Below are 114509 nucleotides of genomic sequence, written 5' to 3'. Positions count from 1 at the left end.
GAGGGCGCCCGGGCGCGGCTGGACGCGGCGCTGGCACGCCCGGAGCGGTCCGACGAGGCCGGCGAGGCCGGCGAGGCCGACGGGAACACTGACTGACGAATCGGCGGGACTCGCCTACGGGCGTGTCTGTGCCGTGGGTCACTCCGCCACCAATTTAGTTGAACTTTAATCTATTCTTCGGTTACGGTGCTCGCAGAGCTCGACCCCCGTAGCCGTCCGGAAGGTAACGCCCCAGATGTCCCTCGTTCTTGACCCCGCCGCCCAGGACCTCCTCTTCCGCGAGGCCCGCACTGCCAACACGTTCACCGACGAGCCGGTGACCGACGAGCAGGTCCAGGCGATCTACGACCTGGTCAAGTACGGCCCCACGGCCTTCAACCAGTCGCCGCTGCGCGTCGTCCTGGTCCGCTCGGCCGAGGGCCGCGAGCGTCTGGTCAAGCACATGGCGGAGGGCAACCGCCCGAAGACCACGGCCGCTCCGCTGGTCGCGCTCCTCGTCGCGGACCACGAGTTCCACGAGGAACTCCCGGCGCTCCTGCCGCACTTCCCGCAGGCCAAGGACGCGTTCTTCTCCGAGCGCCCGGTCCGCGAGCAGTCCGCCGCGCTCAACGCCGCACTGCAGGCCGCCTACTTCATCATCGGCGTCCGCGCCGCCGGCCTGGCCGCCGGCCCGATGACCGGCTTCGACGCCGCCGGCATCGAGAAGGAGTTCCTGGACGGCGACCACAAGCTGCTCATGGCCGTCAACATCGGCAAGCCCGGCGACGACGCCTGGTTCCCGCGCCTGCCGCGCCTGTCCTACGACGAGGTCGTCACGACCGTCTGATCCCCCGTACGACGAGAGGGCCCGCGGCGCGCACAAGCGCGCCGCGGGCCCTCTCGTCGTACGGGCGGGGCCCTCAGGAGGAGGCGGCGGGGGCGGTCTTCAGCGCCGCGGCCATCTCCGCCAGCCGGCCGGTCGGGGCCGAGCCGGTGACCACCGTGGTCACACCCTCCGCGTGCAGCACGAGGGCGTCGTACTTCGGGCCCTCCCAGCGCTGCCACTCCTGGCCCGCCACCTCTTCGGTGTGCCCGGTGTCCCTCGCGTCCTGGCTGACGTCGGGGACGTACTTCTTGGCGGGGGTCGTGGACTGCTCCACCGCGACGTAGTTGCCGTCCGGGTCGAGGAAGCCCAGGTGCCAGCCCGCGCCCGCCTGCCCCTCGTACGAGACGGAGGTCGGCTTCCAGTCCTTGGACAGCCCCGCGGGCGCCGCCACCGGGTACGGCGCGGCGCGACGGGCCGTCGCGAGCTCGACCCGGTAGTCGACCGCCTTGATCGGGTCGGCCTTGTCGTCGTGCGGGATGAAGATGTAGACGACGCCCGCCACCGCGGTGATCACGAGCATCGACAGGAACATGTCCCGGACGGTCTGCTTGCCTCGCTTGCTTGCCACGGACTCAATGGTGGCACGGGCCTCCGGGCGCCCCACCAGCGGGCACCCGCTCATACGTGACCCGGTCTGCTCATTTTATCGACCTACCGATAGAGTCACAGCACCCTCTTTTCCGGTCGTCGTCGTACAGAAAGGTGCGCTCCGATGTCCGAGCATCATCTGCCGTCCCAGCTCGAGGTCTCCCCGGAGGCCCCCGACCGCAACCTGGCCATGGAACTCGTCCGGGTCACCGAGGCCGCCGCCATGGCCGCCGGGCGCTGGGTCGGCCGCGGCGACAAGATCGGCGCCGACGGCGCCGCCGTGAAAGCCATGCGCACGCTCGTCTCCACCGTGTCGATGAACGGCATCGTCGTCATCGGTGAGGGCGAGAAGGACGAAGCGCCCATGCTGTTCAACGGCGAGCGCGTCGGTGACGGCACCGGAGCCGAGGTCGACATCGCCGTCGACCCGATCGACGGCACCACGCTCAACGCCAAGGGCATGCCCAACGCGATCGCCGTCCTGGCCGCCGCCGACCGCGGCGCGATGTTCGACCCGTCCGCCGTCTTCTACATGGACAAGCTGGTCACCGGCCCCGAGGCCGCCGACTTCGTCGACATCAACGCACCCGTGTCCGTGAACATCCGGCGCGTCGCGCGCGCCAAGAGCTCGACCCCCGAGGACGTCACGGTCGTCATCCTGGACCGGCCCCGGCACGACGGCATCGTCAAGGAGATCCGGGAGACGGGCGCCCGGATCAAGTTCATCTCCGACGGCGACGTCGCCGGATCGATCATGGCGGCCCGCGAGGGGACCGGCGTCGACCTGCTCATGGGCATCGGCGGCACCCCCGAGGGCATCATCTCGGCCTGCGCCATAAAGTGCCTCGGCGGTGTCATCCAGGGCAAGCTCTGGCCCAAGGACGAGGCGGAGCGGCAGCGTGCGCTGGACGCGGGCCACGACCTGGACCGGGTGCTGTCGACCGACGACCTCGTCAGCGGGGACAACGTGTTCTTCGTCGCCACCGGGATCACCGACGGCGAGCTCCTGCGCGGTGTGCGGTACCGCGCGGAGACGGCCACCACGCAGTCCCTGGTGATGCGGTCCAAGTCGGGCACGATCCGGACGATCGACTCGACGCACCGGCTCTCGAAGCTGCGCGCCTACAGCGCGATCGACTTCGACCGCGCCAAGTAGGCGCCACGTGAGGATGTGGGGGCCGCCCGGCCGGGCGGCCCCCACATCCGTGTGCGCGGGGTTCAGCCCGCCGCGGCTATGCGCTCCGTCGAGGCGGCGGCCTTGAGCTCCATGTCCCGCCGGCGGCGCCGGGCGAGCACCACACGGCGCTCGGCGGCGGTGAGGCCTCCCCACACGCCGTACGGCTCGGGCTGCAGGAGCGCGTGCTCCTGGCACTCCACCATCACCGGGCATCGCGCGCAGACCTGCTTCGCCGCCTCCTCGCGGGACAGCCGGGCGGCAGTCGGCTCCTTCGACGGGGCGAAGAACAGTCCTGCCTCGTCACGGCGGCACACCGCCTCCGCGTGCCAGGGCCCCGCCTGATCCTCCCGCGCGGGTGCGCGCTGGGTCGGCACGGCGGCGACCTGCAGGGGCTGATGCGGCATGTGCAGCACGGTCCACTCCTGACGACGGCTTGGGCTTCGCGAGCGAGAGACGATGCAGCACTCCCTACCCGCTGTACGCACGCCTATGCACTGAGTGGCGTCGCCCCGGGCCCCCGCGGCCGCACCGGACCGCCGGCTGGCCTGAATTCGCCGGTGGTCCGGCGTCAGTGGCCGAGGTGCTTGCGCAACTGCTTGTGGAGGTTGGCGATGAGCTTGCCGCGCTTGGGCTTCGCCTCGACGTGCCCGAAGACGGAATAGCCGTTCACGACGACCACCGGTGCCTCCGGGTCCGCGGATTCCAGTGTGTCGACCTCGAAATTGCCGAAAACACCTGTGCCGCTGCCGCGGAGCGAGATGTTCTCGGGGACCTTGATCTCGACGCTCCCGAAGATGGACGTCGCGTTGATGACCGTCAGACGCTGGCCGAACAGCGCCTCGGTGAGGTCTATCTCGACGCTGCCGAAGAGCGCGAACGCGTTCGTACGGCCGCCGACGCGCCAACGGCCCCGACGGGTGGAGCCGCTGAAGACCGCCACCAGGTTCTCGGCGGGCCCGGCCGGCTCCGCGGGGCCGTAGCCGTAGGGCGAGGCGGCCTGACGGACACCGCCGTCCGGCGCCGGCAGATCCTGGACCAGCGGCTCCAGTTCACCGACGGTCTTGGCCCGGTAGACCAGCTCGACCCGCTCGGCATGTTCCTCGGCGGTCAGCCGGCCTTCGGCCACGGCCTCTCGCAAGATGTCCGCGATCCGGTCGCGGTCCGCGTCGGAAGCGCGGATTCCGGCGGGCGCGGGACCGGCCGGAGCGACGGGCTGGTGGGGCTGCTTCTCGAGGTCCACCGAACCAGCCTACCCAAACGCGATAGATCGCGACCAGTGCCTCTCCGGCCCCGTCCCGGATCGGTTCCCGGGATCAGCCCCCGCGGGCCGGGCGGTCCGGGTGAGCCTTACCTCACAGGAACGGCGTGCCTCCGGCGCTCTACCCTGGTGGGTGCGCTGCCCAAGGGTGGTCAGCCGCTGTCGCCGAGTGAGGAATGGCCGTAATGCCAGAGTTTGCGTACTCCGATCTGCTCCCCCTGGGAGAGGACACCACGCCGTACCGGCTGGTGACCGCCGAGGGCGTCTCGACCTTCGAGGCCGACGGCCGTACGTTCCTCAAGGTGGCTCCGGAGGCCCTGCGCACCCTCGCGGCCGAGGCCATGCACGACATCTCGCACTACCTGCGGCCCGCCCACCTGGCGCAGTTGCGGCGCATCGTCGACGACCCGGAGGCCTCCTCCAACGACAAGTTCGTCGCGCTGGACCTCCTGAAGAACGCGAACATCGCCGCCGCGGGCGTCCTGCCCATGTGCCAGGACACCGGCACCGCGATCGTGATGGGCAAGCGCGGCCAGAACGTGCTCACCGAGGGCGGTGACGAGGAGGCCCTGTCGCACGGCATCTTCGACGCCTACACGAAGCTCAACCTGCGGTACTCGCAGATGGCCCCGCTGAACATGTGGGACGAGAAGAACACCGGCTCGAACCTCCCGGCCCAGATCGAGCTGTACGCCACGGACGGCGGCGCGTACAAGTTCCTCTTCATGGCCAAGGGCGGCGGCTCGGCCAACAAGTCGTTCCTCTACCAGGAGACCAAGGCGGTCCTCAACGAGGCCTCCATGATGAAGTTCCTGGAGGAGAAGATCCGTTCGCTGGGTACGGCGGCCTGCCCGCCGTACCACCTCGCGATCGTCGTCGGCGGCACGTCGGCCGAGTTCGCGCTGAAGACCGCGAAGTACGCCTCCGCGCACTACCTGGACGAGCTGCCCGCCGAGGGTTCCCCGACCGGCCACGGCTTCCGGGACAAGGACCTGGAGCAGAAGGTCTTCGAGCTGACGCAGAAGATCGGCATCGGCGCCCAGTTCGGCGGCAAGTACTTCTGCCACGACGTCCGCGTCGTCCGCCTCCCCCGGCACGGCGCGTCCCTGCCCGTCGCCATCGCCGTCTCCTGCTCGGCGGACCGCCAGGCCACCGCGAAGATCACCGCCGAGGGGGTCTTCCTGGAGCAGCTGGAGAAGGACCCGGCGCGCTTCCTCCCCGACACCACCGACGAGCACCTGGACGAGGCCGGCGACGTCGTCCGGATCGACCTCAACCGGCCGATGGACGACATCCTCGCCGAGCTGACCAAGTACCCGGTCAAGACCCGGCTCTCGCTGACCGGACCGCTGGTCGTGGCGCGCGACATCGCGCACGCCAAGATCAAGGAGCGGCTCGACGCCGGCGAGGAGATGCCGCAGTACCTGAAGGACCACCCGGTGTACTACGCGGGCCCGGCGAAGACCCCCGAGGGATACGCCTCCGGTTCCTTCGGCCCGACGACGGCCGGGCGGATGGACAGCTACGTCGCACAGTTCCAGGCGGCGGGCGGCTCCAAGGTGATGCTCGCCAAGGGCAACCGGTCCAAGCAGGTCACGGACGCGTGCGACGCGCACGGCGGCTTCTACCTCGGCTCGATCGGCGGCCCCGCCGCGCGCCTCGCGCAGGACTGCATCAAGAAGGTCGAGGTCGTCGAGTACGAGGAGCTCGGCATGGAGGCGGTCTGGCGGATCGAGGTCGAGGACTTCCCCGCGTTCGTCGTGGTCGACGACAAGGGCAACGACTTCTTCACCGAGCCCGCCCCGGCACCGACCTTCACGAGCATCCCGGTCCGCGGCCCCGGCCTCGGCTGACCCTCCCGGTCCCGCGTTCCAGGGGCGCCCCGGCCGCCGGCCGGGGCGCCCTTGCCGCGTCCGTGCCCCGCATGACGGGCCGACGGCCTCTTCCCGGGTACTTTCTGGCGGACGGCGCCGGGGAATACGCGGAACACCCCACGTGCTCATCTGCATCAGGAGGTCTGAACACCATGGACGAAGCGGCCGAGGAAACGGCATACCGCGTCGAGCACGACTCGATGGGCGAGGTGAAGGTACCCGCGCACGCCAAGTGGCGTGCCCAGACCCAGCGCGCGGTGGAGAACTTCCCGATCTCCGGGCAGCGCCTGGAGCGGGCCCACATCGAGGCCCTGGCGCGGATCAAGGCCGCGGCCGCCAAGGTCAACGCCGAGCTGGAGGTGCTGGATCCGGACATCGCGGACGCCATCCAGGAGGCCGCCGCCGAGGTGGCGGCGGGGCGCTGGGACGAGCACTTCCCCGTCGACGTGTTCCAGACGGGCTCCGGCACGTCGTCCAACATGAACACCAACGAGGTCGTGGCCACGCTGGCCGGTGAGCGGCTCGGGCGCGAGGTCCACCCCAACGACCACGTCAACGCCTCCCAGTCGTCGAACGACGTGTTCCCGTCGTCGATCCACATCGCCGCGACCGCCGCCGTCACCGCCGACCTGATCCCGGCGCTCGCACATCTGGCCGCCGCCCTGGAGCGGAAATCGGCCGAATTCTCGGAGGTCGTGAAGTCGGGCCGTACGCACCTGATGGACGCCACGCCCGTCACCCTGGGCCAGGAGTTCGGGGGCTACGCGGCACAGATCCGCCACGGCGTCGAGCGGCTGCGGGCCTCGCTCCCGCGCCTCGCCGAACTGCCCCTGGGCGGGACCGCGGTGGGCACCGGGATCAACACCCCGCCCGGCTTCTCCGCGGCGGTGATCGCGGAGGTCGCCCGCACGACCGGGCTGCCGCTCACCGAGGCCCGGAACCACTTCGAGGCACAGGGGGCCAGGGACGCCCTCGTGGAGACCTCGGGCCAGCTCCGTACCGTCGCCGTCTCCCTCACCAAGATCTCCAACGACCTGCGCTGGATGGCCTCCGGCCCCCGCACCGGCCTGGCCGAGATCAGCCTGCCCGACCTCCAGCCCGGTTCGTCGATCATGCCGGGCAAGGTCAACCCGGTGATCCCCGAGGCCGTGCTGATGGTCGCCGCCCAGGTGACGGGCAACGACGCGACGGTCGCCACCGCCGGAGCGGCCGGCAACTTCGAGCTCAACGTGATGCTCCCGGTCATGGCCAAGAACCTGCTCGAATCGGTGCGGCTGCTCACCAACGCCTCCCGGCTGCTCGCCGACCGCACGGTCGACGGCATCACGGCCGACGTGGAGCGGGCACGGCGTTACGCGGAGTCCTCGCCGTCGGTCGTGACCCCGCTGAACAAGTACATCGGCTACGAGGAGGCGGCGAAGGTCGCCAAGAGGTCCCTGGCCGACGGCACGACGATCCGGGAGACCGTGCTGGCCGGGGGCTACGTCGAACGCGGCGACCTGACCTCGGAACAGCTGGACGAGGCCCTGGACGTGTTGCGTATGACCCGGCCATGACGCGTAACCCACCGCTCCGGCGCGCACGTCCCTAAGATCTCTTCATGACAGCGACGGACGCGGGTACGGGGACGGGCACCGGGGCGGGTGCGGGGGACGGGGTGCGCTGGGCGCCGGGGGACCGGATTCTCTGGCGCTACCGGGCCAACGGGAGGGCCGGTGACGGCGGGCGCGAGGTCCACATCTGCCGGCCGGTCACCGTCGTCCAGGACACCGACGAACTGCTGGCCGTCTGGATGGCGTCCGGCACCGAGTGTGTGAAGCCGGTCCTCGCCGACGGCACCCAGGTGCACGCCGAGCCGCTGGCCACCCGCTACACGCGCCCGCGCACCACGGTCCGCTCGCGGTGGTTCGGCTCGGGTGTGCTGAAGCTCGCCCGGCCGGGCGACCCCTGGTCGGTCTGGCTCTTCTGGGACCGGGGCTGGCTCTTCCGCAACTGGTACGTCAACCTCGAGGAGCCCCACTCACGCTGGGCCGGCGGGGTCGACTCGCAGGACCATTTCCTCGACATCTCCGTCCGCCCGGACCGCAGCTGGGAGTGGCTCGACGAGGACGAGTTCGCCCAGGCGCAACGGGTCGGGCTCATGGACGAGGCCACCGCCCGGCGGGTGCGCGAGGCGGGGCTGGCGGCGGTCGAGGTGATCCGGAGCTGGGGCACCCCCTTCAGTGACGGCTGGGAGCACTGGCGGCCCGACCCCCGGTGGACCGTCCCCCCGCTGCCCGATGACTGGGACCGCACCCCCGCCCCCACGCCGTCGTGAGACCCTTGATGCACCCCAGGGGGGCAAACGTAGGATCGCCTTCCATGAACCGCTCCGCCGGACCGACGCGCCACAACCGGCGTGACCGGCCAAGGGCCTGACCACCAGTCACCGCACACACCGCATGCGTCACACGGCTTACCGGGCCGGTGGACATGCGGTCGCATGAACCACTACGAGGGGGTGGAGACGTGCTCGCTGTCCGCTGCCCGGCCACCGGGAGACCCCGGCCGGGCCCCTTGCGCGGGCGCACGGTTTCGGCCCCTTTTCCGAGGGCATCCGGTGACAGCCGTTGTTCTCACCGCTCTTGCCGGGGCACAGTGACGCGACGCCCCGAGGTGACTGTGCCTGCCTCATACAACCGGCCCGGACGGACGGAATCCCACGCGTGACGGAGCATCCCACCTCCCACGAAGGCCGGCAGCCCCTCGCTGCCCGGCCGCAGGAACGCGCCCGGCCCCGGCAGCAGGAGGCCCCGCCGGGTGCCGCTGCCGGCGCGACGATCCCCGGTCCCTCCCCCGTGCCGAACGCGGCGAAGGGTCCCGTCCCGAACGTCGTACCGAATCCGGCACCCGGTGCGGAGGCGGCCCCGCCCGTCGCCGACACCCAGACCCTCAGCCGCCGCGAGGGGGACCGCCTGCGGTTCGTCGGCGCGGCGACCCGCCGGATCGCCCGGGGCATAGACCTGGACGAGATCGTGCTGGGCCTGTGCCGGGCGAGCGTGCCCACGTTCTCCGACGCCATACTCGTCTACCTCCGCGACCCGCTCCCGGTGGGCGACGAACGGCCGGTCAACCCCTTCGTGCTGCGGCTGCGGCGTACCGACAGGCTGCGGCTGGCGGACGAGGAGGGCGAGAGCGGGCCGGAGGGCGAGCGGCTGCGGCTGCCCGTCACCGACCCGCAGGCCGGTCTCCTGCCCGCCGCCGACCTGTGCGAGATCCGGGCCGGCGGCGCACTCGCCGAGGTGCTGCGCGGGGTGCGGCCCGTCTTCGGTGACTCCGCCGCGGCCCGCGTCGCCCTGCCGGAGCTGCTGGGCGCCGGGCGTACGGTGCCGACGGGGCACCGCGCCATCCTGGCGCCGCTGCGGGGCCGGCGCCGGGTGATCGGCGCCGCCGTCTTCCTGCGCGGCACGGACCGCCCGCCGTTCGAGGCGAACGACCTGCTGGTCGCGGCCCAGCTGGCCACGCACACCGCGCTCGGCATCGACAAGGCCGTGCTGTACGGCCGCGAGGCGTACATCGCCGACGAGCTCCAGCGCACGATGCTGCCCGACTCGCTGCCCCAGCCCACGGGCGTGCGCCTGGCCTCGCGCTACCTTCCGGCCGCGGAGACCGCCCGGGTGGGCGGGGACTGGTACGACGCGATCCCGCTGCCAGGCAGCAGGGTCGCGCTGGTCGTCGGCGACGTGATGGGGCACTCCATGACGTCCGCGGCGATCATGGGCCAGCTGCGCACCACCGCGCAGACCCTGGCAGGCCTCGACCTGCCCCCGCAGGAGGTCCTGCACCATCTGGACGAGCAGGCGCAGCGCCTGGGCAGCGACCGCATGGCGACCTGCCTGTACGCGGTGTACGACCCGGTCGCCCACCGCATCACCATCGCCAACGCCGGCCACCCGCCGCCCGTGCTGCTCCACCTGGGGGGCCGGGCCGAGGTGCTCCGGGTGCCGCCGGGTGCGCCGATCGGGGTCGGCGGGGTCGACTTCGAGGCCGTCGAGCTGGACGCGCCGGCCGGGGCCACGCTGCTGCTCTACACGGACGGCCTGGTGGAGTCCCGGATGCGGGACGTCTGGACGGGCATCGAGATCCTGCGGGAGCGGCTCGCCACCACCGCCCAGCTGACCGGGCCGGACCATTCGCCGCCGCTGGAAGCGCTCTGCGACGACGTGCTGGACATGCTCGGGCCCGGCGACCGGGACGACGACATCGCCCTGCTGGCCGCCCGCTTCGACGGCATCGCTCCGAGTGACGTGGCGTACTGGTTCCTGGAACCGGAGGACGCGGCGCCGGGCCGGGCCCGCAGGCTGGCCCGCAGGGCGCTGAGCCGGTGGGGTCTGGACGACCTCGCGGACGAGGTGGAGCTGCTGGTCAGCGAGGTCGTGACCAATGCGGTGCGCTACGCGGAGCGGCCGGTGACCCTGCGGCTGCTGCGCACGGACATCCTGCGCTGCGAGGTCGGCGACGACTCCCCGCAGCTGCCGAGGCAGCGGCGTGCCCGGGAGACGGACGAGGGCGGGCGCGGGCTGTTCCTGGTGAACCGGCTGGCCAGGCGGTGGGGGGCGACCCGGCTCTCCACGGGCAAGGTGGTCTGGTTCGAGATGGCGACTCCGTAGGCCTTCAGCCGGTCGCTGCCGGGTGCGAGGCCGACGGCGGCTGACGCCGGACACGTGTGAGGGGCGGGTGCCTTCCGGCACCCGCCCCTCATTCTCCGCTACTGCCCGAACAGGTCCCCGCTGCCCGGCCGCTCACCCGGCGGCTGGTCACCGTCGTCGGGGTCCTTGGTGGTGCTGGGAGTCCCGCTCGGCGTCGTCGACGGGGTCTCGCTCGGCGTCTCGACCGGCGGCGACTCCTCGCCGGGTGTCTCGCTCGGAGACTGGGAGGGCTCCTCGGACGGCGTCTCGGACGGCGTCTCGGACGGCTCCTCCGTCTCGGAGGGGGTGGCCGAGGGGGTCTCGGTCACGGCCGTCTCCCCGCGCTCCACGCCCTGGAGGTCGAAGGTGGCGTCCGAGCCGCCGCCCAGCGCGCCGAGGGTGTAGTCGGCCCAGATCTTCGCGGGGAACCCGCCACCGTTGGCCCGGCCGGAGCTGGCCGTGCCGGTGAGGCTGACCTGGCCGCCGCCCGCCTTGGGCGACTCGCCGTACAGGGCCACCGCGGTGGCGAGCTCCGGGGTGTAGCCGGTGAAGAGGGCCGCCTTGTTGTTCTCCGACGTGCCCGTCTTGCCCGCGGCGTCGTAGGCGGAGGTGTTGGCCTCGTAACCCGAGCCGGAGTCGACGACACCGGTCATGGCCTTCGTCACCGTGTCGGCGGAGGCCCTGCTGATCACCTGGCCGCCGATGCCGTCGACGGGCTCCATGGTGCGGTCCCGGTGCTCGGCGGACTTGACGATGGTCGGGGTGACCTTCCTGCCGTGGTTGTCGAGGGTGGCGTAGACCCCGGCCATGTCCCACGTGGAGGCGTTCATGGTGCCGAGCGTGATCGCGGGACGCTCGGGGAAGTTCTCGTCCGGCACGCCCAGGTCGAGCGCCGTCTTCTTCACGGCGGCGGGCCCCACGTCGACGACCATCTGCGCGAAGACGGAGTTGATCGACTTGTTCATCGCCGTCTGGACGGTCGGGCTGTCGTAGCTGCGGTCGTCCTCGTTCTGCGGGGCGAACGGGGTGTCGCTGCCGACGACCGGGCGCTTGCTGGTGCCGTCGTAGACGGTGTTCAGGCCGATCAGGTCATCGTCCTGGGTGGTCGACTCGTTCTCCAGGGCGGAGGCGAGCACGAGCGGCTTGAACGTCGAGGCGGGCTGGTAGTCACGACGGGTGGCGTTGGAGATGTAGTGCTCGGTGGCACCGACACCGCCGTACAGCGCGACGACCTTGCCGGTCTTCGGGTCCACCGAGGTGGCGCCCGCCTGGACCGTGGCGTCGACCTTGTTCTTCTCCCGGTCGAGGTGGTCCTCCAGCTGACGGTTCACCGACTTCTCGAGCTGCTTCTGCTTCTTCTTGTCGATGTTGAGGGTGATCGTCCAGCCGCCGGCCTCACGCTGCTCCTCGGTGATGCCCTGGCGCTTCATCTCCTGGTTGGCGGCCTCGACGAGATAGCCGGTCTGGCCGTCGAGACCGGCGGCCGCCTTCGGCGAGTCGGGCACGGGGAAGGTCAGCTTGTCCCGCTCGGCCTTGCTCAGCCAGCCCTCACCGACCATGTTGTCCAGCGTGTAGGCCCAGCGCTGCTTGACCAGCTTCTTGCCGGTCGGTGAGGCGTACGCCCAGTCGTACTGGCTGGGGGCCTGGAGCAGGGAGGCCAGGTAGGCGCCCTGGGCGGTGTCGAGGTCCTTGGCGTCGACGCCGTAGTACGCCTGCGCCGCCGCCTGGATGCCGCTCGCGCCGCGCCCGTAGTAGACCGTGTTCAGGTATCCCGCAAGGATGTCGTCCTTCTTCATGCGCTGGTCGACCTTGAGCGAGATCACCAGCTCCTTGAGCTTGCGGGTGACCGTCTGGTCCTGCGTGAGGTAGTAGTTCTTCACGTACTGCTGGGTGATCGTGGAGCCACCCTGCTTGCCCTTGCCGGCGAGGGTGTTGAGCACGCCGCGCGTGGTGCCCTTGAGGTCGACGCCCTGGTCCCGGTAGAAGGACTTGTTCTCGGCGGCGACGAAGGCGTGCTGGACCTTCTTGGGCACGACGTCCAGGTCGACGATCTCCCGGTTGACCCCGGAGCCGGTGCGGGCCATCACGCTGCCGTCGCTGTACTTGTACACGTTGCTCTGCTTCTGGGCCTGGGCGTTGGCCTCCGGCACGTCCACGTACACGTAGAGCGCCGCGAAGGCGCCCATCACGAGCAGGCACAGCCCGAAGAAGGTGCCAAGAATCCTGCGCCAGGTGAAGAGCCGGCGTATGCCGCCACCCCTGGCGGCCCGGCGCTCATCCGCTCGACCCATCGCTGTGGTGCTCCTGTTCTCCTGCTCGTACCGCTCCGGTCAGACCTGCCAGCTAACACTGAAAGCCGGGACAAAAGGCAGACGATCCGGCCTTTTCCGGACGTGAGAATCAGCACCCGGTCCTCAAGGAACCGACTCGCGAGGGATGCACAAGGTTGCGAAACGCGTTAATGTGAAATCACATTGATAGCGCGGCACCACGCCGCACGAGACGGGGGAACCATGTCCGCACCGCACGACCTTCCCGGCACCGGCGGCCCGGGCGCCGACCTCACACCGGACGCGCCCGAGATGCCCGCTCCGCAGGTCAGGGAGACGACCGCCCACTCCATCCCCGGCGGGCTGGGGCTCCTGCTGACCGTCCTGGGAGTGCTCCTCGGCGTCGCCCTGACCGTCGTCGGCGGCATCCTGAGCTCCGACGGGAGCAAGGCCGCCGGTGTGCCGCTCCTCATCCTCGGGCTGCTCCTCACCCTCGCCTCCTTCTTCTGCATGAGCGGTGTGAAGATGGTCGCTCCGGGCGAGGCACGGGTCATCCAGCTCTTCGGCCGCTACGTCGGGACGATCCGCGCGGACGGCCTGCGCTGGGTGAACCCGCTGACCTCCAGCCGCAAGATCTCCACCCGGGTCCGCAACCACGAGACGGCCGTCCTGAAGGTCAACGACGCCTACGGCAACCCGATCGAGCTCGCCGCGATCGTCGTGTGGAAGGTCGAGGACACCGCTCAGGCCCTCTTCGAGGTGGACGACTTCCTGGAGTTCGTCGCCACCCAGACCGAGGCGGCCGTGCGGCACATCGCCATCGAGTACCCGTACGACTCCCACGACGAGGGCGGCCTCTCCCTGCGCGGCAACGCCGAGGAGATCACCGAGAAGCTCGCGGTCGAGCTCACCGCACGGGTCCAGGCCGCCGGCGTCCTGATCATCGAGTCCCGTTTCAGCCACCTCGCCTACGCCCCGGAAATCGCCTCGGCGATGCTCCAGCGACAGCAGGCGGGGGCGGTCGTCGCGGCTCGTCAGCAGATCGTGGAGGGCGCGGTGGGCATGGTCGAGATGGCGCTCACCCGGATCGCGGAGCAGGACATCGTCGAGCTCGACTCCGAGCGCAAGGCGGCGATGGTCAGCAACCTGATGGTGGTGCTGTGCGGCGACCGGTCGGCGCAGCCGGTCCTGAACACGGGCACGCTCTACCAGTGACCGACGACGCGGCGCCCCCTCCCGGCAGGCCGGCCCGGCGCGGCCCCGCCCGCAAGCAGATGCTGCTGCGGCTGGATCCCGCGGTGCACGACGCGCTGGCCCGCTGGGCCTCGGACGAGCTGCGCAGCGCGAACGCGCAGATCGAGTTCCTGCTGCGGCGGGCACTGGCGGAGGCGGGCCGGCTCCCGGGCGGCGCGGGCCCGATCCCCCGCCGGGGGCGACCCCCGAAGGCCCCGCCGACCGATCGGCCCGAGCCACCCGCGCCCACAGGCTGACCCCGGGGCCGGGCCGGACCTGCGGAAACAGGCCCGGCCCGGCAGCCCCGGTGGCGTATACACGCGAGGTATACACCTCGTGTACAGTGCGGATCATGTCAATCGGTCACACCCTCCTCGGGCTCCTGGAGTCCGGCCCCCGCCACGGCTACGACCTCAAGCGGGCCTTCGACGAGAAGTTCGGGCACGATCGCCCCCTGCACTACGGCCAGGTCTACGCGACCATGTCCCGCCTCCTGAAGAACGGCCTCGTCGAGGTCGACGGGGTCGAGACGGACGGCGGGCCCGAGCGCAAGCGGTACGCCATCACGGACGCCGGCATCACCGATGTCGCCACCTGGCTCGCGCAGCCCGAGAAGCCCGAGCCCTACCTCCAGTCGACCCTCTACACGAAGGTCGTCCTGGCCCTGCTCACCGGCCGCAGCGCCGCCGATCTGCTGGACGCCCAGCGCTCGGAGCACCTGCGCCTGATGCGCATCCTCACGGACCGCAAGCGCAAGGGTGACCTCGCCGACCAGCTGATCTGCGACCACGCGCTCTTCCACCTCGAAGCCGACCTCCGCTGGCTGGAACTGACCGCCGCACGGCTCGGCCGCCTCGCCGAGGTGGTCGCCCCGTGACCCCCGCAGGCTCCCTCCTCACCGCCCAGGGCCTGCACAAGGCCTACGGCTCGACACCCGCGCTCGACGACGCCTCGTTCTCCGTGCACCCCGGCGAGGTCGTCGCCGTCATGGGACCGTCCGGATCAGGCAAGTCGACCCTCCTGCACTGCCTCGCCGGCATCGTCACACCCGATTCCGGCACGGTCACCTACGCCGGCCGCGAGCTCTCCGCGATGTCCGACGCCGAACGCAGCGCCCTGCGCCGCGGCGACTTCGGCTTCGTCTTCCAGTTCGGCCAGCTGGTCCCCGAGCTGACCTGCGTGGAGAACGTCGCCCTGCCGCTCCGTCTCAGCGGGGTCCGGCGCAAGGCCGCCGAACGCACCGCCCTGGAGTGGATGGCGCGCCTGGAGGTCGAGGACCTGGCCGCCCAGCGCCCCGGCGAGGTCTCCGGCGGCCAGGGCCAGCGCGTCGCCGTCGCCCGCGCCCTGGTCGCCTCCCCCAAGGTGGTCTTCGCGGACGAGCCGACCGGCGCGCTCGACTCCCTCAACGGCGAGCGGGTCATGGAGCTCCTCACCGAGTCCGCCCGGACGTCCGGCACGGCCGTCGTGCTCGTGACGCACGAGGCACGTGTGGCCGCGTACTCGGACCGCGAGGTCGTCGTCCGCGACGGCCGCTGCCGCGACCTGGAGTACGCCGTATGACCTGGCTGCGCGATCTCGGCCTCGGCATACGCTTCGCCGCGGCGGGCGGCCGCGAGGGCTGGGCGCGGACCGCGCTCACCGCCGTCGGGGTCGGTCTCGGCGTGGCGCTCCTGCTGATCGCCTCCTCCGTCCCCCATCTGCTGGCGGAGCGCGCCCATCGCGACCTGGCCCGCCAGGAGAGCGCCGCATCGTACGAGGACAAGGCCGCGAGGTCCGACACCACCGTGCTGCGGACCAACGCGGAGACCGAGTACAGGGGCCGGGTCGTCGGCGGCTTCCTGGTGCGTCCGGAGGGCGCGCACCCGGTGACCCCGCCCGGAGTCGGGGCGCTCCCCGGCCCAGGCGAGATGGTGGCCTCCCCCGCACTGAAGGAGCTGCTGGCCTCGCCCGAGGGCAGCCTCCTGCGTGAGCGCCTCCCGTACCGGATCACCGCGACGATCGGCGACGCGGGCCTGCTCTCCCCCGGGGAGCTGTACTTCTACGCCGGCAGCGACACCCTGACCCCGGCCGCCGGCGGCCATCGGGTCGACGGTTACGGGGACAGGGTCAAGGACGAGCCGCTCCCGCCCGCCCTCGTCGTCCTGGTCATCATGGTCTGCGTCGTGCTGCTGGCACCCGTCGCCATCTTCATCACCACGGCCGTGCGGTTCGGCGGCGACCGCCGCGACCGCCGGCTCGCCGCTCTCCGCCTGGTCGGTACGGACATCCGGTCGACCCGCAGGATCGCGGCGGGCGAAGCCCTGTTCGGCTCGCTGCTCGGGCTGCTCGCGGGGGCGGCCTTCTTCCTCGTGGGCCGCGGATTCAGCGGCTACGTCGAGGTGTGGAACTACAGCGTCTTCCCGTCCGACCTGACGCCCTCGCCGTGGCCGGCGGCACTCATCGCCGTCGCGGTGCCGCTCTGCGCCGTCCTGGTCACGCTCGTCGCGATGCGCGCGGTCATCGTCGAACCGCTGGGCGTCGTACGCGACACGGGCCGCCGCAAGCGCCGCCTCTGGTGGCGCCTGCCGGTCCCGGCCCTGGGACTGGCCGTCCTGGGAGTGACCGGCAGGGTGGGCGAGGGCGACTTCGTCGACCCGTACCCCATCGCGGCCGGCGCCGTCCTGGTCCTCGTCGGGCTCGCCCTGCTGCTGCCCTGGCTGGTCGAGGCGTGCGTACGCCCGCTGCGCCGCGGCCCGGTGTCCTGGCAGCTCGCCGTCCGCCGGCTCCAGCTGAACAGTGGCGCGGCCTCCCGCGCGGTCAGCGGGATCGCCGTCGCGGTCGCGGGCGCCGTGGCCCTGCAGATGCTGTTCGCGGCGATGGGCGACGAGTTCACGCACATGACGGGGCAGGACCCGTCACGCGCCCAGTTCCACACCTACTCGGAGAAGGTCAGCGGGGACGCCGCCACCAGGACCATCGAGGAGTTCCGGTCCACGAAGGGCGTCGAGGCCGTCATCGGCACGGTCGAGACGTACGTGACGAAGCCCGGGACGTACGAGGAGGACCAGGTCACCCCGACCACCTCCCTCAGCGTCGGCGACTGCGCCACCCTGAAGGAGCTGGCCGAGATCGGCTCCTGCGCGGACGGCGACGCCTTCGTCGTCCACCCCAGGGGCGACAAGGAGATGAGCGACTGGGTCGACGAGACGGCACGCAAGGGCAAGGAAGTGGAGCTCGACTCCGGTGCCGAGCTGCCGCCGGGCGGGAAGAGGCTGCTCTGGACCCTGCCCGCGGACGCCCGGACCGTCACGTCCAGGCCCGACGCGCTCGGCGACGATCACTGGGGCATCATGGCGACGGTCGGTGCCGTCGACCCGCGCACGCTGCCCGACGCCCAGACCATCGCGCAGATCAAGGTCGACGACGACGTCGAGGACGTCGCCGAGTACGTGCGGAACACCGCCGCCAGGATCGACCCGGGCATGCGGGTCGCCGCCCTGACGTCGATGACCCGCGACCGCCAGTACGCCAGTGTGCAGACGGGGCTGCGGTTCGGCGCGCTGGTGACACTGCTGCTGATCGCCGCGTCGATGCTGGTGTCCCAGCTGGAGCAGCTCCGGGAGCGCAGGCGGCTGCTGTCGGTCCTGGTCGCCTTCGGCACGAGGCGCGTCACCCTCGGCTGGTCGGTGCTCTGGCAGACGGCCGTCCCGGTGGCCGTCAGCCTCCTGGTCGCGGTGGCGGGCGGTGTCGCGCTCGGGGCCGTCATGACCTGGATGCTGGCCAAGACGGTCACGCGGTGGTGGGTGTTCCTCCCGCTGGCGGGCGCGGGCGGGGCCCTCGTCGTGGCCGTGACCCTGCTCTCGCTGCCCCTGCTGTGGCGCATGATGCGCCCGGACGGCCTGCGGACGGAGTGAGGACCCGTGCGGGGGTGAGCGCGTCGGCGCTCACCCCCGCGCGTGCACCCGTACCGGCAGCGCTCCCAGCGCACCGCGCAGCGCGGCGGCGAGTTCCTCGAACTCCTCGTGGCGGGCCGAGCCCGTCCGCACGGCCAGCGCGACCCGCCGCGAGGGCGCCGGGTCCGTGAAGTACCCGGTGGACAGTGCCTCGTTGCGCCCGGTCTCCACCGTCACCGCCGTACGCGGCAGCAGCGTCACCCCGAGTCCGCCCGCGACGAGCTGCACCAGGGTGGAGAGCCCGGCCGCGGTCGTCGTCACCGGAGTCCCCTGGGTCCGGCCCGCCTCCCGGCAGATGTCCAGTGCCTGGTCGCGCAGGCAGTGCCCCTCGTCGAGCAGCAGCAGCGGCAGATCGCGCAGCGTCTCGCGGGGCAGGCCGGTGCTCCCCGCGAGAGGGTGCTCCTCCGCCATGACGAGCACGAAGTCCTCGTCGAAGAGCGGCAGCTCCGTGACTCCCGGAACCCCGAGCGGCACGGCGAGCAGCAGCAGGTCCAGCCGGCCGGCCGCGAGTCCGTCCAGCAGTGAGGAGGTCTGCTCCTCGTGGACCTGGAGGTCCAGGTCCGGGTAGCGCTCGTGGACGAGCCTGAGCACGGCCGGCAGCAGATACGGCGCGACCGTCGGGATCACCCCGAGCCTGAGCACGCCGGTGAAGGGGGCCCGCACCGCCTCGGCCTCCTCCATCAGCTCACCGAGCGCCTCCAGTACGGCCCTGCTCCGCACCGCGAGGCGCTCTCCCGCGGGCGAGAGCAGCACCTTGCGGGTCGTACGCTCGATGAGCTGGACACCCAGTGCCACCTCCAGCGCGGACACGGCTCCGGAGAGTGCCGGCTGACTCATCCCGATTGCTGCCGCCGCATCCCGGAAGTGCAGATGTTCCGCCACGGCCGTGAAGGCGCGCAGCTGCGAGAGGCTGGGCTGCTTGACCCTAATAGCCTGATTTACATACGCCACTGATAGGCACCTCCGATCGTACGGGCCGAGTGTATCCAGATCCACAATCAATGCACTCAGTGCCACGATGGGGGAGCTCACCCCCGACGGAAGATCGCCTTCGTGCGCGCCATTACCACCGGAAAACACTTTCGTGTGTGATGTCCCAATATAAGGGCTGGTCACGCCCTACCAGCCTTAACGTCCCCTTGAGCTAACTTCCGGGGAGGACATGCCGTGATTCCCGTAGGCGCCTATGCGCGCGTATCGGAGGACAAGGCGCTCAGGGCGAACGCTGCCGACTGGCGCGAGATCGGCGAACAGGTTGCCGAGCAGTTCAAAGACATGGACGAGTTGGCAGCCGAGCTGGGCGTCACCATCACTCGCCGTTACAACGACAACAACCGCCCGGCCGGCGACCCGCACAGCGTCCGCAACGCCTTCGAAGCGCTGCTGGTCGACCTGGAGAACGGCACCATCCGGGGCATCCTCTTCTACCACTCCGACCGCCTGGTCCGGCAGGAATACGATGCGGCCCGGATCAACAGACTCTTCCAGCTCAATCCCACGTACGTGGGGCGGGCAGTCACGGGTGGTACCGATCTGTCCACTCAAGAGGGCCGATCGATGCTCACCATCCAGGCCACCATGGGCGGCATGGAGGTGTACAGCACCCGGCGACGCGTCGCCCGGAAGAACAAGGGCCTGGCCGAGCGCGGACACATGCACGGAGGTCCGCGGCCTTTCGGATGGGCCGAAGATCGCCGGACGCTGCATGACACCGAGGCCGAAGAGCTTCGCAAGGCAGTCCTCGCGATTCCTGGCGGCCTCACGGTCGGCGAAATCCGCAAGCAGTGGATCGATCTCGGATACGAACCCAGGCGCAACAAGAGGAAGCCCGGGACACAGACCCTGCAACACAGCACCGTCGAGACTCGCCTCATCAACCCCCGCATCTGCGGCTACAGGACCTACCTGCCTCAGGCCGAGCGGCGTGAGGCCACAAGGCCGTGGATGCCCGACTTCGTCGTGCGCAAGGACGGCAAGCCCGTCATGGGTAACTGGGAAGCCATCGTCTCTCCCGAAGAGTGGCAAGCGTGCGTGGCCACCATCGAGGAGCGGAAGAGGGCCAGGGCCGAGGGTCGGGCAGCACACACCACCTCGGCCAAGTACCTCCTTTCCGGGATCGCTCGTTGCGGAAAGTGCAGCTTCCCCTTGATGTCGAACCAGTATTCGAAGGGGACCACCTCCCACGAGCGGTACGGCTATCGGTACGCCTGCCTCACCACGCTCGGCGGGTGCGGTGGCGTCACCAGAGTCGGCCCCCCGATGGAGCACATGGTCGAGGAGGCCTTCCTCCTGGAGGTCCGCCGGAGCCTCGGCACGGCTGCCGGACAAGTGGAGATCAACGAGACGCAGCACGACGTCCGGCTCGCCAGGATCGACCAGGAGATCGCAGAGGTCAGCGAACGCCGCAGGGCGAAGCGCATCAGCATGAGCACGGCACTCGACCTGATCGAGGAGCTCGAGGGCGAGCGGGACGAGTTGAACCGACAGCGCCGGCAGCTGGTCGCCGCGAAGGTCAGCAGGCAGAACATCTCCCCGTCCCTTCCCGAGGAGTGGAAGGGATACTCGGTCTCGCAGAAAAAAGTCCGGCTCCGTGAGTCGATCCGGGCCGTAATGGTCCACCCAGCGGGACGTGGTCGCAGGTTCGACCGCTCGCTGATCGAGGTCGTATGGATTGAGGGCGGGAAGTGAGTAGCAGCCCCCGTCCGGCTGCGGTCGGGCCGGCCTCTCCCACGAGTCTCAGCCGCCGGGACGGATCGCCGGGACTTACCACTGATCGCCCACTTCTATCAATCCCTTCGACGTGGCCGATTTCCGTGATCAATGGGGCATGTGGGACTGTGCTCAGGTCCAACCCCAAGCAACACAGGAGTGCCCCGAATCATGCTCACCGTTGGTGACAAGTTCCCCGAGTTCGAACTGACTGCTTGCGTCTCCCTGGAGAAGGGTGAGGAGTTCGAGACCATCACCCACAAGACGTATGAGGGTTGGAAAGTGATCTTCGCGTGGCCGAAGGACTTCACCTTCGTGTGCCCCACCGAGATCGCCGCCTTCGGCAAGCTGAACGACGAGTTCGCCGACCGCGACGCGCAGGTCCTCGGCTTCTCCGGCGACTCCGAGTTCGTGCACCACGCCTGGCGCAAGGACCACCCGGACCTGACCGACCTGCCCTTCCCGATGCTGGCCGACTCGAAGCACGAGCTCATGCGTGACCTCGGCATCGAGGGCGAGGACGGCTTCGCCCAGCGCGCCGTCTTCATCGTCGACCAGAACAACGAGATCCAGTTCACGATGGTGACCGCCGGGTCCGTGGGCCGTAACCCCAAGGAGGTCCTGCGGGTCCTCGACGCCCTGCAGACCGACGAGCTGTGCCCCTGCAACTGGACCAAGGGCGAGAACACCCTCGACCCGGTCGCGCTCCTCTCGGGCGAGTGAGCTGATACGACATGGCACTCGATGAACTGAAGTCCGCCATACCGGACTTCGCCAAGGACCTGAAGCTGAACCTCGGCTCGGTCATCGGCAACAGCGAGCTCCCCCAGCAGCAGCTGTGGGGCACCGTCCTGGCCTGCGCGATCGCCTCGCGCTCGCCGAAGGTGCTGCGCGAGCTGGAGCCGGAGGCCAAGGCCAACCTCTCCGCCGAGGCGTACACCGCGGCGAAGTCGGCCGCGGCGATCATGGCGATGAACAACGTCTTCTACCGCACCCGGCACCTGCTGTCGGACCCCGAGTACGGGAACCTCCGTGCGGGTCTGCGGATGAACGTCATCGGCAAGCCGGGCGTCGAGAAGGTCGACTTCGAGCTGTGGTCGCTCGCCGTCTCCGCGATCAACGGCTGCGGCCAGTGCCTGGACTCCCACGAGCAGGTGCTGCGCAAGGCAGGCGTCGACCGTGAGACCATTCAGGAAGCCGTCAAGATCGCTTCGGTGATCCAGGCGGTCGGCGTGACCCTCGAGGCCGAGGCCGTGCTCGCCGAGTAGCAACGCGCAGTACCTTTGTACGAGAAGGGCCCCGTCGACGACCGACCGTCGAGGGGGCCCTTCTTCTGTGCAGCGGCCGGGCGACGGTGTCCGGGGCGCCGGCGACGACGGCCGGCTCCCAGGCGGGCGCCCGGCCGATCCGGCCCGCGCCCTGCCCGCCCCCGCTACCTCTTCTGTTCGTCCGGCGGGGCGGTCCCGTCGGAGCGGCCGTCCTCGTCCGCCGCGGGAGCGGGGTCGTCCGGGCCCTCGGCCGCCGGGACGGGCGGTTCCGTCGGAGCGAACGAGAGCGCGGTGGCGCCGTGGGGCCCGGGCCCGTGCAGTGCGGCCGCGTCGGGTGCGTACGAGCGCAGGTAGCCGACCACCGTGTTGGTCACCGCCACCAGCGGTACGGCGACGACCGCACCGCCGATGCCCGCCACCATGCCGCCCGCCGCGACCGAGAGCACGACGGCCAGCGGGTGGACGCGTACGGCGCGGCCGAGGATGAAGGGCTGCAGGATGTGGCCCTCGATCTGCTGCACGGCGAGCACCACGATCAGCACCATCAGCGCGGTGAACACGCCCTGGGTGACGAGCGCGACGACCACGGCGAGGGCGCCGGAGACCACGGCGCCGACCAGCGGGATGAAGGCGAAGAGGAAGATGAAGACGGCGAGCGGGACCGCCATGGGCACGTCGAGGAAGTAGATCCCCAGCCCGATGAAGATCGCGTCGATCAGGGCCACGATCACGGTGCCCCGCACGTAGGCGGTCAGGGTCCGCCAGGCTCGCGGTCCGGCACCGGCGACGCCCGGACGGGCCTGGGAGGGCACCAGCTTGAGGACCCACTGCCAGATGCGCTTCCCGTCGTAGAGCAGGAAGAGTGTCGAGAACATCGCCAGCAGCAGGCCGGTGAGGAACTCCACCATCACCGTGACGCCCTGGAGACCGGCGGAGGTGATCTCCTCGGTGTTGGTGCCGATGGTGTCGCTGAGGTTCTTCGCGATGTCGTTGATCTGCGACTCGGTGACGTGGAACGGGCTGTCCAGGAGCCAGCGCTTGAGCTCGTCGATCCCGTCACGGACCCGGTCGGAGAGGGTGTCCAGATTGTCCATCACCTGCCAGACGACGAACCATCCGACCAGCCCCATGACCACGAACCCGAGTACGGCGGTGACCGCGGTCGCCAGCCCGCGCGGCAGCCCGAGCCGCCTCAGCCGTACGACGGTGGGCTGGAGCATCGCCGTCACGAGCAGTGCGGCGACGAAGGCGAGGACGACCAGCTGCACGGCGCTGATGATCCGCATGAGTACCCAGAGCGTGCCGGCCAGGACCAGCAGCCGCCAGCCGGCCTCGGCCGCGACGCGCATCCCCCAGGGGATCGCCGCCACGGGTTCGGGCTTGGCGGCGACGGAGGGGGCGTACGTGGGCGGGCGCGGGACCCGCTCGGCGGCGACGGTGGAGAGCGTGGACGAGGACACGCTGGTCGCGTCGGCATCGGCGCGACGTTCACCCTCGGCGCGGCGTTCTTCCAGGCGCGCCCCGATCTCGGTGAGTTCGGCGCCCAGCCGACCGAGCCAACCCGGAAGTTTCGACATGATTTTTTCCTTCCCCCATACGCCCCGCACACGCCCCCGGAGCTGTCCGGACGACCGTACACGCGAGATGCCCCGCACCGTAGGACGGTGCGGGGCATCTCGGAGTTGAGCGTGGAACCTCGCGGGGCTCCTAGTACCAGTTGTTGGCCTGCCAGAACGACCAGGCGCCACAGGGGCTGCCGTAACGGCCGTCCATGTAGCTGAGGCCCCACTTGATCTGGGTGGCCGGGTTGGTCTGCCAGTCGGCGCCGGCGGACGACATCTTGGAGCCGGGCAGCGCCTGCACGAGGCCGTACGCGCCCGAGGAGGGGTTGCTCGCCCTGTAGTTCCACGTCGACTCGTGGTTCACGATGTTGCTGAAGCACTGGAACTGGTCGGCGGGGACCATCTGGCGGGCCATCGCCTGCACTTCGGCGACACTGTACGAGCCCTGCGCCGAGAACGAGGAGGCGTCACGGACGGAGGACCGGCTCGCGCGCTCGGCGTCGGCCTCCTTCTTCTCCTTGGCCTCACGCTCGGCCTCGGCAGCCCTGTCCTCGGCCGCCTGCTTCTTGGACTTGGCGTCCTTGGCGGCCTGGATGCGGGCCGTCTCCTCGGCGGACTTCCTGGCCGCCGCGTCGGCCGCGGACGCCTGGGCGTCGGCCTGCTGCGTCAGCGAAGCGGTCTGCACCTGGGCCTGCTGGCCCGCGGGGATGTCTGCGAGCAGCGTGGTGTCGGCTGCGGCCGCCTCGAAGTTGTTGTCGTCGACAGCGGGAGTGCTGCCCGACGCAACGCCTACGACGGCGCCTACGGTGGTGACCGCGGTGGCAGATGCCACGGCGAACCCCCGGACCGAGATCCGGCTCACACGGTGTCCTTCCAGCATCGCCCGCTTAGGTGACCTCGCGGGCGCAATCGTGCCCCTGAACACTGGCCTCCCTACTGCTTGGGTCACGGGAGGCACGGGCCCGGTGGGCACTCCCTTGCGGAAGCGCCGCGTGGTACTCGCGGGCGGCATACGGACGGCTTCTGTTGAGTTGTGTGGTGCGTGGCGCCTCTGGAGGTGCCCAAGTGCCGTATGCGGGGCCTGACGGAAGCAAGACTCTGCCGGAAGGACACGGTGCGTTGCAATTCTGTGTTGCGTGTGAAAGCTCACACCCCGTTTGGCGCACGACTTTTTCGGAAATGACGGCGCAGCACGATGCCGCCCGGCTAAGCTGCTTGGCTCTCCGGGCGGCATCTATGGGGTGTTCCGGGTCAGATGTGGCCGTCCTCCAGCATTTCGGTCACCAGCGCGGCGATCGGCGAGCGCTCGGAACGGGTGAGCGTGACGTGCGCGAAGAGCGGATGCCCCTTCAGTTTCTCGACCACGGCGACGACTCCGTCGTACCGGCCGACCCTGAGGTTGTCCCGCTGCGCCACGTCGTGGGTGAGCACCACCCGCGAATTGGCCCCGATCCGGGACAACACGGTCAGCAGGACGTTCCGCTCGAGGGACTGCGCCTCGTCCACGATGACGAACGCGTCGTGGAGCGACCGGCCGCGGATGTGGGTCAGCGGCAGGATCTCCAGCATCCCGCGTCCCAGCACCTCTTCGATGACCTCGCGCCCGGCGACCGCTGACAGCGTGTCGAAGACGGCCTGCGCCCAGGGGCTCATCTTCTCGGACTCACTGCCGGGAAGATAGCCGAGCTCCTGCCCGCCGACCGCGTACAGCGGCCGGAAGACCATCACCTTCTTGTGCTGCCGGCGCTCCAGCACGGCGTCCAGACCCGCGCAGAGCGCCAGGGCGGACTTTCCGGTGCCCGCCCTGCCTCCCATCGACACGATGCCGATGTCCGGGTCGAGGAGCAGATCGAGCGCGATGCGCTGCTCGGCGCTGCGGCCGTGGATCCCGAAGGCCTCCCGGTCGCCCCGCACGAGGCGGACGTTGCCCTCGGGCGTGACCCTGCCGAGCGCCTTGCCGCGCTCGGACTGGAGGACCAGCCCGGTGTGCACCGGGAAGTCGGCGGCCTCGGGGACGTAGAGGCTCTCCTCGCTGAACAGCAGGTCGACCTGTTCGGCGGCCAGGGCCAGCTCCGACATACCGGTCCAGCCGGAGTCGGTGATGGCCAGTTCGGCGCGGTACTCCTCGGCGAGGAGCCCGACCGAGGACGCCTTGATCCGGAGCGGCAGGTCCTTGGAGACGACGGTGACGTCGTACCCCTCGGCCTGCAGATTGCGTGCGACCGCGAGGATCCGTGAGTCGTTGTCCCCCAACCGGTAGCCGGCGGGCAGGACGCCGGGGTCGGAGTGGTTGAGTTCGACACGGAGCGACCCGCCCAGGTCCCCGAGCGGGATCGGGGCGTCCAGCCGGCCGTACCGCACGCGGAAGTCGTCCAGCAGACGCAGGGCCTGACGGGCGAAGTATCCCAGCTCGGGGTGGTGCCTTTTGGCCTCCAGCTCCGTGACCACCACGATCGGGAGCACGACTTCGTGCTCGTCGAAGCGGGCCATGGCGTTGGGGTCGGCCAGCAGGACGCTGGTGTCGAGAACATAGGTGCGCCTGTCGGGCATGCGGCGCTTGGTGCTGGTCACCACGGAAGGACGTACCCCCTCGGACGAGGTCGGGGAGTGCGACTGAGGGTCGCGGATCTTCCCCAAGGGAGAGGACGGACCGGGTTCGGACCCGTGCGCGGGCCGAACTCCGGCCCTCCGCGTCGGCCGCACGATGTGCGGTCCTTCGTGTGCAAAGGGCCTCCCGGGCGAGCGGGCTGGGTGCCGCTCACTTGGATGCGACGTCCGCCTGGTTGCTGACCGGACATCGACCTGAGAGCTGTATTCCCTCGAACACCCGAAGCCATGCCCCTGCCTGCGACGAGGTGCGCCAGGACGGGTTCCGTGCAGCCCCGCTCCCGGCCGGCCGTGCCGCGCCCCCTCAGGCCCCGTAGCGCCGGTGCCGCGCCGCGTAGTCACGCAGGGCGCGCAGGAAGTCGACCTTGCGGAAGGCCGGCCAGAAGACCTCGCAGAAGTAGTACTCCGAATGGGCGCTCTGCCAGAGCATGAAGCCCGACAGGCGCTGCTCCCCGCTGGTGCGGATCACGAGGTCCGGGTCGGGCTGTCCGCGGGTGTAGAGGTGCTCGGAGATCAGGTCGGTGGAGACGACCTCGGCGAGCTCCTCGAAGGTCGTGCCCTTGGCGGAGTGCTCCAGGAGGAGGGAGCGCACCGCGTCCGCGATCTCCTGGCGTCCGCCGTAGCCGACGGCGACGTTGACGATTATCCCGTCGACACCCGCCGTGGCCTCCTGTGCCTCCTTGAGGACCGTCTGGGTCCGCTCGGGCAGGAGGTCGAGCGTGCCGACGTGGTGGACGCGCCACCGTCCGTCGTCCGCCAGCTGGCGGACGGTGTTCTCGATGATGCCGAGCAGCGGGATGAGCTCCGCCTCGGGCCGGTCGAAATTGTCCGTGGACAGCAGCCAGAGGGTGACGACCTCGACGTCCGTCTCGCTGCACCAGCCGAGCAGCTCGGAGATCTTGTCCGCCCCGGCCTGGTGCCCCTGCACGGCCGACCCCCCGGACGCCTTCGCCCACCGGCGGTTCCCGTCGAGGATGACTCCGATGTGCTTGGGCACCTGGTCGTGATCCAGGCGGCCTCCCACCCGGCGTGCGTAGAGCCCGTACACCAGGTCGCGCAAGTTCACTGAGTTCACCCTCTCGGTTCCGTACGGGCCCGAGGCCCGCCCTCCCCCTCACGGGGGGTCCGGGGCCGCCCCCCGGGGGATCGCCGCGCGGTCCGCGCTCTCGCGCCGCGGATCGGCATGTCCCGAAGCGGCCACATTACTGCGGACGGGTCACAGGGGCCCAACCCGGCCTGTCACAACTCCGTGATAAGGAGTGAAACGTGACTGATTCCCTCTCCTACCTCGCCGATACCGCACGCTACGACTCCATGGAATACCGCCGCACCGGCCGCAGCGGGCTCAGGCTCCCGGCCGTCTCGCTCGGCCTCTGGCACAACTTCGGCGACGACCGCGCCCTGGGGTCCCAGCGGGCGATCCTGCGCCGCGCCTTCGACCTCGGCGTGACCCACTTCGACCTGGCCAACAACTACGGCCCGCCGCCCGGCTCGGCCGAGCTGAACTTCGGCAAGCTCTTCCGCCAGGACTTCGCCCCGTACCGGGACGAGCTCGTCATCTCCACCAAGGCCGGCTATCTGATGCACCCCGGCCCGTACGGCGAGTGGGGGTCCCGCAAGTACCTCCTGTCCTCGCTCGACGCCTCGCTGCGTCGGATGGGGCTCGACCACGTCGACATCTTCTACTCCCACCGTTTCGACCCGGCCACCCCGCTGGAGGAGACGATGGGGGCGCTCGCCACCGCCGTGAACCAGGGCAAGGCGCTGTACGCGGGCGTGTCCTCCTACAGCGCGGAGCAGACGGCACAGGCCGCCAGGATCCTCCGGGAGATGGGCGTACCCGCCCTGATCCACCAGCCGTCCTACTCGATGGTCAACCGCTGGGTGGAGTCCGACGGGCTGCTCGACACCCTGGAGGCGGCGGGCATGGGCTGCATCTCCTTCGCGCCGCTCGCCCAGGGGCTGCTCACCGGCAAGTACCTGACGGGCATCCCCGAGGGTTCGCGCGCCAGCCAGGGCAAGTCCCTGGACCCGGGGCTGCTCTCCGAGGAGATGGTGCGCCGGCTGCGCGGGCTGAACGAGATCGCGCGGGGCCGCGGGCAGTCCCTCGCCCAGCTGGCGCTCAACTGGGTCCTTCGTGACAGCCGTATGACGTCGGCACTGATCGGCGCGTCGAGTGTGAAGCAGCTGGAGGAGAACGTGGCCGCCCTCGGGGCACCGGCGCTGACCGCCACCGAGCTGAAGGAGATCGACACCTTCGCCGTGGACACCGCGAGCACCAACATCTGGGCGAACCGGGGCTGATCCCCCGCCGCCCGGCCCGGATATCCCGTACGCGGCCGGGGCCACGACCGGCCCTTCACACGGGCCGCACATACGGACCGCGGTCCGGGCACAAAAAAACGGGCCGGTCCGTGGGGGGGGTTACGGACCGGCCCGAGGGGGGGTTTCCACCATAACCCTTCGTAAGTGATGCTGCGTGCCACGCCACCGAATAATCACTCTCCGGATTCGGCGGGCTGCGCTGAGGGAACCCCGGGGCGGGCGTCGCGGCGCGCACCGGCCAGGTCGTCGCGGACGGTTTCCGTCCTGTACGGGTCCTAGGTTCGGCCCATGACGACACGAGCCCACGGCACGCCCGTGACCTGGTCCGGGGCGAACGCCCGGCGCCTCGACAGGCAGTTCCTCTCCCCGGACGCCTCGGCGGCGGCGCGCCCCGCCCATGACGTCTCCGGCGCCGTCGCCGCGATGCTCGGGGCCCACGCGCAGGTGCTGTCCGCCGCCGAGCTCTCGGCCGGGCTCCGCACGCCGGGGACGACGCGCACAGATGTGCGTACGGCGCTGTGGACGGACCGGACCCTCGTGAAGACGTTCGGCCCCCGGGGCACCGTGCATCTGCTGCCCGCCGGGGAGCTGCCGATGTGGACCGGGGCCCTGTCCGCCGTGCCGGCGGGCAGCAGTGCGTTCCCGAAGGACGCCCGGATGACACCGGACCAGGTCGAGGCGGTGGTGGCCGCGGTGGCCGACAGCCTGGCCGGCGTGGAGCTCACGATCGACGAGCTCTCCGACGAGGTGGTCGCACGGACCGGCCCCTGGGCGGGGGACCTGGTGATGCCCGCGTTCCAGGGGATGTGGCCCCGCTGGCGCCAGGTGCTGCACCTCGCCGGCCATCGGGGCGCCCTGTGCTACGCGCCGAACCGGGGCCGCAAGGCCACGTACACCAACCCGGGGACCGTCCCGATGCCCGGCCCGGAAGCGACCGCCGCGCTCGTGCGGCGCTATCTGCGTGCGTACGGTCCTGCCACGCCGGCCCACTTCGCCCAGTGGCTCGCGGCGCCCCGCGGCTGGGCCGTGCGTCTCTTCGACGCCCTGGCCGGGGCCGGTGCGATCGAGGAGGTGGCGTTCGGGGACGGCGGGGCCTCCTGGGTGGAGGCGGGTGACACCCGGTTCCCTTCGGAGGCGCCGCGCGGGGTGCGGCTGCTCCCCTACTTCGACGCCTTCACCATCGCGTCCCGCCCCCGGGAGCGGCTCTTCCCGGGCGCGGCGTACGAGCGGGCGCTGGCCGGGGGCCAGGCGGGCAACTTCCCGGTGCTGCTGGTGGACGGCGTGGTCGCCGGGGTGTGGCACCAGCGGCGCTCGGGGAAGCGGATCGCGGTGACCGTGGAGCCGCTCCGCCCTCTGACGGCCGGGCGGAGGCGGGAGCTGGAGGCGCAGGTCGAACGGGTGGGCGAGGTGTTGGAGGGGACCCCGCAGCTGACGGTGGGAAAGGTGACGGTGGGCGGTCACGCATAGGACGACGGCCCGGCCGGGCTCAGCCCGGGGACGAACCGGATGGCCACCGTGTCGCCGCCGTGGATCACGAAGTCACCGCTCTCGCAGCGGATCACCGCCTCGCGCACCTCGCCGTGGCCGTCGCGCCGCTCCTGTGTGCCGATGACCGTCCAGGCGCCGCCGTACGGCGGCGGCGGCAGCCGGTCGAGCTGTTCGAACTGCCACTGGCCGGCGGGTACACACCAGTCGGGGAGGCCCGGCCAGGCACCTGAGGTGATGCTCAGCGTCCGGTCGGACGCACAGGTCAGCAGGACCGACTGGCCGCCCTCCAGGACGAACTCGACGGCTTCGGGCTCCCCCGCGCGGCCCTCGGGCCGGTAGAACAGGCCGTGTACGGCGGTGATCCGCGCACCCGTGAGCCAGTCGGCCCTTCCGTGGCGCGGCCGGCCCGTCGGCCGGCTCATCTCCTCGCCCGGCAATTCCCTTCCCACCGACATGACCTGCTCCTTCGTTGTGCGCTCAACCACCAGGGTCGCACTACTCGTAGGTAGGACGGAGGGGCAGGTCGTGCCGTTGCATCCGCGCTCCGCGAAGTCCGCCTCAGCGCAGGCCCGTTGGCACCCCCGGCGGCTTGCGTGCCTCGATCAGGAAGCGGGCGCTGTGCGCGACGAACGGCCCTTCCTCCTCGATCAGCCGGTGCAGGGAGCGCAGTTGGGGCAGGTAGGCGCCGACGGTGAAGCCCGGCACCATCCAGATGACCTTGCGCAGGAAGTAGACGACGGCACCGATGTCGAGGAACTCGACGCGAAGCCGCTCGGCGCGCAGGTCGACCACCTCCAGTCCGGCGGCCTCCGCCTCCTCCCGGGCGCGCCGCGGATCCCGGGCGCCGCGCTCCTCGGCGGTCCGCGGGCCGAGGAAGTACTCGACGAGCTCGAACACGCTCTCGGGGCCCACCTGCTGTGAGAGGTACGTCCCTCCGGGGGCCAGCACCCGGGCGATCTCCTCCCACCAGGCCGTCACCGGATGCCGGCTGACGACGAGGTCGAAGGCGCCGTCCGCGAAGGGCAGCGGCGGCTCGTCGGAGTCCGCGACGACGACGGCGCCGCGCGGGTGGAGCAGCGCGGTGGCACGGGCGATGTTGGGCGGCCACGACTCGGTGGCCACGGTGAGCGGCGCCAGCACGGGCGCCGAGGCGAGGACCTCCCCTCCCCCGGTCTGGATGTCCAGCGCGGCACGGGCCCCCGCCAGGCGGCCCGCCATGGTGCGCGCGTACGCCCACGACGGACGCTGCTCGGTGGCCCTTCCGTCGAGCCAGGAGAAGTCCCAGCCCTCGACGGAGACGGCGTCGGCCTCCTCGACGAGCGCCTCGAAGCGGGCGTCGGAATCGGAGGGGCCGAGGGGTGCGGAGGGGCCGAAGGGTGCGGAGGGGTCGAAGGGTGCGGAGGATCCGGTCATACGGGCAGGGTCGCAGCCGTCCGCGCCCCGGCGCGAGCGGATATCACGTACGTCCGTACGCAGGGTGGCGCTCAAGCGGCCAGGCCTCCGAACAGCAGTCCGACCAGCGCCCCCGCGATCATGAACGGGCCGAACGGGATACCCGTCCTGCGCCCGGCACGCCGCGCCAGCATCAGCCCGGCCCCGTAGAGCGCGCCGAACAGGAACCCGGCGAAGCCCCCCGCGCAGAGCACACCCCAGCCGTACCAGCCGAGCGCCACACCGAGCGCGAGGGCGAGCTTCACATCGCCGAAGCCCATCCCGTTCGGGTTGATCAGGAAGAGCAGGAAGTAGAAGCCGCCCAGCGCCGCTCCGCCGAGCAGGGCGGAGATCCAGGATCCGCCGTGCTCGGGAAGCAGGGCCGCACCGCCGAGGAGCACGGCGGTCACGACGGCCAGGGGCAGGGTCAGGGTGTCGGGGAGCCGGTGGACGCGGCGGTCGATGACGGCGAGGAGCACGGCGACGGGAGCCAGCAGCAGCCAGACGGCGGCCTCGGGCCGGGTGCCGGTGGCGGCGGCCAGGGCCACGCAGGCGAGCACGGTGACCACCGGGGCCGCGACGCCGGGTGCGTAGCGCCGGCGCCCGGCCGGTGCCGGGTCCCGCGGAGCCACGCCCCCCGGCAGCGAGGGGACGGCCACGGCGCACGCCGCACACCTGGCCGGTCCGATCCAGCCCCGGACGGGCCCGGTGAGCGCGTGCCCGGCCGGGCAGGCGGGCCGCCACGGCTGCCCTGGCTCGACGGAGAAGCGGTACGCGGCGCGCGGGAGCAGCAGTCCGGCGCCGGCGCCCCAGAGAGCGGCGACCGCGATCAGTGTGGCGTCCACGGCTGCGACCCTAATCGGGCCGCACGGCCGGGTCTTGGGCCCTGGGGCCCACTGCGGGCCGTTCCGGACCCACGAGCAGGGCCGGAGGTCTACGGTCGGTCCCCATGGGGACATGGCGTGACGGCAGCGGGACACTGACGGTCGGGGCGGACGCCGAGGTGCGGGAGGTGCCGCTGCGCATAGCCGCCTCCTACCGGGCGCGGGCGCGAGGTCTGCTCGGCGTGGACGGCGTCGAGGGCGCGCTGCTGATCACCCCGTGCGGGAGTGTGCACACCTTCCGGATGCGCTTCGCCATCGACGTGGCCTACCTGGACCGGAGGTTCAACGTCCTGACGGTCCGCACGATGAGACCCGGACGCCTCGGCATGCCCAGGCTCCGCGCCCGCCATGTGGTCGAGTCGGAGGCCGGGGCGATGGAACGCTGGGGCCTGAGGCCCGGGACCCGGGTGCGGGTCTCCGTGCCCGCTACGGAGGTTTCGCCGCCTGTGCGGTGACGCGCGGTTCGCCATTCGTGGGGTGACGCGTGCGGCCGGGACGGCCGGTGCCGTCGCTGACGGCGGGGACGTCGGAGGCGCGTGGGCGCGTGGGCCCGTGGACTCGTGGACCCGGGTCAGGGCGGGCCCGTCCCGAGCAGCGTCCACGCCCCGTAGGCGGCGGAGCCGAGGGCCAGCGCGGCGACGGCCGCGCTTGTGCGCGCCGTCGTGCGCAGCCCCGCCAGCGCGACGGCAGGGGGCAGGAGCAAGGGGAACGCGGGCATCATCAGGCGCGGCCGGGAGCCGAAGTACCCGGAGCCGATGAGCGAGACGACGACGACCGCGATGCCGTAGACAAGCAGGGGAAGCGGCTGTCGCTGCCGTACACACAGGAACACCAGCCACCCCAGCAGCCCCAGCGCGGCGCAGAGCCCGAGCGCGGCCGGGAGCGGCAGCCCGGCGATGAAGGCGGCGAGCGCCCGGCCGCCGTCGATGCTGTTGCCCCACTGCGCCTGGACGTCGAAGTACGCGAAGGGGCTGCCCTGGCGTACCGCGACGAACACCACGTACGCCAGCCACCCCAGCGGGGCCAGACAGACCCCCAGCAGCATGCGGGAGTTCCGGCGCAGGAGGCCCCGGCGTCCGCCGGCCCGCCACTCCCGCACGAGGACGACGGCGGCGGTCACCGCGAGCGCCGCGATGAGCGCGGCGGCCGAGGGCCGTGTGAGCCCGGCCAGCACGCACAGCGCACCCGCGGCGATCCAGCGGCCGCGGAGGACGGCGTACAGGGACCAGGCGGCGAGCGCGGTGAACAGGGTCTCGGTGTACGCCATCGACTGCACGAACGCCGTCGGGTACGCGCCCCACAGCGCGGCGAGCACCACCCCGGCCCGCCTCCCGTACAGCCGCGCGCCGACGGCGAAGATCCCCCAGGCCGCGACGAGCCCGGCCAGCCAGGCGACGGCGATCCCGGCGCCCTGCACGGTGAGCGGGGTCACCGCGGCGAGGCCGCGCTCCAGGGCCGGCAGGAGCGGGAAGAAGGCCAGGTCGGGATGGACACCGCCGTCGGGGAGGGTCACGGTGAAGCCGTAGCCGTGCTCGGCGATCCGCTGGTACCAGACGGAGTCCCAGCGCCCGCCCAGCAGGTGCAGAGCGTCCTTCCCGGTGGCCGACGCCCACACCTGGAGGACGAGGAGGCCGACGGCCCTGACGGCCGCGTAGGCGCCCAGCGCGGGCGCGGCGGCGCCGAGCAGGGCGATGGCGCGGGGCCGGGCGGTGCGGGTTCCGGGCGCCGCCGGGCGGGGGCGCGTCTGCTGATCGGGCATGCGGCGATTATCTGCCCGCGACCGTGGAGATCATCACGCCGGTTCCCGGCGGGGCCCGGTGTGCGGGGCCCGGCAGCGGCCGGATGTGCGCGAGGTCACCAGGCGGGGTCCGGAGGCGGGCCTCCGCCGGCCCTCAGGACCTCCGGGTGCGTGGTGCGGCGGGTGCCGAGCCCCCGGCCGACCAGCGGGGCGACCGTGCGGATCAGTTTCAGCTGGGCCGAGCGCAGGACGCGCACGGTGGTGTCGTCGGACCAGCCGGTCGTGGTGGACCACTCGTACCCCGAGCCGACCACGTCGCTGGCGAAGGCGATCTCGGTGGCCATCAGGGCCCGGGCCCAGTCCATGGGGTCCAGGGTCTCCCCCTCGGCCAGGGCGCCGCGGATCGACACGCCGCGGCGGCTCAGGTCCTGGGCGCTGTCGAAGCCCATGGCCACGGCGAACTCCTCGGTGCAGCGGGCGGGGCCGCACCACTCCATCAGGCCTTGCTGGAGGAGACGGGACTCCTCCTCGGTCAGGGTCAGTTGCTCAGCCGTGGGCACGCGCCCTCACCTTCCGGTTGCGGCCCGGCCCGGCGCCGTGGGGGAGCACCGGGACGGGCGTCGGTCACCTGCCGCCCAGACGCTAGGGCAGGGGCGGGCCGCCGTCTTGGGCCCAGGGGCCCAACCCGGGGCCCTCAGCCGTACCGGCCGGCCCTCAGCCGTACCGGTCTCGGGTCGCGGACCCGCCGGAGCGGGCACCGCACGCCGTGCGAGGGTTTCGGGCGGACGGACGACCGCACGGACAGTGCGACCGGACGTCCGCACGGACATGGCGACCGCACGACCGCACGACCGCACGACCGCACGGGCAGTGCGACCGCACGGCAGTGCGACCGGACGGCTCGCAGGCGGACGAGGACAGCACGGAAGAAGGGCGGCAGCGGATGGCGGCCGGTTCATCGGTACCCACGGCGGAGGAACGTGCGGGGCAGCTCCCGCCCGGCGGCCTGGAACCCCGGCAGCGGCTGGTCCGGGACCTCTCCCTGTCCGCCGTGCTCGCCGGCGTCGTCGCGGTCGTCGTCTCCTACTCCGGCCCGCTGGTCATCGTGCTCTCCGCGGCGCGGGCCGGGCACCTGGACGCCGGGCAGACCGGTTCCTGGATCTGGGCGATCTCCATCGGCAGCGGGCTGACCTGCATCGCTCTGAGCCTGCGCACCCGGATGCCCGTCATCACAGCGTGGTCCACACCGGGCGCCGCGCTCCTGGTGACCAGCATCGGCTCGTACGCGTACGGCGAGGTGATCGGCGCCTTCGTGGTGTCGGGCCTCGTGATCGCCCTGATCGGGGTGACCGGGATCTTCGGGCGGCTGATGCGGCTCGTGCCCGGGGCCGTCGTCTCCGCCATGCTGGCGGGCATCCTCTTCTCGTTCGGCGCGGATGTGTTCACCTCGCTGGAGCACACCCCGGTCATCGCCGGATCCGTGCTCCTGGCCTACCTGCTGGGCAAGCGGTGGCTCCCCCGGTACGCCGTCCTCCTGGCGCTGGCGGCCGGAGTGGCGTGCAGCGCCGCGAGCGCGAAGCTGCACATCCGCCTGGACCATGTCGGCCTGGTGCAACCGGTGTTCACGGCTCCGGCGTTCTCCGTGGCCTCACTGATCGGTATCGCGGTCCCGCTCACCCTCGCCACGCTGGCCTCCCAGAACGCCCCCGGGGTCGGTGTGCTCTCCGCGTCCGGTTACCGCCCCGACGACCGGCTCCTGGTGGGCTCGACCGGGCTGGTCTCGGCGGTACTGGCCCCCTTCGGCTCGCACGCGGTGAACCTCGCGGCCATCACCGCCGCGATCTGCACGGGCCCCGAGGCCCACCGCGATCCCCGGCGCCGCTACGTCGCGGGAGTCGCCTGCGGTGCGGTGTACGTGCTGGTCGGCGCCTTCGGTTCGACGCTCGTGTCGTTCTTCGCGGGCCTGCCGAAGGAGCTGGTCGCGGCCGTCGCCGGCGTCGCCCTGTTCGGCGCGCTGTCCGGCGGGCTGACGGGCGCGGTGCGGGAGGGGAAGGACCGGGAGGCCGCGCTGATCACCTTCCTCGCCACGGCCTCCGGCGTCACCCTGTTCGGTATCGGCTCGGCGTTCTGGGGGCTGGTGTTCGGGGTCGCGGCCCACGCCGTGCTCAACGGCCGCCTCCGCCGGACGCCTCGGGCCCAGGTGCCGGGCCCGCCCACGGACTCCGGCGGTGCTCCCGGCCCGGCTCCGCACACCCCGCCTCATCCTGAGCCGGATGTCCCCAGGACTGTGCAGGGGGAATCCCACGAGGGCACGAAGCCGTGTACGCCCCCCGCCTCCCCCTCCCCCTCCACGCGGTCGGGCGGCACATCGCCGGCACCCTCGGCCTCCAGGACGTAGAACTCCGAGCACTCCCCCACGACTTCGAGCCGCGCCTCCGGCAGGAACGAGAACTCCGCGCGGACGAGGTCGTCGAGGCGCCCGGGTACGCCCGACACGACCGTCATCGCGGTGAGGGGCGCCGGCGCCCGGCCTGAGGTCCACCCGAAGGAGCGCAGGCCGCGCACCACGAGAAGCGCGGCGTTGCCCACGTCGGCCCGGAGAGCGGTGCGCAGCCCGAAGAGCAGGGCCGCCGTTGACGTCTCCTGGCTCACCCGGCAGTCCAGCAGCTGTGCCTCCCGGAGCGCGTCGGGCTCGCGCAGTGGATCCGGCTGGGCCGTCCGGGGAAGCGAGGGCGCGTGCCCGGCGCCGACGAGGTCGATCACAGAGATCATGGGACCGACGCTAACGACCGCACCGGCCGGCCGTCTTGGGTCCGAGGACCCAACGGCGCGGCACGCGGCGGAGCGCCTCGGCCGGGGCACGGCCGGCGCAGAGGCCCTCCCTCCTCCCCGCTGTCGCCCCGGGTCGGCGAAAGAACGTCCCGGGGGCCTGAGTTGGGCCCTCATTTGGGACCGGGGGCCCAGGTCACGGACTCGCTCCGTCCCTACGCTCACCCTCCAGAGACAACAGGGCAGGTGTCGGCGAGAGGGTGAACCGTGAGCGGTGGCAGCGACTGGGGAAGCAGGGTCCCGGGCCACGAAGCGCCGGGAGCCGAAGGCGGCGGATGGTTCCTCCCCCTGACCCGCGGCTGGGCGGCCGGCGCACTCGTCTACCTCGTCACGGGGTATCTGCTGACACGAGCGCTCGTCGAGACGCTCGCCACCGACGAGCGTCTCGAGTCCTTCGGCTGGCGCCTGGCCGTGCTGCACCTGCCCGGCGTCCTCGTGACGGTACTGGCAGTGCTCGCCGCCGCCCGCGCCCTTCCCGCCCGGCAGCGGGAGTCGCGCTTCCAGCACCTCCTCGGCGCACTCGCCGTCCCCCTCGCCGGGCTCGCGTACGGCTACGCCGTCACATGGGACGTCGTCGGCACCGAGGGCGTCCTCATGCCGGCGGTCGCCATGGTCACCGGCGCCGCCGTCGGACTGGCCCTGGACCGGCTGCTGCGGGACGGGGACACCGGTCCCGCTCCCTCGGCGCCGTACCCGCGCTCGTACGACTGGCGGGACCGGGGAGCCACGGCCACGGAGTACCTCGGCGTCATCGTCCTGGTCGTCGCGCTGGTCGGCGCGCTCGCCATGGCCGGGATCGGAGGCCGCATCGGCGAGGGGATCCGGTGTGCCATCAGCTCGCTCACCGGGGGCGGCGGCGCCTGCACGGCGGGTGGAGACGGCACGGCGCGGCCGAAGACCGACGCCGACTACGAACCCAAGCTGTGCCAGATATCCAACGTCTCCGACAAGGCGGGCGGCAAGGTCAAGATCGGCTGGTTCGAGTGGGGCGAGGAGTACGGCTTCCAGCAGAAGGTCGCCCAGGCCAACACCGATGTCAACGAGGACGGAAAGGTCGACGAGAACGACAAGCTCGTCTACATGACCTTCACCGACGCCGCGTCCGCGGGCGTCAACGCCAGTACGCCCGGGGTCAAGCTCGGTTCCCTGGGCAAGGCGGACGTCGACATCGGCGGCGGCATCAAGATCACCAACGGTGACACCTGGGTCTTCAGGAGCGAGGCGGACGCCCAGAAGATGAGGGACGACATCGAGGAGATGAAGATGTGGGAGACCTCGATGAAGCACAGCGGCGGCTACGGCGGCGGCTGGTACTCCGGCATGAAGTGGGCGGACAAGATGGAGGACATCGAGGAGAAGATCGGCGACAAGAAGATCTCCTACTCGACCATCGGCCTGGGCGTCTACGCCGACGGCGGCCTCTCGGTCAAGCCGGGCGACGACACCAGGCTCGGCGCCAAGCTGGGCGGCAAGGCCACGTTCACTCCGGACGTGACGGTCACCAAGGACGACGTCAACGGCAACGAGTCCTACACCTACACCGCCAAGCTCGAGATCGAGGGCAAGGTGAGCGGCAACGCCGGTCCGCTGGGCGGCACCGCCGGAGCCAAGGACACCCGCACGGGAGCCCTCACCGTCACCCGCGACCAGGAGACCGGGAAGATCGTCCGGATCGACATGACGCAGACGCTGGAAGGGACCTCGACCTCCGACAAGGCCGAGGCCGGCGGCGACAACGGCCAGAAGGACAAGGACAAGCGGGGCGGCAAGGGCGGCGTGACCGACTCCTCCGGGGAGACGGGCATCGAGGTGCTGACGAACTCGGTCGTCTTCGGGAAGGAGACCGACAAGATCACCGAGGCCAAGCGCTCCCTGGCCGAGGAGTGGCTCGACGGATCCGGGAACAACACCGCCCCGTTCGAGTACATGTTCGGTGACCGTTCCCTGGAGGAGAAGCCCGCCGGGACGGACCCCTTCGCGCAGCTGATGTTCCAGGACGGTCTGTCCAGCACGATGCGGTACCACGGCGAGACGGACGCCCAGGAGTTCGGCTTCGAGGTCTCCCTGGGGATGAGCCTCGGGTTCTCGGTCTCCGACGAGCACAAGCAGGAGACACTCACGGACGCGCGGTTCCTCGGAGCTCCGCAGGGCGGCAAGCGCTCGTACCTCCCGTACAGCTACTGCGCGCAGTGAACACGCGCGACGAAGAGGCGATGACGTTGACGAAGTCCACGGCGCTAGGCGCCGCCCTTGCCGCGGCCCTCGGCCTGACCCTGCTCACCGGCTGCGGCGGCACGGACGCCGCGGCCGTCCCGGACGGCTGGGGCACGCTCGACACGAGGAGCGTGTCCGTCGGCTACCCCGAGGAGGACGGGTACGCCCCCGAGCCGGCCGCCGAGCGCGGCGCGGCCAACGCGGCGGTTGCCCTCAAGGAGGAGAAGGGGCTGCGCACCGGCATGGTCTCGGTCCAGCTGGACTTCGCCACGGGCGTCGACAGCGCCGCCGAGGCGGCGGCCGCGGCGGGCGCCGGGATCGGCCTGGGGACGACGCGCAAGGACACCCGGGACGTCCGCCTCGCGGGTGAGGAGAGCGCCCGGGACGCTCGCAGGATCGACTACGAGTTCACCTCGACGGGCGAGGAGGCGACCCCGGCGAGGGGGACGCGGATGACGGGCGTCGTGGTGGCCGGGGTCGACTCCCAGGACATACCGTTCGCCATCCGGATCAACGCGGTGAAGGGCACGCTGAGTCCGGCGGACCTCGACGCGTTCGTCGAGTCCATCACCGTCAAATAGCCTGTAGCGGAGCCTCGTTCATGGACGTACTGCCTGGTGGCACGGCCACCTTCCTGCTGCTGTTCGGCCTGTTCCTCGGCGCGTTCGCGGTCCGCTCCGGACTGCGGCTCCTCCGCGTGCTGCGCCTGGTCCGGCGCGGCGAACACGCCGAGGGCCGGTGCTCGCAGCGGCGTGTGGTGGACCGCGGGTCCGGGGCGGAGAACCGTTACCGCACGGAGTACGTCTTCGCCTTCCGCACCCCGGACGGCCGCGAGGTGGAGTTCACCGACCACGCCCCGGGCCCGTTCGGCTTCGAGGTCGGGGCGCCGGTGCGGATCTCCTACGACCCGGCGACCCCGGACCGGCGGGCCACCGTCGCGGGGCCGGGGGCATGGGGACCGGTGCTGATGCCGGCGGTGTTCGCGGGGGTGCTGGGGCTGTTCTCACTGGGGCTGCTGGCCGCCGCCTTCGCGACGACGACGGGCTGACCCGGGGGGAGCGCAGGCCGGGGAGCGCAGGTCAAGGAGCACAGGCCGGGGAGCGCAGGTCAAGGAGCACAGGCCGGGGAGCGCAGGTCAAGGAGCACAGGTCGGGGAGCGCAGGTCGAGGACGCGCGCAAGTGCCGGAACGATGTGGCGGGCGTGATCGGGCAGATGCACGGAAGCCCAGTCGGTCGCCGACGCCAGGAAGTCGGCCAGGTCGCGCTCCGCGGAGACGAGCAGGGCTCGGAGCTCGGTGACGGGCAGTTCGATCAGCGGACTGTCGCTCAGGTGCGCGTCGACCGTGAGGCGGACCGTGTCACCGAAGCGCTCGGCGACCGGTGACACGGGGTCGTGGCCGAACCACAGCGGGCGTCCGCCGTCGACGAACCGCTGCCAGTCCCGCCAGTCCTCCAGCCCGTCACAGCAGCCGGGCAGAAAGGTCACGCCGGTCGACGTGTCCGTGACGCGCAGGCCGCCGGAGACGACGAGCGGGTCGAGCGTCAGCAGTCCGTGGAGGAAGGAACCCAGCGGGTCGGCCGGCCGAGGAGGGTCGTCCGGACCGGGTTCGACGTCGTTGTAGGCGGCGATACCCATCATCGCTGTCCCGACCTCCGGGGGCGAGAGGGCACCGCTGAGGGGCTGGAAGCTGAAGCGCTCGACCTCGGCGACGGGCCAGAGGCCGAAGGCTTCGGGGGAGGCGATCTCCACCACCGGCTGCATCACGATCACGTAGCCGAGTGTCCGGCATCCTCCACCCGGCCGCCTCCCCTTTTCGGCGGACGCCCCCGACCGTGCGCCGATACGGACAGCCGGGAAGTCCCGCCCGTCACGGATGCGGACAGCCGGGAAGTCCCGCCCCGCGCAGATGCGGACAGCCGGGAAGTCCCGCCCCGTCACGGATGCGGAGAGACGCCCGGCGGGCCGTCAGAGCTTGGCCCGGTCGAACGGCGTGGACAGCGGCTCCAGCGCGCCCGCCGCCCGGAGCTTCGTGTTGACGTCGATGACGGTCTCCGCGGACGGGGTCCGCATACCACCACAGGTCAGGTCGATGATCAGCCCGCCGTTCGCGGCCGTGTCGTACGAGCCCGGCAGCCCGTCGGGGGCGAGAGCCGCCCTCCGCTCGGAGAGGTAGACCGCCCTGCCGCAGCGCGGGTCGGAGTTCTCCAGGCCGAAGTGGTCGGCCACCACCCGGTACAGCGGCCTGTCGTACACCTGCCCGGCATCGATGTCCCACGCCTCGCCGATGGCCGCCAGGATCTCGGGCGTGCGGCGGATGACGTCCGCGTCCTCGCCCACCGTGCGCGAGCGGAAGGACACCGACACGGAGTTGGTGATGTACGGCGACGAACCTCCGGCCCGGACCGCCGTCGTCACCTTCGCGGCGTCCTGGTTGTGCGCCCACAAGGCCGCCCCGTGGCCCACCACATCGAGGTCCGGCCCGGTGTTCTCCCGGACGATGTAGTCCGCCAGAGCGGCGACGGACGGCAGCAGCAGCGGGTCGGCCGGCACGCCGTCCCCCGCCTCGTGCCATCCGTGGAACGTACCGTCGTCGATCTCACCGAGCCGCGCCAGAGTGGCGTACCACCGCTCGGCGATCTCCTGCGGGCCCTCTTCCCTGGTGCCCCAGAAACCGTTGACGACGATGTTCAGCACGATGCCCTCCTCGGCCTTCCCGACAGCGCCGGCCCACTCGCGGGGCCACTCCCGCGGGCCCACTCGTGCCGGCCCACTCGTGCCGGCCCTTCGCCGCGCCCTTCACCCCGTCACATCGTCAGGCGTGTTGATCACCTTAACGTCGATGCCCCGGTCCTCGAAGAGTTCCCGTGCGGCCTCGGCGACGTCCGGGTCGGACAGGTGCCACTCGACGGGCTTGCCCCGCGCCGCGTCGACCTGCCGGGTGGCCTGGTCCGCCCACCGCTGCTGGACCTTGGGGGTGAGCTCCCCGGTCTCGGCGTCGTAGAAGTCCTTGCCCCGGTAGCCGTACTTCGCCTCCAGGTAGGTGCCCCGCGCGGAGTCCCAGCCGTCGAAGTCGACCGGCTTCCCGGTGAGCTCGTCGAGCGGGACCTGGTACTCCTTGCCGCGGGTCACCTTGGAGATCTGCTCCTGGTAGCGGGCGCCCATCTCGGTCGGGTAGTTCCAGACGCCGGGCTTGATCTTCGTCCAGGCACCGGTGCCACCGTCCTTCGAGCCCGCCCGGGGGTTCTTGAGATCCTTGTACCAGGCCGGCTTCGGCTGGTTCCTGGCCCGCTCCAGCTCCTTCTTCCGCTTGGCATCGGCGGCGGCCTTCTTGGCCGCGTCGGCCTGCTTCTGCGCCTCCTCGGCGGCTGCCTTCTTCTCGGGGTCGACCTCGTCGCACTTCTCGGTCAGGAACCCGACGCGCACCGAGGCGCGCACCGCCGCCATGGTTCCGGTGCCCGTACCGGGGAGCCCGACCGTGCCGCTGCCCACACCGGGGTGACCGGTCCGGACCGTAGTGGCTGCCGTACCGGTCGCGCCGGTCGTGCCGGGCTGGGCTGCCGTACCGGTCGTGCCGCCGTCGTACGGGATCCGTGGAAGGCCGCCCAGTCCGATGGTGCAGCCGGTCAGACCGGCCTCGTCCGCCGCGTCGTCCGCGTGCTTCTGCGCGTCGGCAGCCGCCTTCTCCGCGCCCTCCACATCACCGGCCTTGGCGGCCTTCTTCGCCTTCGCCGCAGCCTCGGAGGCCTTCTGGGCCACCTCGCCCAGCTTGCCGAGCTTGCCCAGTTTGCCGAGCTTCCCCAGCTTTCCCACGAGCTTCGCTTCGCCGTAGCCGGGGATGAAGAGGGAGCCGACGTTCCAGAGGCCGGTGCCGATCGCCTGGCCCTCGTTCCCGTCCTTCCACAGGTCCCGGACCTCGTCGCCGATGAAGACGTCGTCGAGCACCTTCACACCGGTGCCGCCGCTGGCCTTGGTCCAGTCCCAGACGGCCCCGAGGTAGTCGCCGTCGGACCACTTGTCGCCGGCGCCCTCCGAGTCCTTGGACCAGGTGTCGCCGAGGCTCTTGCCGTAGTCCATCAGGCCGTTCCACGCCTTGACGGGGTGGATGACCGTGTCGAAGGTGCCCGTGACATCGCCCCACAGGCCGTTACCGAACACGCCGGTGAAGAATCCGCCGGTCTGGTGCCCGGCGCAGGAGAAGAACGCCCCGACCCCTGAGGTGCAGCTCTCGCCGCTCTTCTCCTCGTCGTCGGTGCCGCCGGTCCCCGGATCGCCGCCGTCCGCCCCCTCCGAGGCGTCCACGTCGTCGCCGCCGTCGCCCACCTGGACGGCACCCTCGGGGTCACCGGGTGCACCGGGTGCACCGGGGCCACCGGCGGAGCCGCCGGTCGCGCTGCCAGTGGTTCCGCCGCCGGTCGTGCCGCCGCCAGTGGTGCCGCCGTTCACCCCGCCCTCGGTGCCGATCGTCCCGCCTTCGGTACCGCCCGATGCTGCTCCTCCGGCATCGGACCCAGCGCTCCCGGAACCTCCGCTCCCGGAACCCCCCGTCGCGGAACTGCCGGCGTCGGCGCCCCCGGTATCGGCGCCCCCGGCGTCCGCACCGCCGGCGTCCGCACCGCCGGACGCGCCGCCTGCGCCCGTACCGCCCGTCTCCCCGGCTCCCGGGGGACCCTTCTCACCGGATTCGGTCCCGTCGCCCGCCACCACCTCGTCGCCACCGGGCGCAGGGCACGCGCTACCGGTCACCTCGCAGATGGCGCTGCGTATCCCTCCGCTGATCTGACCGCCGATACCGGCCACCAGCAGGGCACCCACGATCGCGACGACGATCAGGATGAGACCCAGATACTCCAGCGCGGTCTGGCCGCCGTCCCGGCGCCACCTGATCAGTCGGGCGACGCTGAACGGCCGGTGCTCCGCGCGCCGGTCGGCCGGCAGCTCGAACCAGGCCCGCGAACCACCGCGCAGCAACAGGATCAGGGTGACCAGCGGAATGATCAGCTGGGGTACGCCCCGTGCGGCGTCGTCCCCGCTCAGCGTCGCCAGCGCACCGAGCAGGAACCAGCCGTTCACGGCGACGAGACCGCGCCAGATCCAGGTGTCCCCGGAGCGTACGTACAGCGACAGCGCAAAGCCGGCGGCGCCCGGCAGTGCCGCGTACAGCAGGAGCCCGAGCAGCTCTCCATCGATGGCGTCGAGCGACGACGCCCGCAGGAGTACGCCGATGCCTCCGACGACCGTGAACACGAACAGCGTCCGGACGAGAAGGAGCACCACGTGCAGTGGCCGTGGCAGCGGGACCCTGCCCTTCGGGGCGGAGACCCCGCCGAACTCCCCCGACGCCACGAATCCCCCTGCACCAGACACTCCGGCCCCCAACCAGACGCTGTGGGGCGGAAGTTCGACCGCCCGGGCCATCGGACCACAGCGGGAGGGCGGAAAGCATGGGCCCCAGGGCCCAACCGGCCGTTGTCCACAGCCTTGTGCGGCCCACGCGCCGATCGAGGATCGTGGGTCCATGAACCGGATCGCCCGATGGGCCGCGCCCGATCCCCGGGAGACACGCCCCCGCCGCCGTGACCGTGAGATGCGGGAGCTGGCCGCCCTCGCTTCCGGCGGCATCCTCCTCACCTCGGCGGCGATGGCAGCGGGCTGGCCGCCACGGCTGCTGAACCGGCGCCTGCGCAAGGGCGGCTGGCAGCGGGTGCACCAGGGGGCGTGGGCGGCTCCGGACCGGCTGGTGGACTGGCTGACCCACGCCTGGGTCGCGCAGAAGCTGCAGCCTCACCTGGTCTGCAGCCACCGGACGGCCGCCGCACTCCACCTGGTGGAGCTGCTGGGCCGGCCGCGCGCGGAGGCCGAGTTCACCGACCCGCGCCCTGGCGTGTACCAGCGCCCCGGCGTCCGCGTGCACCACATGGCGCTCGACCCCGCCGACCGGGCGGTGCGCCGTGGACTGCGCACGACCGCTCCGGCCCGCACGGTCGGTGACCTCATGAGGTGCCTCCCGCGCGACGAGGCCGTCGCCGCCGCGGACTCGGCCCTCAGCACCCGTACGGTGCACGGGGTCCGCCGCCCCGCGCTGCTCGACACGGCCGCCCTGCGGACGGAGCTGGCCACCCGCCGCGCGGGCGCCGCCCGTGCCCGCACCTGGCTGCCCCTTCTCGATCCCCGGTCCGGCTCGCCCGCCGAGAGCGTGGCGCGCCTCCGCCTGCACGACGCGGGCCTGTTCCCCGTCACTCAGGCGACCCTGCGCACCGCGTCGGGCCGCGCACTGCGCCCGGACTTCTTCTTCCCCGGCCAGGGCCTGGTGGTCGAGGTGGAGGGATACGCCTTCCACGGGACCCGTGAGGCGCACACCTCGGACCTGCACCGCTTCAACGACCTGCAGAGCTGCCCGGAGGTCCGCCGCGTCCTGCGCTTCACCGCCGCGGAGGTCTTCCATCACCCGGACCGTTTCGTCGCCGAGGTCCGTGCCGCCCTCACCGAACTGGGGAACTGACACGCGGCAGCCGCCCCGCCGTTCCGGTCGCCGTGCGGTCCGGCCGGACGCGGCGGGACCGGCCGGACGCGGCGGGACCGGCGGGGCGCGGCGGGACCGGCGGGACCGGCGGGACCGGCGGGACCGGCGGGGCGCGGCCGGGCGCGGCGGGCGCGGCGGGGCGCGGCCGGGCGCGGCGGGCGCGGCGGGCGCCAGGTGCGCTTGTGGCGAGGCCCCACCGGGCGGGGCGCCCACACGGTCCGCACCGGGCGGGGCCGCCCTCCCCGCGCAGGGCCTGATGGCCCAGGTCAAAGGCCACGTGGCCACGCATGCCGGTGGGGCGGCATACGACTCCGCCGACTGCTGGAGCGTCTCGCGCGCAAGCGCGCACAGCGGCAGCAAGGGCGGAGTGGACAGCAGGTCCGTCGCCGCCCGCGGGTCCCGACCACACCACCCAGGACGCCCGGCCGGGCTGCCCCTTCCCGGCCGAGGGCGCGTAGAGGGCGCGTAGTCCTGGACCGGGCGAAGTGGCGGGCGGTTGGGGTTATGGCACTTCCCGGACGAATGCCGCCGAAGGGCACTGTCCGAAGTCCCTTGTCTTTTGGCTACTGCGGAAGCACCACCCAGGACTTGATACCGCTGTGCGGCGGCTGGGTGCCGGCGAGACCCCAGTCGCCGCCCCAGTCGTCGACGACGGCCGCCAGCAGCCAGAGGGCCCGGCGGCGCCGGACCTCGCAGAGGGCGAGGGTGTCGGGGTCGGCGTGGCAGGGGTGCTGGTCCCAGAGGACCAGGCGGAGGGTGTCGTCGCGGCGGCGCAAGGAGAGGTAGAGGTCGCGGCCGGGTGTGAGCGCGGCGTTGACGGTGATCAGTTCGCTGACGACATGGGTGACCGGCCAGAGGTGGGAACGGAGCCCGTGCGCGGGCAGCGCCGCCGTGACCGCGTGCCGGCCGACCACCGCGCTGCGGGGGTCGCCGGGCAGGGTCAGGCTGAGGACGAGCCCCGGACGCGGGTGTGCGCGCTGCACCCTCGCGGGGCACGGGGCTGTGCGTTGGGGCGGGGGTGAGTACGGGTGCATGACTGACTCCCGGGTTCGAGTGCCGAGTTGACGGTCACCGCCGCTACGGCCGAGCTGTGGCCTGTCTCCCTGGCGCGGCACTGCCCCTCCCAGGGCAGGAGTTACGGGCAGGGCCGCGCGATGCACTTCGGCGGGCGCGCAGTGTTGCGGTGTGCCACTCACTATAGTGAGGTGGGGGCAAAATTACCCTCACTGCGGGAGAAGTGAACCCTTTCGTGGAAGAGTCGCGTGGGCAGGCGGCAGACTGCCGGGGACCGCATGCGGAGAGGAACGGTATGGCAGCGAGGACGTCCCCCACCGAGCGCCAGAGGCGACTTGGGGCGGAGCTGCGGAAAATGCGCACGTCAGCGGATGTCTCGGCCGAGTTCGCGGCGGGACTCCTCGGCGTCGATCGCGGCAAGATCTCGAACATCGAGTCGGGTGCACGGCCGATCAGCCCGGACCGATTGCGCATCCTGGCCGATCACTGCGCCTGCACGGACGGCCCGTACGTTGACGCGCTCGTCGAGATGGCGCAGCCCCGCAGCCGGGGATGGTGGGAGAAGTACCGGGGTTCGCTGCCTCAAGGGCTGCTCGACATCGCCGAGTTGGAGGCCCACAGCCTGGGCATGCGTGGGGCCTACGCGATGCACATGCCTGGCCTGCTTCAGACGACCGACCACGCGCTGGCCCTGTTCCGCGTGGTCATTCCCCATCTGCCCGAGCGCGAGATCGCTCTGCGTCTGGCCCACCGCGTGGAGCGTCAGGCCGTACTCGGCGGCGACGCGTCACCTCCCTATATCGCCGTCGTCCACGAGGCGGCTCTGCGCATGCAGTTCGGTGGCCGTGCCGTAGCGCGCGCCCAGCTGGGGAACTTGCTGGAGAAGTCCGAGCAGCCCGACATCACACTGCTGGTCATTCCCTTCGTCGCGGGGGCCTTTCCTGGAGCCGGGCAGACGGTTCTGTACGCCGAGGGCGCGGCGCCGCAACTGGACACCGTCCAGATCGACAACTCCCACGGCCCGGTCTTCGTCCACTCCGAAGCCCAGTTGGCGAAGTACCGCGCCCACCTCGACTGGATGGAACGCATCGCCCTGCCGCCTCGTGAGTCGAGGGACTTCATCCGCGCGATCTCGCACCAACTCTGAGGAGAAGAACGATGTCAGACATCCAGTGGGAAGAGCCGTTCTGCGGTGAAGGAAACTCCTGCTTCCGCATAGGGACCGACGCTCAAGGAAACGGCTACGTCGCACTCGTGGGGGCGGAGGAACGTCACCTCACCGACAGCCGCGAAGCCCTTCAGCAGATGATCCGGGACATCAAGGCCGGCAAGGCCGATCACCTGCTGTAGGCCGCGTCACCTTCCGCGGACCCGTCGGTCGGGCGCCTGCTGCGGCGGCTCAGGAGCTGCCAGGCGCCCAGGCCCAGGACCAGGACGGTACCGACGCCGATCCCGGCGAACCCGACCGCACGCATCGTGGGGTTCGCTCCGCTGCCGGGGCCACTGCCCCCGATGCCGAACCCGGCCGCCTCCGCGTCACCGTCGTACGGGGGGCCCTGCTGGGCCGTGCCTTCGACGCCGACGTTCAACGTCATGGGGACGCTGCTGGGCACCTTGGGGTCGAGAGTGACCTGGATGTAGTACCAGCCCTGGAAGCGCATCGCCGCTTCGGCCGAGTCCGGTTCGAACCGGTTCGCATAGGCGGCCGGGGCGGTGCCGAGATCGACTCCGGTGGGGGCGCCCGTATAGCCGGTGCTCTTGTCGGAGACGCGTCCGCGCGCCGTGTTGTACAGCGCGAGGCGGAGGCCGTTGACGGTGAAGACCGAGCTGTCCGAGGTGGAGTTGGCCAGCTGGGCGCGAAGGAACAGCTGCTGGCCCCAGGCGACCGGCACCTTGTAGAACCGGCTCTCGCCCGGCTGGATGTCATCCCTCCAGGCGCCGTCGTCCACAGCCGCCGCGTCGTTGAACCCCGTGCCTCCGCTCACTTTCTGCGCGGCCCCACCGCTCGGTGACGGCGCCTTCGAGCTCCAGCCGGTCGGCACCTCGGGCTCGTCGGCGCCGGGCTTGAGGCCGGGCTCCGCCATGTACCTCAGCTCGATCGGCCACTTCTCCCCGCCGCCGGCCTTCGTACCCGCCCAGGCCACGGTGTAGAGGTAGTCCCCGGCCTCTTGGCAAGGGCTGCTGCTGTCGTCGCCGATGTGGCGTGACGCGTAGCCGGCGATCGGGCGTGCGGTTTCGCCCCCGAAGTAGACGGCCGGGCTGGAGCTGCACGGCCTGCCGTCGGTCGAGGTCAGGGACACCTGGATGCCGTCGAGGATGCCGCTCCTGCTGCCGGGGGGCGGGGCGAGCACCGTGGAGACGAACGCATTCGACGTGTCGTCCAGCCGGACCCGGTAGTACTTCTTCTGGCCCGGGGCGATGGTGTCGGAGTAGATCTTCGCCCGCTCCATCTCCGGCCCGTCTACGCTTCTCGCCGCGCCTGTGACCGGCACCGCCCCCTCGGCCGGCCGGTAGGAGGGCGCAGCGCTTCCCGGAGCGCCGTCTGCCTGCGGGTGTGCCGCTGCGGTGCTGGGCAGCAGCAGCACGCAGAGCGCTGCCGCCACCCCGGCGGCGGCACCCCCTCGGGGGCTCGACACGATTCGGTCCTCTCGTCGGGCACTGGGCCCCGTTCGTGCGGGGTCCGGTGCCCGACCCTATGGCCGCGGGGCACCGGACCCCCAGACTGCCCGTCGACTCTACGAGCCGCTGGTGCGCGGGAAGGAGACCTCCACGCGGCGGTTCTTCTTGCGGCCCTCTTCGGTGTCGTTGCTGGCGATCGGATACTGCTCGCCGTAACCGCGGATCTCGAACGTGATGCTCGGGAGCTTGGTGGCGAGCACCCCCTGTACGGCGTTCGCCCGCTGCTTGGACAGAACGTCGCCGTGGGCGGAGGACCCGAGGTTGTCCGTGAAGCCGAAGACCCGGACCTTCGGGGCGTTCTGCGTCTGGATCTCCGCGGCGATCGCGTTGATGCGGGCCGTGGCCTCACCGCTCAGCTTGGCGCTGTCCTTGCCGAAGAGGACTTCGGCCTGAAGGGCGAAGGTGATGTCGGCGTTGGTGTCCTCGCGTCGCTCCTCCCCACCCATGTCCTCGACGATGGACTTGATGTCGAGGACGCGGACATCACCGAGGGTCGCGCCGTCACCGAGCATGAGGCCGGGTGAGTTGGCGTCGACCTCGACGGGCGGCGAGGCACTCGGTACGGCGGTGGGATTGTCGTCCGCGGAGGCCGAGGTGGCCCCCCAGAGAGTCGAGGTGCCGAGGACCATCGCCGCGGCGGCGCAGAGGCCGAGACGGCACCGGAGTGCGCCTCGCGAGGCGGCTGGTGTGGGGGTGGGTGGCTGCATGGCGGTCGTCACCCCGAGATCTTGATCGTCGCGGTGGGCATGGTGGGGATCTGGAAGTCGACCTCGGTGGTGCTCTGGGGCGGGGCGGGGAACTGAACGAAGAACGGCGCAGATTCTCCAGGCGCGATGCCGGTGGTGAATTTCGTGCAGAGGCACCTGCCGTCGGTGTCCCGCAGAGTCAAGTATCGCTTCTTGCCCGCCTGATCCACCAAGGAAGCGCCGGCAACGGAGGCTCCGTTGCCCACCATCTCCTGCTCATTCCCTTGCCAGCCCTGAGCACCGAATTGCTGCTTCGAACCGTTCGTCACACTGCCCTTCACGGTGACGAAACCGCCGGCATCGCGCTCCGCCGAGTTCACGATCAGCTCGATGCTCCCAGGACCCTTCACGCTGGCCAGCACCTCTGTCGAGGCCGAGCTCTCAACCGCGTCCGGGGACTTCTGGTTCTCCGACGCAGACGCATTCGGCTGCTTCTGCTCCGACTCGGGCTTCTCATTGCCGTCATCGCCTCCACAGGCCGTCAGTACGACAGCCATGGCTACGGAGGCGGCAGCGACGGCGGCCCCCTTGAAGCGAATCCGGGTCATGGCTGCACGCATCGGCGTGTTCCTCTCGGTGACGTTCACTTACTTGTCGGCCAGGTGGACGGAGAACAGGTCTGCCAAGTCCGGCAGGAGGTTGAGGTTCTTCGGGTCGATGTCGAAGTCCAAGTCTTCGTCATCGCAGACTGCTTTGTAGGCCTTCTGCTCCTCGGACTCGTCCGTGTCGCCGTCGTCGTCATCCGCCGGAGGGCTCGGCGTGGGACGGGTGTCCTCTTCGATGCGACAGCGCGGCTCGATCACCGCTCTCGCGGTGGCCTCGGCCTTCTTCGTCTTGGTGCTGGCGATCACCGAGCTGCCGACGGTCTTATTGGTCTCGACCGTGACCGTGTAGGACGCTTCGGGCCAGAATTCGGGGTCGCAGGAGACCTGCCGGGCATCGTTCTGCGACGCGAGCCATCCACCGGCGGAGCATGATCCTGCGTCGATGTCCCGGCCGCTCAGCAGGTCGTCCCATGCACGGAGGTCGAAGGCCCCGGGCCAGCTCCACTCGTCCCGTGCGTCCTGAGCCGCCGCGAGCGCGGCGGCGTCGGCGGCCGTCTGGGCCTCGTTCTTCTTCATCGAGGCCTGCCCCACGGCGAAGTAGGCGAACGCAAGGAAGAGCAGGCCCGCCACCACCATGATGTAGATGGGGAAAGCCTGCCCTGCCTCGTGCGTCTGCCTGGCTTTCAGCCGCCCGTGATCTTGCCGATCTGGGTGGTGATCGCTCCCGCGATCGTGTTGCCGAAGTTCGTCGTCATGAGCACCCCGATGATCGCCACGACCACCACGATGATGCCCAGGTACTCCACCGCGCCCTGCCCCCGGTCCGCCCGGGCCTTCATGCGCTCGACGGACGTGTTCGCCCAGACCTTGGCGTTGACGGACGCCTTCAGCATCAGCTTGCTCATGATGTTCCCCTCCGGTTGCGGCCGGCCGTACGGCGGTCGGCGCGTAAGTCCCTGTGGTGTCGCCTGCGTAACCGGCTTCCTCCTGGCCGGTGCCGTCGGCGACATGAGAAACGTACGGCTGGGCACCCCGTTCGGCGCAGGGCCCCAGGGCCCAAAGCCGGGCCCAAAAAGCGTGTTGGGTCCGACCCGTCGTCCTCCCCCGTTCAGCCATGGCGGCCTGTCCCCCTCGTCCCAGGTCCCGGGCCCGGCGCCGTGCCGAGCCAGCGGGCGATCGCTTCGCTGCGGCTGCCGCTGTGCAGCTTGGTGAAGATCCTGTTGATGTGGTTCTTGACTGTCTTCTCGCTGATGAAGCAGGTGGCGGCGATCTGGTGGTTGCTCATCCCGGACGCGATGAGGTCCATGACCTCCACCTCCCTCGAACTCAGGCCGTGCTGCTGCCTGTTGGGCGCCGGATGCCGGTCATGACGTCCGTCAGTCGAAGACTGTGCCACAACGGGTTGCAGTTGCGAAAGGCTTTCCGGTGGGCCCGCAGGTCGCGCCCCCGAGGAGCCGGGGTCCGGTGCGGCGTGCGGGGCCCCTTCCGGCGGCTGCGCCGGGTAGCCGGGGCCACTGGGTGCGGCGCCCGTCGCCAGTGCCGCCCCCAGCCCGTCCGGCAGGCGTCTGGGCGTCCGGTCCGGGCCCTGGCGCATATGGGCGAGGAGGGCGTTGGCCGCCGTGGCGGTGAAGTGCGCCCGGCCGCTCCTGGTGTCGCGTACGGCCTGCACCAGCTGGTCCGCGGTGAACTCGCCGTGGACCAGGTAGCCGCCCGCGCCCAGGCGCAGCGCCTCGTGGACGATGTCGCTCTCGCGGCTGTAGGTCAGCATCATCACAGGTGCAACCTGCACCAGGTGAGGCAAGGCGGAGATGCCGTCCACTCCGGGCATCCGGACGTCGAGCAGGACGACGTCCGGCCGGTGGCGGACGGCCGCCTCGTAGGCCTGGCGGCCGTCAGCGGCCTCGGCCACGACCTCGATGTCGGCGCGGCCACTGAGCAGGACTCCCAGCCCCGCCCGGACGACCGGGTTGTCGTCGGCGACCACGACCCGCAGGGGGCCGGGGGCCGGCACGTCCGGGCCGCTGGGGAAGGGAGGCATCGCTTCGGGTGCCGGGGTGTTCGGGGCGGTCGGGAACCCGGGGTGACTGCGCTCCGCGCCGGGGGGGCTGGAGTGCGGGGAGGTGTGCTGGGAGACGTGGTCCGGCGAGGCCCAGTTCTGGCCCGGAGCGCTGAAGTCGTCATCCGGCATTCTGCGACCTCCTCTCAGGTGTGGTGGGGACGTCAGGTGTGGTGGGGACGAACGAGCGGGGAGCGGTCGAGCGGTGGAGCTGGAGCGGTTACGGGCTTGAGGCCGGGGCCGCGGCGGGGACCGTGGCCGGGGGTGGGGACAGCGCCGCGACGGGGAGGTCCAGGCGGACTTCCGTGCCCTTGGCCGCCTTGCCCTTGCCGATGCGGATGCGGGCGCCGATGGAGGCGGCGCGTTCGACCATGCCGACGAGGCCGAAGTGACCGGCCCGCCTGAGGTCGTCGAGCGTGGTGCCCGCGGGCAGGCCCTTGCCGTCGTCGTACACGCTGACGCGCAGGACGTCGCCCTTGATGCCGGCCAGGACGGCGAGGTAGCTGGGGTGGGCGTGCCGGTGGGCGTTCTCCATGGCTTCGGAGGCGACGGTGAGCAGCTGGCGGGCGACGACCTGCGGCACGGGGGGCACGGGGGCGTCGCCGAGGGTGCGGAACACCGTGTTCGTCCCGTGGCGCCGGGAGAAGTCGTCGGCCCTGGACCGGAGTTCGGCGACGATGTCGACTCCGCCGTCCAGGCCGGAATCGCGGCGCAGGTCGGAGAGGAGTTCGCGGGACTCGGCGGCGGCCCGCCGGGCCGAGCGGGCGACCACCTCCGCCTGGTGTCTGACGGTGAGGGGGTCCGTGCGGTCGGCGGAGTGGGCCAGGCCGTCGGCGGCGAGGGCCAGGCCGTGGAGGGTCTTGGCGACGGAGTCGTGCATCTCGCGGGCCAGCCGGGCGCGTTCTTCCTCGACGGCCACGCTGACGGCGAGGCGGGCCCGGGTCTCGGTCAGTGCCTGGCTGGCGGAGCCGACCCGGAGCATCAGGTTGCGCAGGGTGACGCCGACCGCTCCGGCGAGGACGCAGAAGCCCGGCAGCAGGAGCACGGAGGCCAGGCCCCCGGCCTGGAGCTTGTCCTCGGCGCCGTAGGCCGCGGCCAGGATCAGGCCCTGCACGGCGGCGAAGACGCCCGCCGCCCGCCAGCCGTAGAGCAGCCCGGCGAGCAGCGGGGTGCAGACGACGGCGTAGCCGAGGGTCGAGTCGGGTGTGGCGGTGAACAGGAGCAGGGCGCCGAAGACCGTGTCGGCGCCGAGGAGGAGGGGGGAGCGCACGAGGAGCGGCCCGAAGCGTTCCCAGTCTCGGTAGAGCGCGTACGAGCCGACGACGGTCACCAGGACGGCGGAGGCGACCAGCCAGCTCGCGAGGCCGTCGGCGGTGTTGTCGAGGGCCTGGGGGGTGCCGATGGCGATCATGGCCAGGCGGAAGAGGAACACCTGGCGGGCCAGCGCGGAGAGGGCGTTGACCTGGATGGAGACGGTGGGCACCGGGCCGGCGGGGGTGGACAGGGCGGCGTGCCGCGATTCCTCGGCGCCCGGGTGCAGGGAGATCGTCATCGGCGGACGCTCACTCTCCGGTGAAGGATCCGAGGTCGGTGTCGGATCCGAGCAGCATGGCGGCGCCCATGAGGATCATGGTGGCGGGGATCATGAAGGTGGTGACCATCAGGGTGGCCTTGGGGACCGCCTTGGCCGCCTTGCGCCGGGCGTTCTGCGCGTCGGTGCGGCGCATGTCGTTCGCGATGGCGATGAGGGTGTCGACGATGGGTGCGCCGAGCTCCTCGCCCTGCTGGAGTGCGGTGACGAACATGGCGACCTGTTCGGAGTCGTTGCGTCTGCGGAGCTCGTCGAAGGCCTGGCGCCGGCTCACCCCCATGTCCATCTGGCGCAGGGTGATGCGCAGTTCGTCGGACCAGGGGCCCTGGTACTTCTCGGCGACCCGGTCGAGGGCCTGCCGGAAGCCGAGGCCCGCGGAGACCACGACGGCGAGGACGTCGAGGAAGTCGGGGAGTGTGCGGTCGATGTCGTCCCGGCGCTTGCGGACGGCGGCCCAGATGCCGACCTCGCCCCAGAACAGGCCGAAGGCGATCATGAAGAGGGCCATGAAGATCTTGCCGCTGGTGAGCATCGCGAAGGCGGCGAAGCCGCCGAGGGCGCTGTAGACGGCGCGGCGGGCGGCGTAGCGGTCGATGGTGAGGCCGCCGGGGTTGCCCGCCATGTCGATCTTGCGGCGCTTCTCGTTGACCTTCTTGGGCCCCATCAGGCGGAGCACCAGGGGCGCCCAGCGCATGCCCAGGCGGTCGATGCCGGAGCCCACCGCGGTGGTGCGGGTCGAGCCGACTTCGAGTGCGAGCGCGAGGTCTCCGGGGAGGGTGGCCTCGGCGCGGTACATCCGTACGCCCTTGAAGACGCCGAACACGCTGAGGCCGACGACGAGAGCGAGCAGCAGTTCCATTACCGGTCCCCTCCTCAGATATCGATCTTGGAAATACGGCGGATGGCGACGAAGCCGAGGGCGTAGAGGCTGAGCGAGACGATGACGGCGATCTGTCCGGCGACGGATCCCGTCATCCGGTCGAGCGCTCCGGGGAGGATCGAGTTCACGAGGAGCATCGCGCCGATGCCGATGGCCGGGACGGCGTACGCGGTGGTGTTGACCTGCGAGAGCTGGGTGCGGACCTCGCGCCGGGTCTCCTTGCGCTCCTCCAGCGTGACGGTGAGGTTGCGCAGGGAGGAGACGACCTGCCCGCCGGCCCGGTTGGAGAGGATCAGTGTGGAGACCAGGACGACGAGTTCGCGGGAGGGCAGGCGTTCGGCGAGTTCACCGAGAGCGTCGTCGAGGGTGCGGCCGACACCGAGCTGGTCGGCGACCACGCGGAGTTCGTCCCCGGCGGGTGCTTCGAGTTCGTCGGCGGCCATGGCGATGGACGTGCGCAGGGAGAGCCCGGCCTGGGTGGCGTTGGCGAGCACCCTGGAGATCTCCGGTAGTTGGCTGATGAAGGCCTCGGTGCGCTTGGTGCGGTGCCAGTTCAGGAAGGTGTTGGCGCCCCAGAGCGCGCCGAGCCCGGCGAGCGGGCCGAAGAAGGACGCCAGGACGGAGGCCGCGATGAGCCAGAGGGCCGCTACCGAGGCGACCACGTAGAAGAAGTACTCGCCCGGGGTGATGTCGAGGCCGGTGGCCGCGAGCTTCAGCTCGATCCTCTTGCCCAGTTTCGTCCGGCGCAGCCTGCGGTCGAGCCCTCGGAAGCGGCGCTGGGGGCCCATGTCGGTCTGCCCGGTCGAGGACAGCCGGTCGACGAGCGCCTCGCGCTGGGCCTTGCCCGAGGTGTACGCGTGCAGGCCCATCACGCCGAGGACGCAGCACAGCAGCGTGACGCCGATGGTGAGCGGAGCGAGGTTGTCCATGTCGGGGTACCTATCTGGCCTCTCGGGTGGCGAGGTATTCCTCTGACGGGGCGACCCCGAAGGCCTGGGGGATCGGCTGTCCGGCCATGTAGAGCCGGTCGGCGATGCGGCGCGGGAGCGGGAGGGCCTGGAACTCACCGTGGATCATGCCGTCGGTGCCCATGGGGCGGGCGTCGAAACGGGCGACGGTGACGATCTTGTAGGGGTCGCGCCCGTGCGAGTCGAGCACCGCGATCTCGGTGACCCTTCTGGCACCGTCGGCGTGCCGGGTCAGCTGGACGATCACGTCCACGGCGCTGTTGATCTGGTCGTGCAGGGCCTCGAAGGGGATCTTGATCTCGGACATCGACGCGAGGGTCTGGAGTCGCATCAGCGCGTCCTCCGCACTGTTGGCGTGGACGGTCGCCAGCGACCCGTCGTGGCCGGTCGACATGGCCTGGAGCATGTCGAGCGACTCACCGCCTCGCACCTCTCCGACGACGATGCGGTCGGGGCGCATGCGCAGGGAGTTGCGGACGAGGTCGCGGATGGTGATCTGGCCCTTGCCCTCCACGTTCGCGGGGCGGGACTCCAGCCGGATCACGTGGTTCTGCTGGAGCTGGAGTTCCGCGGAGTCCTCGATGGTGACGATGCGCTCGCCGTCGGGGATCAGTCCGGAGAGGGCGTTGAGCAGGGTCGTCTTCCCCGTGCCGGTGGCCCCGGAGACGATCACGTTGAACTTCGCCTGGACGAGCCCGGCGAGCAGCAGCAGCATCTGCTGGTCGAGCGAGCCGAAGCCGATCATCTCCTGGAGCGTGAACGACCGGGGGAACCGCCGGATGGTGAGCGTCGCGCCGGTGAGGGAGAGCGGCGGAATGATGACGTTGACGCGTTCGCCGCTGGGCAGGCGGGCGTCGACCATCGGATTGGCCTCGTCCACACGGCGGTTGACGGTCGAGACGATGCGCTCGATGGTCTGCATGAGCTGTTCGTGGCTGGCGAAGCGCATGGGGAGCTGTTCGACCCGGCCCGCCCGTTCGACGAAGATCTGGTCGGGCCCGTTGACCATGATCTCGGTGATGGAGGCGTCCTCCAGGAGCGGTTCGAGGACGCCGAGCCCGAGGGCCTCGTCGACGACCCGGCGGATGAGCTGGGAGCGTTCGACGGTGGACAGTACGGGGCCCTCGCGGCTGATGATGTGGCCCAGCACGCGCTCCAGCCTGGCCCGCCGGTCGGAGGCGGCGAGCGAGGACATCTCCGCGAGGTCGATCTCCTCGAGGAGCTTGGCGCGGTAGGTGGCGACCAGATGGCCGTCCTCCCGCCCCCCTCCGCGCTCCTCGGGGGCGGTGATGCGTGCCCGCAGGCTCATGGGTGGTACTCCTCGGATGGGATGGGTGTGCTCAGTCGCGGGGCATGGTGGCGGACTTCTCGACGGTCCGGTCACCGAGCAGCCCGAGCAGGATGTCCGGGACGGTGACGGTGACGGTCACCGTCACCGTGTCGCCGCCCGTCGGCGGAGAGATCCGGGACCGCTCGGCCACCCAGCCCGTCATCGACGCCCTGCCCACGTGGGCGTACGACCCGCGCAGGCCGTCCTGCGACGCGGTGCGGGCGGCCGCCCTGGCCGCGGTGCCCGCCTGCTGCGCGGTGTAGGCGATCAGGCCGAGCTGGATGCCCGCGAGGCCGATGAGGATGAGGACGGGCAGGAAGCCCAGGTACTCGATGGCGGTCGAGCCCCGGTCGCCGCCCCTGCCCCCGGTGGCTCGTGCCGCCGGCCCCCGTCGGATGTGTGTGGGTGCCATACCGCGTCACTTCCCTTCCGCGGCCGCGCCGGCCTCTGCCTTGACGGGGACGGGCAGGTCGGCGAAGCCCGGGAAGAGGGCCGGCGCCTTCAGAGTGATGCTGACCTTGACCGTGTCGTCCGGGGCGGGAGCGGTGCAGTCGATGCTCGCGGAACCTTCCCAGGCGGCCGGAAGCCGTTCGCGTACGGCCTCCTCGCAGCTGCCCGCCCGGCCCCAGGCCCCCGCGGCGGCCGCCTTGCGTACGCCTTCGTCGGCCGCGCCGCTCGCCAGGGTGAAGGTGTAGCCCACCAGTACGGCCTGCCAGAGCAGGACCAGTGTCACCAGGATGATCGGGACCATCCCGGTGAACTCGACGCTCAGCTGCCCGTGGTCGCGTCTCAGCCGTGCCCGTATCCGGCTCGGCTCTCCCCTGCTCGGCATCACTCCCGGCCTCCCCCGCTGGTCGTACCGCCCTTGCGCCGGCGCCCTCCGATCGAGCCCCGGTCGCCGCGCAGCATGCCGCCACGCGGCTCCGCTCCCTGGGAAGGCTTCACGAGTCCGAGCTCGCCCGCCAGGGCCCAGAGGGCCTGTTTCACGGTCGACCGTGGGTCCAGTTCGTGCATCCGCCCCGAATCGACCGCGCCCTGAAGCTCCTTGAAGTTCGCCGGCACCGCCGTGGACGCCATCCGGGTCCCGGTGATCCGCTGGATCAGCGGCGGCTGGATCTCGGTGTTGCGGTTGAAGCGGTTGACGAGGGTGAACGTCTCCTCGGCCTTGCGGATCTGGAGCCGGTCCCACATCCGCACGATGCGCTTGGCCCCCCGCACGGAGACGACGTCCGGTGTCGTGACGAGGACGGCGGTGTCGGCCATCTCGATCGCCGCGGCGTTGGCCCCGTTCATCTGGCTTCCGCAGTCGATGACGACGATCTCGTAGCGGGAGCGCAGGGCGCTGACGATCTGGCGGACGGACCGGTCGCTGACCTCCTCGCCGCGTTCGCCCTCGCCGGGCGCCAGCAGCAGGGCCATGCCCGTGGAGTGCGAGAAGACCGCGTCGGACAGTACGCGCGGTGATATGTCGGTGATGGCCGCCAGGTCGACGATGGAGCGCCGGAACTGCACGTCGAGGTAGGAGGCGATGTCACCGGTCTGGAGGTCCAGGTCGACGAGCGCGGCGGTACGTCCGGAGGCCTGGGCGGCCAGGGCCAGCTGGACGGCCGTGACGGTGGCACCCACGCCGCCCTTGGCCCCGGTGACGGTGACGACGGTGCCCCCGGGGCCGGTGAACACGTCGCTGCCCGCTCCCAGGTGGCGTCGCACGCCGGTGGACCACTGGGCGGCGGCCTGGACCCTGTTGGCGAGCTCCTCGTAGCTCAGCGGCAGGGTGACCAGGCCCCGCGCTCCGGCGTCCATGGCCGCGGCGAAGAGGCCCTGGCTCGCGTCGGCGGTGATCAGCACGACGCCCACGGCGGGGAAGCGCAGGGACACCTCCCGGATCAGTTCCAGGGCGGGCACCGGACCGATCCGCTCATGGACCAGCACGACCTCGGGCAGCTCCTCGAGGGACTCGCCGGCGAGGCGGGCGAGCGTGTCGATGAGCTGCGTCGAGTCACCGGCGGGAGTCGCGGGCTCCGCGTCGGGCAGCTGGCTGAGCAGGGTGGTCACGGACCTGGCCGCGTCGGCGTCACCGACGGCCGGGAGGATCCTCGCGGTCATCCGGTCCTCACTTGTCCTTGTCGAGCGTGTAGGTGCGGTCGCCCGGGCGGATCGTGCCGTCGCTGCCGGGCGCGATCAGTGCGAGGCGTACGTGTTCGGCGAAGGACTCCGCGTACGCGACGCGCTGCGTGTCGAGGGTGTTGAGGGCGAAGGTGATCGGCACGGCCTCGGACGCCTGGTTCCTGTCGTCCTTCTTCGGCTCCAGGGCCGTCAGTTCGCCGACGTCGAGGACCTTGGCGTTGGAGACGATGACCTTGGACTGGGACAGCTCGCCCTCCTGCTCGCCCGAGAAGGTGGCGTAGATGTTCACCTTGTCGTTCGGCCGGATCTTGCCCGCCACCCCGGTCGCGGCGTCGATCATGATGGCGATCTCCTGCTCGCCCGGCCGCAGTTCGGGGCTGCTGACCATCATGTCGGACTGCATCAGGGAGCCCTCCCGCAGCTGCGTCACGGCGATCTTGCCGTCCACCTCGCCGATGTCCGTGACGGCGTTCTCCGACAGCCACCGCTTCGGCATGGAGACCTTCTCGAACTGGCCGGCGGAGAGGTCCGTGTACGGCGCCACGTCGCTCTTCAGCCGGTAGGCGTCGACCTCGGGTCCGACCTTCGAGTTGACGTCGCTGATCACCGAGAGCACCCCGGCGAAGGCACCGAAGGCGCACAGGACCGACAGGAGCAGGAGTATCACGCCGCGGCGCTGGCGGGAGTTCATGGGCCGGACAACCTCGTTCGAATCGGATGCGTGGAGCAGCGGACAAGGAGGGATGCGCGGTGCCTGTGGAGAGCGACGGGCCCGCTAGGTGCCGGGCGGTGCGGGCGCTCCGTGGTTCAGGACACCGGGGGAGTGCATTCGGTTCTCCGGCGGGGCCAGCGGGGAGGAGCAAAACCCGCAGCGGTCGCCGATGAGTTCCATTCCGCACCAGTGGCAGCTTTCCCGCCGCACCGAGGAAACGAGCTGGTAGATCACGGAGATGTCCGGAAGGAAGGAGGCGAATTCCACCAGCTTTCCCGTACCCCACCAGCGCGGCGAACCGGCGGGCAGCGCGCACTCCTGAACGGACTGGACGTTCCAGGCGGGGGCGAGGGTCTGCTGGACCCATTCGGAGGTGAGCTGCCCCTTGGCGATCAGCATCTGGGTGGCGAAGGGCGGCCCGGCCGGGGGTTCGGCGGCGGCACCGATCTTGACCAGTTGCGGGCTGGGCCCGGTGACCACCGCGAACTGCGTCCCGGGCACCCAGGACTTCGCGTGCGTCTTGAGGCTGACGGGGACCCGGTCCAGCCTGGCCACCGAGTTCAGCAGGGCGCCGGCGTGGATGTAGTGGGCGAGGAGCCGGGCCGCCGAGGCCACCACTCCGGGGCTGAAGTCGCAGACGGACAGCTGGCGCAGCTGCCGGACCAGCACGGCCACTCCCAGCGGCGGCAGGTCCACCTTGAGCAGGGCGATGCGGTCGCTCTCCAGGACCGAGCGGATGGCGTGCAGTCTGCGTTCGTGGGCTGGGCTGATCCCCGTCGGGCAGACCGCGACCACGTAGCCGTGCTGCTCCAGAAGCAGGTGCATGTCACCGATGGCGAGATCGAGGGACTGCGCTTCGGGTGCCTGCAGCAGGGCCGCCGTGGGCGTCTGCTGATCGGTCGGCGGGAGCACCAGATCAGCACTGGTCACTGCTATTGCGGTCGGCACGCTCTTCCCCGTTCGGCCCCGGCCGTCGTCATGGATGACTCCGGCCGCAATCGCTCCTGCTCCGTGCTTCTTCCCCAGCACTTTAGCCACGTCATACCAGGCAGAGAACAGATATCGGAACCCAGTACGAAGTCGTGCGGCACAGGCGTTCGCAACGCCTCCGTACGAAATCGGACGAAAAGCAGAGTCGTTAACTCCTGTACCACTGCGTAGAGTTACCGCGGTCATCCTGGTTTGAAATGCGCGGGAATTCATTCGCCCACGTCAGAACGGATGCCGGTGGCATTCCCCGGCCCTCCCCGAAATCCACTCCGTCACGGGCGGGGCGCCCAGGCCGAGTCACTCGCGCGAGTGGACGCCCACTCCCGGGGGGCCGTCACCCGTTGGAGTGCGCCCCGGGGGCCTCCCGGGACGTCCGCCAGGGGGTGCGCGCACCCCACGGCCGACCCCGGACCCGCCCCGCCGCACACATCCGGACCACCAGAGGTCTTGACAACTTGATTGGTCTGGACCAGTTTATCGGCCAACGGTGGCCACCGTTTCCCGCCAGGGCACGCCCAGTACCCCAACTCCCCCACCGGAGGCAGCGAGTGGAACGCTCCGCAGGCAGCAGCAGGCACAGAAGAAGCAGGGTCCGGCCGCTCCTCGGCGGAACCGTGGCCGTGGTCGCGGCCGGGGCACTGGCCGTCACCGGACTCGTCAGCACCGCGCAGGCGGCCGACGTCAACGTCGCCAAGAACGCCGGATTCGAGTCCGGGCTCGGCAACTGGACGTGTTCCGGCGGCAGCGGCACGACCGTCTCCTCCCCCGTGCACGGCGGCACGTCCGCGCTCAAGGCCACCCCGGCCGGGCAGGACAACGCCAAGTGCACGCAGACGGTCGCGGTGAAGCCGAACTCCACCTACGCGCTCAGCTCCTGGGTGCAGGGCGGTTACGCCTACATCGGGGCCAGCGGCACCGGTACGACCGACGTGTCCACCTGGTCACCCGGCTCCAGCAGCTGGACCCAGCTGAAGACCTCCTTCAAGACCGGCCCCTCCACCACCTCGGTGACCGTCTACACCCACGGCTGGTACGGCCAGGCCGCCTACTACGCGGACGACATCCAGGTCTCCGGCCCCGACGGCGGCGGTGGCACCGACCCGGAGCCCACGATCCCCGGGGCGCCCGCGGGACTGACCGTCGGCGCGACGACCTCCTCCTCCATCGGCCTCAGCTGGAACTCGGTCTCCGGCGCGACCGGCTACACCGTCTACCGGGGCGGCACGAAGGCGACCACCACCACCGGGACCTCCGCGACGGTGACCGGCCTCGCGGCGGACACCGCGTACCAGTTCTCCGTCAGCGCGACCAACTCGGCCGGTGAGTCCGTGAAGTCGGCCACGGTCAGCGGCCGCACGGCCAAGACCACCGACCCGGACCCGGAGGGGCCGACCACCTCGGTGCCCAAGCACGCGGTGACCGGCTACTGGCAGAACTTCAACAACGGCGCCGCCGTCCAGAAGCTCAGCGACGTCCCCGCGAACTACGACATCATCGCCGTCTCCTTCGCGGACGCCACGGCCACGCCCGGTGCCGTCACCTTCAACCTGGACTCGGCCGGGCTCAACGGCTACACGGTCGCCCAGTTCAAGGCCGACATCAAGGCCAAGCAGGCCGCCGGCAAGAACGTCATCATCTCCGTGGGCGGCGAGAAGGGATCCGTCGCCGTCAACAGCGACGCCTCCGCCACCGCCTTCGCCGACTCGGTGTACGCGCTGATCCAGGAGTACGGCTTCAACGGCGTCGACATCGACCTCGAGAACGGCCTCAACTCCACCTACATGACGAAGGCGCTGCGCTCCCTGTCCTCGAAGGCGGGCTCCGGCCTCGTCATCACCATGGCGCCGCAGACCATCGACATGCAGTCGACCTCCGGTGAGTACTTCAAGACGGCGCTCAACATCAAGGACATCCTGACCGTCGTGAACATGCAGTACTACAACAGCGGTTCGATGCTGGGCTGCGACGGCAAGGTCTACTCCCAGGGCTCGGTGGACTTCCTCACCGCGCTGGCCTGCATCCAGCTGGAGGGCGGCCTCGCCCCGTCCCAGGTCGGTCTCGGTGTACCCGCCTCCACCCGCGGCGCGGGCAGCGGCTACGTCGCCCCGTCCGTCGTGAACGCGGCCCTGGACTGCCTGGCCAAGGGCACGAACTGCGGATCCTTCAAGCCCTCCAGGACCTACCCGGACCTGCGTGGCGCGATGACCTGGTCCACGAACTGGGACGCCACGGCGGGCAACGCCTGGTCGAACGCGGTCGGCCCGCACGTGCACGGCCTCCCGTAACCCGCGGCCGCGACCGGGCCGCCCGACAGCCCGGTCGATCCGGCCTGGTCGACGATCCAGCAGCGCCGCCGCTCCCCCGGCGGCGCTGCTGCGTTCCCCGCGGCAGGCACGCCGCACTCACCAGGGCAGGTCACGCACCTGCTGGACGCACAGCACGACGAACAGCAGGCCGGCGCCGCCCAGCATCCCGTTGCTGAGCCAGCCGTTGCGCCACTCCCCAGGCGTACGCGAGGAGTTGAGCAGCCAGAGCAGGGTCAGGGCGAGGAACGGCATGAAGAAGGCGCCCAGCACCCCGTAGCCGATGACCAGCCCGAAGGGCTCGTCCAGCCACAGGAGCGTCATCGGGGGGAACGTCAGCCAGAGCAGATACGCCCGGAAGGGCACGGACCGCTCCTGCCGGCCGACCGTCTCGCTGCCCGCCGTCTCCTTGCCCGGGGCGGCGCGGCCCGCACGGAACCGCTCCACGAAGTCGGCGAACATCAGGCTCACGCCGTGCCACACGCCGATGAGCGAGGAGAACGAGGCGGCGAAGAAGCCGACCAGGAACAGCTTCGCGGTGACGGTGCCGAAACGGTCGTCCAGGATCTTCCCGAGGTCGATGAGCCCCTGGTCGCCCTTGGTCAGCGCGAGCTGCGAGGAGTGCAGCAGCTCGGCGCCGACGATCAGCATGGCGACGACGAAGATCCCGGTGGTGATGTAGGCGATCCGGTTGTCGATCCGCATCACCTTCATCCAGGACGTGCCCGACCAGCCCTTGGCGTTCACCCAGTACCCGTACGCGGCCATGGTGATGGTGCCGCCGACCCCGCCGATCAGTCCGAGCGTGTAGACGAGGGAGCCGTCCGGGAGCACGGGGAGCAGACCGGCGAAGGCCGCACCCATGTCCGGCGCCACCCGGATCGCGACGTAGACCACGACGACGAACATCACGCCGACCAGGACGGTCATGACCTTCTCGAAGACGGCGTAGCGGTTGAACCAGACGAAGACCAGCCCGGTCAGCCCGGTGACGATCGCCCAGGTCTTCAGCCCCGGCCCGCCGGGGAAGAGCGCCACGATGGGCAGGGCGCTGGAGGACATGGCCGTGGCGCCGTAGACGAAGCCCCAGATGACGACGTACACCGCGAAGTAGGCCGTGGTCCACCCGCCCAGGCTGCGCCAGCCGTCGAAGAGGGTGCGGCCGGTCGCGAGGTGCCAGCGGCCGACGGCCTCCGCGAGGGAGATCTTGACGAGGCAGCCGATCACGGCCGCCCACATGAGGGTGTAGCCGAACTTGCTGCCCGCGATGAGCGTCGCGACCAGGTCGCCGGCTCCGACTCCGGTGGCCGCGACGACGATGCCGGGCCCGATGTGACGCCAGCTGGATCTACGGGGCCGGTTCTCCAGCTCCCCCGCGTCTGTGGTCTCGCTTGTCTCCGCCATGTCGATCAACGAAGCGCATCGTGCCGGATCGCACAAGAGGGCGCGTCGTACCACCGTCATGCCCACCCGGGTCGCGGACAGCTGTGGATGTTCCGTGACAGGGGATGGTGGTGCACTCCCCCACTCCCCGTGGGACCCTTGGCGCGCATGGCTTCAGGGGGCTGGACGGGGGAAGTGGCATGACAGGCGCGCACGTCGACCCGCTGGGGAGCGGGGATCCGGCGACGCTCGGCAGATACGAACTGCTCGGGAGGCTCGCGTCCGGCGGCATGGGGAGGATCTACCTCGCCAGGAGCGTCGGCGGACAGCTGGTCGCGGTGAAGACGCTGCTCGCCGAGGGCGTCGTCAGCGAGGTCGAACGACGGCGGTTCACCCGCGAGGTGGGACTGGCCCAGCGCATCGACAGCGTGTTCACGGCGCGGGTGCGGGACGCCGACCCGCGCGCGGACCGGCCGTGGATGGCGATCGACTACATCGCCGCACCGTCGTTGTCGGAGCTGGTCCGCACGGCCGGGGTGCTGCCCGCGTCGGCGGTGCAGTGGCTCGCGGCGGGCACGGCGGAGGCGCTGGTCACGCTGCACGGCGAGGGCATCATCCACCGGGACCTCAAGCCGGACAACATCCTGCTGCCGCTCCCGGGCCCCCGGGTGATCGACTTCGGCATCTCGCACGCGAACGACCTCACCCGCACGAGTCTCACCCTGGGCACGATCGCCTTCACCTCGCCGGAACAGGCGCGGGGAGAGATGTCGACCGAGGCGTCGGACGTGTACTCGCTCGGGGCGACCCTCTTCCACCTGGCGCTCGGCAGACCTCCGTACCGGGACGGCAGCAACACCCTGGCCCTGCTGGCCCAGGTGCAACGGGGCGAGCTCGACCTCACCGGCCTGCCCAAGGAGCTGACCGCGCTGATCCGCCCCTGCCTGGCGGCCGATCCCGCGCAGCGGCCCGTCCCGGCCGAGATGCTGGCCCGCTTCCGGCAGTCGCTGGCCGGCCTGCCCGTGTCGCAGGGGGGCCGCCGCTGGCTGCCGCCGCGCTGGACGGACCTGATCGGCGCGTACGAGCGTCAGGGGCGTGACCTGGCGCGTGGGGTCGGCGTCGGCACCGGCAGCGGTTCCGGTTCCGGCGGTGCGGACGTCGAGGGGCCCACGGACCTGGTGCCGCCTCCCCCTCCGACACGGGTCTACCCGCCCGAGGACGCGCGGGCCCGGCCGGAGCCGGTCCGGCTGGCGGAGGCCCGGGCGCCCCGCACACCGCCGCCACCGAGCACCCCACCGCACGCGACTCCCCGGCCGCCGGTACCGCGGACGCCCCCGCCCGCCCCGGTCAGGGGCGGACTGGGGGCGTCCGTCGTGGTGTCGCTGGTGGTCCTGGCCTTCGTCGCCTTGATCCTCTGGCAGATCGGCTAGCCGCGCACCGTCCCCGGGACGGAGGGGCCTGGGGCGTGTTTCGAAAGTAGCGCCGTCCGCCCGCCAGGCAGGCGGGACTTTCGAAACACGCCCTAGATCACCAGGCTGAGAGCGGCCGCGACCACGAAGCCCGCGACGGAGAGGACCGTCTCCAGGACCGTCCACGTCTTCAGGGTGTCGCGCTCGGAGATGCCGAAGTACTTCGAGACCATCCAGAACCCGCCGTCGTTGACGTGCGAGGCGAAGATGGAGCCTGCCGAGATCGCCATGATGATCAGCGCGAGGTGCGGCTGCGACATGTTCTGGCCCTCGACGAGCGGGACGACGATGCCGGCGGTGGTGACGATCGCGACCGTCGCCGAGCCCTGGGCGACACGCAGGACGACGGAGATCAGCCAGGCGAGCAGGATGACCGGCAGACCGACGTCGTTGAAGGTGTCGGCGAGCGCGTCGGCGATTCCGCTTCCCTTCAGCACGGCTCCGAAGATGCCGCCCGCACCGACGACCAGCAGGATGTTGCCGACCGGCTTCAGCGAGGCCGTGGAGACCGATTCGAGGGACTTGCGGGACCAGCCGCGCCGGATGCCCAGCAGGTAGTAGGCGAGGAACAGGGCGATCGTCAGCGCCACGAACGGGTTGCCGAAGAACTCGATGACGGAGCGCAGGGTGGAGGGGTCCAGCGCGATGGAGGAGAACGTCGCGGCGAGGATGAGGATCAGCGGGGTGCCGATGATCGCCAGGACGGTGCCGAGGGAGACCGGCTGCTCGTGCGGGGTGACACCGGCGGCGCGCTGTTCGGCGACGACCGCGGCCTTGGACTCCTCGGCGGCCTCGACCATGTCCTGCGGGACCTCGACGAAGACGCGCTTGCCGATCCAGGCGGCGTAGCCCCAGGCGGCGAGGACGGACGGGATGCCGACGACGGCGCCCATCAGGATGACCCAGCCGAGGGAGACGTTGAAGAGGCCCGCGGCGGCGACCGGCCCGGGGTGCGGCGGCAGGAACGCGTGGGTCATGGAGAGGCCGGCCAGCAGCGGCATCGCGTACAGGATGATCGACTTGCCGGAGCGCTTGGCGGCCGCGTAGACGATCGGCGCGAGGACGAAGATGCCGACGTCGAAGAAGACGGGGATGCCGAAGATCAGGCCGGTGAGGCCCATGGCGAGCGGGGCGCGCTTCTCACCGAAGAGGTTCAGCAGGCGGGTGCTCAGGACCTCCGCCCCGCCGGACACCTCCAGGATCGCGCCGAGCATCGTGCCCAGGCCGATGATGATCGCGACGTGCCCGAGGATGCCGCCCATGCCGGATTCGATGACGGACACGGCGGCGGACTTCTGCACCGTGCCGAAGAGTTCGGTGACGGAGAGACCGGCACCCAGGCCGACGGCTATGGACACGGCGAGCAGCGCGACGAACGGCTGAAGCCTGACCTTGATGATCAGGAAGAGCAGGAGCGCGATCCCGAGGGCGGCGACGGTCAGCAGACCGGGCGTTCCGCCGATCAGGAGGAGCAGTCCACCGGTGTGGGGTGGCGCCTCGGGTGTGGGGGCGGCGGCGAGCAGCATGAGCGGTCAACTCCGTTGGTGACAGGGTCCTTCGGGGCAGGGGGGAGCGCGGCACGGCGCCCCGGTGCGTTCGGGGGGCGGGGCACCGTGCCGTGGTGCGGGGTTCAGCGGTGGAGCGAGCGGCTCAGGGGATCAGCCGAGGACCGCGAGGGCGTCGATCTCGATGAGCAGCCCCTTGGGCAGGCCGACGTACACCGTCGTACGCGCGGAGGCGGGAGCCTTGAGGCCCTGCTCCTCGAAGTACTCGTTGTAGATCGCGTTCATCTCGGCGAAGTGGTCCACGTCCGTGAGGTAGACGCGCATCATCATCACGTCGTCCCAGCTCGCGCCGCCCTCCTCCAGGATCGCCTTGACGTTGGCGAAGGTCTGGAGGGTCTGCTCGCGCAGGGTGGGGCCGGCCGGGGTGGGTGCCTGGCCCTCGACCGCGGGGAGGAAGCCGACCTGGCCGGCGACCTGGAGGATGTTCCCCTTCTTCACGCCGTGCGAGAACTTCGCGGGCGGCGCGGTGTGGGTGCTGGGGGTGAGGGCGGTCTTCTCGGTCATGGCGGTTCAGGCTTTCTTGGTGGGGGTGGTGCCGGAGTACTCCCGGCTGATGGTGTCCGCGGTGCGGCGCACCAGCGGGAGCAGGGTGAGGAGTTCCTCCGCCGTGACGACCACGTTCGGCGCGGAGACCGACATGGCGGCGACGACGCGCCCGTCCGCGCCCCGGATGGGGGCGCCGACGCAGTTGATGGACTCCTCGTGGCCACCGAGGTCGGTGGCCCATCCCTGTTCGCGGACGACGGCGAGCTCCTTGAGGAAGGCGCCGGCGTTCGGGAGCGAACGGGACGTGTACATGGGGTAGTCGAGCCGTTCGGCGATGGCGCGCCGTTCGGGCTCGGTGAGGTCGGCGAGGAGCAGCTTGGCGACCGCGGCGACGGTGATCGCGACGGGCTTGCCGATCCGTGAGTACATCCGCACGGGGTAGCGGCTCTCGACCTTGTCGATGTAGAGGACCTCGTTCTCCTCGTACACCGCGAGGTGGACGGTGTGCCCGCACTGCTCGTTGAGCGCGACGAGGTGGCTGTGGGCGATCTCGCGTACGTCGAGGTTCTCGACGGCTTCCTGCGCGAGGGCGAAGAGCCGGGCGCCGAGGCGGTAGCGCTGGTCCTCCTGGCGGTAGACCAGGCCGTGCTCGTGGAGCGTACGGAGCAGGCGCAGCGCCGTGGACTTGTGGACGCCGAGCCGGTCGGCGACCTGGCCGAGGTCGGCGGGGCCCTGGGCGAGCAGCGGCAGGATGCTCAGCGCGCGGTCGACGGTCTGGCTCATGTGACTCGTACCTCCTCGTTCGCCCCGCCGGCGGCTGTCCAGCCGGGGCCGAGACGAAGTGTGCCCCAGGCGGTGTCATCCAGGGCGGCGAGCCGGTCGGCGTAGGCGCGGGGCGGGGGGCCGGTGAGGTCGCCGGGGACGGTGAGGACCGCGGCCGCCATGAGGTGGCCGTGCCGGGCCCGGTCGCGTACGGGCAGGCCGCGCAGGGTCGCGGAGAGGAAGCCGGCGGCGAAGGCGTCACCGGCGCCGACGGCGGCGACGACGTCGACGCGGAGGGAGGGGACGGTCGTGACCGTGTCCGGTTCGCCGCTCGCCGTGCGCGAGAAGACGGTGACGCCGTCGGCGCCCCGCTTGACGACCAGGACGTCCGGTTCGGGCAGGGCGGCGCGTACGGCTTCGGCGCCGTGGAGCCCCCACGCCTCCTCCGCCTCGTCGTCCCCGACGAAGACGAGGTCGCAGCGGCGTGCGAGAGCGAGCAGGACCTCCGGGCCCTCCCCGCCGTCGCGCCAGAGGCCGGGGCGGTGGTTGACGTCGAAGGAGATCAGCGGGCGGCCGTCGCGGGGGGCGGTGAGGTCGTGGAGGAGTGCCAGGCAGTCGGCGGAGAGCGCGGCGGTGATGCCGGACAGGTGCAGGACGCGGGCGGGGAGGAGGTCCTCGTACGGGACGTTGTGCGGGGACATCGCGGAGGCCGCGGAGCCGGCCCGGTAGTAGGCGACCTCGTGGGTGTCGGTGGCCCGGTCCGTCGCCGTCCGGAAGTAGATCCCGGTGGGGCGGCGGGGGTCGCGGCGTACGGCGGAGGTGTCGACCCCGTATCCCGCGATGGTGTCGACGAGGTGGTCGCCGAAGCCGTCGGCGCCGACCCGGCCGACCCATTTCGCCCGGTGGCCGTCGGCGGCGAGCGCGCAGGCCACGTTGGACTCGGCGCCGCCGATGCCCCGGACGAAGGAGGGCACGTCGGCGAGGCGGCCCGGCTGCGAGGGCAGGAACGTCACCATGGACTCGCCGAGGCAGACGACGTCCGCGGTGGCTGTCCTGGCTGCGGATCCGGGCACTCTGGGCTCCTCTTGGTCGGCCTTGGGCGCCGGTGCTCACCATTGACCCGGCATCGGCGAGGATGTTAGACAGCGTTAAGCGATATGCGCAATGGCCGTTGCAGACAATGCAACGATCACGTTCCCGAGGAGGATCCCTTGGCCGCCCAGCAGTCCCCCGAGCAGTCCCTGACGGCCCTCGCCGCCGAGCGGGTCGACCACCGCTTCAAGGCACTGCCGCCCGACGCGGAAGGGCTGACCGTGGGCGCACTGGCGGCCGAGCGCCGGAACCTCTTCACGGGAGGCTTCACCACACCGGTGCTCGCCCTCTCCGCCGAGTCCGTCGAGGCCAACCTCGCGCTCCTCGAGACGTATGCCGAACGTCACGGCCTCGCCTTCGCGCCGCACGGCAAGACGTCGATGTCCCCGCAGCTCTTCGCGCGCCAGCTGGAGTACGGCGCCTGGGGCATCACCGCCGCCGTCCCCCACCAGGCCCGCGTCTACCGCGCCCACGGCATCCGGCGGATCTTCCTGGCCAACGAACTCGTCGACGCGGTGGCGCTGCGCTGGCTGGCCGGCGAGCTGGACGCCGACCCGGACTTCACCTTCGCCTGCTACGTGGACTCGGTGCGCGGCGTCGAGCTGATGGACGAGGCCCTGCGCGCGGCCGGCGCGGTGCGCCCCGTCGACGTCGTGGTGGAGCTGGGGGCCGGCCAGGGCGCCCGCACCGGTGCCCGTACGGACGCCGACTGCGCGGCGGTCGCCGACGCGGTGGCCGCCGCCCCCACCCTGCGTCTGGTGGGCGTCGCCGGATACGAGGGCGAGGTGCCGGAAGCCTCCCCGGAGCGCGTGCGGGAGTGGCTGCGCCGACTCGTCGCGCTGGCGGCGGACTTCGACGCGGCCGGCCGTTTCTCCGCCCTGGCCGACGGCGAGGAGATCCTGGTCAGCGCGGGAGGGAGCGCCTGGTTCGACGCGGTGGCCGACGTCTTCGCGGAGATCCCCGCGCTGAGCCGGCCCGTGCTCAAGCTCCTGCGCTCGGGTGCCTACGTCAGCCACGACGACGGCCATTACCGCCACCTCACCCCCTTCAACCGGATCCCGGAGGAGGGCGCGCTGCGGCCCGCCTTCCGCCTCTGGGCGCAGGTCGTCTCCCGCCCCACCCCCGAGCAGGCCTTCGTCAACGCGGGCAAGCGTGACGCCGCCTACGATCTGGACCTCCCCGAGGCGCAGGTCGTCCGCTCCGGACGGGACGGTTCGGTGCGCCCCGCCACCGGAATCACCGTCAGCGGGCTGTCCGACCAGCACGGCTGGGTGCGCACGGAGGCGGGGGCGGAGCTGGAGGTCGGCGACTGGGTCGGGATGGGGCTGTCGCATCCCTGCACCTCCTTCGACAAGTGGCAGCTGATCCCGCTGGTCGAGGCGGACGGCACCGTCACCGACTACATCCGCACCTTCTTCTGATCGACGCACCCCGTCCCGACCCCACCCCGAAAGGCGGCAATCCCATGGACCTGGTCATCCGCGACGCCCGCGTCGTCGACGGCACCGGCACCCCCTCCTACCGGGCCGACGTAGGCATCACGGACGGCCGGATCACGGAGATCCGCGGGGAGGGCGAGGGCCCCCGCCCCAGCGCCGCCCGCACTCTGGACGCCGACGGCCTCGCGCTCTCGCCGGGCTTCATCGACATGCACGCGCACAGCGACCTCGCCCTGCTGCGCGACCCCGACCACAGCGCGAAGGCCGCCCAGGGCGTCACCCTGGAGGTCCTCGGCCAGGACGGGCTGTCGTACGCCCCGGCCGACGACCGCACCCTCGCCGAGGTCCGCAGCTCCATCGCCGGCTGGAACGGGGACGGCAGCGACATCGACTTCGACTGGCGCACGGTCGGCGGCTACCTGGACCGTCTCGACCGCAACTTCGGCGGTCAGGGCATCGCCGTCAACGCCGCCTACCTCATCCCCCAGGGCACGGTACGGATGCTCGCGGTCGGCTGGGACGACCGCCCCGCCACGGACGCCGAGCTGGACCGCATGAGGGAGCTCGTCGCCCAGGGGATGGCCGAGGGCGCGGTCGGCATGTCCTCGGGCCTGACGTACACCCCCGGGATGTACGCCAAGGACGCCGAACTCACCGAGCTCTGCCGGGTGGTGGCCGACCACGGCGGCTACTACTGCCCGCACCACCGCTCGTACGGCGCGGGGGCCCTCGCCGCGTACGAAGAGATGGTGCAGCTCACCCGTGACGCGGGCTGCGCCCTCCACCTCGCCCACGCCACCATGAACTTCGGCGTGAACAAGGGGAAGGCGCCCGAGCTCCTGTCCCTCCTGGACGACGCCCTCGCGAAGGGCGCGGACATCTCCCTCGACACCTATCCGTACACCCCCGGCTGCACGACGCTGGTCGCGATGCTGCCCAGCTGGGCGAACGAGGGCGGCCCCGATTCGGTCATGACCCGGCTCGCCGACGAGGAGACGTCCGAGCGGATGCGGCACGTCGTGGAGGTCGTCGGCTCCGACGGCTGCCACGGCGTCCCGATCGAGTGGGACAGGATCGAGATCTCCGGCGTCGGCTCCCCCGCCCTCGCCTCCTACGTCGGCCGCACGGTGGCGGAGTCCGCCAGGCTGCACGGCGAGGAGCCCTGGGTGACGGCCCGCCGGCTGCTCGTCGAGGACCGGCTCGGCACGACGATCCTCCAGCACGTCGGCCACGAGGAGAACGTCCGGCAGATCATGCGCCACCGGGTGCACACGGGCGGCAGCGACGGCATCCTCCAGGGCGACAAGCCGCACCCGCGCGCCTACGGCACGTTCCCCCAGTACCTCGGCCGGTACGCGAGGGAGCTGGGCATCCTCTCGCTGGAGGAGTGCGTCGCCCACCTCACCTCCCGCCCGGCCGCCCGCCTGCGGCTGCCCGACCGCGGATACGTCCGCGAGGGCTACCGCGCCGACCTGGTCCTCTTCGACCCGGCCACCGTGGCGGCCGGGTCGACCTTCGAGGAGCCGCGCACCCTCCCGGTGGGCATCCCGCACGTCCTGATCGACGGCCGCTTCGTCATCGAGGACGGCAGGCGCACCCCCGCCCTGGCGGGGCGGGCGGTGCGGGGCGCGGGTCGCCGGGCCGCCTGAGCGGCGTCCCTACGGCTTGGGCAGCGTGCAGCCCGCGCGGTTCAGGTCGATCTGGCTGCCGGTGCCGATGCACGGCACGATGCCGTAGGTCTGCTGGGCGTAGTTGATGCCCTGGCGGACGGTCACGGTGCCGTCCTCGGCCACCTCGCACGGGTTGTTGTCCGTGCACCGCTGCCCGTCCTCGTTCCCGGTGTTGTTGACGGCGACGACCTTGCCCGTCGCGTCGTCGATCACCGGGGACCCGGACGTGCCGCCGATGGTCTGGCAGGCCGGGGTGTACCGGACGGAGTCCTTCCAGGTCCAGGCGCCTTCCTTGAGGCGATAGGCGAATCCGTCGACGGCGCAGCTGTAGGTGCGCTTCCAGTACCCCGAGGCGACCGTGACGGCGGTGCCCTGCGTGGGGCGGGCCGCGTCGAGTTCCAGGGCCTTGATGCCGTAGGAGCTCTCGATCTGGGCGTAGGTGCGGGTGAGCTGGTAGAGCGAGACGTCGGTGTCCGTCATCGTGCCGTACGCGATCTTGGACGCGCGCAGGGTGCCGACACCGCTGCCGGAGGCGTTCAGCAGGGTGAAGCTGCGGGTCGACGACTTGTTGAGCACGACCTCCCCCGGATCCGGGAAGCCGGCCTCCAGGCAGTGGCCGTTCGACAGGACGAGCGCGGGGTCGGCGGGCCGCGACGAGGGTGTCCGGACGACCGAGCCGGAGCAGTTGCTGAGCGCGACCGTACCGGCGAAGGTGACCGCCTTGGCGCGGACTCCGGCCGTGTCCGGGCTCGTGGCCGTGGACGCCGCCGCGGGTGCGACTCCCGCTCCGAGGAACAGGACGGAAAGAAGCGCGCCGACGAGAGGCTTGTTCATGTGGGGGTCCCCTCCAGATGTGCCTGTGACCGGAGTTCTTCCGGTTTTTGACATGCGCATGTTTGCGCACCGAAGGGATCTCCAACAAGGGGCGGAATCAAGCCGCCGGGTGGACGGAGCGGAGCCGGGCCCCTGCACACGGCGCGGCACGGAAGCGGGCCGTGTTCCCGTATCTCCCGCACCGTCAGGGGATTTGAGAAACCTCTGAGGTGTCTGCGTAGTGTCGGGGCATGACACTCGACCTCGACGCCTACTTCGCCCGCATCGGCTGGTCCGGGGAGCCCGGCCCCACCGTGGAGGTGCTGCGATCCGTGCACCGCGCCCACATGCTGGGCATCCCGTTCGAGAATCTTGAGCCCCTCCTCGACGGCGCCCCGTCCCTGGCGCTCCCGGACCTGGAGAGGAAGCTCGTCCGTGACGGGCGCGGCGGGTACTGCTACGAGCACAACACCCTCCTCGCCGCCGCCCTGGCCCAGCTCGGCTTCCGGGTGACGCTGCTGACCGCGCGGGTGGTGCTGGGCGCGGCGCCCGGCGACGTCCGGCCGCGTACGCACATGCTGATGCGGGTGGACGTGGAGGGTGAGCCCATCCCCTGGGTCGCCGACGTCGGCTTCGGCTCGCACGGGGCGCTGCTGGAGCCGATCCCGCTCGTGGTGGACGCCGAACTGCTCGACACCCCCCGCCGCCACCGGCTCGTGCACGCACCGCACGACGGGCCGCTCGAGATGTGGGAGCTCCAGACGGACAAGGGCGGCTACTGGGAGCCGCAGTACGAGTTCACCCTGGAGCCGTTCGAGGCCCCCGACTACGAGGTCATCAACTGGCACATCGCCACGAACCCGCGCTCACCGTTCCGGCAGGCGGTGTACGCCCAGCGCACCCTCCCGGGCCGGCACCTGGCCCTGTCCGGCCGCACCCTGGTCGTGACGGCCGACGACGGCGCGGTCGAGGAGCGGGAGCTGAGCGACTCCGCCGAGGTTCTGCGGGTGCTGGCCGAGGACTTCGGCGTACGCCTTCCCGAGGGGACCGCCCTGCCCGGCTGAGCGTTCGCGCACCCCCTCGCACAGGAGTGCGGGGCCGGGTGCGCGCCCCCGGGTGGCGCATCTCACCCGGCCCGTGCCCCACGCCCGCATTCCAAGCCGCGGCGCCGCCCCGACCGGCCGTTCCCACGGTGCGCGGCCGGGGCGGCATGCCGATGGAAGTCCGGGAGCGCCGTCCCGCGCCCCCGGAGGAAGCAACCGGTGCGCGAACGGGGCGCACCGCGCGAAACACGGTCGTAAGCTCGCAGACATGCAGGTCATCCAGTCCACGAAGCTCTCCGGCGTCTGTTACGAAATCCGCGGCCCCGTGCTCGAGGAAGCGATGCGGCTCGAGGCCGCAGGTCATCGCATCCTCAAGCTCAACACGGGCAACCCGGCGGCGTTCGGGTTCGAGTGCCCGCCGGAGATCCTCGAGGACATCCTGCGCAACCTGTCGGGTGCCCACGGCTACGGCGACGCGAAGGGCCTGCTCTCCGCCCGCCGCGCGGTGATGCAGCACTACCAGACCAAGGGGATCGACCTCGACGTCGAGGACGTCTACCTGGGCAACGGTGTGTCCGAGCTGATCCAGATGTCGATGCAGGCGCTGCTCGACGACGGCGACGAGGTGCTGGTCCCCGCTCCGGACTATCCGCTGTGGACGGCGTCGGTCTCCCTGGCCGGCGGGACGGCCGTGCACTACCGGTGCGACGAGCAGGCCGACTGGATGCCCGACCTCGCCGACATCGAGCGGAAGATCACCGACCGCACCAAGGCGATGGTGATCATCAATCCGAACAACCCGACGGGCGCGGTGTACGACGACGAGATGCTGCGCGGGCTGACGGAGATCGCCCGCCGCCACAACCTGGTCGTCTGCTCCGACGAGATCTACGACCGGATCCTGTACGACGGCGCGACGCACACCCCGACCGCCGCCATCGCCCCGGACCTGATGGTGCTGACCTTCAACGGGCTCTCCAAGAACTACCGGATCGCCGGCTACCGCTCCGGCTGGATGGCCGTCTGCGGCCCGAAGGCGCACGCCTCCTCGTACATCGAGGGTCTGACGATCCTGGCGAACATGCGGCTGTGCGCGAACATGCCCGCACAGCACGCGGTGGCCACCGCCCTCGGCGGGCGGCAGTCGATCAACGAACTGGTGCTGCCGGGCGGCCGGATCCTGGAGCAGCGGGACACCGCGTACGACCTGCTGACCCGGATCCCCGGGGTGACGTGCGTGAAGCCGAAGGGGGCGCTGTACCTCTTCCCGAGGCTCGACCCCAAGGTCTTCAAGATCAAGGACGACCGGCAGATGGTCCTCGACCTGCTGCGGGCCGAGAAGATCATGGTGGTGCAGGGTACGGGCTTCAACTGGCCGGAACCCGATCACTTCCGCGTGGTCACACTGCCCTCGGTGAAGGACCTGACCGACGCGGTGACCCGCATCGGGAACTTCCTGGACGGCTACAGCCAGCCCTGAGCGACCGGAATCTTCCGGATCCGGCACAACTTTAGACTGTATCCAAGATAGGATGGGCTTTCAGCACCAGCAGGAGGCCATCCATGTACGAGCCGATCCGCACCAAGTCGGTCCACACATCGGCCGACGACGCCGATTTCCCGCACCGCAGCCGCGAGGACGAGCTGGACATCCAGCTCGCCGGCCATCTCGCGGCCCTCCTCGCCGTCACCGACGAACTGGGCCTCGTCGCCATGGGCGACCGCATCGCCGAGCAGGTGGCCCGCCTGCGCTCCGCACCGCCCGCCCGGCACGCCGGGCGGAGCGAGGCGTCCCCGGGCGCTCTGCACCGCCGCGCCCACGCCCTCGCGGGCCGGGCCCTCGTGGTGGCCGCCTCCCGCGCCGACACGGCCGCGGCGATCCTCGCGGCCCAGGCCATGGACGCGCACACCGCGGCCCTGTCCGCCCCCGCGCCGGCCGCTCTGGTCGGCGCCCCCTGACGGCCCCGGTCCACGGGTCGCGAAGACCCGTGGACCGGGTGCCACACACCTGGATCCCGCCCGGCCGGTTACGGAGCGGGGCGGACGCGCACCGTGGCCGACGCCTCCGAGGCGCCGTGCAGGTCGTCACCCGCGTAGGCGACGGTGTAGACGACCTCGCCCCTGACGGACGCCCGGTCGTTGATCCTGAAGGTCCCGTCGGCCGCGACCGCCGCCGACGTGAGCGCGCCGGTGCCCTTCCTGTCCGCCCGCCGCACGGACAGCGTGATGCCCTGGGGAAGCGCCCGGCCCTGACCGGTCAGGGTGCCGGTGATCTCCAGGCCCTGGTCCTTCACCGCCTCCGCCGGGGCCGTGAGAGCGATGGCCGTCGGCGCCTTGGCCACCGAGACCCGGAGGGTGACGTCCTCGGCGGGACGATGGGTCACGTCCCCGAGGAAGGACAGGGTGTACGTGGCCTCGCCGACCAGCGCGGGGACGTCGAGGACGGTGAACGTGCCGTCCGGGTCGACCTCCACGGCCGCCAGCTTGCGGTCGCCGCCGGCGTCACGGCGTACCGCCGACACCCTGACCGGCTCCGCGGGGGCGGCCCCGTCGAGTTCGAGCCGGCCCCGGATGCCGAGCGGTTCACCGACGACCGGGGAGCCCGGGGAGGTGGACAGGGCACCCGTGAAGCGGGAGTCGTGCTGGGCGGCGGGGGGCTGGATCACGTGCAGCCAGTAGCCCGTACCCGTCGAGTTGGTGGTCAGGGCGAAGAGCCGCGAACCGTCCTTCGACCAGCCCAGGCCGCGCGGTGCGACCCGGGCGCCGTCGAGGTCCCCCTCGAAGGCGAACTCGGACGCCGAAGTGCCCTCCTCCGGGTCGGCCTTCTGGATCAGCAGGTCGGGGACGGAGCCGGTGGCGGTGGCGCCCCGGGCGATGTACTCGCCGTCACCGCTGAACGCGACGGCGGAGGCCTTCGCCCCCTCGGGCAGCGGCTGGTAGGGCGTGGGGGCGTCGGACAGCCCCGCCGCGTCGAGCAGCCGGGTGCCGTACGCCGCGTCGGCGACGGCGACCCGGTCGCCGTCCGGGGACAGCGCCAGGTCCCTGAGGTCGAGTCCCCCCTTCCCCTCGCTGTCCGCGAAGCGGCGCTGCGGTCCCCGGACGAGCGTGTCGCCGCTGCTGTCGAACGCGGTGAGGTAGGGGTCGGTCCCGGCCGTGCTCAGGGTCTGGCCCATGATCAGCGTGCCGGGTACCTGGGGAGCCGTCGCGAAGTAGAGCTTGCCGGTGCCCTCCCAGCCCGTCGCACGGGGCGAGCCGAGGGAGCTGCCGTAGAGGTAGCTCCGGTACTGGTCGCACTGGCTCGCGGTCGGCGTCTCCGTGTGCCACACCTTGCCGCCCGACCAGGCCACCTGGCGTCCGCACTCGCCGTAGTAGCTCGTGGTCGTGTGGACCGACTTCGTGTGGGTCGTGGTGTCGTACGCGGCGATCCGCCCCATCTCGGAGACGAACAGCCGGGTGCTGTCCGCGGAGAGCGCCATGCCGCCCACGGCACCGGAGGTGCTCGTGAGGGTGCCGACCCGCTGCCCCTGGAAGTCGTAGACGAGGACCGACGACTTGTTGCTCAGGCTCCGGGTGTCGTCACTGATGTAGACCCGCTCGTGCTCGGAGTCCACGACCATCGAGGAGAACGACGTGATGGGCACCTTGGCCACGTCGTCGTCCGCCGCGTGGGCCGTCGGCGCCGTGAGCACGGTGAGCCCCGCCCCGGAGAGCGCGAGTGCCACGAATGTCGCGGCGCCGCGTGCTGTCTTCCCTGACCTCTTCAACTGTTGCCCCCCACAAGTTTGTCGGCGCCCGCCGTCTCCCCCGGGCGCCCTGTGGGCATCATGCAACAGATGTGAAGGTAATGTGCGCAAGTTGTCGGCGATCTATGGACGTTCCGGCCGAATCGGGGCCGCGCTCCGGCCGAGACGGTCTCCTGGAGAGAAGCGGCACCCGGAACCATGAGGGGGCTCCGGGTGCCGTGCCGCGGCGGGCCGTCGACCCCACAGGTCAGGGCGGATACCGAAAGACCCGGCCGCGGGGATCGTGGAGGGATCAGCCCAGGCGCCGGACCAGCGCGTGGTACTCGTCCCACAGCTCCTTCGGCGTGTGGTCGCCGAAGGTGTTGAGGTGCTCGGGGATCAGCGCGGCCTCCTCGCGCCACACCTCCTTGTCCACGGTGAGCAGGAAGTCCAGGTCCGACTCGGAGAGGTCCAGCCCCTCGGCGTCGATCGATCCCCTGGCCGGCAGGATGCCGATCGGGGTCTCGACGCCCTCGGCCCTGCCCTCCAGCCGCTCGACGATCCACTTCAGGACGCGGCTGTTCTCACCGAAGCCGGGCCAGACGAACTCGCCCGCGTCGTTCTTGCGGAACCAGTTCACGTAGTAGATCTTCGGGAGCTTGGACTGGTCCGCCTTGTCGGCGCCGACCTCGACCCAGTGCTTCATGTAGTCGCCCATGTTGTAGCCGCAGAACGGCAGCATGGCGAACGGGTCCCGGCGCAGTTCGCCGACCTTGCCCTCGGCGGCGGCGGTCTTCTCGGAGGCGACGTTGGCCCCGAGGAACACGCCGTGCTGCCAGGTGAAGGACTCGGTGACCAGCGGGACCGCGGAGGCGCGGCGGCCGCCGAAGAGGATGGCCGAGATCGGCACGCCCTTCGGGTCCTCCCACTCGGGCGCGATGATCGGACACTGCCCGGCCGGCACGGTGAAGCGGGCGTTGGGGTGGGCGGCGGGCGTGCCGGACGCGGGCGTCCAGTCGTTGCCCTTCCAGTCCGTGAGGTGCGCGGGGGCCTCCTCGGTCATCCCCTCCCACCACACGTCGCCGTCGTCGGTGAGCGCGACGTTGGTGAAGACGGAGTTGCCCCACATCGTCTTCATCGCGTTGGCGTTGGTGTGCTCGCCGGTGCCGGGCGCGACACCGAAGAAGCCGGCCTCCGGGTTGATGGCGTACAGCCGGCCGTCCTCGCCGAACCGCATCCAGGCGATGTCGTCACCGATGGTCTCGACGGTCCAGCCGGAGATCGTGGGCTCCAGCATGGCGAGGTTGGTCTTGCCGCAGGCGCTCGGGAACGCGGCGGCGACGTACGTCGCCTCCCCGCGCGGCGGAGTGAGCTTGAGGATCAGCATGTGCTCGGCGAGCCAGCCCTCGTCGCGGGCCATGACCGAGGCGATGCGCAGCGCGTAGCACTTCTTGCCGAGCAGGGCGTTGCCGCCGTACCCGGAGCCGTAGGACCAGATCTCGCGGTCCTCGGGGAAGTGCGAGATGTACTTCGTGGAGTTGCAGGGCCACGGGACGTCGGCCTCGCCCTCGGCCAGGGGCGCCCCGAGGGTGTGGACGGCCTTGACGAAGAAGCCGTCGGTGCCGAGCTCGTCCAGGACCTCCCGGCCCATGCGCGTCATCGTCCGCATGGACACGGCGACGTACGCGGAGTCGGTGATCTCCACGCCGATCGCGGAGAGCGGCGAGCCGACGGGGCCCATGCAGAACGGGACGACGTACATCGTCCGGCCGCGCATGGAGCCGCGGAAGACGCCCTCCTCCCCCACGAAGATCTCCCGCATCTCGGCGGGGTCCTTCCAGTGGTTCGTCGGGCCGGCGTCCTCCTCCTTCTCGGAGCAGATGAAGGTCCGGGTCTCGACGCGTGCGACATCGCTCGGGTCGGAGGCCGCGTAGTACGAGTTGGGGCGCTTGACCGGGTCGAGTTTCGTGAAGGTGCCCTTGTCGACGAGCTCCTCGCACAGGCGCTCGTACTCGGCCTCGGAACCGTCGCACCAGACCACGCGGTCCGGCTGGGTGAGGGCGGCGATCTCGTCCACCCAGGAGGCCAGCTCCTGGTGCCGAGTGGGAACAGTGAGGGGAGCCGCGATGTCTCGCGCCACGATCGCTCCTTGTGGTGAGGGTGTGTTGTCCGGCCCCGTGGGGGCTGCGACCCGGATGCTGACCCCTTCGAAATCCCCAGGCGCTCATCCGGTGCCGACCGCACTCATTTGATCATCCGACCATCGCGCCCATATGTCCAGGGGGCCGCACACGTGAGCATCGCCACTCGGGACGGTCACCTACGGAGGCGTAGGTAGCATGCGGATATGAACTCTGCCGCCTCCGCGTCCGGACCCGTCGAGCTCACCGACCCCGTCCCGGTCAAACCACGGATGCGCGGCTGGCTGCACGCCGGAATGTTCCCCGCCGTGGTCATCGCGGGCATCACCCTGATCGCCCTCGCCGACAGCACGCGCGCGCGGGTCGCCTGCGCCGTGTACATCCTCAGCGCCTGTCTGCTCTTCGGCGTGAGCGCGGTCTACCACCGCGGTACGTGGGGCCCGCGCGGCGAGGCGGTGCTGCGCCGGCTGGACCACGCGAACATCTTCCTGATCATCGCGGGCACCTACACCCCGCTGACGCTCCTCCTGCTGCCCGAGTCCACGAGCCGGCCGCTCATGTGGGCGGTCTGGGGGGCCGCGGCGGCCGGTATCGCGTTCCGCGTGTTCTGGGTCGGTGCCCCGCGCTGGCTCTACACCCCGTGCTACATCGCCATGGGCTGGGCCGCCGTGTTCTTCCTGCCGGACTTCATGCGCGCCGGCGGCATCGCGGTGCTGGTCCTGGTCGTCGTGGGCGGCCTGCTCTACAGCGCGGGCGGCGTCATCTACGGCCTCAAGCGCCCGAACCCCTCACCCCGCCTCTTCGGCTTCCACGAGGTGTTCCACTCGCTGACGCTCGCGGCGTTCATCGTGCACTACGTCGGGATCTCCCTGGTCGCCTACCAGCAGTGAGCACTCCCGGGTACGGCGAAGGGCCCGGCCGCGGCCGGGCCCTTCGCCGTACCCGCGTCAGCCGCCGAGCTTCGCGGTCAGGTCCCCCGCGTCCGTCGTGGGCGCGTCACACACGAAGTGCCGGCAGACGTACGCGGTCGGCTCCCCGCCCACGAGCGGCCGGTCCACCAGCAGCGGGAACTCGGTGCCCGCGTCCGGCCCCTCACCCACCGCGACGACAGCGCCGGGCGCCCGGCCCAGCAGCGCCGTCCGGTGCAGCTCCCCGGCGACCGGACCGGCCACCGCGACCTCACGCGGCCCGTCCAGCAGCGCTTCGGCGACCGCCAGCCCCCAGCCGATGAACCGGGGTGCCTTCGGGCCGAGCGCCCCGACGATCCCGAGGGCGCCCTCGGCCGCCGTCCGGTGCGGCTCCGAGCCGGTGTGCGCGGCGTAGGAGAGCAGCGCGCCCGCCGCGGCGGTCCAGCCCGCCGGGGTGGCGCTGTCGGTGGGGTCCTGAGGACGCCGGATCAGCCGCTCGGCATCGTCGGCGGTGTCGAAGAGCTGTCCGCCCTCGCCGGAGAAGTGCTCCAGGACGATGTCCAGCAGGAAGCCCGCGAACTCCAGCCAGGTGCCCTCCCCTGTGACGGAGGCGAGCGCGAGGAAGCCCTCGGCCACGTCGCCGTAGTCCTCCAGGACCCCGGAGTTGTCGCCCGCGCGACCGTCCCTCGACGTGCGGCAGAGCCGGGCGACGTCGCCCATGTGCACCCGGACCAGCAGGTCGGCGGCCTCGGTGGCCCGCTCGACGAGGTCCGGACGGTCGAAGTAGGCCCCGGTCTCGGCGAGGGCGGCGATGGCCAGGCCGTTCCACGCGGCGACGATCTTGTCGTCACGCTCGGGACGCACCCGCAGATCACGCGCCGCCAGCAGCCGGGCCCGTACGTCGGCGACCCGCGCCGGATCGTCCGCCTCGCCCGCTCCCACGAGCCGCAGGACGGAGGAGCCCTCCTCGAAGGTGCCCTCCTCGGTCACCCCGAAGTACTCGGCGGCGAACGCGGCGTCCTCCTCGCCCAGCACCTCGCGCAGCTGGGCGGGCGTCCACACGTAGAACGCGCCCTCGACGTGCCTGCCCTGCGGGTCCGCGCTGTCGGCGTCCAGCGCGGAGGCGAAACCGCCCTCGGCGGTCCGCAGCTCGCGCACCATGAAGTCGGCCGTCTCCAGCGCCACCCGGCGGGCCAGGCCGGAACCGGTGGCCCGCCACAGGTGGGCGTAGACCCGGCAGAGCAGGGCGTTGTCGTAGAGCATCTTCTCGAAGTGCGGCACGACCCACTCGCGGTCCACCGCGTAGCGGGCGAAGCCGCCGCCGAGCTGGTCGTAGATCCCGCCCTTCGCCATGGCGGCGCAGCTGTCGGCGGCCATCTGCAGGGCGCCCTCGGCGCCCGTGCGGGCGTGGTGGCGCAGCAGGAACTCGATCACCATGGACGGCGCGAACTTGGGCGCGCCCCCGAAGCCGCCGTGCTTCTCGTCGTAGTCCCGGGTGAGCCGGAGCAGCGCCTGGGCCAGTTCCGGTTCACCGGGAAGAGCCCCCTCCGCGGCGGTCAGCGAGCGCCCGGCGAGATCCCGGACGATGCGCCCGGCCACCTCGGCGACCTCGTCCCGCCGGTCCGACCAGGCGGCCACGACCCCTTCGAGGACCTGCTGGAAGGAGGGCATGCCGTGGCGGGGCTCGGGCGGGAAGTACGTACCGAAGTAGAAGGGTTCGGCCTCCGGGGTCAGGAAGACGGTCATGGGCCAGCCGCCCTGGCCGGTCGCGGCCTGCACCGCCTCCATGTACACGGCGTCGACGTCGGGCCGCTCCTCGCGGTCCACCTTCACCGGCACGAAGTGCGCGTTGAGGTAGTCGGCGACCGCGGCGTCCTCGAACGACTCGTGGGCCATGACATGGCACCAGTGGCAGCTCGCGTAGCCGACCGACAGCAGAACGGGCACACCGCGCCGTCGTGCTTCCTCGAAGGCGTCCGGTCCCCAGGGCCACCAGTCGACGGGGTTCTCAGCATGCTGAAGCAGATAAGGCGAGGTCACACCGGCCAGCCGATTCATGCGGCCCAGCCTCTCACAGCACCTGGCAGGACCGGCGAAACCCTCACGAGCCCGCCCCGCTCGGCCGAATTGCACTGGTGAGCCATCACGTGCCGGACGGCTCCTCCCCCTCGGGGTCGATGCCGGACCTCTCTCGGCGCTCGTCCGTACCGGGCGCCCCGACACCTCGGAACAGTAGGCTGAGCGCAGCAGCGCCGGACCTGCTGAGGCTCCTCGAAGGAGGTACACCGTGACCGCCGAAATGGTGGCGCCCGCCTGGATGCATACGCAGATCAGTGCGGAGCAGTACGACTCCTGGTCCGAGGAGCAGTGCGCCGGCATCGAGATCGTGGACGGGATGGTCGTCGTGAGCCCGAGCGCTTCCAAGCGGCACAACCGGCAGGCCCGCATCCTGGCCAACGCCCTGGACGCCGCCGCGGGCCCGGACTGGAACGCCGACACCGACTTCGACGTCCGCCTGCAGGACGTTCCCCTGACAAACCGCCGCCCGGACGTCACCGTCTACCGGGCGGAGACCATCGACCTCACACCCACACGCCCGGAGCACGTACTCCTGGTCGTCGAGGTCGTGTCGCCGGGTTCGGAGACCACGGACCGGATCGTGAAGGTCGACCAGTACGCCAAGTCCGGTATCCCCTTCTACTGGCGGGTCGAGCAGGCCGCCACCGGGGTCCCGATCGTCTACACCTACGTTCTCGATCCCGCCACCAGGGCTTACAGGGACGGCGAGGTGTTCACCGGCACGGTGAAGGCCACCGCGCCCTTCTCCGTCACGGTCGATCTCGGGCTCCTTTGAGGTACCGGGAAGCCCCCCGCTGTCGGCGCTTGACCGTCCGCACCCGCCTCACCGTGTTTCGCGGACTCATCAGGACGTTCTCCGGCTACAGGTGGTCCGGCCCTCACGAGTCGAGCGGCGAAGCTCGGCTGATGATCCTGGCTGTGCGGTCGATGGACAGGCATCCCGCACAGCCATGTCGGTTCGAGCAGGGCTCAGGTGGTGATCGCCACGCCGGCCGCTCCTGGGCAGGAAAGCCGCGTTGCGCCTTCGAGGCTGCGCAAGCCTGGACTCGGTGTCGATCACTTGCGGCCGGCAACAGCTCCACCCCCTGCGGGCCCGGGACTCGTGCGCTCCGGACGGGCAGCCGTCAGTCCAGTTCGTAGAAGCCGTCACCGTCCAGGTACCGCGTGGTCAGGGCGTCACGGGCGACGGTGGACGCGATCTCGTGCAGCAGGTAGACGCGTAGGGGAAAGGTCCAGTCGTCGACGGACGGGTGTACGGCGTCGCCGGGGTGCGTGCGGAAGAGCACGTCGTGGAAGCTGTCGAGTTCCCGCAGTTCGGTCAGCCGGGGGTAGGAGCGCAGCATCCCGCCCCGAGGGGCCACCATGTTGACGATGCGGGCGTGCCGGCCGATGCGGTAGTCCTCGCCGGCGGCGGCCAGGAAGGTCTCGGGGCCGGTCCAGGCGTCGACGGTGAGGTCGAGCTGGCTCGTGCCGAGGGCCGCCGTGACGGGTACGTGGACGTCGGCGCCGCACACCCGGGCGCCGGTCTCGACCAGTCGCGGCCCCTTCGGTGTGAGTTTGAGTTCGGTGTGGGCGGGGCCGTGCGCGATGCCGAGGGCGTCGAGGACCTGGAAGGTGTGCTCGACCAGAGCGTCCTGTTCGGGTCCGCGACGGGGCAGGAGTTCGGCGCCGGCGGCCAGTTCGGCGACGCCGTTCGCGCTGAGGGTGTGCATCTTCCAGATGTCCGAGACCCGGTGCGTGCCGTCGCGGCTGACCGTGTTGACGATGTACTCGTCGCCCACCAGGTACTCCTGGGCGAGTACGGCCTTGTTCTCCTGGCCGAGCACGCTCGTGGTGCCGTGCAGGGAGCGGAAGGCCGCCTCGACCGCCTCCGCGTCGGAGCAGAAGAAGATGCCGTCGCTGCCCGTACTGCTGACCGGCTTCAGTACGACCCTGCCGCCACCGGTCTTCTCGTGCCAGCGCAGGACCTCGTCGAGGTCGGCGGTGTGGATCTGCTCGACCGCCGGGACGCCCGCCGCTCTGACGGTCTCGATCATGCGGAACTTGTCCCGGCGGGCCGAGCTCAGCGCGGTCCCGTTCGACGGCAGGTCCAGCTGCTCGCTCAGCGTGTCGGCGAGGAGCACGGCGCGCTCCACACCGGGGACGATCGCGAGCGGCCGATGCGCCCTCAGGCTCCGCAGGGTCTCGGAGACGTCGCCGTGGTGGACGAGGTTCGCGCTGAAGTCCTCGGCGCGGAAGCCGCGTACGTAGTTCCGGGGGATGTCGGGCGTGCTCTGCACGTGCACGCAGTCGTAGCCGCGCGCCCGGAACAGCGGCGCGAGACAGCGCGCGCTGGCGTAGGCGTCGACGATGACGATCGCTGGTGGGCTGGCGGTGTTCATTGTTTCCTCACCGGTCGAAGAGAGCGCGGGGCGTGGGCTCAGGAGCTGGGACTGGTCCGGATCCGGATCCGGATCCGGGCGGCTGCGGCTTCCGCTCGCGCCACGGCCTCCTCGGCGTCCCGTCCGACGGCGATCACGTCGCCGCACACACGGTCGGCGGACCAGGTGACCGGCCGGATCACCGTCCCGGGTACGGCCTTGACCCCCAGGGTGACGCCCTCCAGGTCCTCGGCGGGGAGATCGACTCCGATGACCACGCCGGGTTCGGCGGCGAGGAAGCGGATGGCCGCGCCGCGTTGCGGTACGGGGGCCTCGCCCTTCCAGGGCTCGAGGCCGAGCGGGACGGCGACCGCGGCACGGACGAGGTCCACCCCGCATGCGAGGCGCACCAGTTCGGGGATGTTGTCGCCGCCCGCCCGGTTGTGGGACTCGATGATCCTCAGCCCGTCGGGGGTGATCATGATCTCGGTGTGGGAGGGTCCCTCGACGAGGCCTACGGCGTCGAGCAGCATCGACGTCAACTCGGCTATCCGGTCCCGCGTCCGGTCGGTGACGCGCGCCGGAACCGAGTGCCCCACCTCCACGAAGCCGGTGCCGAGCAGCTTGTCGGTGACGGCCACCACGGTGTGCCTGCCGTCCGCCGAGAAGCCCTCGACGCTCACCTCGTGGCCGGTGAGGAACTCCTCGGCCAGCATCCGCTCTCGTCCCGCGGCCTCGACCCGCGTCCAGATCTCGTCGGCCTGGTGCGGCCCTTCGACCTTGTGGACGTCCCTGCTGCCGCCGTAGTCGAGGGGCTTGACGATGCCGGGGCCGCCCACCTCGGTGAGGAAGTCCGCCAGTTCGCCGGCGCCGTGCACGACGCGGAAGCGGACCGGGGACAGTCCGATGCCGGCGAGGTGGCGGCGCATCGCCGACTTGTCCTTCAGCAGTGTGACGGTGTGCAGGGAGTTCCCCCCGAGCGCGAACTCCTCGTTGAGCCGGGCCGCGGGTACGAGGCCCAGCTCGGCGGGTGAGAAGAAGCGTTCGACGGGAAGCCGGGCGTGCAGCGCGCGCCCGGCCGCCAGGACCTCCGCCGGGTCGCCCAGGTCCACGTGCACCACCTCGGCGCACCAGCGCCCGGCGGCCTCCGGGTCGTACATTCCGGGCTTGGCGAGCATGACGACTTCGCAGCCCAGTTCCGCTGCGGACCTCAGCACGCTCGGTCGGCCGCCCAGCAGGGCGATTCGGGGTGCCATCTCTCCTACCTATCTGATTCGTCGTGGTGGGGTCGGCCGTCCGGCCGGGTCGGTCAGTCCGTGATGAGCGTGACGTTGTCCCCGAAGCGCATGAGCGGCCGGTACTGCTCGGCCCGCGTGTGCCGCATGGTGCGCAGCATGGCGATGGCGCTGCCGGCGGCGGCGTCGGCCTGGATGATCGAGCTCTCGTCCCCGACCAGCGCCGCGGTGATGGTGACGTGCTGTTCGATGTCCTGGAGGTCTGCCTCCAGCAGCGCGTCCCGGGCCAGCGCCACGTCGGGGCTGTCGGCGGCGACCTTGTCGAAGGAGTCCGTCCAGGTGCGCGCCAGGGTCCGCATGGCCTTGCGGAAGGCCTTGTGCTCCGGCTGGGTACGCCCGGTGAGCGCCGCGGGGACGGCGGGTGGGCTCATGGTGGGGCGTACCTCGGCGTCGTAGCAGGGGGCCGACATGTCTCCGGAGTGCATCATCGCGGCGGTGAAGGCGCGGACGTAGGTGGTCGCTTCGCGGAGCGCGTCGCGCGTCCCGTCCGCCTCGCCCTCCCGGTGCAGGGCCAGCGCCCGGGTCACGGACTCGGCCGCCGCGAGGTTGAGCACGAAGTAGAAGTGGTGCGTGATGACCCAGCGTGTCAGTTCGTCCTGGCCCGGCACGACGGGTGCCGGTCCGGCCGGCGTCGCGGGGGACGCCGGGTCGCGTTCGGCGTCCTGCGGCGCGAGGCCCCGCAGGACCTGGATCATCGCGAGGACCTCTGCGGCCTGCTGGTTCAGCGACAGCCGGGCGATGCGCAGGTCGGCAAGGGTACGGGCGATGACGACGGTGGTCTCGGAGACGAGACGGGCGTCGTCCAGGCCGGTGGTGCGGACCCCGAAGTACGCGTGGTTGGGGACGATCGGGACCAGTGCGGTGGCGTCCATCGGTTCGACCTGGGAGAGCTCGGCGAGCCGGGCGGTGGCCAGGGTCGCGGTCTCCAGGGCCTCGCTCAGCGCTTCCGTGCGCGCGCCTCGCGGGTTCAGGAGTCCGCGGTGCAGGGTCTCCAGAGCGGTGACGGCCGTGCGGAGCGCGGTCTCGACGGGCTCGGCGGGCCGGAGGGCGGCGCGGACCGAGTTGTTCGCGGGCAGGACGACGAGGGGGAGGTCGGGGCAGGCAGCAGACATGTCAGGTACCTCGGGTGCGTCGTGGCATGGAGCGAATGGACGGGACGGGCCCCGGGGTCGTGGCGGTGGACCGCCACGACCCGGGTGTGGCGCTTCACGTTCGGGCGTAGCCGCGGGCCTCGTTGAGGAACTGGCCGAGGAAGCCGTCGTGCGGGAGGTGCGGGTCCTGCCACCATCGGGCGACCGGGCCGTGGACGAGGGTGCGCACCCCGGGCATGGCCAGTGCCTCACCGACCAGGGCGTCGTCCTCGGTGAGCAGGCCGAGGGCGAGTGAGTCGTCCAGGGGGGCCAGGCCGTCGGCCGCCGTCCACGGCGCCACCCAGGCGCAGGGGAAGGGGAGTTCCGTCGCGATCGCCGGGTGGTCGCAGCTGTCGAGGGGGAACACGGCGGGTCGCATGGCGACGGCGTCCTCACCGACGGGCACCAGGGGGCCGTCGGGGCAGTGGGCCGCGACCAGGTCGGGGGCGTCCTTGGCGGCGGAGACCGCGGCCGCGCGCAGTGCCTCCGCCTCGGCCCGTGGCCGGACCGGCAGCGCCGCGCGGGGGTCGGTCACGGGGTGCGCGGGCAGCGCGGCAAGGCGTTCGGCGAGCCTCGCGGCCAGGGCCCGGTGGTCGCCTGTGGTCAGGACCGTGGTCGTGTTGGTGCAGCGCACCCCACCGTCTCCGGCGATCTCGGCGACGACGTGGTCGAGGAGTGCCTCGGTCGCTTCGGTGTCGACGAGGATCTTGCTGCGTCCGGGGCCCCGTACGAGTACCCGGTCGTTGCCGCGGAGTCGGGCGACGGTGTCCTCGCCGCCGTAGACGAGCGCCAGGTCGGCGGCTTCGATGAGGGTGTCCGCGGTGGCGTGGCCCCCGGGGAGGAAGCTGATCCAGCCGGGGTCGAGGCCGGCGGCCAGCAGGGCGCGGACGAGGCGGAGGGGTGTGAACGGGTCGCGTCCGCCGGGGCGCACGGCGACGCGGTAACCCATGGCCAGCGCCTGCAGCCACGCTCCGTGCGTGCCCGGGTGGTTGCTGGGCGCGATGACGGCCAGCACCCGGCCGCGGCGTACCCAGCGTGCGGTGTCCCCGGCGCCGGCAGGCACCTGGCGCCGCACCACTTCGCCGAGCGACCCGCAGTCGCGGGCGACGCGTTCCAGGGCGCCCCGCGCGACGGCGACGGGCACTCCCGAGGCGAGCGCCTGCACGGTGCAGTACTCCTGTGGGGTCTGGCCTCCGAGGGTCGCCCCGGCGAAGAGCCTGCCGGCCTCGGCGAGTACGCGGAGGCGTTCGGCGGGGCTCACCTCGGGTGCCCGCCCCATGGCCCTCAACGTCATCCGGGCCACAAGAGGGGGGACTTCGTGCACGGTCGCCAGGGGTTCGCCGGTGACACCGCGCAGGACTCGGGTGTCACGCGAGGTACGTTCCTCCCCGGCGCGGACTGCGGTGATGGGTGACAGCACGCCAGATCAACTTCCTCCGGTCCGGTCCGGCCCGGTTCGACGGTTCGCGGGTCCGCCCGGTTCCGGGCCGGGCCCGGAACCGGTGGTGCGACGCGGACGGTGCGGTCAGAAGGGCCAGCCGTCGAAGACCACGGCGCGGGAGGGCGCGGCCTCCACGTCGGCGACCTTGATGGGGAGGGCCATGAGCTGGACGACGGGGTTCGTGGCGAGCCCGAGGTTCTGGATGTTCTCCAGGATCGGGATGCCGGCCGAGAGCAGCCGCCGGTGCACCTGGCCGCTGCGGTCGTCGGGCCGCTCGGTGATGCAGTCCATGCCGACGAGCGTGGTCCCGTTCTCGGCCATCCAGTCGGCCGCCGAGACGGTGAGGTACGGGGGCCGGTCCCAGTAGTCGTCCCGTCCGAGGTACCGGTCGGGGTGGTCGGTGCGGATCAGCAGCCGGTCACCCTCCTGCCACACGTCGCGGACGGCCTTCTCCAGGTCCTCGCCCGTCACCGGGTCCAGGTCGCGCTTGTGGGAGAGGTCCGCGATGACCGCGCGGCCGACGAACGTGCTGAGCGGTACCTCGTCGATCTTCTCGCGGTCCTCGAAGAAGTGGTAGCCGGCCTCCACGTGTGTCCCGTTGTGGGGGAATATCTCCAGGTTGGAGAAGGTCCTACCGGTCCCTGACGGGTCGGACGCCGGCGTCATGGCGCGCCGAATGTGAAATTCCGGATACCAGGGTGCGTCATAGGCAGGCATGCCCTCGGACCAGCCCTGGCTAATGTCGATCAGCTTCACGCTGCACTCCACCACTTGGACAGAATTAACCCCACCAGGGGCGGCGGGGACCGGGAGAAGGTAGCACGCAGAAATTTCGCCCGGCAGCGGAATTCTGAATTCCAATGAAACGGAAGTCGGGACACCGGGCTTTACCGAATCTCTACTTTTCTTTTATCTCCTCCATGGTTTCCCCGCGTCGCACACACACTATGACCCCTTTTGGCGGCAAACGTCCTGGCTTTTGTCGCCCTTCATGGCTTTAACGAGGAAGATCACGAATGAGATTTTCAATACGCGTAGATACACCTGTAACCCTTTTGTCCGTTATGGATGCTTTAGCCCCTGAAATATTGACGCTTGCTACGCGACAACAAGCTCGGCTACTGTCGCCGTCGGCTCAAAACAGAAGCGCAATTTCAGCCCGTGGAAGGCCTATTCCGTGATCGTTTTACTGCACTCCGAAGCACCGAGAGACAGTTCCGGAATCGTCACCGAGACCCTTTCCGAAAACGGAATCGACGCCGTATCGACCACCCTTGGGGGTGCGGCCCTGATCGTCGCCGAGAGTTCCGGAACTCCGGAGCTCGCTGAAATGCTGGAAGGCCTTCCGGCTGTCGCACGCGTTCTTCGCGTCCCGGGACCACAGCGCCTCACGAGCCGCGCCTTCCGCCAGGAGAACACCAGCGTCCGGGTGGGCGAGAACGTACAGGCCGTCTTCGGCGGCCGCGATTTCGTCGTCATCGCCGGCCCCTGCGCGGTGGAGACCGCCGAGCAGATGACCGGGATCGCGGACCTCGTGCAAGCGGGGGGCGCGAACATGCTGCGGGGAGGCGCCTTCAAGCCGCGGACCTCCCCGTACAGCTTCCAGGGGCTGGGGCTCGCGGGCCTCACCCTGCTCGCGGAACAGCGCCGGCGGACGGGCCTTCCCGTCGTCACCGAGGTCGTCACCCCGCAGGACATCGAGTCCGTCGCCGAAGAGACCGACATGTTGCAGATCGGCGCGCGCAACATGCAGAACTTCGAACTGCTCCGTGAGGCCGGCGCCTCCGGAAAGCCCGTTCTCCTCAAACGCGGGATGTCCGCGACCATCGAGGAATGGCTGCTGGCCGCCGAGTACCTGCTCCACATGGGCAACGACGATGTCGTCCTCTGTGAGCGCGGCATTCGCAGCTATGACCGCAGCACGCGCTTCACACTGGATCTCGGCGCCGTGGCCGAGGCCAAGCGCCTCACCCATCTCCCGGTGATCGTCGACCCGAGTCACAGCACCGGAAAGCCGCACCTGGTCGGGCCCATGTCGCTGGCCGCCGCCGCGGCAGGAGCCGACGGGCTCATCATCGACGTGCACACGGACGCCCGCGCGGCGCTGTGCGACGGCGCACAGGCGATCGACGGGGCGCAGTTCACCTCCCTCATGGACAAGCTGGGCCCGCTCCTCGAAGCCGTGGGCCGCCGGCTCGCGCCGACCGCCCACCCCGCCGGTTCCCTCGCCTCGGCCTGACCGCCCTTCAGGAGACGCACCATGTCGCCCCACATACCTGACCCGTTCGCCGCGGACCTGGCGCCGGACGAGTTCGTGCCCGCCGCGATCCGGTGGCACTTCTCCCCCGAAACCGGCTCGCCCTTCTGGCTCAAGCGCGCCGCCGACCTCGGCTTCGACCCTCTGACGGACATCCGCACCTGGGACGACCTCGACCTCTTCCCCGATGTGAGCGAGGAGTGGCGCGACGTCCCGGTCGACGACCTCGTCCCGGCCGGAACGGCCGCCGATCCCTGGGACTTCCGGGTCTTCGACAGCGGCGGGACGACCGGATCGCCCAAGCGCATCGTCGAGTCCCGCTCCCGCCGCAACGGCGTCGACTGGGTCAGCGAGGTCCTCGCCGCACACGGGATGCCCGGGCGTGGCGAGGGGCACTGGCTCCACATCGGCCCCACCGGGCCGCACATCGTGGGCCGTTCCGTCGGCCTGCTCGCGCAGCTGCGCGAGACCTTCTGCCACTACATCGACTTCGACCCCCGGTGGGTGAAGAAGTGCGTCAAGCAGGGCAGGGGCGAGGAGGCCGGACGCTACGTCAAGCACATCCTCGCCCAGGCCGCCGACGTGCTCGAGACGCAGCCCGTCTCCGTGCTGTTCGCCACCCCGCCCGTGCTGGAGGCGCTCTGCGCCGACGAGGCCCTCCTCGACCGCGTGCAGCGCACGGTGCGCGGCATCGTCTGGGCCGGCACCAGCGTCAGCCCGGAGACGCTGCGCGCCTTCGAGGAGGAACTCTTCCCCGACGCGGCGGTCGTCGGGCTGTACGGGAACACCATGATGGGCATCGCCCCGCAGCGTCCCCGCGAGGCGGACGACACGCACCCGTGCGTCTTCGTCCCGTACCACCCGTACAGCAGGGTCAAGGTCGTCGATCCGGAGGAGCCGACCCGCGAGGTGGCCCACGGCGAGCGCGGACAGGCGCGCATCAGCCTCCTCTCCCGGGACCTGCTGGTTCCCTGGACGCTGGAACGGGACTCCCTCGTCCGGATCGCCCCGACCGCGCGCTACCCGCAGGACGGGCTCGCCGACATCCAGGTGCACACCGGGGAGAGCGGCCAGTCCGTCATCGAGGGGGTGTACTAGAGATGAGCGTGGGCACCCACCCCGGCACCTCCGCCACGGCCACCTCCACCACCACGGCCACTTCCACGCTCGGCGAGCTCTCCACCCTCGAGGACGCGTGCCGCGCCGGCATCGAGCGGGCGCGTGCCACGGGGCGCCATGCCCTCGTGAGCTGGTCCCGCCCCTGCGCGCTCGTGGATCCGTTCACCACCTGGGCAGGGGCCAGGGCCCTCACCGGGAGGTCCCTCTACTGGCGTTCGGCGTGGGACGGTTCCACCGTGCTCGCCTTCGGCAGCGCCCACGACCTGCGCGGTTCGGGTGCGGACCGGCTCACCGCCGTCCGCGCCGCGTGGACGGACCTGCTGGGCGAGACGGTCAGCGCCGGCCCCGGGAAGGGGCCGCTCGCCGTCGGAGGCTTCGCCTTCGGCGGCGGGGACGGCGCCTCGGGCGTGTTACCCGAGGCTCTGCTCTGGGTACCGCTCGTGCAGCTGCGCTGCGCGACACCGGGAGAGGCGGGAGCCCCGGACGGCCCGGTCACGGCCGAACTGCGGCTCAACGCCCTGGTGGACGGCAGCGACGACCCCGGACTGCTCGCCAGGACGATGACGCTGCGCGTCGAGCGCTGCCTCACCGCCCCGGAGCCCGGCACGCCTCCCTCGGCCCCCCGGGCCCGGGCGAGCGTCGAGTTCCCGCCGGCCGGGGCGTGGAAGGACCTCGTACGGCGCGCCACGGACCGCATGCGGACGGGCGACTTCGAGAAGGTCGTACTCGCCCGGCGCCTCGACGTCACGGCGGACCGGGAGTTCGACGTCCCCGGGGCCGTCCGCAGGATGCGGGACACCTACGGCGGTACGACGGTCTTCGCCCTGGACCACGGGGACTCCGCCTTCGTGGGGGCGACGCCCGAGTACCTCGTCCGGGTCGACGCGCGGGAGGTGCGGGCCCTCGGCCTCGCCGGAACCACCCCGCGCGGCTCCACTCCCGCGGAGGACCAGGCCGGGGCGGACGAACTCTCGGGCAGCGCCAAACTCCGGCACGAGCACGAGGTCGTGGTCCGCATGCTGAGCGAGGCACTCGCCGAATCGTGCGAGCAGGTCACGGCCGCGGCCGAACCCGAGGTCCTCAAGCTCACTCATGTGCAGCACCTGTCGACCCCGGTACGGGGACGGCTGCCCGAGGGCTCGGCGGAGGGAGTCCTCGACCTGGCGGCCCGTCTGCACCCGACCCCGGCACTCGGAGGCCACCCCCGCGCCGAGGCGCTGGAGTGGCTGGCCGGCAACGAGGGCTTCGACCGCGGCTGGTACGCGGGCGGCGTCGGCTGGGCCGACGGACGGGGGGACGGCCAGTTCGCCGTGGCCATACGCTCCGCGCTCGTGCGGGGTGACACGGCTTCGCTGTACGCCGGCTGCGGCCTCGTGGCCGACTCCGACCCGGAGGTCGAGTACGCGGAGACCTGCGCCAAGCTCCGCCCCATGCGCGCCGCCCTCGGGCTCGACTGACGGCCGCTGCCCCGGCGCCGTCCGCGTGCGGGACGGCACCGGGGCACCGGCCTCCCCCTCCGCGCCGTCCCGTCCGTCATCCCTTCGTCGTCCTGTCCGTCATCCCGGGAGAACTGGCACCTTGAGCCTGGAGAACATCGTCATCGTCGGCGGCGGGCTTGCCGGCTCGCACGTCTCCATGGCGCTGCGGGACCGCGGCTACCGCGGTGCGCTCACCCTGGTCGGCGCCGAACCGCACCCGCCGTACGACCGCCCGCCGCTCACCAAGTCGGTCCTGCTCGGTGGGGAGGACGCCGAGGACGGCACCTCCTTCCCCGTGGACTGGGAGGGCCTGTCCGTCGGCCTCCGCCTCGGTGAGCGTGCCGAGGCCCTGGACCTGCACGACCACAAGCCGGGCGGCGTCCTGAGGACGACCGCGGGCACGCGCGGGTTCGACGGTCTCGTCCTCGCGACCGGCGCCGAGCCCGTCCGGCTGCCGGGTGAGGGGAGGCAGCACGTCGTCCGCACCGTGGACGACGTACGCGCGCTGCGCCCGCTCCTGCGGCCGGGCACACACGTCGCACTCGTCGGCGCCGGGTGGATCGGCGCGGAGGTGGCCACCGTCGCGGCGGTGAAGGGGTGCCGGGTCACGGTCGTGGAGTCCGCGCGGGCCCCGCTCGCCGCCGCGGTCGGGAACCGAGTCGGCGCGTGGACCGCCCCCTGGTACGCGGCGGCCGGGGTCACCCTGCTCTGCGGCACCGCCGTCGCGTCGGTGGACCACGGCGGACTGCGGCTGGCGGACGGCCGGTTCCTCGACGCGGACGTCGTGGTCACGGGAATCGGCGCCCGCCCCGCGGTCGGCTGGCTCAGGGACTCCGGTCTGGAGGTGGCACGCGGCGTGGTCGTCGACCGGTCGCTGAGGGCCTCGCGGGCCGGGGTGGTGGCGCTCGGCGACTGCGCGGCCTGGTGGTCGGACCGGTACGGGCGGCACATGGTGGTCGAGCACTGGGACACCGCGCTGAAGGCGAGCGGGCCGGCGGCGGCCGCGCTGCTCGGTGAGGACGTGTGCCATGACCCCCTCCCCTACTTCTGGTCGGAGCAGTTCGGCCGGACCCTGCAGTACGTCGGCGACCGTCACGGCGCCGACCGGACGATCCTGCGCGGCTCTCCACAGGACCCGGACTGGACCGTCCTCTGGCTGGAGGGCGAGCTCCTGCGCGCGGCGCTGACCGTGGACCGCCCGCGTGACCTGGTGCAGGCGCGCCGCGCGCTCACCACCGGCTGCGCGGTCGACCTCCCCAGGGCCACCGACCCGTCCACCCCGCTGCGCGACGCCCTGCGCGCGGCCTGAAACAGCACGAAGAGGACCCCGATCCCATGACCGCAACGGAAGAACAGCCCCGATTCCGCCCGGCCCTGAGCCGGCTGGTGAGCTACCGCCCCGAGAAGCCGGCGCTGTCCCCGGAAGGCCGCTCCTACGCCCTCGCCGCCAACGAGACGCCCTTCGGCCCGCTGCCCGGGGTCGCGGAGGCGATCCAGGAGGAGATCGGCCGCGTCAACCGCTACCCCGACAACCACGGCCAGGCCCTCACCGCGGAGCTCGCCGAGAGGTTCGGGCTCGACCCGGAAGGCGTTCTCCTCGGCTGCGGCTCGGTCGGCGTGACCCAGCAGCTGATGACCGCCGTCGCCGAGGACGGGGACGAAGTCCTCTACGCCTGGCCCTCGTTCGAGGCCTATCCGCTGCTCACCCGGCTGGCCGGAGCCACCTCGGTCCAGGTGCCGCTGCGCGAGGGCACGCATGACCTCGCGGCCATGGCGGAACGCATCACCGAACGCACCCGGCTGGTCCTGGTCTGCAACCCGAACAATCCGACCGGCACCGCCGTCGGCCGCGCGGAGCTGGAGGAGTTCCTGGGACGCGTGCCCGCCGGATGCCTCGTGGTGCTGGACGAGGCCTACCGCGAGTACGTGCGCGCCCCGGACGTCCCCGACGGGCTCTCCCTGCTGGCCGCCCACCCCCGTCTCGTCGTCCTGCGCACCTTCTCGAAGGCGTACGGACTCGCGGGGCTGCGCATCGGCTACGCCGCCGGCCACCCGGAGGTGATCGGCATGGTGCGCAAGGCGTATCTGCCCTACAGCGCCGGCAGCGTCGCCCAGGCGGCGGCGATCGCGGCGCTGCGCTCGGGGGACGAGGTGGCCCGGCGGACGGACGTCATCGCGGCGGAACGCACACGTGTCGCCGCGGCGCTGCGCGCGCGGGGGTGGGACGTACCGGCCAGTGAGGCGAACTTCCTCTGGCTGCCCCTCGGCGAGCGGGCCACGGCCTTCGGCGCGCACTGCGCCGCGGCGGGGATCTCCGTAAGGGCCGTCCCCGGTGCCGGTGTCCGCGCCACCATGGGCCTGCCCGCCGACAACGACGCCTTCCTGGCCGCGGCCACGACCTTCCTGCCCGCCTGAGCCGGCCACCCTGGGCCGGCGACGGCCGGCTCGTACTTGGGAGACCCATGTCTTTTCTCCGCCCCCGGTTCCCGGGCGAACGCGCCCTTGTCTCCGGAATCGCCGTGGACGCGGTCGGCTCCGGGATGTACGTCCCCTTCAGCCTGGTCTTCTTCCTCCATGTGACCGGTCTGCCACTGCCGTTGATCGGGCTGGTGCTGACCGTCACCGGGCTCGCGGGCATCGCCGCGGTCCCCCTGGTCGGGATCGCGGTGGACCGCTTCGGCGCCCGCCGGATGCAGATCGCCCTCTACGTCATGAGAGGGCTGAGCTTCGCCTGCTTCCCACTCGCCGACTCGCTGCCCGCCTTCGCCCTCGTGGCGCTGCTCACCTCCGTGGGGACCCGGGCCTTCCGACCCGCGCAGGACGCACGGATCGCCGAACTCGCCGAGGGAACCGACCGGGACCGGCTGCAGGCTCTCAGCCGGAGCCTCGCCAACGCCGGCCTCGGCGCGGGCACCCTCATCGCCTCGGTCGTCATCGCCACCGCCGGCGACTTCGGATACACCGTGACGGCCTGGCTCAACGGCGCGAGCTTCCTCGCCGCCGGACTCCTCGCCTCGCGCACCCCGGCCGCCCCGCCCCGGGCCCCGGCGGCCCAGCGCTCGCCCGGCGGTGGCTACCGTGACGTCGTCAGGGACCGGCCCTTCCTCGGGCTCGTGTGCGCCAACCTGATGGTCGCGCTCGGTTTCTCGGCCCTCACCTCGCTCCTCCCCCTGTACGCGACGGGCTGGCTGGACGTGCCGGAGGGGCTGGTCGGCAGCGCCTTCCTCCTCAACACCGTGCTCTGCGCGACCCTCGGCGTCCCCGTCGCGGCTCTCGCCCGGCGCCGCTTCACCACCCGCACCGGGGCCGCCGCCGCCGGTGCCGGGCTCTTCGCCCTCGCCTTCCTGGCACAGGCCGCACTCGGCACCGTCCGGCCGCACGGAGTTCCGCTGCTGCTGGCCGGACTCCTCGGGGCGGTACTGATCATGACGGTGGGTGAGATGGTGTACAGCCCCTCCTCCGGGGCCATGTCGCAGTTCTCGGCGCCGCAGCGGCTGCGCGGCCGCTACCTCGCCACCTACCAGCTGTCGTGGTCGCTGGCGTACGCCCTGGGCCCGACGGTGTTCACCACCCTGCTCACCGTCGACGGCCGCCTTCCCTGGCTTCTCGTGTCGGCGACGGCTGCGCTCGGCGCGCTCCTGCTGCTCCGCCTCGGGCGCCACCTGCCCGCCGAAGCCGTCAGCTTCGCCCCGGTGCCGAAGCCCGAGCAGGCGACGACCACCGCATGACCCCGCACGCCGCGCCCCGCGCGGAGTCACCGTGACGGACGCACCCGCCCACCCCACCACGACAGGAGACAAGACATGGACCGTGTCACATTGACCGAGGCGTACCTGGAGGAACTGGAGTCCGCGGGGCTGTCGAGCGAGGAGCTGCTCGGCAACCTGCCGCAGAACAAGATCCTCAACAGCGACAAGCCGAACGGCATGGGCAAGTGGCTCGCGCGCCCGGTCTTCCTCGGCGGCGAGGAACTCACCCGGCTCGCCGGAGACCTCGACAACCTCCTCACGGCACTGGACAGCCTGCCCGAGAAGCTGTTCGGCGGGGACTTCGCCGCCTTCGCACGCGCCGTCGGGCTGACCGGACCCCAGGTCGAGGCGGTCATGCAGAACCGGGGGGAGCGGATGACCCGGCAGAGCCGGGCCGATCTGGTCTGCGACGGGGCCGGGTTCAAGCTCCTGGAGCTCAACATCGGCAGCGCGATAGGCGGCGTCGACAACGTCGACGTCTGCCGCGAGCTCCTCGAGGTCCCCGTACTCGCCGGTTTCGCCGAGCGCCATGGGCTGACCTTCGTCGACTCCCTCCGCGAGCAGGTGCACAACATCCTCACCGAGAGCGGCTTCTGCGCACAGGACGCCCCGGTCGTCGCGCTCACCGAGTGGCCCTCGGCCTTCTCCGACGAACTGCCCTACATGACGCAGCTGTGCGAGCGCTGGGGCGAGCTGGGTCTGGACGCCACCCCCTGTCATCTGGGGCAGCTGGAAGTACGCGAGGGCCGTGTGTGGCTCGACGGCAGGGCCGTCGACATCATCGTGCGCACCTTCCTCATCCGCGACGTCGTCGGCCCGGACGCCGCGCGGCTGACCGCGCCGGTCTTCGAGGCCGCCCGCCGGGGCGAGGTCAAGGTCTTCACCCCGCTCGACACCTCCGCCTACGCGAGCAAGGCGGCGCTCGCGCTGCTCTCCGAGGAGGGCAACCGGCACCTGTTCGCGTCCGGGGTCCTGGAGAGCCTGGACCGCATCCTGCCGTGGACGCGGCGGGTCCGCCGCGAGGAGGTGACCCTGGAGAACGGCGAGCGCGTCGACCTCGTCGAGTACGCGACGGCGCACGCCGACGACCTGGTCCTCAAGCCCACCTCGCTCTCCGGCGGCAAGGGCGTCGTACTCGGCTGGGCCGACGACCTGACCCCCGAGGCATGGCGTGCGCACGTCCTCGCCGCGCTCGACAGCCCGTACGTCGTGCAACGGCGTGTGCGCCCGGTCCAGGAGACCGTCCCGGTTCCCGGCGGAGGCGTGGACCGGTTCCGGCCCGTGTGGGGAATCATCACGGGCGTCAACGGCTTCATCGGCGGCAGTGTACGGGCCATTCCCTCCGCCGCCGGCGACGTCGTCGTGAACGTCGCCAACGGTGCCCACGTCGGCGCGCTCCTGCACGAGGCGCCGGCCCCCGTGGTCTGATCCCACGCCAGGCCGGCCGCCATGCCCCCCGTCGAAGCGCGCCACGGGCGCCGTTCCGGAGAGACCACTTCATGAGAGCCGCTGTTTTCCATGGCAGGCACGACGTACGCATCCAGGAATGGCCCGATCCCCCGGCTCCCGGGCCCGGGGAGATCCAGCTCTCCGTGGTGCGCGCGGGCATCTGCGGGACGGACGTCGAGGAGTTCGCGTCGGGCCCCCACCTCATCCCGCTCACCAGGCCGCACTTCGCCAGCGGCCATCAGGGCCCCCTCGTCCTCGGCCACGAGATGGTCGGCGAGGTCGTCGCCACCGGGGACGGCGTCGGCTCCTTCGCGCCCGGCGACCTGGTCGTCCCGGGCTCCGGAGTGTCGTGCGGGGACTGCCGCTGGTGCGTGCGGGGCCGGACGAACGTCTGCGAGCGCTACTACACGCTGGGGCTGCACGTGGACGGCGGTCTCGCCGAGCGGGTCAACGTCCCGGCCCGCATCAGCCGGCCGGCGGGCGGCCTCGACCCGGACGTCGCGATCATGGCGCAGCCGCTCGCCGTGGCGCTGAGAGCGGTACGCGGGATCACCGCGGAGCCCGGCAGCACCGTGGTGGTGATCGGCCTCGGCAGTATCGGGGGCCTCGCGGTCGCCGCCTGCGCGGCCAGGGGGGTGCGGACCATCGGCGTCGACGTCTCCGCCGCCCGGCTGGAGACGGGGCGCCGCTCCGGTGCGGGCCTGCTGGTCGACGCCTCGCGCGAGGACGCGGTCGCGGCGATCCGGGCGGCGACGGGCGGCCACGGCGCGGACGTGGTGCTGGAGGCCTCGGGCGCGCCCTCCGCCCTCGCGACCGCGATGAAGTCGGTGTGCCGGGGCGGGCTCATACGCCTGGTCGGCCTCCACCGCGATCCCTCGCCCCTCGAACTGACCCGCCTGGTCCTGGAGGAGATCACGCTCGACACCTCGAAGGTCCACATCTGCGACCAGGACCTCCCCGAGGCCCTGGCGATGCTGGCCGCGCACCCCGAGATCGCCACGACGGCGCTCGACGAGGTCATCGGCCTGGACGACCTGGTCCCCGAGGGCCTGGAGCGTGCCGCGCGGGGGGACGCCAGGGGCAAGATCCTCGTCCGCCTCTGAGCGGGAGGGCGGGAAGGGCGCCGGAGTACGGGACGCGCGTGCGCCCCCGCCCGACCGGGCGGCGCGCGTCCCGGCTGCCCGCGCTCAGGCCCCGCCCGCCCCACGGTCCGGTCCGGCCCCCAGCAGGTCGTCGGCGACCGGCGTACGGGCGTAGAGCACGGAGCGGCCCGCGCGGTGCGCGCTGACCAGGCCGGCCCCGCGCATCGCGGTGAGGAACTGGGAGACGCCGGCAGGCGAGATGCCGGTGCGCCGGGCCAGTTCGGTGGTGGACGCGGGCGCCTGGAGCTCGGTGAGGAGCAGAGTGCGCGAGCGGCCGAGCACGGCGGCCACCGCTGCGGACCTGGAGGGTTGCGACCTCTCCCACAGCACGCCCACGCCCCGTGCCGGATAGGCCAGTTGGAGTGGTTCGGGGACCCTGACCACGGTGAGCACCCCCGGTCCGGCGAAGACCGACGGGATGAGCAGGAGGCCGGCCCCCCTCGTCGTGCTGTGGAGCGTCTCCGGCCGGCGGACGAGGCGCAGCGTGTTGTCGTCCCAGCTGATCTTGTCGTGGAGCCCGTTGAAGAGCGCGCCGGCGCCGTACTCCGCGACCTGGCGCGCACGGTGGAAGATGTCCGCGTCCAGGACGGTTCGCATCCGCTGCCAGTAGGGGGCGAGAGCGATGTCCCAGTACCTCTCGATCTCCGCCGTGAGCGCGCCGAGCTGCCCCTCCGGGTCCGCGTCCAGAGCCCTGGTCCGTGCCGAGGGCCCGCCCCCGTGCTTCCCCAGGTGGTCGAGGTCCCGGCGCACCACGTCGGCCGCCGAGCCCCGCACCGCGTCCAGCTCCTCGCCCAGCGAGGGGGCGTGGCCGGCCGGGACGGGGTTGAGGAAGTCCGGGAGATAGCCGCTCGGCGGGATGAGCGCGGCGAGCCAGCCGCGGTCGAGTTCCGCTGCCGCCAGGCGGGGGCGCACCTGCTCGGCCCAGGGGAGGTGGACCGCGGCGGGGTGGGCGGAGCGCAGCAGGCGATAGCTCGTGACGACCTCCCACATGGGTGAGATCGAGAACCGCATGAGTGCCAGGTCGCTCGCCGAGAACTCCATCTCCGCCACAGCGAATCCCCCACCATTCAGTCATCACTGAATCATTTGCCCGGGCCTCGCGGGCGCCACATCATACGGCCATGTTCTCCTCGTACAAGGGCCTGCCGCGCACCGCCTGGATCATCTTCGGCGGGACCATCGTGAACCGGATCGGCTTCATGGTGGTCCCCTTCCTGGTCTACTACCTCGGCTCACGGGGCGTCAGCACCTCGCAGGTCGCCTACGTGCTGGGCTGTCTGGGCATAGGGACGCTCGTCGGTCCGCTGCTCAGCGGGATCCTGGCGGACCGGTGGGGCCGCCGCTCGACCATGATCACCGGCCTGGTGGGCACGGCCGTCTCCCACGGGCTGCTCTTCGCGGCGCCCAACCTCCTGACGCTCGCGCTCTCGGCCGCCGTCCTCAGTGTCTGCGGCACGATGGTCAGCCCCTCGGCCAACGCACTCCTCGCGGAGTCCGTCGACGCCGAGCGCCGCCGCAACGCCTTCTCGCTCGTCTACTGGGCGGTCAACATCGGCAGTGCCGCGGCCGGCATCCTCGGCGGTTTCCTGGCCGAGCGGGGCTACTGGCTGCTCTTCCTCATCGACGCGAGCAGCGCTCTCCTCTTCGCGGTCATCGCCGCGAGCCTGCTGCCCGCCGGCAAGCGGGTCGCTCCCCCCGCCACGGCCCAGGGGGGCGGCGGCTACGGGATCGTCCTCCGCGACCCGCTGATGCGTGCGCTGCTGCCCCTGTTCGGCGTCACGCTCGCCATCTACTCCCTGACCGAGGCCGCCCTTCCTCTCGCGATCCGCGACGACGGCCTCTCCCCCAAGGTCTTCGGTGCGATGGCCACGCTCAACGCGGTCCTGGTCGTCATCCTGCAGCCCATCGCCACCACGGTCCTCGCCAAGGCGCGCCCGCTCGTCGTCTACGCCTTCTCCGCGGGACTCATCGCCCTGGGCGTCGCGTTCACCGGCCTGGCGGACAGCGCGTGGACCTACGGCGCCACCGTCGCCGTGTGGTCGCTCGGCGAGGCGGCCATCGGCGGTATCCACTCGGCGACGGTCCAGAACATCGCCCCGGAACACGCACGGGGCCGCTACCAGGGCGCCTTCCAGTGGATGTGGGGCTCCTCGCGCTTCGTCGCCCTCACCGCCGGGACCGCCCTCTACGCCCACGCCGGCCCCTCGGCCCTCTGGTGGACCTGCGCGGTCGCCGGCCTCATCGCCCCGCTCGGTGTCCTCGCCCTGGGCCCGGCCGTCGAGAGGCGGACCGCCGCGGCGCAGAAGGAGGAGGAGAAGGCCGCGGCGATGGGGGCCGAGTGACGCACGGCACCGGTACGGCGGGGGACCCCGTGCCGACGCGGACACCGCGGACCGGTCTCCACGCTCCCTCGCGCCGAAGGCCCTGAGGCAGGACACTGGTTGCTCTCGACAGCCGGCCGGGTCGAGGTCGCCGGAATCTGGGGGGACGCATGCGGGACAGCCATCGGGCGGAAGCCGAAAGGCTGTTGGTACGCGCCGTGGAGGAAGAGGCGCGGCGGACGGGCGGCCGGACGGACTCCGGCGCACTGCTGGCGCGCGGGCGGGGCGCACTCGACACCATGGCGGCGCTCGCGGCCGACGAGTACGCCGCCTACACCCGGTCGCTGGACGCCGCGGGGGCCGGCCAGCAGCCGCTGTCGGCGCACTTCAGCAGAGCGGCGCTCGGAACACCGCTGCTGGTGACGGGAGTTGCCGCAGCGGCCGCCTTCGGCGCGGACCTGGTGCTCGGCACGGCGACGGGACTCGCACTGGGTGCGGGCGCGGTCGTCGCCGTCGCGGGGACGACGGCGACGGTGGCCCGGGTGACGGCCTCGCACTGGCCCGCGGCGCACCGCAGGGCCGGCGAACGGAACCAGCCCGGCGGCCCCGAACAGCTGCGGCTGGCGTGGCTGACGGCCCTGGAGGTACGGGGCATCCGCCCGTTCCTCGACCAGCAGCGCATGCTGACCGCTTCCACCCGCACGCCGAAGAAGGCGGGAGCCTCGGTGGTCGCGCAACTGCGCGGCGGCGACCGCAGCGCAGCCGCACGCACCCGCACGCTCCTCGAACAGTCCTTCGGCCATCTGCCGTCCGTGGAAGGCCCGTTCGCGGGGCGTCGCGCCGAACTGGCCCAGATCGCCCAGTGGGTGCACGCGGCGCGTGCGGCGACCGAGACCCGGCCGACCGTCGTCGTCCTGCACGGCGCCCCGGGCTCCGGGCGCACCACACTCGCCGTACGGGCCGCGCACTCCCTCAAGGACCAGTTCCGCGGGGCGTGCGTGGTCGACCTGCGCGGCGATGTCGCCGGGGAGACCCCCCTGCCGACCAGGGACGCGCTGCTGCACCTGCTCAACCGGCTGGGCGCACCGCGTGAACAACTGCTCTTCCGGGAGCGGACCTCCGCCGAACAGCAGGTCCGGCGGCTGGGCGAGCTCTACCACCAGCACCTGACGGGTACGCCGGTCACGGTCGTCCTGGACGACGCCACCGACGCGGCCCAGGTCCGCACGCTCCTGCCCGAACGCTCCGACAGCCTTGTCCTGGTCACGTCCCGCGAGCCGCTCGACCTGCCCGGGGACATCCCGGCCCGCGTCCACCACCTGTCCGTGGGCGGACTGGACGCCGCGGGCGCCGAGGAGCTGCTGCGGGACTCCGCCGAGGACGAGGAGGCGGGTCCCTACGACTACCCCTCGACCGACTCCGTCGCCGGACTGTGCGGCGGGCTGCCGCTCGCCCTGCGCATCGCGGGCTCCGCACTCGGCGCGCGCACCAGGGCGGAGCTCGCGGTCGCCCTCGGGGCGTACGGCCCGGTCTCCCCCGTCGAGCGCGCGCTGTGGCTGCGCTACACCGACCAGTCCGAGACGGCCCGCCGGCTGCTGCGACGGCTCGCTCTGGCCGGACGCGCCAGCCTGGGGGCGGCCGCCGCGGCGTCGCTGCTCTCCTCCGACGAGCAGGAGGCCGGCCGCCTCCTCGGATCGCTGGCCCGGGCCGGCCTCCTGGCCCATGTGCGGGGGTCGCGCTACCGGCTGCACGACCTGGTGCGGGAATTCGCCCTGGCACGGCTGCTGGACGAGGAACCGGCCGCGGACCGTACGGCCGCGCAGGAGCGCCTCATCCAGAACTACGCGGAGCTCGCCGACGCGGTGATCCGCATGGTCGACGGCAAGATGTCCACGCGCGCCGGACAGTTCGGCTCGCACGGCTTCAGCTCGCTGGACGCGGCCCTGCGCTGGCTGGACGACGAGTCGAGCTTCATCACCTCGGCCCTGCGGCACACGGAGGGCATCGACCAGGGTGCGGTGCTCCATCTGCTGGGCGCCCTGTGCGACTACTGCCTGCTGCGCGGCGACCTCTACCGGCTCGGTGAGATCAGCGAGCTGACCCAGGCGGTCGACCAGGGGCTCCTGGAGCGGTCGGTCCAGTGGCGTACGGGCATCGCGGCCCGGCAGCTCGGTGAGCTCGACAAGGCCCGTACGACGCTGTCCTCCGTCGTCGGCCTCTACCGGGAGGCACAGAACGACGCGGGCGCCGCCCTGGCTCTCTGCTCCCTCGGCATCACACTGCACCACCAGGGCAATCTGAGCGAGGCCTCGGCACGGCTGCGGGAGGCCCTCGGCCTCCAGGCCTCGCCGGACCAGGCCGAGGACCGTGCGTGGTCCCTGCACGCCCTCGCCGCCGTCGAGCGCGACCGGGCCAATCTGGCGGAGGCCCTGACCCTGCTGGACACCGCGCTCGCCCTGCACCGCGAGGGCGAGTCACTGCACGGCGAGGCCTGGACGCACTTCCAGCTCGGACAGGTCTGCCTCCGGATGGGTGAGGTGGCCCGGGCGGAGGAGGAGCTGTCCACGGCGCTGGACCTCTACGGCCGCACCCGGGACGAACGCGGGGAGGCCTGGGCCCTGACCCAGCTGGCCCGCGCCCGTCTGATGGACGGAGACGTCAGCGGCACGGCACCGGCGGTGGAGCAGCTGCGCGAGGCCCTCGCCCGGCACCGGGGCAACGAGGACGCCCGGGGCGAGGCCTGGACCCGGTACTACCTGGGGCAGGCGCTGGAGGAGGACGGCGACACCGACCAGGCCGTACGGGAGCTGGAGCGGGCCCGCACGATGTTCTCGCGGATGCGCGACGTGTACGGGCTGGCGTGCGCCCGCCACCACTCGGGGCGCGTCACGCGTGACCAGCGGGCCGCGCAGACGGGCAACCTGCGCAACTCGGGCTTCGCCCGGCAGCTCCTGGTGGACGCCCGGGCGGACTTCCGGCGGATCGGGGTGGCCCACGGCGAGGCCTGGACCTGCCTGGAGCTGGCGCTGGTCGACGGCGGCAACGACCGGGCGGCCCAGGCGCTGGAGCTGTGCGGCGAGGCGATCACCCTGTTCGCGTCGTACGGCGACGTCCGGGGCGGGGACTGGGCGGCGTTCCTGCGGTGCACCCTGCTGCCGTACGCCTCTCCGGGCGGCAGCGAGGTGGGCACGGCGGTGGCCCAGCAGGAGCTCGCGGACCTGCTGGACGCCGCCCACCCGCTGCGCGACGCGAAGCTGGAGGACTGCGCCGAGGTCTTCCGGGTCGTCCTGAACCGCGGGGTCGACCTGGACGAGGGCTGGCAGGCCTGGCGCCTCGGCCTGACGCCGTCCCGGCACGCCCGCGAGGTGATGGGGGTGCCGGTCGGCGTACGTCCCTGAGCGCGGAGGCCGGGGCCGGGCGGGCCCACGGCCGTCACGGCCGTCGCCCGGCCCCGGCCCCGGCCCGAAGCGTCAGCCCCGGCGCGTCAGCCCCGGCCGGAGGCTGCCGACTTCTTCGTGCCGGACGCGGCGGCCTCGGCCTTCCCGTCGGCGCCGACGGGCTCCGCCGCCGGGTCGGGGGCCTCCTCGAAGTCGACCTTGCCCATGTGGCGGTTCATCGACTTCATCAGGAACCACACTCCGACGGCGAGCGCCGCGAAGACGAGGAAGCCGAGAACGCCGGGGGTCACCTTGTTCTTGTCGAGCTCGTCGGCGGCGAGCGGAACGAGCTGCGTCAGTGCCTGGGTCGCGTACATATCAGGCATTGTCGCGGATGCCCGCGAAGAGGTCGCTCTCGGGGAGGGAGGTATCGACGAGGGACTTGGCCAGCTCGTACTCCTCGGTCGGCCAGATCTCCCGCTGGACGTCCATCGGGACCCGGAACCAGCCGCCGTCCGGATCGATCTGCGTGGCGTGCGCGATCAGCGCCTTGTCGCGGATCTCGAAGAAGTCGTCGCACGGGATGTGCGTGGTCAGCGTGCGTTCGGCGCGCTCGAACTCCTTCCAGCGCTCCAGCCAGTCGCCGTACGGGGACTCCAGCCCCCGGGCGAGGAGCCCCTCGTGCAGGGCGACCGTGCGCGGCTTGTTGAAGCCCTGGTTGTAGTAGAGCTTCTGCGGCTGGAAGGCCGGCCCGAACTCCGCCTCGGGGAACCTCTCGGTGTCCGCGGCGGCCTCGAACGCGATCATGGAGATCGTGTGGGTCTTGATGTGGTCGGGGTGCGGGTACCCGCCGTTCTCGTCGTAGGTGGTGATCACCTGCGGCCGGAACGCCCGGATCTTGGCGACCAGACGCCCCGCGGCGGTCTCGTCGTCCTCCAGCGCGAAGCAGCCCTCGGGCAGCGGCGGCAGCGGGTCGCCCTCGGGCAGACCCGAGTCGACGAAGCCCAGCCACTCCTGCTTGACGCCGAGGATCTCCCTGGCCTCGTCCATCTCCTTCTTGCGCACCTCGTGGATGTTCGCCTCGATGTACGCGTCCCCCTGGAGCTTCGGGTTCAGGATGGAGCCCCGCTCGCCCCCTGTGCAGGTGACGACCAGCACGTCCACCCCCTCGGACACGTACTTGGCCATGGTGGCCGCGCCCTTGCTCGACTCGTCGTCGGGGTGGGCGTGTACGGCCATCAGTCTCAGCTGCTCGGTCAAGACTCGGTCCTCAGTCATCGGTCGCAATGGTCGGCTTCTATAGTGACTGAACCGGGGGGTGGAAAATTCCTCGATCCCCGGCACAGGAGGAACGATCATGGCAGCGGTGCGCGAGGCCTTGCCCGAGGGGCGCTACGGCCGTTCGCGGGACGAACGCGCGGACCGCAAGCTGAAGATCGTCGGCTCCGTGCTGGGTGTCGCCTTCCTGGCCGTGATCGGCTGGTTCGGCTACGACTACGTGGCCGGCCAGGACGTCAGCGCCGAGCTGATCAAGTCGAAGATCGTCTCGGACGGCCGGGCCGAGGCCCACCTCGAGGTCCGCAAGGACCGGGACGTCGACGGGCACTGCACGCTCCGCGCGCTCAGCGAGGACGGCGCCGAGGTCGGCCGGGCGGACTTCCGGTTCGACGAGCGCTCCGAGCGGATCGACGAGGTCGTCTCCCTGCGCACCACCTCCAGGGCGACGGCGGTGGAGCTGAAGGGGTGCTCCGCAGGCTGACCGCACCCCGGGGCGCGCGCCGCCCCTGATGCCCGCGCTCCCGCGCCGACCTGCGCGAACGCGCGTGTGACGTTTTACCTTCTCCCCCTTTTCGCGCGGAATTGTTAGGCTCGTTGTTTCGCCCACCCGTGGCAGCGCATGCTTGGGGTAGGGCGTTGCTTTGTATTCCCAGCACCGACGAGGAGCACCCTGTGACCCAGACCAGCGATAACGTCACCTGGCTCACGCCGGAGGCGTACAACCAGCTGAAGGCGGAGCTGGAGTACCTGTCTGGTCCCGCGCGCACGGAGATCTCCGTCAAGATCGCGGCGGCCCGCGAGGAGGGTGACCTCCGCGAGAACGGCGGGTACCACGCGGCCAAGGAGGAGCAGGGCAAGATGGAGCTCCGGGTCCGTCAGCTGACCCAGCTCCTCGAGCACGCGAAGGTCGGCGAGGCCCCCGCCGACGACGGCGTGGTCGAGCCCGGCATGGTCGTGACCATCGCCTTCGACGGCGACCCGGACGACACGGTGACCTTCCTGCTCGCCTCCCGCGAGTACGCGAGCACCGACATCGAGACCTACTCCCCGCAGTCCCCGCTCGGCACGGGCGTCAACGGCAAGCGGGTGGGCGACGACGCGGAGTACGAGCTCCCGAACGGCAAGAAGGCCACGGTGAAGATCGTCTCGGCGAAGCCCTACCAGGGCTGACCCCCACACACGTACGGAGCCCCGGCCGCGAGTGCGGCCGGGGCTCCGTCGTGCCCGGCGCCGGCGGGCCATGGCCTTTCGTCCGGATCGGGCCGGCCCGCGGGCTCAGCGGGTCAGCAGGTCCCGGATCGCCGCCGCGATCTCGTCGGGAGCCTCCTCGGCCATGAAGTGCCCCGCCCGCGTCAGCCGGTGGTCCAGGTCCGGCGCCCACGCCCTCCACACGCCGGCGGCGTCGTAGCCCAGCTGCGCGCCCCAGTCCTGCTGGAGGACCGTCACGGGCATGGCCAGCTGCGACCCGGCGTCCAGGTCCGCCTGGTCGTGGGTGACGTCGATGCCCGCCGAGGCCCGGTAGTCGGCGACGATCGACGTCACCGCCGCGCCGCTCGCCCGCAGGTACTCGGCACGCACCTCCTCCGGCAGGGCGGCCGGTTCGGCGGCCCAGGCGTCGAGGAACGAACCGAAGAACGCGTCCGCGCTGTTGGCGATCATCGTCTCCGGCAGTCCGGGCGGCTGCGCCATGAGGAAGAGGTGGTAGCCCACCGCCGCCGGGGCGCCGTGCAGGACGTTCCACATGTCGAGCGTCGGCACGACGTCGAGGATGCCCAGGTGCGTGACCGTCTCGGGGTGGTCCAGCCCCGCCCGGAAGGCGACCAGCGCGCCCCGGTCGTGGCCGACGAGAGCGAAGCGCTCGTGGCCGAGCGCCGCCGCCAGGGCGACGACGTCGGCGGCCATGGTGCGCTTGGCGTAGACGTCGGGGCCGGTGGCCTCCGGCTTGTCGCTGGCGCCGTAGCCCCGCAGGTCGGGACAGATCACCGTGTGCTCTTCGGCGAGCCGCTCGGCGACGTGCCGCCACATCAGGCGGGTCTGGGGAAAGCCGTGCAGCAGCACGACCGGGGTGCCGCTGCCGCCGACAGCGGCAGCCAGCTCCACCCCGTCCGCACCGGGGAGGCGGATGTCGTCGAAGCCGGGAAGGGTGGGCGTCATGAGGGACCGTCCTGTCGGGTCGGGGACTGACCGGACCAGCGTGGGCGACGGCGATCAGCAGCCGATCAGTACGGTTGGGCGCGGCCGCCCCCGGCACGGAGGATGGATGCATGCGAATCGACGCGCTCGGTGCCGTGCGGGCCTTCCACGACGACGGGAGCCCGGTCCGCCTGGGCGGGCCCCGCCATCGTGAGGTGCTCGCCCGGCTCGTGGCCGCCGAGGGACGGATGGTCACCACCGACACCCTGGTCGACGACCTGTGGTCCGACCCGCCGGCCCGCGCCGTGGGCGCTCTGCGTACGTTCGTCGCCGCGCTGCGCCGCGCCGTCGAACCCGACCGGCCGCCCCGCGATCCCCCGCGCGTACTCGTCACCGAGGGCCCCGGCTACGCGCTGCGCCTGCCGCGCGAGGACGTGGACGTCCACCGGTTCGAGGACACCCTGGCCCGCGCCCGGCACAGCCCCGACGCGGTGACCGCGCTCGGCGCTGCACTCGCCGCCTGGCGTGGTCCCGCCTACGCCGATGTGACCGGCTCCGTCTGGGCTCAGCGCGAACGGACCCGGCTGGAGGAGCTGAGGCTGGAGGGGGTGGAGCTGCGTGCTCGCATCCTCCTCGACTCCGGGGAGGGGGCCGCTCTCGTCGCCGGTCTGGGCGCCCATGCCGCCGAGCATCCGTGGCGCGAGCCGGCCTGGGGGCTGCTCGCCCGGGCGCTCCACCGGGCGGGCCGCCAGGCCGACGCGCTCGCCACCCTCCGTCGCGCCCGCGCCGTGCTCGCCGGTCAGCTGGGGCTGGACCCCGGCGCCGGCCTCCGGCAGCTGGAGGCGGACATCCTCAACGGATACGAGCCCCTGGAAGCCGCGCCTGCCCCGTGGACCGGCCACGGGGTCCGGCTCGGTCCGCGCACCACCGTGGATCTGGCCCGCACCCTCGCGCTGGCGGGCGGCGAAGCCCTCGTCCACTCGCGACGCGACCGTCTCGCCGCCGTCCGGGCCGCGGAACGCACCGGGGACCTCACCCTGACCGCCCGGATCATCGGCGCCTACGACGTGCCCGCCATCTGGAGCCGGGCCGACGACCCCGAGCAGTCCCGCGCCGTCGTCGCGGCCGCCGAGCGCACCCTCGCCGCGCTCGGCCCCGACGGCCCCGCCGACCTGGCCGCCCGCCTCCTGGCCACGGTCGCCGTCGAGAGCCGCACCGCCGATCTGTCCCCGAGCGGACTGGAGCGCGCCCGGCAGGCGGCACGGCGGGCCGAGACGCTGGCACGGGAGCAGGCCGATCCCGCCCTGCTGGCGTTCGCCCTCAACGGAGTGTTCCTGCAGTCCTTCAGCCGCCCCGGGCTCGCCCCCGTACGGGACAGGACCGGCGCCGAGATCCTCGGCCTGGCCACCCGCCACGGGCTGCCGGACTTCGCCGTGCTCGGCCGGCTCATCCGCCTGCAGTCCGCCTCGGCCCTCGGCGACCTCGACGCCGCGGCCTCGCACGCCGACGCGGCCGAACAGCTCGCCGCCACGACCGAGGCGCCCCTCGTCACCGTCCTCACCAGGTGGTTCCGCGCCCGGGTCACGGCCGCCCGCAGTGCCGAACCCGGCGGACCGACCGCCGCCGAGGCCGCGGCGCACTACCGCGCCGCGGAGGACGCCCTCCGGACAGCCGGTATGCCGGGGCTGCACCGCGGTCTGTTCCCGCTCGCCCTCCTGGGGCTGCGCCTGCTGCACGACCGGCCCGCGCCCACCGGCCCGAACCTCGACTGGGGCCCGTACACGCCCTGGGGGCGCCCTCTCGTACTGCTCGCCCAGGACCGGGCCGAGGAGGCCCGTGCGGCCCTCGCCACGGTGCCCGACCCCCCGCGTGACCACATGCAGGAGGCGCTGTGGTGTCTGACCGCCCACGCCGCCGCGCGCCTCGGCGAGCGCGGGCCCGCCGCACGCGCGGCGGCCGCCCTGCGCGACGCCCGCACGGAACACGCCGGCGCCGCGAGCGGGATGCTGACCCTGGGCCCGGTGGCGCGCTATCTGGCGGAGGCGGAGGCCTGCGCCGGACAGCGCGCGGCCGTCAGGCGGCCGCCTGACGGTACTTGCGGACCGCCAGGGTGCGGAAGACCAGGACGATCAGGATGGACCAGATGATCGACGCCCAGATCGGGTGCTCCATCGGCCACGCACCGGTGACCGACTTCGGCACGCCCGGCATCGTGTTCCCGAAGAGTTCACGCGCACCGGCCACGGTGGCGCTGAAAGGGTTCCATTCGGCGACGTGCTGGAGGAACGTCGGCATGCCGGTGACCGGCACGAAGGCGTTCGAGATGAACGTCAGGGGGAACAGCCAGATCAGCCCGCCGGAGGTGGCCGCCTCCGGGGTCCGCACGGACAGGCCGATCAGGGCTCCGATCCAGGAGAACGCGTAGCCGAGCAGGAGCAGGAGCAGGAAGCCGCAGAGCACCTTGCCCATGTTCTCGTGGGTACGCCAGCCGACGATGAGGGCGACCCCCGCGAGCACCACGAGGGTGAAAGTGGTCTGGACGAGGTCGGCGAGTGTCCGCCCGGTGAGGACGGCACCCCGCGCCATGGGCAGCGACCTGAAACGGTCGATCAGTCCCTTGTGCATGTCGTCCGCGATACCCGCGCCGGCACCCGCGGTGGCGAAGGTGACGGTCTGCGCGAAGATCCCGGCCATCAGGAACTCCTTGTACAGCTGCGGGTCCGTCGAGCCGCCGATACTGATCGAGCCGCCGAAGACGTACGTGAACAGCACCACGAACATGACCGGCTGGATGACCCCGAAGAGCAGCATCTCCGGAATCCGGCTCATCCGGATCAGGTTGCGGCGGGTGATCACCAGGGAGTCGGCCACCGAGCGGCTGAGCGCCCCGCGCGACTTGAGCGGTGCCGGGTTCTTCGCGTCCATGACGGCGCTCACTGCCCGTCCTCCTTCAGGCCCTCTGCGGCCTCGGTCGAAGTGTTCTCGCCGTTCTGCTCCAGCTGGGCCGCGTGGCCGGTGAGCGAGATGAAGACGTCGTCGAGGGTGGGGCGGCGCAGGCCGATGTCGTCGATCTCCACGCCGTGGGTGTCGAGGTCGCGGATGACCTCCGCGAGCAGCTTGGCCCCGCCGGTGACCGGGACGGTCAGCTTGCGGGTGTGCTCGGCGACGGAGATCTCGCCCTTGCCGTACGTGGCGAGCACCGAGCGGGCGGGCGCGATCTGGTCGGGCTGGTGCACGACGACCTCGACACGCTCACCGCCGGTGCGTGCCTTGAGCTGGTCGGAGGTGCCGCGCGCGATGACCTTGCCGTGGTCGATGACGCAGATGTCATGGGCGAGGTGGTCGGCCTCCTCCAGGTACTGCGTGGTCAGCAGCAGCGTCGTCCCGCCCGCGACGAGTTCCTCGATGACCTCCCACAGCTGCTGCCGGTTCCGCGGGTCGAGCCCGGTGGTGGGTTCGTCCATGAACATCACCGGCGGCGAGACGACGAGCGCCGCCGCCAGGTCGAGGCGCCGGCGCATGCCTCCGGAGTACGTCTTCGCGGTGCGGTCGGCCGCGTCGGCGAGGTTGAACCTGTCCAGGAGCTCCCCGGCCCGCTTCTTCGCGTCGCGCGAGCTCATCTGGTAGAGCTGCCCGACCATCTGGAGGTTCTCGCGGCCCGTGAGGTATTCGTCGACGGCCGCGAACTGGCCGGAGAGGCCGATCGAACGGCGGACCGCGTCGGGATCCCTCAGGACGTCGATGCCCGCCACGACAGCCTTGCCGCTGTCCGGCTGGAGCAGGGTGGTCAGGACACGTACGGCGGTGGTCTTACCCGCGCCGTTGGGTCCCAGCAGGCCGAGGACCGTGCCTTCGGGTACGTCGAGGTCGACGCCGTCCAGTGCTCGTACATCGCCGAAGGTCTTCACCAGACCTTCGGCGTAAATGGCGCCTGGCATACGTGATTCCCCCAGTTGCTCTCGCGTGGATTACCTGAGCGGATCGTAGGGTTCCCGGCTCCTCGGAGCCGGGAGCACCGGAGTGTTCG

100 protein-coding genes (1 of these 100 running past the window's edge) are annotated in these 114509 nt (G+C 71.5%); 47 read left to right on the top strand and 53 right to left on the bottom strand.

Features of this window, described 5'->3' with window-relative positions:
• Together ACIRJR_RS08295 and ACIRJR_RS08290 are read left to right on the top strand one after the other, a co-directional pair.
• Window positions 1-96: the 3' portion of an exodeoxyribonuclease VII small subunit gene (locus ACIRJR_RS08295; RefSeq protein WP_403775660.1), read on the top strand. 177 nt of this gene lie to the left of the window's left edge; only the last 96 of its 273 coding nucleotides appear in the window; the start codon falls outside the window, past its left edge; it ends in the stop codon at window positions 94-96.
• Window positions 97-235: 139 nt separating this feature from the next.
• Entirely contained in the window at window positions 236-826 is a 591-nt protein-coding gene (locus tag ACIRJR_RS08290; protein WP_403775657.1) for a malonic semialdehyde reductase, read from the top strand.
• A 73-nt stretch (window positions 827-899) separates the two neighbouring features.
• Here ACIRJR_RS08290 and ACIRJR_RS08285 read toward each other — a convergent pair whose 3' ends face one another.
• On the bottom strand, window positions 900-1433 hold the full coding sequence (locus ACIRJR_RS08285; protein ID WP_403775654.1) for a DUF4245 domain-containing protein: 534 nt from the start codon (window positions 1431-1433) through the stop codon (window positions 900-902).
• A gap of 144 nt (window positions 1434-1577) precedes the next feature.
• Between ACIRJR_RS08285 and glpX the strand changes: the two genes are divergently transcribed.
• Window positions 1578-2609 carry a class II fructose-bisphosphatase gene (glpX, locus tag ACIRJR_RS08280; protein ID WP_403775651.1) on the top strand — a complete coding sequence of 344 codons (1032 nt, stop codon included), beginning with the start codon at window positions 1578-1580 and terminating at the stop codon, window positions 2607-2609.
• Between the two features lie 62 nt (window positions 2610-2671).
• Here the strand turns inward: glpX and ACIRJR_RS08275 are convergent, their stop codons facing one another.
• Together ACIRJR_RS08275 and ACIRJR_RS08270 are read right to left on the bottom strand one after the other, a co-directional pair.
• On the bottom strand, window positions 2672-3043 hold the full coding sequence (locus tag ACIRJR_RS08275; RefSeq protein WP_403775648.1) for a WhiB family transcriptional regulator: 372 nt from the start codon (window positions 3041-3043) through the stop codon (window positions 2672-2674).
• 155 nt (window positions 3044-3198) lie between these two features.
• Window positions 3199-3870, bottom strand: a complete 672-nt coding sequence (locus ACIRJR_RS08270; protein WP_403775645.1) for a DUF1707 domain-containing protein — start codon at window positions 3868-3870, stop codon at window positions 3199-3201.
• A gap of 203 nt (window positions 3871-4073) precedes the next feature.
• On the opposite strand from ACIRJR_RS08270, the gene ACIRJR_RS08265 reads away from it, so the two are divergent.
• The 4 genes from ACIRJR_RS08265 to ACIRJR_RS08250 all read left to right on the top strand — a co-directional run bounded on the left by ACIRJR_RS08265 (window position 4074) and on the right by ACIRJR_RS08250 (window position 10411).
• Complete coding sequence (locus ACIRJR_RS08265; protein ID WP_403775642.1) at window positions 4074-5741, top strand: fumarate hydratase; 1668 nt, start codon at window positions 4074-4076, stop codon at window positions 5739-5741.
• A gap of 173 nt (window positions 5742-5914) precedes the next feature.
• A complete protein-coding gene (locus tag ACIRJR_RS08260) occupies window positions 5915-7318 on the top strand; it encodes a class II fumarate hydratase (RefSeq protein ID WP_403775639.1) in 1404 nt (467 codons plus the stop codon).
• Between the two features lie 44 nt (window positions 7319-7362).
• Window positions 7363-8079: a DUF402 domain-containing protein gene (locus ACIRJR_RS08255; RefSeq protein ID WP_403775636.1), complete on the top strand. Its 717-nt coding sequence runs from the start codon at window positions 7363-7365 to the stop codon at window positions 8077-8079.
• Window positions 8080-8467: 388 nt separating this feature from the next.
• Window positions 8468-10411, top strand: a complete 1944-nt coding sequence (locus tag ACIRJR_RS08250; RefSeq protein WP_403775633.1) for a SpoIIE family protein phosphatase — start codon at window positions 8468-8470, stop codon at window positions 10409-10411.
• A gap of 98 nt (window positions 10412-10509) precedes the next feature.
• Here ACIRJR_RS08250 and ACIRJR_RS08245 read toward each other — a convergent pair whose 3' ends face one another.
• On the bottom strand, window positions 10510-12720 hold the full coding sequence (locus tag ACIRJR_RS08245; RefSeq protein ID WP_403775630.1) for a transglycosylase domain-containing protein: 2211 nt from the start codon (window positions 12718-12720) through the stop codon (window positions 10510-10512).
• Between the two features lie 222 nt (window positions 12721-12942).
• Between ACIRJR_RS08245 and ACIRJR_RS08240 the strand changes: the two genes are divergently transcribed.
• From ACIRJR_RS08240 to ACIRJR_RS08220, 5 genes are all read left to right on the top strand, one after another.
• The gene (locus ACIRJR_RS08240) at window positions 12943-13914 is read left to right on the top strand and encodes an SPFH domain-containing protein (RefSeq protein WP_403775627.1); all 972 of its coding nucleotides are present in this window, start codon (window positions 12943-12945) and stop codon (window positions 13912-13914) included.
• The gene (locus ACIRJR_RS08235) at window positions 13911-14189 is read left to right on the top strand and encodes a hypothetical protein (protein WP_403775624.1); all 279 of its coding nucleotides are present in this window, start codon (window positions 13911-13913) and stop codon (window positions 14187-14189) included. The genes ACIRJR_RS08240 and ACIRJR_RS08235 overlap by 4 nt, the downstream gene beginning before the upstream one ends.
• Window positions 14190-14284: 95 nt before the next feature.
• Window positions 14285-14809: a PadR family transcriptional regulator gene (locus tag ACIRJR_RS08230; protein WP_403775621.1), complete on the top strand. Its 525-nt coding sequence runs from the start codon at window positions 14285-14287 to the stop codon at window positions 14807-14809.
• Window positions 14806-15492 (top strand): ABC transporter ATP-binding protein, encoded by a 687-nt coding sequence (locus ACIRJR_RS08225; RefSeq protein ID WP_403775618.1) that lies wholly within the window; start codon window positions 14806-14808, stop codon window positions 15490-15492. Before ACIRJR_RS08230 ends, ACIRJR_RS08225 begins: the two co-directional genes overlap by 4 nt.
• Window positions 15489-17825 (top strand): ABC transporter permease, encoded by a 2337-nt coding sequence (locus tag ACIRJR_RS08220; protein WP_403775615.1) that lies wholly within the window; start codon window positions 15489-15491, stop codon window positions 17823-17825. Before ACIRJR_RS08225 ends, ACIRJR_RS08220 begins: the two co-directional genes overlap by 4 nt.
• Before the next feature lie 30 nt (window positions 17826-17855).
• Here ACIRJR_RS08220 and ACIRJR_RS08215 read toward each other — a convergent pair whose 3' ends face one another.
• Window positions 17856-18815: a LysR substrate-binding domain-containing protein gene (locus ACIRJR_RS08215; protein ID WP_403775612.1), complete on the bottom strand. Its 960-nt coding sequence runs from the start codon at window positions 18813-18815 to the stop codon at window positions 17856-17858.
• Between the two features lie 216 nt (window positions 18816-19031).
• Here ACIRJR_RS08215 and ACIRJR_RS08210 point away from each other — a divergent pair, with 216 nt between their 5' ends.
• From ACIRJR_RS08210 to ACIRJR_RS08200, 3 genes are all read left to right on the top strand, one after another.
• A complete protein-coding gene (locus ACIRJR_RS08210; RefSeq protein ID WP_403775609.1) occupies window positions 19032-20552 on the top strand; it encodes a recombinase family protein in 1521 nt (506 codons plus the stop codon).
• 192 nt (window positions 20553-20744) lie between these two features.
• Window positions 20745-21296 (top strand): peroxiredoxin, encoded by a 552-nt coding sequence (locus ACIRJR_RS08205; protein ID WP_205018603.1) that lies wholly within the window; start codon window positions 20745-20747, stop codon window positions 21294-21296.
• A gap of 11 nt (window positions 21297-21307) precedes the next feature.
• The gene (locus tag ACIRJR_RS08200; RefSeq protein WP_073744727.1) at window positions 21308-21841 is read left to right on the top strand and encodes an alkyl hydroperoxide reductase; all 534 of its coding nucleotides are present in this window, start codon (window positions 21308-21310) and stop codon (window positions 21839-21841) included.
• Between the two features lie 164 nt (window positions 21842-22005).
• Here the strand turns inward: ACIRJR_RS08200 and ACIRJR_RS08195 are convergent, their stop codons facing one another.
• The 4 genes from ACIRJR_RS08195 to ACIRJR_RS08180 form a co-directional block, all read right to left on the bottom strand.
• The gene (locus ACIRJR_RS08195; protein WP_403775605.1) at window positions 22006-23418 is read right to left on the bottom strand and encodes an AI-2E family transporter; all 1413 of its coding nucleotides are present in this window, start codon (window positions 23416-23418) and stop codon (window positions 22006-22008) included.
• A gap of 130 nt (window positions 23419-23548) precedes the next feature.
• Complete coding sequence (locus tag ACIRJR_RS08190) at window positions 23549-24265, bottom strand: lytic transglycosylase domain-containing protein (protein ID WP_403775602.1); 717 nt, start codon at window positions 24263-24265, stop codon at window positions 23549-23551.
• Between the two features lie 389 nt (window positions 24266-24654).
• A complete protein-coding gene (locus ACIRJR_RS08185; protein WP_403775599.1) occupies window positions 24655-25977 on the bottom strand; it encodes a PhoH family protein in 1323 nt (440 codons plus the stop codon).
• A 337-nt stretch (window positions 25978-26314) separates the two neighbouring features.
• Window positions 26315-27076: an isoprenyl transferase gene (locus ACIRJR_RS08180; RefSeq protein ID WP_403775596.1), complete on the bottom strand. Its 762-nt coding sequence runs from the start codon at window positions 27074-27076 to the stop codon at window positions 26315-26317.
• A gap of 200 nt (window positions 27077-27276) precedes the next feature.
• On the opposite strand from ACIRJR_RS08180, the gene mgrA reads away from it, so the two are divergent.
• Both mgrA and ACIRJR_RS08170 read left to right on the top strand, forming a co-directional pair.
• Window positions 27277-28314: an L-glyceraldehyde 3-phosphate reductase gene (gene mgrA / locus ACIRJR_RS08175; protein ID WP_403775593.1), complete on the top strand. Its 1038-nt coding sequence runs from the start codon at window positions 27277-27279 to the stop codon at window positions 28312-28314.
• A 309-nt stretch (window positions 28315-28623) separates the two neighbouring features.
• A complete protein-coding gene (locus tag ACIRJR_RS08170; RefSeq protein ID WP_403775590.1) occupies window positions 28624-29802 on the top strand; it encodes a winged helix DNA-binding domain-containing protein in 1179 nt (392 codons plus the stop codon).
• Here ACIRJR_RS08170 and ACIRJR_RS08165 read toward each other — a convergent pair.
• The 3 genes from ACIRJR_RS08165 to ACIRJR_RS08155 form a co-directional block, all read right to left on the bottom strand.
• Window positions 29793-30278, bottom strand: a complete 486-nt coding sequence (locus ACIRJR_RS08165) for a hypothetical protein (protein ID WP_403775587.1) — start codon at window positions 30276-30278, stop codon at window positions 29793-29795. The genes ACIRJR_RS08170 and ACIRJR_RS08165 overlap by 10 nt on opposite strands.
• Window positions 30279-30381: 103 nt before the next feature.
• Window positions 30382-31236 carry a class I SAM-dependent methyltransferase gene (locus ACIRJR_RS08160; RefSeq protein WP_403775584.1) on the bottom strand — a complete coding sequence of 285 codons (855 nt, stop codon included), beginning with the start codon at window positions 31234-31236 and terminating at the stop codon, window positions 30382-30384.
• A 71-nt stretch (window positions 31237-31307) separates the two neighbouring features.
• Window positions 31308-32099: a prepilin peptidase gene (locus tag ACIRJR_RS08155; RefSeq protein ID WP_403775581.1), complete on the bottom strand. Its 792-nt coding sequence runs from the start codon at window positions 32097-32099 to the stop codon at window positions 31308-31310.
• A 104-nt stretch (window positions 32100-32203) separates the two neighbouring features.
• Between ACIRJR_RS08155 and ACIRJR_RS08150 the strand changes: the two genes are divergently transcribed.
• A complete protein-coding gene (locus ACIRJR_RS08150; protein ID WP_403775578.1) occupies window positions 32204-32593 on the top strand; it encodes a DUF192 domain-containing protein in 390 nt (129 codons plus the stop codon).
• A gap of 116 nt (window positions 32594-32709) precedes the next feature.
• Here the strand turns inward: ACIRJR_RS08150 and ACIRJR_RS08145 are convergent, their stop codons facing one another.
• Window positions 32710-33897, bottom strand: coding sequence for a hypothetical protein (locus ACIRJR_RS08145; protein ID WP_403775575.1), 1188 nt, complete (start codon window positions 33895-33897; stop codon window positions 32710-32712).
• Between the two features lie 95 nt (window positions 33898-33992).
• Window positions 33993-34436 (bottom strand): hypothetical protein, encoded by a 444-nt coding sequence (locus tag ACIRJR_RS08140; protein WP_403775572.1) that lies wholly within the window; start codon window positions 34434-34436, stop codon window positions 33993-33995.
• Window positions 34437-34819: 383 nt separating this feature from the next.
• Between ACIRJR_RS08140 and ACIRJR_RS08135 the strand changes: the two genes are divergently transcribed.
• The 4 genes from ACIRJR_RS08135 (at window position 34820) to ACIRJR_RS08120 (ending at window position 39967) form a co-directional block, all read left to right on the top strand.
• Entirely contained in the window at window positions 34820-36274 is a 1455-nt protein-coding gene (locus ACIRJR_RS08135) for a benzoate/H(+) symporter BenE family transporter (protein ID WP_403775569.1), read from the top strand.
• Window positions 36275-36912: 638 nt separating this feature from the next.
• Complete coding sequence (locus ACIRJR_RS08130; protein ID WP_403775566.1) at window positions 36913-38898, top strand: hypothetical protein; 1986 nt, start codon at window positions 36913-36915, stop codon at window positions 38896-38898.
• A gap of 20 nt (window positions 38899-38918) precedes the next feature.
• Window positions 38919-39500, top strand: coding sequence for a hypothetical protein (locus ACIRJR_RS08125; protein ID WP_403775563.1), 582 nt, complete (start codon window positions 38919-38921; stop codon window positions 39498-39500).
• A gap of 20 nt (window positions 39501-39520) precedes the next feature.
• The gene (locus ACIRJR_RS08120; RefSeq protein WP_403775560.1) at window positions 39521-39967 is read left to right on the top strand and encodes a DUF3592 domain-containing protein; all 447 of its coding nucleotides are present in this window, start codon (window positions 39521-39523) and stop codon (window positions 39965-39967) included.
• A gap of 87 nt (window positions 39968-40054) precedes the next feature.
• Here ACIRJR_RS08120 and ACIRJR_RS08115 read toward each other — a convergent pair whose 3' ends face one another.
• The 3 genes from ACIRJR_RS08115 to ACIRJR_RS08105 form a co-directional block, all read right to left on the bottom strand.
• The gene (locus ACIRJR_RS08115; RefSeq protein ID WP_403776418.1) at window positions 40055-40681 is read right to left on the bottom strand and encodes a hypothetical protein; all 627 of its coding nucleotides are present in this window, start codon (window positions 40679-40681) and stop codon (window positions 40055-40057) included.
• A gap of 204 nt (window positions 40682-40885) precedes the next feature.
• Window positions 40886-41614 carry an Imm52 family immunity protein gene (locus tag ACIRJR_RS08110; protein ID WP_403775557.1) on the bottom strand — a complete coding sequence of 243 codons (729 nt, stop codon included), beginning with the start codon at window positions 41612-41614 and terminating at the stop codon, window positions 40886-40888.
• Window positions 41615-41716: 102 nt separating this feature from the next.
• Window positions 41717-44263: a Tox-REase-5 domain-containing protein gene (locus ACIRJR_RS08105; RefSeq protein ID WP_403775554.1), complete on the bottom strand. Its 2547-nt coding sequence runs from the start codon at window positions 44261-44263 to the stop codon at window positions 41717-41719.
• Window positions 44264-44435: 172 nt separating this feature from the next.
• Between ACIRJR_RS08105 and ACIRJR_RS08100 the strand changes: the two genes are divergently transcribed.
• Complete coding sequence (locus tag ACIRJR_RS08100) at window positions 44436-45419, top strand: type IV toxin-antitoxin system AbiEi family antitoxin domain-containing protein (protein WP_403775551.1); 984 nt, start codon at window positions 44436-44438, stop codon at window positions 45417-45419.
• Window positions 45420-46003: 584 nt separating this feature from the next.
• Here ACIRJR_RS08100 and ACIRJR_RS08095 read toward each other — a convergent pair.
• Window positions 46004-46423, bottom strand: a complete 420-nt coding sequence (locus ACIRJR_RS08095; protein WP_403775548.1) for an ATP-binding protein — start codon at window positions 46421-46423, stop codon at window positions 46004-46006.
• A 326-nt stretch (window positions 46424-46749) separates the two neighbouring features.
• Between ACIRJR_RS08095 and ACIRJR_RS08090 the strand changes: the two genes are divergently transcribed.
• Both ACIRJR_RS08090 and ACIRJR_RS08085 read left to right on the top strand, forming a co-directional pair.
• Window positions 46750-47601 (top strand): helix-turn-helix domain-containing protein, encoded by an 852-nt coding sequence (locus ACIRJR_RS08090; RefSeq protein WP_403775545.1) that lies wholly within the window; start codon window positions 46750-46752, stop codon window positions 47599-47601.
• Between the two features lie 11 nt (window positions 47602-47612).
• Window positions 47613-47804, top strand: coding sequence for a hypothetical protein (locus ACIRJR_RS08085; protein ID WP_403775542.1), 192 nt, complete (start codon window positions 47613-47615; stop codon window positions 47802-47804).
• On the opposite strand, the gene ACIRJR_RS08080 is transcribed toward ACIRJR_RS08085, so the two are convergent.
• From ACIRJR_RS08080 to ACIRJR_RS08010, 15 genes are all read right to left on the bottom strand, one after another.
• Window positions 47792-49090, bottom strand: coding sequence for a hypothetical protein (locus ACIRJR_RS08080; protein ID WP_403775539.1), 1299 nt, complete (start codon window positions 49088-49090; stop codon window positions 47792-47794). The two genes, ACIRJR_RS08085 and ACIRJR_RS08080, sit on opposite strands and share 13 nt — an antisense overlap.
• 99 nt (window positions 49091-49189) lie before the next feature.
• Window positions 49190-49840 (bottom strand): OmpA family protein, encoded by a 651-nt coding sequence (locus ACIRJR_RS08075; RefSeq protein ID WP_403776415.1) that lies wholly within the window; start codon window positions 49838-49840, stop codon window positions 49190-49192.
• A gap of 8 nt (window positions 49841-49848) precedes the next feature.
• The gene (locus ACIRJR_RS08070; protein ID WP_403775536.1) at window positions 49849-50439 is read right to left on the bottom strand and encodes a hypothetical protein; all 591 of its coding nucleotides are present in this window, start codon (window positions 50437-50439) and stop codon (window positions 49849-49851) included.
• 27 nt (window positions 50440-50466) lie between these two features.
• Window positions 50467-51111, bottom strand: coding sequence for a pilus assembly protein TadG-related protein (locus tag ACIRJR_RS08065; RefSeq protein ID WP_403776412.1), 645 nt, complete (start codon window positions 51109-51111; stop codon window positions 50467-50469).
• Window positions 51108-51329: a hypothetical protein gene (locus ACIRJR_RS08060; protein ID WP_403775533.1), complete on the bottom strand. Its 222-nt coding sequence runs from the start codon at window positions 51327-51329 to the stop codon at window positions 51108-51110. Before ACIRJR_RS08060 ends, ACIRJR_RS08065 begins: the two co-directional genes overlap by 4 nt.
• A 203-nt stretch (window positions 51330-51532) precedes the next feature.
• Window positions 51533-52612 (bottom strand): response regulator, encoded by a 1080-nt coding sequence (locus ACIRJR_RS08055; protein WP_403775530.1) that lies wholly within the window; start codon window positions 52610-52612, stop codon window positions 51533-51535.
• 88 nt (window positions 52613-52700) lie between these two features.
• Window positions 52701-54032 carry a sensor histidine kinase gene (locus tag ACIRJR_RS08050; RefSeq protein WP_403775527.1) on the bottom strand — a complete coding sequence of 444 codons (1332 nt, stop codon included), beginning with the start codon at window positions 54030-54032 and terminating at the stop codon, window positions 52701-52703.
• A gap of 10 nt (window positions 54033-54042) precedes the next feature.
• Entirely contained in the window at window positions 54043-54930 is an 888-nt protein-coding gene (locus tag ACIRJR_RS08045; protein ID WP_403775524.1) for a DUF5936 domain-containing protein, read from the bottom strand.
• A gap of 14 nt (window positions 54931-54944) precedes the next feature.
• Window positions 54945-55880, bottom strand: a complete 936-nt coding sequence (locus ACIRJR_RS08040; RefSeq protein ID WP_403775521.1) for a type II secretion system F family protein — start codon at window positions 55878-55880, stop codon at window positions 54945-54947.
• A 10-nt stretch (window positions 55881-55890) separates the two neighbouring features.
• Complete coding sequence (locus ACIRJR_RS08035) at window positions 55891-57228, bottom strand: CpaF family protein (protein ID WP_403775518.1); 1338 nt, start codon at window positions 57226-57228, stop codon at window positions 55891-55893.
• Between the two features lie 31 nt (window positions 57229-57259).
• Window positions 57260-57661 (bottom strand): TadE/TadG family type IV pilus assembly protein, encoded by a 402-nt coding sequence (locus ACIRJR_RS08030; RefSeq protein WP_403775515.1) that lies wholly within the window; start codon window positions 57659-57661, stop codon window positions 57260-57262.
• Between the two features lie 6 nt (window positions 57662-57667).
• Window positions 57668-58081: a TadE family protein gene (locus ACIRJR_RS08025; RefSeq protein ID WP_403775512.1), complete on the bottom strand. Its 414-nt coding sequence runs from the start codon at window positions 58079-58081 to the stop codon at window positions 57668-57670.
• Window positions 58081-59355, bottom strand: a complete 1275-nt coding sequence (locus ACIRJR_RS08020) for a CpaE family protein (protein WP_403775508.1) — start codon at window positions 59353-59355, stop codon at window positions 58081-58083. Before ACIRJR_RS08020 ends, ACIRJR_RS08025 begins: the two co-directional genes overlap by 1 nt.
• 7 nt (window positions 59356-59362) lie before the next feature.
• Window positions 59363-60067: a Flp pilus assembly protein CpaB gene (cpaB, locus tag ACIRJR_RS08015; RefSeq protein ID WP_403775505.1), complete on the bottom strand. Its 705-nt coding sequence runs from the start codon at window positions 60065-60067 to the stop codon at window positions 59363-59365.
• Window positions 60068-60151: 84 nt separating this feature from the next.
• Entirely contained in the window at window positions 60152-61018 is an 867-nt protein-coding gene (locus ACIRJR_RS08010) for a hypothetical protein (protein ID WP_403775502.1), read from the bottom strand.
• Between the two features lie 608 nt (window positions 61019-61626).
• On the opposite strand from ACIRJR_RS08010, the gene ACIRJR_RS08005 reads away from it, so the two are divergent.
• Entirely contained in the window at window positions 61627-63363 is a 1737-nt protein-coding gene (locus ACIRJR_RS08005) for a chitinase (protein ID WP_403775499.1), read from the top strand.
• A 117-nt stretch (window positions 63364-63480) separates the two neighbouring features.
• Here the strand turns inward: ACIRJR_RS08005 and ACIRJR_RS08000 are convergent, their stop codons facing one another.
• The gene (locus tag ACIRJR_RS08000; protein ID WP_403775496.1) at window positions 63481-64785 is read right to left on the bottom strand and encodes an Nramp family divalent metal transporter; all 1305 of its coding nucleotides are present in this window, start codon (window positions 64783-64785) and stop codon (window positions 63481-63483) included.
• A 179-nt stretch (window positions 64786-64964) separates the two neighbouring features.
• Here ACIRJR_RS08000 and ACIRJR_RS07995 point away from each other — a divergent pair, with 179 nt between their 5' ends.
• Complete coding sequence (locus ACIRJR_RS07995) at window positions 64965-66194, top strand: serine/threonine-protein kinase (protein ID WP_403775493.1); 1230 nt, start codon at window positions 64965-64967, stop codon at window positions 66192-66194.
• Between the two features lie 92 nt (window positions 66195-66286).
• Here ACIRJR_RS07995 and ACIRJR_RS07990 read toward each other — a convergent pair whose 3' ends face one another.
• The 4 genes from ACIRJR_RS07990 to ACIRJR_RS07975 all read right to left on the bottom strand — a co-directional run bounded on the left by ACIRJR_RS07990 (window position 66287) and on the right by ACIRJR_RS07975 (window position 70119).
• The gene (locus ACIRJR_RS07990) at window positions 66287-67759 is read right to left on the bottom strand and encodes a GntP family permease (protein WP_403775490.1); all 1473 of its coding nucleotides are present in this window, start codon (window positions 67757-67759) and stop codon (window positions 66287-66289) included.
• A gap of 132 nt (window positions 67760-67891) precedes the next feature.
• Window positions 67892-68302 (bottom strand): RidA family protein, encoded by a 411-nt coding sequence (locus ACIRJR_RS07985; RefSeq protein ID WP_033297919.1) that lies wholly within the window; start codon window positions 68300-68302, stop codon window positions 67892-67894.
• A gap of 6 nt (window positions 68303-68308) precedes the next feature.
• Entirely contained in the window at window positions 68309-69067 is a 759-nt protein-coding gene (locus ACIRJR_RS07980) for an IclR family transcriptional regulator (RefSeq protein ID WP_403775486.1), read from the bottom strand.
• A complete protein-coding gene (locus ACIRJR_RS07975; protein WP_403775483.1) occupies window positions 69064-70119 on the bottom strand; it encodes a sugar kinase in 1056 nt (351 codons plus the stop codon). The genes ACIRJR_RS07980 and ACIRJR_RS07975 overlap by 4 nt, the downstream gene beginning before the upstream one ends.
• A gap of 138 nt (window positions 70120-70257) precedes the next feature.
• Here ACIRJR_RS07975 and ACIRJR_RS07970 point away from each other — a divergent pair, with 138 nt between their 5' ends.
• Both ACIRJR_RS07970 and ACIRJR_RS07965 read left to right on the top strand, forming a co-directional pair.
• Window positions 70258-71559: an alanine racemase gene (locus ACIRJR_RS07970; RefSeq protein WP_403775480.1), complete on the top strand. Its 1302-nt coding sequence runs from the start codon at window positions 70258-70260 to the stop codon at window positions 71557-71559.
• 44 nt (window positions 71560-71603) lie between these two features.
• Entirely contained in the window at window positions 71604-73226 is a 1623-nt protein-coding gene (locus ACIRJR_RS07965; RefSeq protein ID WP_403775477.1) for an amidohydrolase family protein, read from the top strand.
• A gap of 9 nt (window positions 73227-73235) precedes the next feature.
• On the opposite strand, the gene ACIRJR_RS07960 is transcribed toward ACIRJR_RS07965, so the two are convergent.
• Complete coding sequence (locus tag ACIRJR_RS07960; protein ID WP_403775474.1) at window positions 73236-74081, bottom strand: serine protease; 846 nt, start codon at window positions 74079-74081, stop codon at window positions 73236-73238.
• 230 nt (window positions 74082-74311) lie between these two features.
• On the opposite strand from ACIRJR_RS07960, the gene ACIRJR_RS07955 reads away from it, so the two are divergent.
• From ACIRJR_RS07955 to ACIRJR_RS07945, 3 genes are all read left to right on the top strand, one after another.
• Window positions 74312-75124: an arylamine N-acetyltransferase gene (locus tag ACIRJR_RS07955; protein ID WP_403775471.1), complete on the top strand. Its 813-nt coding sequence runs from the start codon at window positions 74312-74314 to the stop codon at window positions 75122-75124.
• A gap of 247 nt (window positions 75125-75371) precedes the next feature.
• The gene (locus tag ACIRJR_RS07950) at window positions 75372-76583 is read left to right on the top strand and encodes a pyridoxal phosphate-dependent aminotransferase (RefSeq protein WP_403775468.1); all 1212 of its coding nucleotides are present in this window, start codon (window positions 75372-75374) and stop codon (window positions 76581-76583) included.
• An 83-nt stretch (window positions 76584-76666) separates the two neighbouring features.
• Complete coding sequence (locus ACIRJR_RS07945; RefSeq protein ID WP_403775465.1) at window positions 76667-77062, top strand: hypothetical protein; 396 nt, start codon at window positions 76667-76669, stop codon at window positions 77060-77062.
• A gap of 68 nt (window positions 77063-77130) precedes the next feature.
• Here ACIRJR_RS07945 and ACIRJR_RS07940 read toward each other — a convergent pair whose 3' ends face one another.
• Both ACIRJR_RS07940 and ACIRJR_RS07935 read right to left on the bottom strand, forming a co-directional pair.
• Window positions 77131-78867, bottom strand: coding sequence for an Ig-like domain repeat protein (locus ACIRJR_RS07940; protein ID WP_403775462.1), 1737 nt, complete (start codon window positions 78865-78867; stop codon window positions 77131-77133).
• Window positions 78868-79138: 271 nt separating this feature from the next.
• Entirely contained in the window at window positions 79139-80965 is a 1827-nt protein-coding gene (locus ACIRJR_RS07935) for a phosphoenolpyruvate carboxykinase (GTP) (protein ID WP_403775459.1), read from the bottom strand.
• Window positions 80966-81172: 207 nt separating this feature from the next.
• On the opposite strand from ACIRJR_RS07935, the gene ACIRJR_RS07930 reads away from it, so the two are divergent.
• Complete coding sequence (locus tag ACIRJR_RS07930; RefSeq protein ID WP_403775456.1) at window positions 81173-81856, top strand: hemolysin III family protein; 684 nt, start codon at window positions 81173-81175, stop codon at window positions 81854-81856.
• Window positions 81857-81913: 57 nt separating this feature from the next.
• Here the strand turns inward: ACIRJR_RS07930 and ACIRJR_RS07925 are convergent, their stop codons facing one another.
• A complete protein-coding gene (locus tag ACIRJR_RS07925) occupies window positions 81914-83932 on the bottom strand; it encodes a thioredoxin domain-containing protein (protein WP_403775453.1) in 2019 nt (672 codons plus the stop codon).
• Between the two features lie 229 nt (window positions 83933-84161).
• Between ACIRJR_RS07925 and ACIRJR_RS07920 the strand changes: the two genes are divergently transcribed.
• A complete protein-coding gene (locus tag ACIRJR_RS07920) occupies window positions 84162-84728 on the top strand; it encodes a Uma2 family endonuclease (protein WP_403775450.1) in 567 nt (188 codons plus the stop codon).
• 349 nt (window positions 84729-85077) lie between these two features.
• Here the strand turns inward: ACIRJR_RS07920 and ACIRJR_RS07915 are convergent, their stop codons facing one another.
• From ACIRJR_RS07915 to ACIRJR_RS07895, 5 genes are all read right to left on the bottom strand, one after another.
• On the bottom strand, window positions 85078-86334 hold the full coding sequence (locus ACIRJR_RS07915) for an ATP-grasp domain-containing protein (RefSeq protein WP_403775447.1): 1257 nt from the start codon (window positions 86332-86334) through the stop codon (window positions 85078-85080).
• 38 nt (window positions 86335-86372) lie between these two features.
• Window positions 86373-87569: an ATP-grasp domain-containing protein gene (locus ACIRJR_RS07910; RefSeq protein ID WP_403775444.1), complete on the bottom strand. Its 1197-nt coding sequence runs from the start codon at window positions 87567-87569 to the stop codon at window positions 86373-86375.
• 53 nt (window positions 87570-87622) lie between these two features.
• A complete protein-coding gene (locus tag ACIRJR_RS07905; protein WP_403775441.1) occupies window positions 87623-88720 on the bottom strand; it encodes a hypothetical protein in 1098 nt (365 codons plus the stop codon).
• Between the two features lie 94 nt (window positions 88721-88814).
• A complete protein-coding gene (locus ACIRJR_RS07900) occupies window positions 88815-90158 on the bottom strand; it encodes an aldehyde dehydrogenase family protein (RefSeq protein WP_403775438.1) in 1344 nt (447 codons plus the stop codon).
• A 105-nt stretch (window positions 90159-90263) separates the two neighbouring features.
• Window positions 90264-90935 carry a cyclase family protein gene (locus ACIRJR_RS07895; protein ID WP_403775435.1) on the bottom strand — a complete coding sequence of 224 codons (672 nt, stop codon included), beginning with the start codon at window positions 90933-90935 and terminating at the stop codon, window positions 90264-90266.
• A gap of 421 nt (window positions 90936-91356) precedes the next feature.
• Here ACIRJR_RS07895 and aroF point away from each other — a divergent pair, with 421 nt between their 5' ends.
• The 8 genes from aroF to ACIRJR_RS07855 all read left to right on the top strand — a co-directional run bounded on the left by aroF (window position 91357) and on the right by ACIRJR_RS07855 (window position 101334).
• The gene (gene aroF / locus ACIRJR_RS07890) at window positions 91357-92418 is read left to right on the top strand and encodes a 3-deoxy-7-phosphoheptulonate synthase (protein WP_403775432.1); all 1062 of its coding nucleotides are present in this window, start codon (window positions 91357-91359) and stop codon (window positions 92416-92418) included.
• A gap of 21 nt (window positions 92419-92439) precedes the next feature.
• On the top strand, window positions 92440-93534 hold the full coding sequence (locus ACIRJR_RS07885) for an AMP-binding protein (RefSeq protein ID WP_403775429.1): 1095 nt from the start codon (window positions 92440-92442) through the stop codon (window positions 93532-93534).
• Between the two features lie 2 nt (window positions 93535-93536).
• Window positions 93537-95012, top strand: a complete 1476-nt coding sequence (locus ACIRJR_RS07880; protein WP_403775426.1) for an isochorismate synthase MenF — start codon at window positions 93537-93539, stop codon at window positions 95010-95012.
• 121 nt (window positions 95013-95133) lie between these two features.
• Complete coding sequence (locus ACIRJR_RS07875; protein ID WP_403775423.1) at window positions 95134-96342, top strand: NAD(P)/FAD-dependent oxidoreductase; 1209 nt, start codon at window positions 95134-95136, stop codon at window positions 96340-96342.
• A gap of 26 nt (window positions 96343-96368) precedes the next feature.
• The gene (gene hisC, locus ACIRJR_RS07870) at window positions 96369-97448 is read left to right on the top strand and encodes a histidinol-phosphate transaminase (protein ID WP_403775420.1); all 1080 of its coding nucleotides are present in this window, start codon (window positions 96369-96371) and stop codon (window positions 97446-97448) included.
• A 47-nt stretch (window positions 97449-97495) separates the two neighbouring features.
• Window positions 97496-98761 carry an MFS transporter gene (locus tag ACIRJR_RS07865; RefSeq protein WP_403775417.1) on the top strand — a complete coding sequence of 422 codons (1266 nt, stop codon included), beginning with the start codon at window positions 97496-97498 and terminating at the stop codon, window positions 98759-98761.
• A 75-nt stretch (window positions 98762-98836) separates the two neighbouring features.
• On the top strand, window positions 98837-100210 hold the full coding sequence (locus tag ACIRJR_RS07860; protein WP_403775414.1) for a hypothetical protein: 1374 nt from the start codon (window positions 98837-98839) through the stop codon (window positions 100208-100210).
• Window positions 100211-100281: 71 nt separating this feature from the next.
• A complete protein-coding gene (locus ACIRJR_RS07855; protein ID WP_403775411.1) occupies window positions 100282-101334 on the top strand; it encodes a zinc-binding dehydrogenase in 1053 nt (350 codons plus the stop codon).
• Window positions 101335-101418: 84 nt separating this feature from the next.
• On the opposite strand, the gene ACIRJR_RS07850 is transcribed toward ACIRJR_RS07855, so the two are convergent.
• On the bottom strand, window positions 101419-101574 hold the full coding sequence (locus ACIRJR_RS07850) for a hypothetical protein (protein ID WP_403776409.1): 156 nt from the start codon (window positions 101572-101574) through the stop codon (window positions 101419-101421).
• A gap of 920 nt (window positions 101575-102494) precedes the next feature.
• Between ACIRJR_RS07850 and ACIRJR_RS07845 the strand changes: the two genes are divergently transcribed.
• Together ACIRJR_RS07845 and ACIRJR_RS07840 are read left to right on the top strand one after the other, a co-directional pair.
• Window positions 102495-103715 carry an MDR family MFS transporter gene (locus tag ACIRJR_RS07845; RefSeq protein WP_403775408.1) on the top strand — a complete coding sequence of 407 codons (1221 nt, stop codon included), beginning with the start codon at window positions 102495-102497 and terminating at the stop codon, window positions 103713-103715.
• A 149-nt stretch (window positions 103716-103864) separates the two neighbouring features.
• Window positions 103865-107092, top strand: coding sequence for a tetratricopeptide repeat protein (locus tag ACIRJR_RS07840; RefSeq protein ID WP_403775405.1), 3228 nt, complete (start codon window positions 103865-103867; stop codon window positions 107090-107092).
• A gap of 86 nt (window positions 107093-107178) precedes the next feature.
• Here the strand turns inward: ACIRJR_RS07840 and ACIRJR_RS07835 are convergent, their stop codons facing one another.
• On the bottom strand, window positions 107179-107448 hold the full coding sequence (locus ACIRJR_RS07835; protein WP_403775403.1) for a hypothetical protein: 270 nt from the start codon (window positions 107446-107448) through the stop codon (window positions 107179-107181).
• A gap of 1 nt (window position 107449) precedes the next feature.
• Complete coding sequence (gene mca / locus ACIRJR_RS07830) at window positions 107450-108331, bottom strand: mycothiol conjugate amidase Mca (protein WP_403775400.1); 882 nt, start codon at window positions 108329-108331, stop codon at window positions 107450-107452.
• Window positions 108332-108428: 97 nt separating this feature from the next.
• Between mca and ACIRJR_RS07825 the strand changes: the two genes are divergently transcribed.
• Together ACIRJR_RS07825 and greA are read left to right on the top strand one after the other, a co-directional pair.
• Entirely contained in the window at window positions 108429-108830 is a 402-nt protein-coding gene (locus ACIRJR_RS07825; RefSeq protein WP_403775397.1) for a DUF4307 domain-containing protein, read from the top strand.
• A gap of 191 nt (window positions 108831-109021) precedes the next feature.
• A complete protein-coding gene (gene greA, locus ACIRJR_RS07820) occupies window positions 109022-109519 on the top strand; it encodes a transcription elongation factor GreA (RefSeq protein WP_033297886.1) in 498 nt (165 codons plus the stop codon).
• Between the two features lie 105 nt (window positions 109520-109624).
• On the opposite strand, the gene ACIRJR_RS07815 is transcribed toward greA, so the two are convergent.
• Window positions 109625-110503: an alpha/beta fold hydrolase gene (locus ACIRJR_RS07815; protein ID WP_403775394.1), complete on the bottom strand. Its 879-nt coding sequence runs from the start codon at window positions 110501-110503 to the stop codon at window positions 109625-109627.
• A 110-nt stretch (window positions 110504-110613) separates the two neighbouring features.
• Between ACIRJR_RS07815 and ACIRJR_RS07810 the strand changes: the two genes are divergently transcribed.
• Window positions 110614-112629: a BTAD domain-containing putative transcriptional regulator gene (locus ACIRJR_RS07810; protein WP_403775391.1), complete on the top strand. Its 2016-nt coding sequence runs from the start codon at window positions 110614-110616 to the stop codon at window positions 112627-112629.
• Here ACIRJR_RS07810 and ACIRJR_RS07805 read toward each other — a convergent pair.
• Together ACIRJR_RS07805 and ACIRJR_RS07800 are read right to left on the bottom strand one after the other, a co-directional pair.
• On the bottom strand, window positions 112556-113407 hold the full coding sequence (locus ACIRJR_RS07805) for an ABC transporter permease (protein ID WP_403776406.1): 852 nt from the start codon (window positions 113405-113407) through the stop codon (window positions 112556-112558). The genes ACIRJR_RS07810 and ACIRJR_RS07805 overlap by 74 nt on opposite strands.
• A gap of 8 nt (window positions 113408-113415) precedes the next feature.
• The gene (locus ACIRJR_RS07800; RefSeq protein ID WP_403775388.1) at window positions 113416-114420 is read right to left on the bottom strand and encodes an ATP-binding cassette domain-containing protein; all 1005 of its coding nucleotides are present in this window, start codon (window positions 114418-114420) and stop codon (window positions 113416-113418) included.
• Between the last annotated feature and the right edge of the window lie 89 nt (window positions 114421-114509).

It is taken from the genome of Streptomyces sp. NPDC102402, assembly GCF_044765765.1.
Classification (GTDB): domain Bacteria; phylum Actinomycetota; class Actinomycetes; order Streptomycetales; family Streptomycetaceae; genus Streptomyces.
This window is presented reverse-complemented; position numbering and strand designations above follow the sequence as displayed.

Excerpts from the sequence above, each read along its gene's own strand:
- ACIRJR_RS08290 (WP_403775657.1), top strand. The coding sequence starts at position 236 with ATGTCCCTCGTTCTTGACCCCGCCGCCCAGGACCTCCTCTTCCGCGAG.
- glpX (WP_403775651.1), top strand. The coding sequence starts at position 1,578 with ATGTCCGAGCATCATCTGCCGTCCCAGCTCGAGGTCTCCCCGGAGGCC.
- ACIRJR_RS08265 (WP_403775642.1), top strand. The coding sequence starts at position 4,074 with ATGCCAGAGTTTGCGTACTCCGATCTGCTCCCCCTGGGAGAGGACACC.
- ACIRJR_RS08260 (WP_403775639.1), top strand. The coding sequence starts at position 5,915 with ATGGACGAAGCGGCCGAGGAAACGGCATACCGCGTCGAGCACGACTCG.
- ACIRJR_RS08255 (WP_403775636.1), top strand. The coding sequence starts at position 7,363 with ATGACAGCGACGGACGCGGGTACGGGGACGGGCACCGGGGCGGGTGCG.
- ACIRJR_RS08245 (WP_403775630.1), bottom strand. The coding sequence starts at position 12,720 with ATGGGTCGAGCGGATGAGCGCCGGGCCGCCAGGGGTGGCGGCATACGC.
- ACIRJR_RS08240 (WP_403775627.1), top strand. The coding sequence starts at position 12,943 with ATGTCCGCACCGCACGACCTTCCCGGCACCGGCGGCCCGGGCGCCGAC.
- ACIRJR_RS08230 (WP_403775621.1), top strand. The coding sequence starts at position 14,285 with ATGTCAATCGGTCACACCCTCCTCGGGCTCCTGGAGTCCGGCCCCCGC.
- ACIRJR_RS08220 (WP_403775615.1), top strand. The coding sequence starts at position 15,489 with ATGACCTGGCTGCGCGATCTCGGCCTCGGCATACGCTTCGCCGCGGCG.
- ACIRJR_RS08205 (WP_205018603.1), top strand. The coding sequence starts at position 20,745 with ATGCTCACCGTTGGTGACAAGTTCCCCGAGTTCGAACTGACTGCTTGC.
- ACIRJR_RS08200 (WP_073744727.1), top strand. The coding sequence starts at position 21,308 with ATGGCACTCGATGAACTGAAGTCCGCCATACCGGACTTCGCCAAGGAC.
- ACIRJR_RS08195 (WP_403775605.1), bottom strand. The coding sequence starts at position 23,418 with ATGTCGAAACTTCCGGGTTGGCTCGGTCGGCTGGGCGCCGAACTCACC.
- ACIRJR_RS08170 (WP_403775590.1), top strand. The coding sequence starts at position 28,624 with ATGACGACACGAGCCCACGGCACGCCCGTGACCTGGTCCGGGGCGAAC.
- ACIRJR_RS08165 (WP_403775587.1), bottom strand. The coding sequence starts at position 30,278 with ATGTCGGTGGGAAGGGAATTGCCGGGCGAGGAGATGAGCCGGCCGACG.
- ACIRJR_RS08160 (WP_403775584.1), bottom strand. The coding sequence starts at position 31,236 with ATGACCGGATCCTCCGCACCCTTCGACCCCTCCGCACCCTTCGGCCCC.
- ACIRJR_RS08150 (WP_403775578.1), top strand. The coding sequence starts at position 32,204 with ATGGGGACATGGCGTGACGGCAGCGGGACACTGACGGTCGGGGCGGAC.
- ACIRJR_RS08145 (WP_403775575.1), bottom strand. The coding sequence starts at position 33,897 with ATGCCCGATCAGCAGACGCGCCCCCGCCCGGCGGCGCCCGGAACCCGC.
- ACIRJR_RS08135 (WP_403775569.1), top strand. The coding sequence starts at position 34,820 with ATGGCGGCCGGTTCATCGGTACCCACGGCGGAGGAACGTGCGGGGCAG.
- ACIRJR_RS08125 (WP_403775563.1), top strand. The coding sequence starts at position 38,919 with ATGACGTTGACGAAGTCCACGGCGCTAGGCGCCGCCCTTGCCGCGGCC.
- ACIRJR_RS08120 (WP_403775560.1), top strand. The coding sequence starts at position 39,521 with ATGGACGTACTGCCTGGTGGCACGGCCACCTTCCTGCTGCTGTTCGGC.
- ACIRJR_RS08115 (WP_403776418.1), bottom strand. The coding sequence starts at position 40,681 with ATGCAGCCGGTGGTGGAGATCGCCTCCCCCGAAGCCTTCGGCCTCTGG.
- ACIRJR_RS08100 (WP_403775551.1), top strand. The coding sequence starts at position 44,436 with ATGAACCGGATCGCCCGATGGGCCGCGCCCGATCCCCGGGAGACACGC.
- ACIRJR_RS08090 (WP_403775545.1), top strand. The coding sequence starts at position 46,750 with ATGGCAGCGAGGACGTCCCCCACCGAGCGCCAGAGGCGACTTGGGGCG.
- ACIRJR_RS08085 (WP_403775542.1), top strand. The coding sequence starts at position 47,613 with ATGTCAGACATCCAGTGGGAAGAGCCGTTCTGCGGTGAAGGAAACTCC.
- ACIRJR_RS08075 (WP_403776415.1), bottom strand. The coding sequence starts at position 49,840 with ATGCAGCCACCCACCCCCACACCAGCCGCCTCGCGAGGCGCACTCCGG.
- ACIRJR_RS08070 (WP_403775536.1), bottom strand. The coding sequence starts at position 50,439 with ATGCGTGCAGCCATGACCCGGATTCGCTTCAAGGGGGCCGCCGTCGCT.
- ACIRJR_RS08060 (WP_403775533.1), bottom strand. The coding sequence starts at position 51,329 with ATGAGCAAGCTGATGCTGAAGGCGTCCGTCAACGCCAAGGTCTGGGCG.
- ACIRJR_RS08055 (WP_403775530.1), bottom strand. The coding sequence starts at position 52,612 with ATGCCGGATGACGACTTCAGCGCTCCGGGCCAGAACTGGGCCTCGCCG.
- ACIRJR_RS08050 (WP_403775527.1), bottom strand. The coding sequence starts at position 54,032 with ATGACGATCTCCCTGCACCCGGGCGCCGAGGAATCGCGGCACGCCGCC.
- ACIRJR_RS08045 (WP_403775524.1), bottom strand. The coding sequence starts at position 54,930 with ATGGAACTGCTGCTCGCTCTCGTCGTCGGCCTCAGCGTGTTCGGCGTC.
- ACIRJR_RS08040 (WP_403775521.1), bottom strand. The coding sequence starts at position 55,880 with ATGGACAACCTCGCTCCGCTCACCATCGGCGTCACGCTGCTGTGCTGC.
- ACIRJR_RS08035 (WP_403775518.1), bottom strand. The coding sequence starts at position 57,228 with ATGAGCCTGCGGGCACGCATCACCGCCCCCGAGGAGCGCGGAGGGGGG.
- ACIRJR_RS08030 (WP_403775515.1), bottom strand. The coding sequence starts at position 57,661 with ATGGCACCCACACACATCCGACGGGGGCCGGCGGCACGAGCCACCGGG.
- ACIRJR_RS08025 (WP_403775512.1), bottom strand. The coding sequence starts at position 58,081 with ATGCCGAGCAGGGGAGAGCCGAGCCGGATACGGGCACGGCTGAGACGC.
- ACIRJR_RS08020 (WP_403775508.1), bottom strand. The coding sequence starts at position 59,355 with ATGACCGCGAGGATCCTCCCGGCCGTCGGTGACGCCGACGCGGCCAGG.
- cpaB (WP_403775505.1), bottom strand. The coding sequence starts at position 60,067 with ATGAACTCCCGCCAGCGCCGCGGCGTGATACTCCTGCTCCTGTCGGTC.
- ACIRJR_RS08000 (WP_403775496.1), bottom strand. The coding sequence starts at position 64,785 with ATGGCGGAGACAAGCGAGACCACAGACGCGGGGGAGCTGGAGAACCGG.
- ACIRJR_RS07995 (WP_403775493.1), top strand. The coding sequence starts at position 64,965 with ATGACAGGCGCGCACGTCGACCCGCTGGGGAGCGGGGATCCGGCGACG.
- ACIRJR_RS07990 (WP_403775490.1), bottom strand. The coding sequence starts at position 67,759 with ATGCTGCTCGCCGCCGCCCCCACACCCGAGGCGCCACCCCACACCGGT.
- ACIRJR_RS07985 (WP_033297919.1), bottom strand. The coding sequence starts at position 68,302 with ATGACCGAGAAGACCGCCCTCACCCCCAGCACCCACACCGCGCCGCCC.
- ACIRJR_RS07980 (WP_403775486.1), bottom strand. The coding sequence starts at position 69,067 with ATGAGCCAGACCGTCGACCGCGCGCTGAGCATCCTGCCGCTGCTCGCC.
- ACIRJR_RS07965 (WP_403775477.1), top strand. The coding sequence starts at position 71,604 with ATGGACCTGGTCATCCGCGACGCCCGCGTCGTCGACGGCACCGGCACC.
- ACIRJR_RS07960 (WP_403775474.1), bottom strand. The coding sequence starts at position 74,081 with ATGAACAAGCCTCTCGTCGGCGCGCTTCTTTCCGTCCTGTTCCTCGGA.
- ACIRJR_RS07955 (WP_403775471.1), top strand. The coding sequence starts at position 74,312 with ATGACACTCGACCTCGACGCCTACTTCGCCCGCATCGGCTGGTCCGGG.
- ACIRJR_RS07950 (WP_403775468.1), top strand. The coding sequence starts at position 75,372 with ATGCAGGTCATCCAGTCCACGAAGCTCTCCGGCGTCTGTTACGAAATC.
- ACIRJR_RS07945 (WP_403775465.1), top strand. The coding sequence starts at position 76,667 with ATGTACGAGCCGATCCGCACCAAGTCGGTCCACACATCGGCCGACGAC.
- ACIRJR_RS07930 (WP_403775456.1), top strand. The coding sequence starts at position 81,173 with ATGAACTCTGCCGCCTCCGCGTCCGGACCCGTCGAGCTCACCGACCCC.
- ACIRJR_RS07925 (WP_403775453.1), bottom strand. The coding sequence starts at position 83,932 with ATGAATCGGCTGGCCGGTGTGACCTCGCCTTATCTGCTTCAGCATGCT.
- ACIRJR_RS07915 (WP_403775447.1), bottom strand. The coding sequence starts at position 86,334 with ATGAACACCGCCAGCCCACCAGCGATCGTCATCGTCGACGCCTACGCC.
- ACIRJR_RS07910 (WP_403775444.1), bottom strand. The coding sequence starts at position 87,569 with ATGGCACCCCGAATCGCCCTGCTGGGCGGCCGACCGAGCGTGCTGAGG.
- ACIRJR_RS07905 (WP_403775441.1), bottom strand. The coding sequence starts at position 88,720 with ATGTCTGCTGCCTGCCCCGACCTCCCCCTCGTCGTCCTGCCCGCGAAC.
- ACIRJR_RS07885 (WP_403775429.1), top strand. The coding sequence starts at position 92,440 with ATGTCGCCCCACATACCTGACCCGTTCGCCGCGGACCTGGCGCCGGAC.
- ACIRJR_RS07880 (WP_403775426.1), top strand. The coding sequence starts at position 93,537 with ATGAGCGTGGGCACCCACCCCGGCACCTCCGCCACGGCCACCTCCACC.
- hisC (WP_403775420.1), top strand. The coding sequence starts at position 96,369 with ATGACCGCAACGGAAGAACAGCCCCGATTCCGCCCGGCCCTGAGCCGG.
- ACIRJR_RS07865 (WP_403775417.1), top strand. The coding sequence starts at position 97,496 with ATGTCTTTTCTCCGCCCCCGGTTCCCGGGCGAACGCGCCCTTGTCTCC.
- ACIRJR_RS07860 (WP_403775414.1), top strand. The coding sequence starts at position 98,837 with ATGGACCGTGTCACATTGACCGAGGCGTACCTGGAGGAACTGGAGTCC.
- ACIRJR_RS07855 (WP_403775411.1), top strand. The coding sequence starts at position 100,282 with ATGAGAGCCGCTGTTTTCCATGGCAGGCACGACGTACGCATCCAGGAA.
- ACIRJR_RS07845 (WP_403775408.1), top strand. The coding sequence starts at position 102,495 with ATGTTCTCCTCGTACAAGGGCCTGCCGCGCACCGCCTGGATCATCTTC.
- ACIRJR_RS07840 (WP_403775405.1), top strand. The coding sequence starts at position 103,865 with ATGCGGGACAGCCATCGGGCGGAAGCCGAAAGGCTGTTGGTACGCGCC.
- ACIRJR_RS07835 (WP_403775403.1), bottom strand. The coding sequence starts at position 107,448 with ATGTACGCGACCCAGGCACTGACGCAGCTCGTTCCGCTCGCCGCCGAC.
- ACIRJR_RS07825 (WP_403775397.1), top strand. The coding sequence starts at position 108,429 with ATGGCAGCGGTGCGCGAGGCCTTGCCCGAGGGGCGCTACGGCCGTTCG.
- ACIRJR_RS07815 (WP_403775394.1), bottom strand. The coding sequence starts at position 110,503 with ATGACGCCCACCCTTCCCGGCTTCGACGACATCCGCCTCCCCGGTGCG.
- ACIRJR_RS07810 (WP_403775391.1), top strand. The coding sequence starts at position 110,614 with ATGCGAATCGACGCGCTCGGTGCCGTGCGGGCCTTCCACGACGACGGG.
- ACIRJR_RS07805 (WP_403776406.1), bottom strand. The coding sequence starts at position 113,407 with ATGGACGCGAAGAACCCGGCACCGCTCAAGTCGCGCGGGGCGCTCAGC.
- ACIRJR_RS07800 (WP_403775388.1), bottom strand. The coding sequence starts at position 114,420 with ATGCCAGGCGCCATTTACGCCGAAGGTCTGGTGAAGACCTTCGGCGAT.